The sequence below is a fragment of the Actinomycetospora sp. CA-053990 genome (assembly GCF_050948445.1).
GTDB lineage: Bacteria > Actinomycetota > Actinomycetes > Mycobacteriales > Pseudonocardiaceae > Actinomycetospora > Actinomycetospora callitridis.
In genome coordinates, this window is sequence record NZ_CP192043.1 from 3,523,791 (window position 1) to 3,637,194 (window position 113,404).

Consider the following 113,404-nt stretch of genomic DNA (forward strand, 5'->3'; position numbering starts at 1 on the left):
GTCGGGAACTGCCAGAAGTCCGGCATCAGCCACGGGTGCGGGTACGACGAGAGCCCGCTCCCGTCCGCCTCCTGCCGGAAGGAGTCCATCTGCTCCTCGGTGAGGCGGCCCTCGAGGAACGCGCGGGCGTAGATGCCGGGCGAGGAGTGCCCCTGCATCATCACGAGGTCGCCGCCGTGGCCGGCCGAGGGCGCGTGCCAGAAGTGCTGGAAGCCGGTGTCGTAGAGCGTCGCCGCCGACTGGAAGCTCGCGATGTGCCCGCCGAGCTCGGAGGACTCCTTGTTCGCGCGCAGCACCGTCGCGACGGCGTTCCAGCGGATGGCCGAGCGGATCCGGTGCTCGACCGCGCGGTCACCCGGGTGCGGGGGCTCGTCCTCCACCGCGATCGTGTTGACGTAGGGCGTCGTCGCCGAATAGGGCACGGGCGCGCCGGCTGCGCGGGCCTGCGCGATCAGCTCGTCGAGCAGGTCGTGCGCACGCTGGGGTCCCTCCACCGCGAGGACCGACTCGAGCGCCTCCCGCCATTCGTCGGTCCCGGTCGGGTCCTGGTCGTCGTCAACCATGCGCGCAGTCCTGTCAGTGCTCGTGGGGTGTGCGGGGAGTGCTCACGTGGCGCCGCGTCGTCCGTCCCCGGGACCCCATCTGGTCGCGAACCCGGCGTCAACCGCCGTTTCGAGCACCGGAAGGTCTGGTCCCCGACGCCCGACGGGAGTGGACTGCACAGGTGATCGAGACAGACGCCGATGTGCCGGCCGGGATCGACGCCGTGCGCGCCGTCGGGACGTTGAGCCGCGCGGACTACGACGCCGTCGTCGTACCGATGCTCGAGGCCGCCGAACGAGAGGGCCGCCGGCTGCGCATCCTCTGCGTGGTCGACGAGGAGTTCCGCGGTCTGACCCCCGACGGGGCGTGGGCCGACGTGAAGCTCGGGCTCACGGCCATGCACCACCTCGAGGGCTGCGCGGTGGTCAGCGACCTCGGCTGGGTGCGGACCATGAGCCAGCTCGCAGGCTTCTTCCTGCCCGGCCACGTCCGGGTGTTCGGCAGAGCCGAGCGCGACGAGGCCGTGCGGTGGCTGGAGGGTCTGCCGGCGTCCGGGTGGTGATGTCACGGCAGGCGGCCCCGTCTCGTCATGGGAGACATGAGCACACCGAAGAAGCGGGTCCTGGTCATCGGCGCCGGCTACGCGGGCGCGACGGTCGCCGTGCGGCTGGCCGGCCGCTCGCGCGGGCGCACCGAGGTCACGGTGGTCAACCCTCGCCCGCAGTTCGTCAACCGGCTCCGTCTGCACCACGTCGCCACCGGCCGCGCGGTGCCCGCCCCCGACCTGCGCCGGATGCTGGGTGCGGGGGCCACCCTCGTCGAGGGCCACGTGACGACGCTCGACCCGGACGCCGGGCGCGCCACCGTCACCGGGCCCGACGGCGTGCGGATCCTCGCGTTCGACCGGGTCGTCGTGGCCACGGGCAGCACGACCGCGGCCGCGCCCGTGCCGGGCGGTCAGCTGGTCCACGCCGTCGCGGATCTGGCGTCCGCCCACCGGCTGCGCACCGCGTTCGCCGCGCTGCCCGCGGGCACGCCCGTCAGCGTCGTCGGCGGCGGGTTCACCGGCCTCGAGACGGTGGCCGAGCTGGCCGAGAGCCGTCCGGACGTGCCGGTCCGGCTGGTGACCGCGGGCGAGGTCGGCGGGTGGTTCACCCCGCAGGCGGCGGAGCACGTGCGACGCACGCTCGAGGAGCTCGGTGTGGAGGCGCTCGGTGGGACCCGGGTGCGGGCCGTGGCACCGGACCGCCTGGTGCTCGACGACGGCGCCGAGGTGCCGTCCGGGCTCACGGTCTGGTGCGGCGGGTTCGCCGCGCCCCGCTGGCCCGCGACGCCGGGATCGCCGTGGACGACCGCGGCGCGGTCCTCACCGACGCCGCGCTGCGCTCGCTGTCGCACCCGGCGGTCCTCGCCGTGGGCGACGCCGGGCACACGCCCGCACCGGACGGCGAGCGGTTCAGCATGTCCTGCCAGTTCGCGTTCCCGTCGGCCGCGCACGCCGCGGACGCGCTGGTCGGGGACACCGTGATCGGGTTCGACGGTCCGGTCGACGACCGGCCGCTCGACCTCGGCTTCACCGCCCGCTGCGTCAGCCTCGGACGGCGCCACGCCGTGCTGCAGCCGACCACCGCGACCGACGTGGCCCGGGGACGGGCCGTGACCGGCCGGGCGGCCGTGCTCGCCAAGCAGGTCCAGGTCCGGGGCACCGTGGCCGCGATCGGCCTCGAGCGCCGCCTGCCCGGGGCGATCCGCTGGCCGCACGCCGAGCGGCCGGTCCAGGAGGCCCCGTCGGCCGCAGGGTCGGCGCCGTGACCCGCACCGAGGAGTTCACCGAGCTGCGCCCGCTGCTGTTCGCGATCGCCTACCGGATCCTGGGCAGCGTCAGCGAGGCCGAGGACGCCGTCCAGGAGACGTGGCTGCGCTACGAGTCGGCGGCTACCGAGCCCGCGTCGGTGAAGTCGTACCTGTCGGCCGTGGTCACGCGGCTCTCGATCGACGTCCTGCGCTCGGCCCGGGTCCGGCGGGAGTCCTACGTCGGGCCGTGGTTCCCCGAGCCGCTGCTGACCGATCCCTACGAGGACCCGGAACGCTCCGCGGAGCTCGCGGACTCGGTGTCGATGGCGGCGCTGCTGCTGCTCGAGCGCCTGAGCCCGCGGGAGCGGGCGGTGTTCGTGCTCCGGGAGGTGTTCGCGTTCGACTTCCCGGAGATCGCCGCGGCGGTCGGGCGCTCGGAGGCGGCGTGCCGCCAGCTCGCGGTGCGGGCCCGCCGGCACATGGAGGAGGGCCGGCCGCGGTTCGCGGCCGACCGACGGGAGCGCGAGGAGCTCGCCGCCCGGTTCTTCGACGCCTTCGCCGACGGCGACCTCGACGGGCTCCGCGAGCTGCTCGCCGCCGACGTGCAGGCCGTCACCGACAGCGGCGGCAAGGGTCCGGCGCTCGCCCGTCCGGTGGTCGGGTCCGAGAACGTGGCCCGGCTGGTCGGCGGGTTCGCGGCCCTCATGCCCGGAGTGGTCGACATGGCCCCGCGCACGGTCAACGACCAGCCCGGGGCGATCCTGCGGGACCAGGACGGCAAGATCGTCGCGATCATCGCGCTCGACGTCCTCGAGGGGCGGATCCAGGCGATCCGCACGGTGATCAACCCCGACAAGCTCGAGCACCTGGGCCCGGTCGCCGACGCCTGGGGCGTGCGGGCGGACGCGATCGCCCGGCGGCATCGGCGAGACTCCGGGGCGTGAGCTTCTTCGTGCGCCCCGCCGGCAGCGGCGACCGGTACGACTTCGACGGCACGACCTTCACGGTGAAGGCGGAGGGCGGCGACACGGAGGGACGCGTCGCGGTGATGGAGCAGGAGGCGCCCGCCGGGCTCACGGTGCCGGCACACACCCACGAGGGCGAGGACGAGATGTTCTACGTCCTCGAGGGCGAACTGGCGGGGTTCTGCGGGGACGAGCGGTGGACCGCGTCGGCGGGCGCGTTCCTCTTCCTGCCCCGCGACGTGGAGCACGGCTTCGAGGTGGTGGGCGACACCCCGGCGCGGGCGCTGACCATCGTCGGCCCGGCGCGGTTCGACGCGCTGGTCATGTCGCAGGGGCGCCGGCTGGACGGGTGATCACTCGGTCGCTGCGCGCGCAGCAGCGTCCACGGGTGCCGGCGAGGGCGTCGGCGGACTCGGCGCCGACGATCGGCATCGCCGTCCGGGTTCAAGCTGCTCTGGGCTCAATCTGCTCTGGGTTCAACCTGCTCTGGGTTCAACCTGCTCTGGGCGACGGTGACCGTGCTGATGATCGTGCGGCCGGGGTCGACGACGCGGGTGTGACGCGGGGTCGGTGGCTCAGAGCGGGGCGTCGCGCAGGGCGAGCACGACGCGCATGACCCGCTCGACCGCGGTCTCGAACAGGGCACCGCGCAGCTCGCCGCGGTCGGCGAGGTTCTGTCCTGCGAGCTCGACCATCGTCTCCGGCCCCACCCGCGCGACCAGCAGCGCGGCGACCTCGTCCAGCTCGAGGCCGGGGTTGTCCAGGCGCGTGAGCGCGAACTCGACGATCAGTTCCTCGTCCCGCACGGCGAACCCCTCCCCCTCGCTCCCACGGTAGTCGGCCGCTCGCGCGTCCGTCATCCCCGACGGGGCGGGGGTCGAGCAGCTAGAACGGCGGCGGGTCGTCGGTGTCGTTCCGTGCCGGCGGGGTCCTCGTCCCGCCCGACGGCGCGGGCCCGGCGGTCCTCCTGAGGAAGGTCTGGCGCCAGCTGACGTCGTCGGTGTCGGGGCCTGCGTGGGGTCCGTCGGCGGGCAGTGGTCGTGGGCGGGCGGCGGGCCGTGGTCGCGGCAGCGGCTCGAGGACCTTCTTGTGGCGCGTGACGTGGTGGACGCCCGCACGGGTGCGGATGGTGAAGTGCCCGGGCGAGGGTTGGCGGATCCGCCAATGGGCGTGGTGTTTGGCGCGGTGGTGGTGCAGGTCGACGACCCCGAGGTTGGCGTGCACGCTGGGCCCGCCCTGGGCGTGGTCGATGGTGTGGTCGAGCTCGGCGCGGTGGGCGGGGCGACGGCAGGCGGGCACGATGCAGTGCCTGTCGCGGACCCGGACCCAGCGGTCGGTCTCCGCCCGGGGTCGGCGGCGGAGGTGGTCGTCGGGCCCTGCCGTCGGCGGCCCGTCGCGGCCGGCTCCCAGGCGCTGTCGGAGCTCGGTGAGCAGGGGCGCCCAGTCGCCGGCCCGCGTGCGGTGGTCGTCGGGAGTGAGGGCGGCCAGCAGCGTCGTCGGGACCTGGAGCTCGACGATCGCGGTGCAGGGCTCGCCCCGTGGCCGGGGCCCGGTATCTCGATGAGGGTGCCGGGGGCGGCGGCGCGCGAGCAGGACGCGCTGGAGGCGCCCGTCGTCGTCGGTGAGCACGATGCGCCATTCACCGCCGTGGTGGCGGTGCAGCAGGGTGCGGGCGTGGGGGGCGAGCACCGTGCCGTAGCCGGGCACGGCGGCGGGGTGTTCGTCGAGCCCGAGGGCGGTGGTGAGTCGCAGCCGCAGTTCGGTGGTGCCGGAGCGGACGCGTCCGGAGCGGGGATCGCGGCCCTCGATCATCGGCGGCAGATCGGGAAGATCGGGGAGGTCCAGGAGGCCCTGTCCGAGGCCGGGAGCGTCGGGCACCTCGGTCGGGTCGCCGTCGGTCGGGTCCTCGTCGGTCGGGCCGCCATCGCCGACTCTCTCGTCCGGCCCGCCGTCGTCCGGGCCGTCGCCATCGAGGCCACGATCGTCAGGGCCTCCGTCAGCGGTCCCGCCGCCGTCCGGGCCGTCGCCGTCCGGCCCGTCGCCGTCCGGCCCGTCGTCACCCGGCCCGCCGTCACCCGGCCCGCCGTCGCCCGGCCCGTCGTCGCCGGCAGGGGTGGCCTGCCGGTGGTACTCGGCGGCGAGCAGGAGGGCGACGTCGCGGTCGGTGAGCCCGGCGGTCGTCCCGTCCAGCAGGCGTGCGGCGACCTCGGCGCGCAGCACCCCGATCGGCGTCAGCACCCCGAGCCCGCGGACTGCCGCGGCCAGCGCGTCGACACGGTCGCGCATCGCCAACCCCGTGGGCGCGGCCAGGTCGCACACCGAGAACGTCGCGGTCCCCGTCGGGTTCGGCGAGAGGATGACGCGCGCGTTCTTCTCGGCCCGCCGGGCCCGCCGCGCCGCCCACTCGGGATCGAGGGCCGCCGCGGTCTGCTCGATCCGCCGGATCAGCTCCCCCACCGGCAGCTCCGGCGCCTCGGGAAGCACCACCTGGCACACGTGCCGAGCGTGGTCGTCGGCGAGATCGCGGGTCCACTCACAGAACCGGGTGGCCTTGGGCTCGTCGAGCCACCCCTCCCACAGCGCGTCCCCGACCGCCGGCAACCGGTCGGCCAGGTCCTCGGCCAGATCGAGCTTGCGGCTCGCCATCGTGCGCGACCAGCCCAGCACCGCGGCGACCTCGTCACCGGAGAACTCGTCCACCGCCGCGAGCCGTTCGCACCCCTGGGCCTGGGCCCGCCCCAGGTGGTGCATCGCGTCCAGCACCCGGGCCGCGCCGCGGTTCTGAGCACGGGCACATCCGCGCAGGTAGGCAGCGAGGTCCTCACCGGTCAGCGCCGCCGGTGAGAGGCGCTCCAGAGCAGCGACCAGCCCCACCCCGGGCGGCAGGGCATCCAGCTCGGCCGCCAGGCCGGAGCGGAATTCCTGGTCGATGCTCACACCCGGAACGCTAGCCGCGACCCCTGACAGTCCCGGGCCGCCGACGACCCCGACGACCGCCTCGACAGGTCACAGAACGGTCACGATCCCCAGCTCAGGAGCGCATGACCGTCTCCCCCGCGGCGGTCCGCACCTCCAGCCCGCGGACGCGGTCGGGCGGCAGGTCGGTGGCCGCGGTGACGACGGCGTCCTGGCCCGGCGGGGGGCTCCAGCGCGCGACCTCCTGCTCCGTGCCGTCCGCGCCCCGCACCACGAGGACGTAAATGGTGCGCGGCGCGTCCGGCGGCGGCGTCGGCCGCGGCTCGCCGCGGTACAGGCAGCTCAGCGAGATCTGGGTGCCCCAGGGCCGCGCGGTGAGCCCGGCGAGGCCCGATGTCTCCGAGTCCGCGACCGGGGGCAGGGCGAGCTCGCGGACGGAGCCCGGCGGGGACTCCGCGGTCGACACACCGGACCACGCCGCGATGCCGAAGCCCCCGACCAGCGCGAGCACCACGGCCACGGCCGCGACCAGAAGGGATGCCCGACGACGGCGCCGCACCCGGCGGAGGGTGCCCTCGAGGAGGTCCGGCGGGGGCGCTGCGAGCTCGGGGCCCTTCTCGGGAGCACCGGGGTGCGTCGCGCGGGAGAGCAGGCCGGGCAGCCCGGCGACCTCGCTCAGCGAGCGCGCGCACGCGGCGCAGCCGGGGAGGTGGGCCTCGAACGCCGCACGCTCGCCGGGCTCGAGGGCGCCGAGCACGTAGACCGCGACGTCGAATCGGTGCGGGCAGCTCACGAGCCCACCCCCATCTCCTCCAGCACCAGGCGCAGCGCCCGCAACGCATAGTGGGCGCGCGACTTCACCGTGCCCGGCGGGATGCCGAGCACGCCGGCGGCCTCGGCCACCGTCCGACCCCGGAAGTAGCACTCGCCCAGCACCGCGCGGTGCTCCGGCGAGAGCCGCGCAAGGGCAGCGCCCACGACCCACGCCTGTGCGGCGGCGTCCGCGTGGTCGGCCACGCTGCGCCCGACACCGGCGAGATCGGCCTGCACCTCGGCCTCCGTCACGTCGTCGTAGAGCACCTCGGGGCGGACCGCCCGGGCGCGCCACTCGTCGATGAGCACGTTGCGCAAGGTCCGCAGGAGCCAGGGACGGGGGTCGCCCCTGGCCTCCTCGAACGCGTCGGGGTGCCGCCACGCCCGGAGCAACGTCTCCTGCACCGCGTCCTGCGCACGCCCCGGGTCGGCCGTCCGCTGCAGCGCGACCGACCAGAGCAGGGCGCCGTGACGGTCGTGCAGCAGCCGGATCAGGTCCGCCTCGGACGACACCCGTCCACCTTCCCCGGTCAGGACCGAGGCGTCAGCGACCACGCCGCGAGCCACACCGTGCCCACGGTGACGACGAGGGCGCACGGCACGTGGACCGCGAGCGGACCGTGCGAGCCGACGTAGGCCTGGACGAACGACAGCAGGAACACGAGCACGGCGAGCACCGCAGGCCACCAGGGACCGCGGGCCGCCCGGCCGAGCAGGATCGCGGCGATCGCCAGGAGACCGAGGACGACGTGCAGCGCGATCGCTCCCGCGGCGTGCAGCTCCACGGGACCGCCCCGTGGGAGCAGCTCCCCGGCGGTGACGAACTGCCACGCGAGGACGACCACCGCGAGCACGGCGGTGACCTGCACGGCCCGCAACGGTCCGGTGGCAGCCCGGCGGGCTCGCCCGGGGCGGGTCGCGGCGGTGGTGGATGAGGTCACGGGATCGTCCTCTCGATCGGCGACGGTCATCCCGTGACACGGACGGCACACCCGAACGGTTCACCCGTCCCCGCGGACCTCCGTTCGACGCGGTGACCCGGACGCCGTGGCCCGGACGCGGTGACCCCGAGGCCGTGACTCAGCGGACGGAACCGAGGGTCGGTCCGACCGTCCAGTCGCGGAAGGCGACCTCGGCGGGCCGGGTGATCGTGGGCTCGCGGGCCAGCCCGGTCTTCAGGTAGCTGGTCTGGCCGGGATAGAGCGTGCCGCCGGGCGGGTGGTAGCAGCCCACCTCCTGCTCGCCGTCCTGCCAGGCGCTGACGCTGCCCTCGTCCGGGTTCGCGGAGAACTTGACCCTGACGACGACGTCGGACCAGCGACCCACCGGCGCCGGGCCCAGGCTGCGCGTGAACGTGGACGGGCCCGAGGGGTGCCCGTGGCCGCCGTGCAGGACGAGCTGCCCGTTCCACACCCGCAGGTCGACCGGCGCCGAGCCGGGGCTGTCGTTCTTCCACTGCGTGATCACCTGACGGCTCGACCCGTCGGCCGGGAAGGCCTCGTCGAGCCGCACGGAGAACGCGAAGTAGAGCTCGTCGCCCTCCTCGAGCGCGGGGACAGCGGGTTCGAGCTCGGTGCGCTGGTAGGGCCCGGACACCGCGAAGCGCAGCGCGTCGCCGTCCATCCGCGGTGGCGCCGTCCCGACGGTGTTCCACGGGGTGGCGCGGAAGGCCTCGGGGCCGTCGGCGAGCCACAGCGGGGCGGCCGGCGCGGTCGTCTTCGGGGTGGTCGCGGCCGGGGTCGGGGTCACCACGGGATCGACAGCCGCGTCGCCCTCCGGCGCCGCCGCCACGTCACGGTCGGGCTCCTCGACGCGGTCGGGCGGCGTGGGCGTGCCCGGGCCGCCGTCCGAGCCGGGTCGCTGCGACGGCAGACCTTCCGCGGAGGTGAGCTCGACGGTGGAGGCCAGCGCTCCCCCGGCGACGACGCTGGCGAGCGCCACGGCCGTGAGGTTGCGGGCGTTGCGCGGAGGCCGACGGTGGGACGTCCCGCCGGTCATCCGACGGAGCCGGGCCTCGACCTCACCGTGACGGTCGAGCAGGCGGTGTTGCGGCATGAGGTGTTCCTCCTGGTCACCTCAGGGTGCCAACGCCTCACGCCCCGACAAACGCTTGTACGCAACCCGATGTCGCGGCGGCCCATCGAGATACGCCGTCTGCGGGGCACCGAGCTACGCGCAGCGACCCAACACCGCCGGGGTGACGACCATCAGCCGGGACCGACGACCTCCTCGTGCACAGTGAGCGGATGGCGTCCCGCTCCGATCCGTCCGATGTCTGGTCCGGCACGCTCGTCCTGCCCGGACGGACCGTCGTCCGCGGACGCGGCGTGCGGGATCCGCTCCCCAGCGGCCTCGAGCCCGACTTCGGCCTCTACCTCGGCGTCCCCTACACGCCGCGCTGGGAGCACGAGCGCCTCGAGTGGCCCGACTTCGGCGTCCCACGCGATCCGCTCCTCGCGGTCCGGGCCATCGAGCGGCTCTACCGCCGGGCCCACGACGGCGAGCACGTCGAGACCGCCTGCAAGGCCGGCAAGGGACGCACCGGCACCGTCGTCGCCTGCCTGGCGATCCTCGACGGCCTCACGCCCAGCCACGCCGTGAGCTGGACGCGCGAGCACTACCACTACCGCGCGGTGCAGACGCCGTGGCAGCGGCGCTGGGTCCTGCGCTTCGCCGAGATCTCCCGGCGACGCGCCTAGGGCACATCTACTCCCGGGCGAAACCCCGGGCCTGTCGCGCCCAGAAGTCGCGGGCCGTGTCGACGTGGGCGCGGTAGCGCAGGTACCCGTCCGCGTAGCAGCCCTGGGCGTCGGGCGAGGGCTCGACGGTACGCGACGGTGCCGCCCACGCGGCGGGGTCGAGGTCGTCACCGAGGGCCCGCGCGGCCGTCACGGCCGCGCCTCGCGTCCCGAGACCGGGGTCGTCGGGCACCTCGAGGGGGCGGTCGAGCACGTCGGCGAAGATCTGCGCCCATGGTCCCGACTGCGACCCGCCGCCGCAGGCCACGAGCCGCCCCTGACCGTCGGACGACGACGATGCGCGCTCGAAGCAGTGCTTGGCGGTGTAGGCGATGCCCTCGCACACGGCGCGGACGACGTCGCCGCGCCCCGTCCCCAGCGTGACGCCCTCGATCTGCCCCCGGGCCCGGGTGTCGACGAACGGCGCCCGCTCCCCCGAGGCCGCCAGGAACGGCAGCGCCGAGACGCCCCCCGCGCCCGGGCTCGTGCCCGCGAGCAGGTCCTCGAGGGCGTCGATGCCGACGCCGAGGAAGTCGAGCAGCCAGTCGAGCCCCGCGGTGCCGACCATCGCCGGCATGGCCCGCAGCCAGAGGCCGTCCTCCGGGGTGCAGAGCCACATCCCGGCGGGGTCGGGCACCTCGTCCGGGTCGACGCGGTCGGTGAACACCTCGCAGGCCAGCGTGGTGCCGATGATCAGCAGGCCGTCGCCCGGCGTGGAGAGCCCGGCCCCGACCGCGCAGGCCGGCAGGTCGAACGGGCCCCCGGTCACCGGGGTGCCCTCGGGGAGGCCGAGGAGCTCCGCGCCACGGCGGTCGAGGGCGAAGACGGTGCCCGACGGTGCGGGGTCGGCGAGCAGGCCGCGCCGCCCGCTGAGCCCGCAGGCCGCGAGCGCGCCCTCGTCGTAGGTCCGGGAGACGACGTCGAGGAAGGGCAGCGACGCGTCCGAGGCGTCGACGGTGATCTCCCCGGTGAGGCGCTGGACCAGGGCGTCGACGCAGTAGCCGGCGACCACGGCCCGCTCCAGCGACTCCGGCTCGTCGCGTCCGAGCGCGGTGAGCAGGGGCGCGTGGCAGCCGGGGAACAGCCCGACACCGGTGCGGCGGTAGACCTCGGCGACGGTGCCGTCGTCCTGCCAGCCGCGGACCACGTCGGCCGCACGATCGTCCAGCCAGGAGATCGGCGGACGCGTCGCGGCGCCGTCGGCGTCGCGCAGCCACAGCCCGTCGCCCTGCCCGGTGAGGGCCAGGGCCCGCACGGGCTGCCCGGCGTCGGCCACCACGCGGCGCACGACGTCGACGACCGAGGAGACGACGTCCTCGAGATCCTGCTCGACCCGGCCGTCGGCGAACTGCTCGAGCCGCGACGCCCGCTCCGCCGAGGCCAGCTTGCGGCCCGCGTCGTCGTACGCGTCGGCCTTCGTCATCGACGTCCCGACGTCCACTCCGACGATCACGACGCCACCCCCTCGGCGCGCGCGCGGGCGACCTCGTTCGCCGGGTGCCGCAGTGGCTCCCCGCGCAGGAAGCGGGCGACCTCGCCGGCGGCGATGGAGGCCGCGCGGTGCGCGGTCTGCTTCGTCGCCCCGGCGAGGTGCGGGGTGGCGACGACGTTCGGGGCGTGGTGCAGCGGCCAGTCGTCGGGGGGCGGTTCGACGTCGTAGACGTCGAGCGCGAGCCCGCCGAGGCGGCCGGAGTGCAGGGCCTCGGGGAGCGGCCCGTAGTCCAGCAGGCCGCCGCGGGCGGTGTTGACCAGGACCGCGCCCTGCGGCAGCAGGTCGAGCTCGCGGGCACCGATCATGCCGCGGGTCTCGTCGGAGAGCCGGGCGTGCAGGCTGACGACCGACGAGGAGCGCAGCAGCTCGTCGAGCGCGACGAGCCGGACGCCATCGGTGCCGGCCGTCGCCTCGTCGGTGTAGGGGTCGGCGACGAGGACGGTCGCGCCGAACGCACGGAGCACCCGGGCGACGATCCGGCCGATGGCGCCGTACCCGACGAGCCCCACGGTGGTGCCGTCGAGCTCGAGGCCCGCCTCGTCGTAGGCGTAGAGGTCGCCGCGCCAGGTCCCGTCGCGCAGCTCGCGGTCGGCCATCGGGATGCGGCGCAGCGCCGCGAGCGCCATGCCCACCGCGTACTCGGCCGCGGCCGCGGCGTTCCGGCCGGGCGCCTGCGCGACGGCCACGCCGGCCCGGTCCGCCGCGGCGAGGTCGACGTTGACCGGGCCGCCACGGGACACCGCGACCATCTCGAGGTCCGGGACCGCGTCGAACACCCGGGCCGTGAACGGCGCCATCTGCGTCAGGCAGACCCGTGCGCCGTCGAGGGCGGCGACGAGGTCGTCCTCGGTGCCCGACGCCTCCTCCACCCGCGCGCCCTCGGGCCCGACCGGCCCGAAGGGCTCGTGCGGCCAGCCCGAGGTGAGGTGGGCGATGTCGAGGTCACCCACGTCGGGTTCGCCCCGCAGGGCCTCGTCGAACAGGGTGGGGAGGACGAACTCGTCCCCGGCAGCGAGTACGCGCGTCATCGGGCGGCTCCGGTGGGTACGCCGTCGAGCAGGGCGAGGATCTCGCGGTGGGCCGCGGGGACGCCGTCGGCGACCCGGGTGGCGAGCTCCATGGCGTCCGGCTTCGGCGGGTAGGTGGGGTTCGGGATCGCGACGACGGTCATGCCGGCGGCGTGGGCGGCACGGATGCCGTTGCTGGAGTCCTCGACGCCGACGCAGGCGGCGGGGTCGACGCCCAACCGTCCGGCGGCCTCGAGGTAGACGTCGGGGCTCGGCTTGCCGCGCGGGACCTCGGCGCTCGAGACGGTGGCCGTGAACGTCGTGTCGAGCCGGTGGCGCGCGAGGACGGCGTCGAGCAGGCGGCGGGCGGCCGAGGTGGCCAGCGCGACCGGCACCCGCTCGGCGACCTCGCGGACCATCACCACCGCGCCGTCGTAGGGTTCCATCCGCCCCTGCTCGAGCGCCTCGACCATGTCGTCGACGACGGCCCGCTCGGCCTCGGCGGCGTCACCGGTGCCGGCGCGACGCGCGAGGTGCTCCGCCCACTCCGGGGCGCTCATGCCCTGGACGTGGCCGGTGTCCTCGGCGGTCCAGGTGACCCCGGACCGGGCCGCGTAGCGGGTCCACATCTCCTCCCAGAGGTGCTCGCTCTCGACGAGCACCCCGTCGAGGTCGAAGACCACGGCGGCCGGAGCGATCCGGTCCGCGGGGCCGGGTACAGGACCGGTCATCGTCTCTCCCCACATCGGCACTGGGAAATTAACATCGCAGATGTGATCGAAGAAAGGGACTTCCGTCGGCGGTTCGGACGACCACCCGCACCGCACCCGGGATCGACTGCGGGATGCTGGGCCCCGTGAGCGGCCGACCGCCCGCGCCCCGCGCGGTGCACGCGAGGACCAGCCGCCAGCAGCGGATCGTCGATCACGTGCTGGCGGCGGGCTCGGCGAGCGCGGCGGAGCTGGTCGACCTCACCGGGGTCAGCCTCATGACCGTGCACCGCGACGTCGACGACCTCGCCCGCCGCGGGCTCGTCCGGAAGTACCGCGGTGGCGTGTCGGCCCAGCCGACCTCGGTGTTCGAGGCGCACTCGGAGTACCGGCGGACGGTGCACCGGGCCGAGAAGGCGAGGGTCGCCGACGCCGCCCTCGCCATGGTGGAGCCCGGCTCCTCGATCATGGTCGATGACTCGACGACGGCGTTGGCCCTCGTGGAACGCCTGGAGGACGTCGGCCCGCTGACCGTCGTGACGAACTACCTGCCCGCCCTCGAGATCCTCAAGACGATCCCCGAGGTGCGCCTGATCGCCCTCGGGGGCGACTACTCACGCACCCACGACTCGTTCGGCGGGATCGCCGCCATGGAGTCGGTCACCCGGATGTCGGTGGACGCGGCGTTCGTGTCCACGTCGTCGATGACCGGGTCGATGACCTACCACCAGGAGCAGGACATCGTGCTGGTCAAGCGCGCGATGCTCGACGCCGCGGCGCGCTCGGTCCTGCTCATGGACTCGAGCAAGATTCCGCGTCGTGCCCTGCACCAGCTCCGGCCGCTCGACGCGTTCGACGCCCTCGTCGTGGACGACGGCGTGAGTGAGGAGCTGGTCGTGGAGATGCGGGAGCACGTGGAGGTGACGGTCGCAGCAGGCTGAACGACCCATCATGCTTGTGAAGTTCACACCGAACTTGGTACATCTGGGTCGTTGCTGACGAGCGTGGAGGTCCCCGATGGTCCGCTCCGACCGCACGTGGATCGGGATCGACCTCGGCACCCAGAGCGTCCGGGCCGTGGCGGTGGACGACGCCGGCGCACTGCGGGCCGGCGCCTCGCGCCCGCTCGAGAGCCGGCGCACCGCCGGGCCCGACGGGTCCGCCCGCCACGAGCAGGACCCGGGCGCCTGGTGCCGGGCCGTCGACGACGTGCTGGCCGAGGTGGTCGCGGCGATCGACCCCGGCGCGGTCGGCGGGCTCGCCGTGGACGGCACCTCGGGGACCGTCGTGCTCGTCGACGACGACGGCACCCCGCTGTCGGCCGGCGTGATGTACGACGACGCCCGCGGGAGCGACCACGTCGAGCGGGTCCGCGAGGCGGGCGCCGCGGTCTGGGACCGCCTGGGCTACCGCGTCGGCGCCACGTGGGCCCTGCCCACCCTGCTCGCGCTGCGCGACGAGCAGCCCCACGGCCGGGTGGGCCGGGTGCGCCACCAGACCGACGTCATCACCGCCCACCTCGTCGGTCACGACGTCCCCACCGACACGAGCACCGCGCTCAAGACCGGCTACGACGTGCTCGACGGGCGCTGGCCGGCCGCGGTGCTGGCCGACCTCGGGCTCGACGTCGACGCGCTGCCCGACGTGGTCCTGCCCGGCCAGGCCCTCGGCGGCGTCGGCACGGACGTGGCGGCGGCCACCGGGCTGCGTCCCGGCACGCCCGTCCTCGCCGGCATGACCGACGGCTGCGCCGCCCAGCTCGGGGCCGGCGCCGTCCGTCCGGGCGACTGGAACGCGGTGCTGGGCACCACGCTCGTCCTCAAGGGCGTCACCGACCACCTCCTGCACGACCCCACCGGCACCGTCTACTGCCACCGCGGACCCCAGGGCGGGTGGTGGCTGCCCGGCGGGGCGTCGAGCACCGGTGCCGCGGTCCTGGCCGAGCTGGTCGACCCGTCCCGCTTCGAGGAGCACACCGAGGCCCTGCTCGCCGACCCGCCGGCCGACCTGCCCGTCGTCTACCCCCTCTCGGGCACCGGGGAGCGCTTCCCGTTCGCCGCCCCGGAGGCCCGGGGCTTCTGGCTCGACGGGCACCGTCCCCGCCCCCTCGACGAGCTGGTCGGCGCCGTCGGGGAGCGCACCGCGTTCGCCGCGCTCGCCGAGGGCGTCGCCTTCGTCGAGCGCCTCTGCGTCGACCACGTCGCGACCCTCGGTGCCAGCACCGGCGGCCGCCGCACGATCACCGGGGGCGCGACCCGCAACCGGTGGTGGAACCAGCGGCGCGCCGACGTGCTGGCCGCGGCGCTCGAGCGCCCCGACCAGGCCGAACCGGCGGTCGGGATGGCGCTGCTCGCCCGCGCGGCGGTCGACGCCGAGGGCGGCGAGCCCGACCTCGTGGCCGCCGCGGCCGCGATGGTGCACATTGCCGAGGTCGTCGAACCCCGGGGTGACCCCGCCCTCGACGAGCGCTACACCGCCTTCCGCGCCGCGCTCCGGGAGCGTGGCTGGATCACGGAGGACACCGCATGACCGAGCTGGTCCTCGTCCGCCACGGCGAGACGGTCTGGCACGTCGACAACCGGTACGCGGGCCGCTCGGACGTCGAGCTCACCGACCGCGGCCACGACCAGGGGGCGCAGCTCGCCCGCTGGGCGGCCGACGCCGGCCTCGACGCCGTCCTCACCTCCCCGCTGCGGCGCGCCCACGAGACGGCCGTCCCGGCCGCGCGGGCCGCCGGGCTGACCTGCCGCGTCGACCGGCGCCTCGTCGAGGTCGACTTCGGCAAGGGCGACGGGCTGACCCGCGACGAGATGCGCGAGGCGTTCCCCGAGGCCCTCGAGGCGTTCGTCGCGTGCCCGGCGACCCACCCCTCCCCCAGGGCGAGGCCGGCGAGGCCGCCGTCGCGCGCGCCCTGCCGGTCCTGCGCGAGGCCGCCGAGGAGCACCGCGGCGGCCGGGTCCTCGTCGTCGCCCACCAGTCGCTGCTGCGCCTGCTGCTCTGCGAGCTGCTGGAGATCCCGCTCGACCGCTACCGCACGGTCTTCCCGCGGCTGGAGAGCGCCGCCCGCACCGTCGTGCGCCTCGACGACGAGGGGCCGCCGGCGCTGCTGGCGCTCAACGTCCGGTGCGATTGACGAAGTCGCTGACGGTCCGCGAGCAGTCACGTCTGGTGATCCGGGCACGCACGTTCGTATGATGCGCGTCACACGGAAAACGGACACCCTCCTCGCGGAAGGCCGGTTCCCCCGATGCAGCCTGCTCCGAGCACACGGCCCGCCCCGACCGCGAAGGAGACCCGCCGCGTCGCGGGGGCGACCCTGATCGGCACGTCCATCGAGTGGTTCGACTTCTTCGTCTACGGCGCGGCGGCGGCGCTGGTGTTCGGGAAGCTCTTCTTCCCGACGGCGAACCCCCTCACCGGCACCCTGCTCGCGCTCTCGACCTTCGGCGTCGGGTTCATCGCCCGCCCGTTCGGTGGCGTGATCTTCGCGCACTTCGGGGACCGGATCGGCCGCAAGTCGATGCTCGTCCTGTCGGTGGTGATGATGGGCGGCGGCACGTTCCTCGTCGGGCTGCTGCCGACCTACGAGTCGATCGGCCTCGCCGCGCCGATCATCCTGGTGCTGCTGCGGGTCGTGCAGGGCATCGGCCTCGGTGGCGAGTGGGGCGCGGCGGCGGTGATGGCGGTCGAGTACGCGCCCCCGGACCGCCGCGGCTTCTTCGGGAGCTTCCCGCAGACCGGCGTGCCGGCCGGCATGCTCCTCGCGAACCTCTCGCTGCTGATCGTCTCGGCCGTCCTGTCCGACGAGGCCTTCCTCTCCTGGGGCTGGCGCATCCCGTTCCTGGCGTCGATCGTGCTCGTCGTCGTGGGCGTCGTGATCCGGCTCAAGGTGGCCGAGTCGCCGGTCTTCGAGCAGACCCGGTCGGCCGGGAAGATCGAGCGGCAGCCGGTCATCGCCGTGCTGCGCCGCCAGCCGCTGAACGTCCTGCGCGCCGCCGGCCTGCGCTTCGCCGAGAACAGCACGTTCTACATCCACACGACGTTCGTCCTGACCTACGGCACGATCGTGCTCGGGCTGGCCCGCAGCGACCTCCTGCTCGCGGTCATCATCTCGTCCGCGCTGGGACTGGTCAGCATCCCGTTCTACGGCTGGGCGTGCGACAAGTACGGGCGACGGCCCGTGGTGCTCTGGGGCTCGGTGGTGCTGCTCGCCATGAGCTGGCCGTACTTCTGGGCGCTGGACACCCGCTCGCTGTTCCTCATCGTGGTGGCGACGGTGATCGCGGTGAACATCGGCAACTCGGCCGTCTACGCGCCGCAGCCGGCCTACTTCTCCGAGCTGTTCGAGCCCGAGGTGCGCTACAGCGGAGCGTCGATCGGGGCGCAGGGCGCGAGCGTGTTCGCCGGCGGGCTGGCCCCGGTGATCGCCACCGCGCTGCTCGACGCGACCGGGGGCTGGGGCTGGATCGCGGTCTACATGTCGGCGATGGTGCTGATCACGATCGTCACGGCCCTCTTCTCGCCCGACCCGTACCTCGCAGCGCTCAAGCGGGGTGAACCGGTCCGGGTGTGACCCGGCCGACCGTCATCGCCAGGATCGTCGGATGACGGTCGGCTCGGCACTGCGCGGTGCGTTGATCGACGACCGGGACGGGCCGTTGCCGGCGATGCTCCTGGCCCTGACCGTGCTGGCCGGTGTCGTCGACGCCGTCAGCATCCTCGCCCTCGACCGCGTCTTCGTGTCGTCGATGACCGGCAACCTCGTCTTCATCGGGATCGGGCTCGCCGGCGTGGAAGGGTTCTCGGTCTTCTCGCCGCTCGTGTCGCTGGGGTCGTTCGTCCTGGGGGTGCTGGCCGGGGCGTGGATCTGCCGGCGCTCGGGTGGGCACCGCGGATGGGCGCTGCGCAACGTGACGGTCTACAAGGCCGTGCTCGCCCTCCCGGTCACGGTCCTGGTGCTGATCGTCGGCGACGTGCTCCCGGCCGGTGTCCGCACCCTGGTGATCGTGCTGCTCGCCGCCTCGATGGGCGGTCAGCTCGCCCTGATCCGCTACCTCAAGGTCCCCGACCTGCTCACCGTCGTGCTCACCCTGACGATGACCGGGGTGCTCACCGAGCGCGCCGCCGGCCGCGGCGACCCCAAGGTGATCCGCCGGGGGCTCGCGCTGGCGGCCTTCACCGTCGGCGTCCTCGCCGGGGCGCTCCTCGTCCGGCTCGTCTCCGTGGGCGCCGCGCTGACCTTCGGGCTCGCGATCATCCTGGGCGTCGGGCTGACGATCCACCTGCTGTCCCGCCGCGAGGGGGCGTGGGCGACGCCGAGGTAGCCACGGCGGGACCGCCTCCCGCGGCCTACCCTCGGTGCCCGTGATCCCCGCCGCCGTCCGTCCCGCGACGGCCTGAGCCCTGGTGCTCCGCCGCGCCCGCATCCGACCCGCCACGTCCTTCACGACGGCATCGGTCTCGCTGGTCGCGATCTGCGCCGCGGCGGGGGTCCCCGCGCCGCTCTATGTCGTCTACCAGCAGACCTACGGGCTCTCGACGATCGCGCTCACCGGCGCGTTCGCGGTCTACATCCTCCCGCTGCTCGTCGCGCTGCTGTGCTGCGGCAGCCTCTCCGACCACCTGGGACGGCGGCGCGTCGCCGTCCCGGCGCTCCTCGTGGGCGCGGCGGCGTGCCTGGTCCTCTCGACCGTGGACTCGGCGGCGCCCCTGATCATCGGGCGCGCGGCCCAGGGCCTGTCGATCGGCCTCGCCCTCAGCGCGCTCGGGGCGTTCGTCGTCGACCTCGCTCCCCCGTCCCGGCCCGGGCTGGCCGGGGCGATCACCAGCGGCGCGCCCCCGGGGCATCGCGATCGGCTCGCTCGCCTCGGGGGCCGCGGTGCAGCTCGCGCCGGAGACCGCGCCCACCGTGTCCTTCCTGGTCACGGCCGGCCTGCTGACGGCGGGCGCCCTGGCGGTGGCGGTGCTGCCCGAGACGATCGCGCGCCGTCCCGGGGCCCTGCAGTCCCTGCGACCGGTCGTCCGCGTCCCGTCGAGCGCCCGCCCGCTGTTCCCCGCGGTGTGCCTGCTCATCTCGGCGACCTACGTCCTCGGCGGCTTCACCCAGGCCCTGGCGCCGTCGCTGTCGGTCTCGGTGCTGGGCCGGCACGACCTGTTCAGCGGCGCGCTGGCCGTGGCCGTCTACCACCTCGCCGGCCCCGTGGCGGGGCTCGCGGCGAACCGCCTTCCCCCGTCGCGCGCGCTCACCGGTGGTGCGGCCGGGCTGGTGGTGGGGATCGGGGGCTACATCGCGGCCATCGCCGTCGGGAGCTTCGCGGTCTACCTCGTGGGCGCGGTCGTCGCGGGAGCGGGCTTCGGTGTCGCGTTCGCCGGCGCGATGCGGGTCCTGCTCGACCGCAGCCCGGAGGGCGCGCACGCCGGCACCCTCGCCGCGGTCTACCTGTTCTGCTACCTCGCGGCCGCGGTCTCGAGCCTGCTGGCCGGGGTGGCCGTCGAGATCTGGGGACTCGCCCCGGTGGCGACGGTCCTCTGCGGCCTGGTCATCGCGATGGTCGCGGGTGGGGCGCTGGGGTCGGCGCTCCGACTGCGGACGGCGTGACCTCGCGCGGCTCGTCTCTCGTGGGATCGACAGCACGGTCGTCCTCGGAGGCCCACCAGGGGGTGGAGGGGACCGCCGCCCCTGCGATGTCGACACGCCGCCCGGGGGCCGGCAGGGCGAGCGTCACGCCGTGGGCCGCGGCGGCGCGCAGGGCCCGCTCCGCGGGCTCCGCCCAGGGGTGGAACCCCAGCACGAAGGTCGCCCAGTGGACGGGCAGCATCACCGTTCCGCCGAGGTCGACGTGCGCCGCGACGGCCTGCTCCGGGGTCGTGTGGATGTCGGGCCACAGGTCGGCGTAGGCGCCGACCGGGAGCAGCGTCAGGTCGAACGGGCCGTGCGCGTCACCGGTGCGGGCGTGGGCCTCGCTCGGGCCGGTGTCGCCGCCGACGTAGACGTCGTGCTCCGGCCCGGCCACCTTCCACGCCGCCCACTGCGTGGTGTTGCGGCGGAAGGACCGCCCCGAGAAGTGGCGGCACTCGAGGCAGGTCAGGGTCAGGCCGGCGACATGGACGACGTCCTCCCAGTCGCCCTCCACCACCCGCTCGGCCGGGACGCCCCAGGACCGCAGGTGCGCCCCGACGCCGAGCGGCGCGACGAACACCGCGTCGGTGCGGTCGGCGAGCTCGGTGACCGTCGGACGGTCCAGGTGGTCGTAGTGGTCGTGGCTGAGGAGCACGATGTCGAGCGCGCCGAGCTCTTCCAGCGACGCGGGGACCCCGTGCAGCCGGCGCGGCCCGAAGCGGGGCACCGGCGACGTGTACTCGGACCAGACGGGATCGACGAGCACCCGGCGTCCGTCCAGCTCGAGCAGCACGGTCGCGTGGCCGAGCCAGGTGACCGCGAGCGCGGAGCGCTCACGGCGGGCGTCGTGCGTGACGAGCGGGATCGGGCCCGGCGGCCTGCCGCGGGGCGACCGGTTGAGCAGCATCATCGCGAGCTGCCGCAGGGTGAGGTCCGGCCGGGGCAGGCCGGGCTCGCGGTTGGCGAACGCCCCGTCGCGGGCGTGCGGTGACCGCGCGGCCGCGCGACGCAGCTCGGCGCGCGGAGCACCCATGTTGCGGCGGACGTGCCGGCCGAGGGCGGCGAGGGCGAGCAGGGACGCGGCGACGGCCGCGCGCAGCACGCCACGGAGCGAGCGGGGCACGGCTCGACGATACGGACGCGATCACCGGGCACCGCCCGTCCCGCACCCGCGCGCCACGGGAGAGACGGCGGACGTCACACCGACCCACGTCTTCCGTGTCTCCTGTCAGGAGATTATGTTTCGCACTGCGACCCTTTCGGTCCGAGAGAGAGGAACCGCCTGTGTGCGGGATCGTCGGACTCCACCTGCGTGACGCGGAGCTGTACCCGCAACTCGGCCGCCTGCTGGAGTCGATGCTGTGCGGGGTCGTCGAGCGCGGCCCCGACTCGGCCGGGGTCGCCGTCTACGGCGACACCCGCCGCTGCCCCGAGGGCCAGGCCGCCGTCTCGGTGCTCCTGCCGCCGGGGGCCGACACGAGCGGGCTCGCCGTCGACGGGGCCGTCGTCACCCCGGCCGGCGACACCACGGTCGTCGCCGCCCCGATCGACGTCGACACCCTGGTCGAGCGCGTGCGGACGGCGTTCCCGACCGCGGTGGTCATCGGCTCGGGCCGCGACCTCGCCGTCTACAAGGGCACCGGGCACCCCCGCGAGCTCGCCGCGACCTACGGCCTCGCGGACGCCCACGGCTGGCAGGGCCTCGCCCACACGCGCATGGCCACCGAGTCCGCGGTGACCCCGGCCGGCTGCCACCCGTTCTCGGTAGGACCGGACCAGTGCCTCGTGCACAACGGCTCGTTCTCCAACCACGCGACGATCCGCCGCGAGCTCGAGCGCGAGGGCGTGCGGTTCGACTCGGCGAACGACTCCGAGGTCGGCGCCCGCTTCGTCGCCTCCCGCCTGGCCCAGGGCGAGGACCTCGAGAAGGCGCTGCTCGCGCTGCGCGAGACGTTCGACGGCTTCTACACGCTGCTCGTCACCAGCGCCGACGGCTTCGCCGTGGTCCGCGACCCCATCGCGTGCAAGCCCGCCGTCGTCGCCGAGACCGACGCGTGGGTCGCCATGGCGTCGGAGTTCCGCGCCCTCGCCGGCCTGCCCGGTATCGAGTCCGCCCGCCTCTACGAGCCCGAGCCCGGAAAGGTCTACGCATGGCAGCGTTCATGAAGAATGGGCCGGCTGACGACACGATCACGTTCGACCTGGCCTCGGACCGGGTGCGGGAGCTCAACGCCGAGCTCCACGGGGTGGGCGGGGGGCCGTCGGGCAAGGTCTACGAGGTCCTCAACCCCGCCGGCGCGCACGCCGTCGCCGCCGGCATCGACCGCGGGATCAGCGTCGACGTCCGCGGGCACACCGGCTACTACGCCGCCGGCATGAACGACGGCGGCACGGTCACCATCCACGGCAACGCCGGCACCGGCGTCGCCGAGAACATGATGTCCGGGACGGTCCGCGTCACCGGGGACGCCTCCCAGTCGGCGGGGGCCACGGCGCACGGCGGTCTGCTGGTGATCGGGGGCTCGGCCTCCATGCGCTGCGGCATCTCGATGAAGGGCGTCGACATCGTCGTCGGCGGCTCCGTGGGCTCGATGAGCGCGTTCATGGCGCAGGCCGGGCGGATGGTCGTCTGCGGCGACGCGGGCGACGGGCTGGGTGACTCGATCTACGAGGCGCGGCTCTACGTCCGCGGCGCCGTCGGGGCCCTCGGCGCGGACTGCGTCGAGAAGCCGATGCGCGACGAGCACCGCGCCGAGCTGGCCGAGCTCCTCGCCGAGGCGGACCTCGACCACGACCCGGGCGAGTTCCGCCGCTACGGCTCGGCGCGACGCCTCTACCACTTCACCTCTGAGCACTCCGGGAGCTACTGATGGACGCCGCAGGACGGGGACTGCGCGAGTCGGCGACCTTCGACCGCGCCACGATCGCCGGCATCCAGCACGCCGCCCGCACGGGCGTCTACGACATCCGGGGCTGGGGCGCCAAGCGCGCACTCCCCCACTTCGACGACCTGCTCGTCCTCGGCGCCTCGATGTCGCGCTACCCGCTCGAGGGCTACCGCGAGCGCTGCGACACCGACGTCGTGCTCGGCGACCGCCACGCGAGATACCCGCTGCACCTCGAGACGCCGGTGACCATCGCCGGGATGAGCTTCGGCGCGCTCTCCGGCCAGGCGAAGGAGGCGCTCGGCCGGGGCGCGAGTGAGGTCGGGACGTCGACCACCACCGGCGACGGCGGCATGACCTCCGAGGAGCGCGATCAGTCGAAGACGCTCGTCTACCAGTACCTCCCCAGCCGCTACGGCATGAACCCCACCGACCTGCGCAAGGCCGACGCCATCGAGGTCGTGCTCGGTCAGGGCGCCAAGCCCGGCGGCGGCGGGATGCTGCTCGGCCAGAAGATCTCCGACCGCGTCGCCGACATGCGGACGCTGCCGCCCGGCATCGACCAGCGCTCGGCGTGCCGGCACCCCGACTGGACCGGCCCGGACGACCTCGCCATCAAGATCGGCGAGCTGCGGGAGATCACCGACTGGGAGAAGCCGATCTACGTCAAGGTCGGCGCGACGCGGACCTACTACGACGTGAAGCTCGCCGTGGCCGCCGGCGCCGACGTGGTGGTGGTGGACGGGATGCAGGGCGGCACGGCCGCCACGCAGGAGGTGTTCATCGAGCACGTCGGCATCCCGATCCTCGCCGCGATCCCGCAGGCCGCGCAGGCGCTGCAGGAGCTGGGCGTGCACCGGAAGGTGCAGCTCATCGTCTCCGGCGGCATCCGCACCGGGGCCGACGTCGCGAAGGCGATGGCCCTGGGCGCCGACGCCGTCGCGATCGGCACCGCCGCCCTCATCGCGCTCGGGGACAACGACCCGCAGTACGCCGCGGAGTACGAGGCGCTCGGGTCGGCAGCCGGCTACTACGACGACTTCCAGGACGGGCGCGACCCCGCCGGCATCACCACCCAGGACCCCGAGCTCTCGGCGCGGCTCGACCCGGTCCGCGCCGGGAAGCTCCTCGCGAACTACCTGCGCGTGCTGACCATGGAGGCGCAGACGATCGCGCGCGCCTGCGGCAAGTCCCACGTGCAGCACCTCGAGCCCGAGGACCTCGTCGCCCTGACGATCGAGGCCGCCGCCATGGCCCGCGTGCCGCTCGCGGGCACCGACTGGATTCCGGGGCGTGAGCGATGAGCACCAGCACCGACACCGCCGAGGTCGTCGTCGTCGGCGGCGGCCTCGAGGGCTGCGCCACCGCCTGGGCCCTGGCCGAGCGCGGCGTCACCGACGTGGTCATCGTCGAGCGCTCCACCGTGGGCGACGGCGGGACCGGCAAGTCGTCCGGCGTCGTGCGCTGCCACTACGGCGTCGCGTCCCTGGCCGCCATGGCGACCCAGGCGCTGGACGTCTTCGAGAACGCCGAGGAGGTCCTCGGCACCGACGTCGGCTTCCACCAGACCGGCTATGTGGTCGGCGTGGGCCCGCAGAACGTCGAGGCCCTGCACGCGTCGATGGCGAACCAGCGCGCCGTCGGCGTCCGCACCGAGGACATCGACCGCGCCGAGGTCCAGCGCCTGTGGCCGGTGGCCGACCTCGAGCCCTTCGCCGCCTTCGCGTGGGAGGAGCGCGGTGGGTACGGCGACGCGTACCAGACCGCGCAGGCCTTCGCCGGGGCCGCGCGGCGTGCCGGTGTCCGGCTCCGGCAGGGCACGACCGTCACCGGGATCCTCTCGGCCGGCGACGAGGTGACGGGCGTGGCGCTCGCCGACGGCACGCGGATCCACTCCCGCCGCGTCGTCCTCGCGGCCGGGCCGTGGTCGGTGCCGCTGCTCGCCGCGCACGGCGTCGACCTGCCGATCACCGTTCACCGCGAGCAGATCGTGCTCATCGACCCCGGCCAGGACCTCGGGCCGGTGCCGGTGTTCTCCGACCTGGTCTCGCTGCAGTACGTCCGGAGCGAGGCGAGCGGCGGGGAGATCCTCTTCGGCAACTCCGACCTCGCCGAGCTGGAGCCTGCCGACCCCGACCGGTACTCCAACCAGGCCAGCTCCGACTTCCTCGACCTCGCCGTGGAGAAGGTCGGGACGCGGTTCCCGGGGCTGGAGAGCGCGTCGATCGCCTCGACGTACGCCGGCTGCTACGACGTGACCCCGGACTTCAACCCCGCGATCTCCGAGACGCCCGTCGACGGCCTGTTCGTCGCGGCCGGGTTCTCGGGGCACGGCTTCAAGATCGCGCCTTCCGTGGGGCGGCTGGTGGCCGACCTCGTCGTCGACGGCAAGAGCAGGGACGTCGACATCCCGGAGTCGGACTTCCGGCTCTCCCGCTTCGCCGAGGGCGATCTGCTGCGCAGCCCCCATCCCTACGTCGGCGCCGGTCAGATGCGGTGACGGCATACTGAGCCCATGAGCCGCCGCGACGTCCCCGGCCCGAGGGAGAAGGGGACGACGCAGGACCCGGCGGGCACGGACGCCGCCGGTCAGGGTGTCGATCACGGCCCGGCAGCCCGCGAGGTCGATCGCCCGGCGTCGCAGGAGGGCCGGCTCGAGCGGGCGATCGGCGCGGAGGTCCGCGCCCGGCGCCGCGCTTCCGGGGCGACGCTGGCCGAGATGGCGGTGCGCACCGGCATCTCGAAGCCGATGCTCTCGAAGATCGAGCACGCGCAGATCTCCTGCAGCCTCACGACCCTCGCCCGGCTCGCCGACGCCCTCGACATCCCCGTCACCGCCTTCTTCCGGGGCGCCGACGTCGACCGCGAGGCCGTGCACACCCCGGCCGGCGCGGGCGCGCGGATCGTCGCCCGGGGCACCCGCGTCGGTCACGACTACACGCTGCTCGGCGGCCTGCGCGGGCAGCACAAGCGCATGGAGGCGCACCTCGTCACGCTCACCGAGCGCAGCGAGGTGTTCCCCCTCTTCCAGCACCCCGGCACCGAGCTGCTCTACATGCTCGAGGGCCACATGATCTACAGCCACGGCGGCGCGAGCTACGACATGCGCCGCGGCGACGCGCTCCAGCTCGACGGCGAGGGCGTCCACGGACCGACCGAGCTGGTCGAGCTGCCGATCCGCTTCCTGTCCGTCGTCGCCCACCCGGACACGGGCCCGCACGGCGACTGACGCGGCGTCCTCACCCGTGCCGGCCCGCCGTCATCACCGTCGTCGTCACCTCGGCCGGTCTGCCTCGCGGGCACGGCGGTCGAGGTCGGCCCGGACGCCGGGACCGTGGCTGTCGAGCTCCGGGGCGTGCGTCGCCGGAGCAGAGCCGCTGCGCGAGAACCGCACCGGAGATCGCGCCTGCCGCACGGTCCCCAGCCGCGGGTGCTCGCGGCGGGGGAAGAAGTCGACGGCGTCCAGGTGGGGGTCGTCGAAGAGGTCCGCGACCTCGTTGACCGGTGCGATCGGCACCTGCGCGCGCCGGCAGACGTCGAGCGCCTCGTCCGTGGTCAGGGTGGCGAGGCGCCCGTCCAGCCATTCGTAGAGCTCGTCGATGTGCCGGCTGCGCCCGGAGATGGAGGCGAAGCGCGGGTCGGCGGCGCGCTCCGGGGCGTCGAGCGCCTCGAACAGCGCCCGCCAGTGCGCGTCGGTGTAGGGCAGCACGCCCACCAGCCCGTCGCGCGTGCGGTAGGGGCGGCGGAAGGGTGAGGCGGTGCGGGGGTAGCCCGCCTCGCCGCGGGGCGGGTCGAACACGTACCCGCCCTGCTGCTCGACCAGCAGGAACTGGACCATGGTCTCGAACATCGGGACCTCGACCGCCTGCCCGCGTCCCGACCGGGCACGTTCGACGAGCGCCGCGCAGATCGCGCTCGTCGCGAGGAGACCCGTCACCTTGTCGGACACGGGGCTGCGGACGAACTGCGGGTCCCCACGGCCGGTCTGGGTGGCCGCCAGCCCCGACACCGCCTGGATCACGTCGTCGTAGGCGGTCTGCGGCCCGTACGGACCGTCGGAGCCGTAACCGTGCATGGAGCAGACGATCACGCCGGGGTTGACCCGGCTGAGGGTCGCGTGGTCGATGCCGAGTCGCTCGTCGGACCCCGGTGGCCGGTTGTGGGCCACGACGTCGGCCTCCTCGACGAGGAGCAGGAGCCGGCGGTAGTCCTGCGGGTCCCGCAGGTCGAGGACCACGCTCTCCTTGCCGACGTTGGCGTTGAGGAAGACCGGCCCCAGCCCGTCGCCGTCCCGGTCGCCGACCCCGCGCACGATGTCGCCCGACGGCGGCTCGACCTTGATGACGCGCGCCCCGAACTGGGCCAGCACCATCGTGCTGAACGGCCCCATGAAGGTGGACGTCAGGTCGACGACGGTGACGCCCGCCAGCGGGCCTCCGGCACCGTCCGGAGGGGGCGTCGCGGCGGTCATCACGGCCCCTTCCAGGGCCCTGACCGGGCCGCGTCACCCCCGACGGACGACCATGACCGTACTCACGCGCTCCCGGGATCTCGACGGGCGATCGGCGTCCCCGTGAGCCCCGCCACTCGGGCTGGAGCGTGCCGCAGCGGCACGGTCGACGGTGAGGTGGACACCGACCGCACCCGACGGGGACGACACCATGTTCACCACCTACCGACGGCGCCGCCGGCTCTCCCGGGTCAGGCCCGGCGACGGCAGCCCGCTCCCGGACTTCCGCCTCTGGCAGATCCTGAGCCGTTCACTGTTCTCGCTCGAACTGCCGGACGCCTCCGGGCACCGCCACCTCTTCGAGGTGGACGTCCGGCACGCGGCCGACAGCACCACCGCGAGGAGCCCCGCCTCCCTCTACCGCGACGGCGTGCAGGTCGCCCGTGCGAACCTCCCCGCGACCTTCGCGGTGCCCGGCGGCGTCATCGAGGTCGCCACCAGCCAGTACGGGCTCAGGCGCATGCACCACGTCACCGAGGACGGCGCCGAACACGTGCTGCGCCCGCACCCGCGGACCCAGGAGGGCCTGCGCGCCCGGTTCGGCGAGCGGTTCCCGCGCACCAGCACCGTCCTCGGTGCCGTGGCCGTGGTCGTCTTCCTGGCCGCGGGCGCCGTCGCGCTCCTGCAGGGCATCGACACGGTGACCCACAGCCCGGTGATCGCCCAGCACCTCGGCACGTTCACCTCGCCGATCCGTCTCTCCACCGGCGGGACGATCGCCGTGGGGCTCGCCGGGGCCCTCGCGGCCACCGAACGGGCCCTGACGTTCCGGAGCCGGTGGCTGATCCGCCGCTGACGCCGGGCACCGATCAGTCGAAGATGACGGCGGCTCCGCGTCGCCGCAGGTCGGCGAGGCCGTCCTTCATCGCCTGCAACTGCTCGGCGGTGTGCCCCGTCCAGCCCTCGAGCTCGCCGACGACGCGCACGGGCTCGCGGGTCCGGTAGGAGCGGGTGGGGTTGCCCGGCAGCTTCTTGTCGGTGACGTTCGGGTCGTCCTCGATCTCCCCGGTGGGCTCGACGAGGTAGATGCGCCCCGGCCCGTCGCCGGGCGCCATCTCGGCGCCCCAGGCCGCGGCGTCGAGCGTGGCGGTCACGTAGACGTGGTTCATGATCCGCCCCGCCTCGTAGTTCGACTCGCGCCCGGGCACCAGCAGGTCGCCGACCGCGAGGTCCGCCTTGGTCCCGTGCAGGAGGACGCCCTGCTCGTGGACCTCGAACGGGGTCGGCCCGCTGCCCGTGTCCTGCTCGCCCGCCATGACCGCTCCCCGTCCGCCGCCCGCTCCGCCTGCGGGCGGGGATTCTCCGGCGCCGGTGAGGGCTTGCCGCAAGCCCCGTCGCGCGCTATAGGTTGATCACGGCGGGACCGATCCTCACGGGCGGAAGCCGGTGTCGATGGTGAGGCGCCCGCCGACAGCCCGCGAGACACACGCGCAGAGCCGGGTCGAGTCCTGCTGCTCCGCCTCGTCGAGGAAGACGTCGCGGTGGTCGACGACGGGGGCATCCCCGAGCACGCCGACCGTGCACAGCCCGCACTCGCCGCGCAGGCAGTCCCACACCATGTCCACCCCGGCGTCGTGCAGCGCCGCGAGCAGCGTGCGGTCGCGCGGGACGTGGATGGTCAGCCCGTGGTCGCGGACCTCGACGTCGAACGCCTCGGTCGGGTGCCGCCCCGCGGTACCGAACGTCTCGGTGCGCAGCCGTCGCGCCGGGCGGCCCTGCGCGGCCCAGCACGCCCGCACCGCGTCGGTCAGCCGCGGCGGGCCGCAGACGTACACCTCGCCGTCGGGGTGCAGGCCCGAGATCTCGGCGGCGAGGTCGAGCCGCTCGCCGTCCTCGCCCGCGGCCGTCACGACGGCGTCGCCGAGGAGCCCGCGCAGGTGATCGACGAACGGCATCGCCGCACGTCGGCGGCCGGCGTAGGCCAGGCGCACGGGGGCCGCGCGCCGGGCCAGGACCTCGGCCATGCCCACGAGCGGGGTGATGCCGATGCCGCCGGCGACGAGCAGGTAGCCGGGTCGTCGCGGGTCGAGCTCGAAGTGGCTGGTGGGGTGGCGCAGCTCGAGGCGGTCGCCCGCCGCGAGCCCGTGCACCCGGCGCGAGCCGCCGCGGCTGTCCGGCAGCAGCTTCACCGCGATCCGGTAGGCACCGTCCTCGGGCGCCGCGCCGACCACGGAGTACGACCGCACCACGGGCAGCCCGTCGATCTCCAGCGCGAGGTCGAGGTGGCTGCCCGGCGGGTAGGCGCGGGCGCCGTCGTCGGGGACGAGCTCCACCTGGCGCACCTCGTCGGCCACGGCCCGCACCGCGCGGACCCGGGCACCGACGAAGGTGCTGCTCACGACCCGCTCCGGGCGCGCTCGGCCTCCGCCCGCGCCCGCGCGACCTCGCGCTCCGCGCCGTCGCCGGGGTCGGCGCGGTGGTGCTCGGCGATGTCGCGCTCGGCCTGCGCGCCCGCCTCGGCGTAGGAGTCGTCCTCGGCGGCGAGCATCAGGTCGATCATCCGGCGGGCCCACATCGCGCCGCCGTCGATGTTGAGGTTGTAGAACTCCTTGTCCGGGTGGGCGTCGATGGCCCGCTGCTGGGCGGCGAGCACCTCCTCGTCCTCGGCGAACACCCCGGAGACGCCGTCGCGCAGCAGCGTGGTGATCCGCTGGTCGCCGAGCGCGTAGTTACGGGCGAACGCCCAGAAGTAGTGGGTCGAGGTGGGCGACTCCGGGGTCATCGTGTTGAGCACGAACCCGTTGACGCCCTGCGAGCGGTCGCCCTCGGGCGCGCCGGTGCCGGTGGGGGCGACGCCGACGTCGATGGCGATCGTCCCGGGCGGGGTGAAGTGGATGATCTGCCAGCGGTCGACGTTGCCCGTCGGCGCCCCGCGCCACTCGAGCTGGCGCGCCCAGAACGGCGGCGCCTCCACGTCGATCATCCAGCGGGTGACGGTGACGGTGCCCTTGCCGTGGGTCACCTCGAACGGCGACTCGGCCACCGACCGGTGCCCGATGCTGCCGCCGTGCACGAACGTCTCGTGGGTGAGGTCCATGAGGTTGTCGACGATCAGCTTGTAGTTGCAGTCGACGTGGATCAGCCGGCCGTCGCCGGCCCACGCGGGGTCGTCGTTCCAGTGCAGGTCCGGGATCGTCGCCGGGTCGGCGTCGGCGGGGTCGCCGGTCCAGACCCAGACGAAGCGGTGCCGCTCCGCGACGGGATAGGAGCGCACCCGCGCCGACGGGTTCACCGTCTTCTGCGACGGCATGAACGTGCAGCGGCCGTCGGCGTCGTAGCGCAGCCCGTGGTAGCCGCACATCACCTCGTCGCCGAGGAGCTTCCCCTCCGAGAGCGGCAGCAGGCGGTGCCAGCACGCGTTCTCCAGCGCGCGGGCCTCGCCCGACGGCGTCCGGAACAGCACGAGCGACGCCCCCGCCACGGTGCGCGGGAGCAGGTGCGCGCCCACCTCGACGTCGTAGGCGGCGGCGTACCAGGCGGCGCGGGGCCACTCGCGACGGGCGAAGGTCTCGGGCGCGGCGCGCAGCGGGCTGGGGGTGGCGGTCACGACGGCTCCTCGGTGGTGGCGGTCGACCGAGCGTGCGGAGGCCACGCGGCCACCCGCCACGACCCCTCCCGGCATCCGGGAGATCGATGTCTCGGCCGGGCCGCGCGGTGGTGTCATGACGGCGTGGTGGAGCTCGACGTGGACCCGTTCGCCCTCGACGTGCTCGCCGACCCGCTGCCGGTCGACGCCGCGATCCGCGAGGCGGCGCCGTTCGTGTGGCTGCCGGCGCACGGCGTGTGGGCCACCGGTCGGCACGCGGAGGTGGCGGCGGCGTTCCGCGACCCGGCGACGTGGTCGTCCGCCGCGGGTACCGGGCTCACCGACATCCGGCGCGGCGAGACGTGGCGCCCGCCGAGCGTCCTGCTCGACGCCGACCCGCCCGCCCACACCCGCGCCCGCCGCGTGATGAACCGCGTGCTGCAGCCGCGGGCCCTCGCCGGGCTGGCCGAGCGCTTCGCGGCCGCGGCCGAGGAGGTCGTCGACGACGCCCTGCACGCGGGCGAGGTCGACGCCGCGGTCGCCGTCGCCGAGCGGTTCCCGATGACGGTACTGCCCGACGCCGTCGGCATGGCGCCCGAGGGCCGCGAGTACCTGCTGCCCTACGCCGACCTCAACTTCCAGTCGATGGGTCCGCCGGGGGTGCTGCGCGACGAGGCCGAACGTCGTGGCGAGGGCGCCCGGGAGTACGTGGCGTGGCAGATGCGCCGCGAGGCCCTGGCCCCGGAGGGGATCGGGGCGGCCATCCACGCCTACGTCGACTCCGGCGACGTCACCGCCGACGAGGCCGCGCTGCTGGTGCGCTCCTTCCTCTCCGCGGGCATCGACACGACGATCCTGGCGTTCGCGTCGGTGATCCACGAGCTGGCGCGACGACCGGAGCAGTGGGCGGCCCTGCACGACGACCCGGGCCTCGCGCGGGCGGCGTTCGAGGAGGGGCTGCGGTTCCACACGCCCAGCCCGGTGATCGGTCGCACCGCCACCCGCCAGGTCGAGGTCGGAGGTGAGGCCGGCGCCGTCGTCGCCCCCGACACCAAGATCCTGCTCATGCTCGGCGCCGCCAACCGGGACCCCCGGCGCTGGGACGACCCCGACACGTTCGACCTCCACCGCCGGGCCGCCGGCCACACCGCGTTCGGCGCCGGCGTGCACAACTGCGTCGGCCAGGTGATCGCGCGGCTGGAGGCCGAGGCGCTGCTCGGGACCCTCGCCCGGCGGGTCGCACGGCTCGAGCCGGCCGGGGAGTCCACGCCGCGGCTGTCGAACTGGCTCCGCGGCTTCGCGTCGGTGCCGGTCCGGTTCGTGCCCGCCTGAGGCCCCTGCCGACCGATTCCGCCCTTCCGGCATCCGGAAACGTGTGTTGGGTCGATCACAGAGCGTCCCCCAGACTCCGACGCGCCCTCGAGCACACCCGGAGTTGACATGGACGTCACCGACCCGGCGCCGCCCGCCACCGCGCCTCCCACGAACCTGGCGGCCGCCCGGAGCGCGAGCACCGGCCCGGTGGTGGCCCGCGCGCTCGGGCTGCTCGCCGCGTTCTCCGACGACCGCCCGACGATGACGCTCAGCGAGCTCGCCCGCCGCGCCGAGATACCCCTGTCCACCGCGCACCGGCTCGTCGCGGAGCTCGAGGCCTGGGGCGCGGTCGAGCGCAACGGCGCCGGGCGCTACCAGATCGGGCTGCGGCTCTGGGAGGTCGGCGCGCTCGCGCCGCGCGGTCCCGGGCTGCGCGAGCGTGCCCTCCCCTACCTCGAGGACCTCTGCCAGGTGACCCGCGAGAACGTGCAGCTGGCGGTCCGCGAGGAGGACGAGGTCGTCTACGTCGAGCGGCTCGCCGGCACCCGCGCGGTCGGCGTGCTCACCCGGGTCGGCGGCCGGTTCGCGCTCACCGCCACCGGCGTGGGGCTGGTGCTGCTCGCCCACGCCCCGGCCGACGTCGTCGAGCGGGTGCTCGCCGGGCCGTTCCCGCGCCACACGCCGTGGACGCTCTCCGACCCGGCGCGCATCCGTGAGGCCCTCGCCGCGGTCCGCGAGCGCGGCTACGCCGTCAGCGACCGGCAGGTCACCGCGGACGCCGTGTCCGTCGCCGCCCCGATCCGGGACGCCTCCGGCGCGGTCGTCGCCGCCCTGTCGGTGGTCGCGCACCGGGGCACGCCGCCGGTCTCGGTGCTCGCGCCGCTGGTGCGCACCAGCGCGAGCGGCGTCTCGCACGCCCTCGCCGCCCGCCCGGGCCGCCGGCCCGCGCGCATGCCCGCCTGATCCCCGCGCCCGATCCCCCGCCCGTTTCCCCGCCCGATCCCCCGCCTGCCCGCTCCCGATGCCCGAGGAGGGCTCCCGTGACCACCACCCCGCCCGACGCCGCACCACCCTCGGGGCGCGAGGTCCGCAAGGTCGCGCTCGCGAGCCTCGTGGGCACGTCCATCGAGTGGTACGACTTCTACATCTACGGCCTCGCCGCCGTCACGGTGTTCGCGCCGCAGTTCTTCCCGAACGTCTCGACGCTCACCGGCACGCTCGCGGCGTTCGCGACGTTCGCCGTCGGGTTCCTCGCCCGCCCCATCGGCGGCGTGGTCTTCGGCCACCTCGGCGACCGGATCGGCCGCAAGGCCACGCTCGTCACGACGCTGGTGACGATGGGTGTGGCCACCACGCTCATCGGCGTCCTGCCCACCTACGCGACGATCGGCGCGCTCGCCCCGATCCTGCTCGTGGTGCTGCGCCTCGTGCAGGGCTTCGCCGTGGGCGGCGAGTGGGGCGGGGCGGTGCTCATCTCGGTGGAGCACGCGCCCGAGTCCAAGCGCGGCTTCTACGGCAGCTTCCCCCAGCTCGGGGTGCCGCTCGGCCTGATCGCCTCCAACGCGATGTTCCTCGTGCTCGCCGCCTCGATGTCCACCGAGGCCTTCGGCTCCTGGGGCTGGCGCATCCCGTTCCTGCTCAGCGCGCTGCTCGTCGGCGTCGGGCTCTACGTGCGGCTGCGCATCGAGGAGAGCTCGGAGTTCGTCGCGGTCAAGAAGTCCGGGTCGATGGCCCTGCCGCTGGCGTCGGTGCTGCGCAACCACTTCCCGCAGGTGCTCTGCGGGATCGCGATGTTCACCGGGATCACCGGCATCGGCTACATGGCCGCGACGTACTCGATCCAGTACGGCACCAGCTCGCTCGGACTGCCGCGCGCCGCCCTGATCGGCGTCGTCCTGGTCGTCGCCGTGATCGAGGTGCCGATCATCCTGTGGTTCTCCGCCGCGTCCGACCGGTGGGGGCACGGCCGCACGATCCTCTTCGGGGCGCTGGCCACCGCCGTCGTCGCCGCCGCGTTCCTGCCGCTGCTCGCGAGCGGGTCGTTGATCCTCATCGCCGTCGCGGTGGCCGGCGCCCGGTGGGCGTCCGCCCCGATGTGGGGACCGTCCGGGGCCCTGGCCGCGGAGTGCTACCCCGTCGCGATCCGGTACAGCGGCGCCTCCGTCGGCTACCAGCTCGGGTCGATCGTCGGCGGTGCGCTCGCCCCGATCATCGTCACGCTGCTGCTGGCCTCGCCCCTGGGCATCGTGGGGGCCTCGGGCTACCTCGTGATCATCACCCTGCTGACCGGGGTCGGCGCGGTCGCCGCGTCCCGGCTGATCGCCCGCGCTCCCGCCGCCGAGAGGGCCGGCGTCTGAGCGACAGGCCTACCGTCCCCCCGTGGCGATCGGCCTGCGCACGCTCCCCGAGGTGCTGCTCACCTACCCGTCCCTCGGGGACCCGGTCGGGACGCCCTACGGCCGGTTCGCGATCGACGCCGTGCCCGACGGCCCCGTCGCGGGGCGGCCGCCGTTGGTGCTCCTCTCGCACGGCACCGGGTCCACGCCCGACGTCTACCGGGGGCTCGCGGCGGACCTCGCGCACGCGGGCTTCGCCGTCGCCGCGCTCTCCCACGCGGGCAATCGCCTCGGGGACGACGGGCTCGCCGGGACGGCCGAGGTGCTCACGGTGCGGACGCGGCAGTCGGTCGAGGCCGTCGATCTCGCCCTCGAGGCGCTGGGGGCATCCGCGGAGCCGCCCCGGATCGGGCTCGTCGGACACTCGCTCGGGGCGGCGACCGCGCTGGCCCTCGCCGGGGCACGGCCCCACGCCCTGCCGTGGGAGACCGCCGACGGGGTCGCGCGGCCGATCGCGGTGAGCCGTGACGAGCGCGTCGCCGCACTCGTCCTCCTCATGCCCGCGACGCCCTGGTTCGACGCGCCCGGAGCCCTGGCGCAGGTCGACGTCCCGACGGTGGTGCTCACCGCAGAGCACGACGAGCACACCCCGGCCTGGCACGGCGCGCTCGTCACCGCGGGCGTCCCCCACGCGACGCACCACGTCGTCGAGGGGGCCGGGCACTTCGCCGCGCTCACGCCGTTCGGGCCGCGAGCCGTCGCCGCCGGCCTGCCTCCTGCTCTCGATCCCCCAGGGTTCGACCGGGCCGGCGCGCAGCGCACGTGGCACCCTCGGATCGCCGCGTGGCTGGCCGAGCACCTCTGAGAAGCCCGCTCAGGACGAGGCCGCGCCCTCCAGGCCGAGCATCCGCGTCGCGTTCTCCTTGAGGATCAGCGGCCGCACCTCGTCCTTGATCTCGAGCTTCGCGAAGTCGGCCTGCCACCGGTCGGGGGTGAGGACGGGGAAGTCGGAGCCGAACAGCACCTTGCGCTTGAGCAGCGAGTTGGCCGCCTTCACCAGCTGCGGCGGGAAGTACTTCGGCGACCAGCCGGAGAGGTCGATGTAGACGTTGGGCTTGTGCGTGGCGATCGAGATGGCCTCGTCCTGCCACGGCACCGACGGGTGCGCGAGCACGATCGTCAGATACGGGAAGTCGGCGGCGACGTCGTCGATCAGCATCGGGTCGGAGTAGCGCAGCTTGATGCCCCGCCCCCCGGGCAGGCCCGCACCGATCCCGGTCTGCCCGGTGTGGAAGAGCGCGGGGACGCCGAGCTCCTGGATCGCGTCGTAGAGCGGGTAGAAGCGCACGTCGTTCGGCTCGAACGCCTGCAGGCTGGGGTGGAACTTGAAGCCGCGCACCCCGTGCTCCTCGACGAGACGCCGGGCCCGCGCCACCGCGGCCTTGCCCGCGTGCGGGTCCACCGACCCGAACGGGATGAGCACGTCGGGGTGCTCGGCCGCCTGGTCGGCGATCTCCTCGCTGGACAGCGGCGGGTGCCCGGTGCCGGCGGGCGCGTCGACGGTGAACACGACCGCGGCGGTGCGCCGGGCGCGGTAGTGCTCGGCGATGTCGGCCACGGTCGGCGTGCGGTCCTGGTCGGCCCGGAAGTACTTGGCCGACGCGTCGAGCAGCTCCTGGTCGACGGAGAAGCAGCCGTGGCTGTCCTGCTCGACGTGGACGTGCACGTCGATGGCGTCCAGCTGGTCGAGATCCATCAGGGTGTCCTCACGGGAGATCCGGCGGCGGGCGGGACGCGGGGCTCGGCGAGCGCGGCGAGGCACCGCTCGAGGGCCCGCGCGAAGGACGTGGCCTCGTCGTCGCCGAGGGCGGCGATCATCCGCCCCTCGACGTCGTCGACGGCCCGGTGACACGCGCACAGGGCCTCCTCGCCCCGCTCGGTGAGCCAGGCCCGCAGGATCCGCCGGTTCTCCCCGTCGACGCGACGTTCGATGAGCCCGTCACGCTCCATCGCCGTCACGAGCAGGTGCATCGCCTGGGGGGTCACGTAGTGGCGGCGCGCGAGCTGCGCCGACGACAGCCCGCCACGGCGCTCGAGGAGCGACAGCGCCGTGTACTGCTGCAGCGACATCCCGAGCGGCCCCAGGACCTCCTCCATCCGCGACCGCTCGGCCATCTCCAGGCGCTTGACCAGGTACGTCAGGCGCTGACCGCCGGCGACGGCGGTCCGGGTCGCAGGCTCGGTCACGCACGGCAGCATATCAACAGACTTGATATCAGGCGTGGCCTTGACCACTCCGGAGGCGCTCTCTAACGTCAAGTTCCTTGATACTCCGCCGGTCCTGCGGCCGTCTCCCGCCACGAGCAGACAGGGCACCCGCCATGACTCAGACCCACCGATCGGGGCCACAGCTCCGCCGAGCCGTGCTGTCGAGCTACCTCGGTAGCGTCATCGAGTACTACGACTTCCTGCTCTACGCGACGGCCTCGGCGCTCGTGTTCAACAAGGTCTTCTTCTCGAACCTCGACCCGCTGGTGGGCACGGTCGCGAGCTTCGGCACCCTCGCCACCGGCTACTTCGCCCGTCCGCTGGGCGGCATCATCTTCGGTCACTTCGGCGACCGGATCGGCCGCAAGAAGATGCTCGTGCTGAGCATGAGCATCATGGGCGTGGGCAGCACCCTGATCGGCCTCCTGCCCACCTACGCGCAGATCGGGGTGTGGGCCCCGATCCTGCTGGTGCTCCTGCGCGTCCTGCAGGGCATCGCGATCGGTGGCGAGTGGGGCGGCGCGGTCCTCATGTCCGCCGAGCACGCCACCTCCCGGCGTGGCCTCTGGGCCAGCTTCACCAACGCGGGCGCGCCCAGCGGCCTGGTGCTCTCCAGCCTCGTGCTGGCGGCCTCGGCCTCCTTCACCGGCGAGGCGGCGTTCCTCGCCTGGGGCTGGCGCATCCCGTTCCTGTTCAGCGTCGTGCTGCTCGCCGTCGGCCTGTTCGTCCGCGCCCGCGTCGCCGAGACCCCCGTGTTCGAGGACGCCGCGCGGGAGAAGCCCGCGTCGCCGCCGCTGATGGAGGTCCTGCGGCACCACCCGCGCAACCTCCTGCTCTCCATCGGCGTCGGCTTCGCCGCGTTCGCCGTGCAGGGCACGCTCACGACGTTCGTCATCTCCTACGCCGTGCAGGCCGGCTTCCCCCGCCCCACCGTGCTCAACGCGCTCACCCTCAGCTCGGTCGTCGCGATCTTCGGGATCATCGGCTTCTCGGCCCTGTCCGACCGGGTGGGCCGACGGCCGGTGGTGCTCGCCGGTGCCGCCGCGACGGGCCTGTTCGCCTTCCTGCTCTTCCCCATGATCGACAGCGGGGCGGTGCTGCTGCTGACGCTCGCGGTGGTCATCGGCCAGGGCGTCCTCCACCCCGCGATGTACGGGCCCCTCGCCGCGCTCTACGCCGAGCTCTTCTCCACCCGCTCCCGCTACACCGGCGCATCGCTCGGCTACCAGATCGCCGGGATCGGCGCGGGGATCGCGCCCGTCGTCTTCGCCTCGGTGCTCGCCGGCGGCGGCGGATCCGTCACCGTCGCGATCATCCTCGCGGCGTGCTGCCTGCTCACGATCGTCTGCACGGTGGCGTTGCGGGAGACGTCGTCCGACGACCTCGCCGACGACCCGGGGGTCACCGCCTCCGACGCCGTGACCCGCTGAGGCGCGGTCGACCCGTCGAGGGGTTCGCGCGGACCGTGTCCTCAGGACACGGTCCGGCGGTACGGGGGCGCCGCTCCGTCGGAGCTCGCCGGTCGATCCGGAACCGCCGATCACGCGGGGGCGTTCGCGATCCGGAACTGCGCCGTTCGCACTACGGTGACCGGTCCCACACCGCCACGCGAGACGGAGACCGCCGGTGACCCTGGTCCTGCACGACGACCTCTTCGATGCCCAGTTCGTCCGCGCCCTCGCCTACACCCGCTCGGGCGGGGCGGAGATCGGCGAGTGCGTGGAGACCGCCCGGCGGATCACGAAGACCGACGGCGAGCTCTGGTACCGCGAGTGGCTCGCCACCGCCGAGCGCGCCGAGCAGGCGGCGGTGGCGAGCACGGCGGCCGGTGACTCCGTGAGCGCACGGGACGCCTACCTGCGCGCCTCGAACTACTACCGCACGGCCGGGCTGTTCCTCATGGGCACGCCGGTGGACGACCGGCTGCGCAGCAGCGCGCACAAGCAGACCGAGACCTTCCGGGCGGGCGCGGCGCTGCTGGCCTCACCGCCCGAGATCCTCGGAATCCCCTACGAGGGCACCACGCTGCCCGGCTACTTCTTCCGCGCCGGGGACGCGGGTGACGACACGCCCCGCCCGACCGTCATCCTCACCAACGGCTACGACGGGACCGTCGAGGAGCTCTACTTCGCCAACGCGGTCGCCGCACTCGAGCGCGGGTACCACGTCCTCGCCTTCGACGGCCCCGGGCAGGGCTCGGTGATCCTCGACCAGGGCATCCCGTTCCGCCCGGACTGGGAGAACGTCGTCTCCCCCGTCGTCGACGTCGCGGTGGCCCGCCCCGAGGTGGACGCCGAGCGGCTCGTGCTCATCGGCTGGAGCTTCGGGGGCTACACCGCGCCGCGGGCCGCCAGCGGCGAACACCGCCTCGCGGCCTGCGTCGCCGACTCCGGGCCCTACGACCTCTACGACACCGTCATCGCCCGCATGCCCGGGGTGCTCGCCCACCAGCTCCCGGACGGCAACCGACTGATGCTGTCGGTGCTGGAGAAGGCCCTCGAGTCGACCATGAGGAAGCCGTCGGCGGGGTGGGCGCTGCGGCGCAACCTCTGGGTGCACGGCGTCGACGACCCGATGGCCTACGTCGAGCTCGCGCGGGAGTACTCGATGAAGGGCCGCGAGCACCTCGTGCGCTGCCCGACGTTCGTCTGCCGCACCGCGGGCGACGACATCAGCGCGGACGCGCGGAAGCTCACCGAGCACCTCACCTGCCCCACCGAGTTCGTCGAGTTCGGCCACGACGACGACGTCACCGGACACTGCGAGATGACCGGCCGCGCGGTGTTCCACCAGCGCCTCTACCGCTGGCTCGACGGCGTCCTCGCCGGTCGCTAGACGCCCGTGCGCACGGAGTCGTGCCACGGGATCACGAGCTTCTTCACCGTCGTGACCGCGACGTAGAGCAGGGACCCGAGCACGGCGAGCAGCACGATCACCGCGAACAGCCGCGGCGCGTCGAGGGCGTTGAGGCTCGAGACGACGAGGTAGCCGAGGCCCTCGCTGCCGCCGAGGTACTCCCCCACGATCGCGCCGATCACCGAGAACACGATGGCGACCTCGGCCCCGGCGAACACGTAGGGCAGCGTCGTCGGGAGCTCCATGTTGCGGAACGTCGCCCAGCGCCCGGCGCCGAGCCCGCGCATGACGTCCCGGTGACCGCTGTCGACCGAGCGCACGCCCAGCATCACGTTGAGCATGATCGGGAAGAACGCGAGCAGGGCAGCCATGACGATCTTCGAGGTCGGACCGAAGCCGAACCAGATGACGAAGATCGGCACGAAGGCGACCTTCGGCACGACCTGCAGGGACACCAGGGCCGGCTGGACCGCCCGCTGCAGCCAGGCGACACGGCCGAGCACCGCCCCGACGGCCACCCCTGCCAGCAGGGCGATGCCGAACCCGGCGATCACCTCCAGCAGCGTGACGCCGATGTGGCCCCAGATGTCGTCGCCCGCGAGCAGCCGGCCGAGCGCTCCCGCGACGGCGGCCGGGGAGGGGAGGATGAACTCCGAGACCCCGACGACGGAGACGGTGAACTGCCAGATCCCGAGGAGGGCGAGCAGCATGATCGGGCCCGAGACCCAGGGCAGCCGCCGCATCCAGGGCGACTCCGTCTCGCCGGTCGGCTCGCCCGCGGTCACCGCGCCGTCGGTCCTGCTCTCGATGGTCGTCACGGCTCAGTCCTCCTGGTCCAGCTCGCGGCGCAGCGCGACGACGAGCTCGCCGAACCCGGCGGTCGCCTCGACCTCGGCCTCCCGGGGGCGGGGCAGGTCCACCGGGGTGATCGAACGGATGCGGCCGGGCCGCGGTGTCAGCAGCACGACGCGGTCCGCGAGGAACACGGCCTCCGAGATCGAGTGCGTCACGAACACCACCGTCGCCCCGGAGACGGCGTGGATCTGCTGCAGCTCGAGGTTCATCCGGTCCCGGGTCATCGCGTCGAGCGCACCGAACGGCTCGTCCATGAGCAGGACCGACGGATCGCAGGCCAGGGCCCGGGCGATCGCCGCGCGCTGGCGCATCCCGCCCGAGAGCTCGCGCGGGTAGGAGTCCTCGAAGCCGGTGAGCCCGACCGTCGCGCACAGCTCGATCGCGCGGGCCCGGCGCTCGCCGCGGGACACCCCGCGCAGCTTGAGCGGCAGGGCGACGTTGTCGACGACGGTGAACCAGGGGAACAGGTTCGCGTCCTGGAAGACCAGGCCGAACTCGGCGAACACGGCGTCGTCGCGCCGCCCGCCCACCCACGCGGAGCGCCCCCCGGCCTCGACCGTGCCGGTGGTGGGGGCGAGCAGGCCCGAGAGCACCCGCAGCAGGGTCGTCTTCCCGCACCCCGAACGTCCGACCAGGGAGACGAACTCCCCGGCGCCGATGTCGAGGTCGATCCCCGAGAGCGCGTGCACCTCCCCCCGGCGGGTCGGGTAGATCTTGTCGACGCCCGCGACGCGCAGGCCGACGGCCCGTCCCGGGACGAGGGGCGCCGCCGGAGCGGGCTCCGGCCGCCGGACCACGGTCTCCTGGGTCATGGTTGCTCCTGTCCTCGCGGTGCTCATCGGTCCGGCCTCAGGAGGTCCCGGTCGGCGGGATCCCGGTGTCCAGCCACTGCGCCGGGTCCAGGCCCGGGGGCAACTGGCCGATGCCCGTGATCTCGTCGTACGTCTGGCGCCAGCGCTGCGGGGAGATCCCCACCGGGGTCTCGCCCGCGGTGTAGGAGTCGACGTAGCCCGCGAGCGCCAGCCGCGCCGTCTCCGGGTCGCCCAGCGCCGGCACCCGGTACTTCGACGAGATCGCGGCCATGGTGTTCCGGAAACCGTTCGCCTCGTCGGCCGCGATGAACCGGACGGCGTCGTCGATGGCGGCCATGTAGCGCCGCAGCTTGTCCCGCTCCGCCGGGTCCTGCGCGGTCGCCCGGGAGGTGGCGTAGACCTGCGCGCCCGCCGTGATCGCGTCGTTGGGATCGAAGACCACGGCCTCGGGCCGGGTGCGCTGCAGCTGCACCGAGGTGTCCAGCGAGACGATGTAGGCGTCGATGCGCCCGGAGGTCAGCAGGTCGAACACGCCGGGGGCGAGCCCGACGACCTGGCGGCGGACCTCGGCGGGCGGCACCCCCGCCGAACCGGCGACGAGGTCGAGGGTGATGGAGCTGGTGCCGCCCTCCGACGGGGTGCCGACGAGCTTGCCGCGGAACTGCCCCGCCTGGGTGATCGGGTCGTCGGCCGCGGAGACCATGCGGATGGTGCCGCGGTGGATGACCTCGCCGAAGGCGACCAGCGGGGCGTTCCTGTTGCCGGCCGCGATCATCGTCTCGATGTCGCCGATGCGGGTCACCTCGGCCGATCCGGCGAGCACGGTCTGGATGGCGGGCGCCGAGCCCTGGGTGGTCTCGAAGGTCACGTCGAGTCCCCGCGCCGCGAAGAACCCCTGCGTGTCCGCGATCAGCTCGGCGGAGTAGGACAACGACTCCAGCGGCAGGATGTTCAGGAACGTCATGCGCTGGCGGCCGTCGTCGGTGGTGTCGCCGCCGCCGCAGGCGGTGACCACCGCGCACGCGGCGAGCAGCACGGCGAGCAGGCGCAGCACCCGTCCTCGTCGAGCTCGGATGGGGGTCATCGGGGAGCCTCCTCGCGACGGTGCGGATCGGTCGTGGGCGGTCGGGTCGTGGACGGACGGGTCGGAGCGCCCCGTCCGAGCAGGAAGGTCCTCGCGTTCCCGCCGAGGACGGCGGCCCGGTCGGCGGTGTCGAGCGCGGCCAGCAGGCGTTCCGTGCCGTCCCCGTGGACGTGGGGGTGATCGCCCGCGTAGAGGACGAGCGAGGCCGGGTCGAGGATCTCGAGGGCTTCGGCGAGCTCCTCCGGGTCGGTCGGCAGGTGGGCCGGGGTCGAGGTGAGCCGGACCTGCTCGCGCAGGTACTCCGAGGGCGGGCGGGTCACCCAGGGGACCTCGCGCCAGATGCCCTTCCACTCCTTGTCCAGGCGCCAGAGCAGCGGTGGCAGCCAGGAGAAACCGCACTCGGCGACGACGACCCGCAGCGTGGGCAGCCGGCCCAGCAGCCCCTCGACGACGAGGCTGGTCAGCTGCCCCTGCGCGATCTGCCCCTGGGCCAGGTAGTCCTGCAGGTACGTGTGGGTGAACCCGGTGGTGGTCGCCGCGGAGCCGGCCCGGCCCCAGGCGTGCAGCCCGGCGACGAGGCCGTGCTCGGCGATCGCCTCGAACACCGGCAGGAACCGGCGGTGCCCGTAGCGGTGGTCGTGCCCGCGCACGGGCAGCGTGACCTGCACGAACCGGGGGTCGCCGGCCCGGCGGTGGATCTCCTCGACGGCGGCCTCCGGGTCGCCGGACGGGACGGCGATGCTGCCGCGCAGCCGGGGGTCGTGGTCGAGGAACGTCGCGGTGACCCAGTCGTTGAGGGCCCGGCACAGCGCCGCGTCGTAGTAGGGGTTGCGGCTGACGTCGAACGCGGAGGTCGCGCTCAGGACCGCCACGTCGACGGACGCTCCGCCGGGGGCGGGCGCGTCGAGCACCCGGGCGCGCAGGGTCGCCACGTCGACCGGCGCCGCGGCCGCCACGGCGCCCGGCGGGTAGGCGCCGGCCTGCGTCGGGTCGAGGCGCAGCGCCGCACCCTCGACGTAGTCGCGCCAGTAGGCGGGCAGGTAGGGCGCGAGGTCGGCCAGGGACGACGGGGCGACGTGGGTGTCGGCGTCGACCGCTCCCCCGGCGCTCACAGGGCGTCCCCGGGGAGGTCGACGCCGTAGAGCGCGGCCGCGTTGCGGGCCATGATCGGGCGCCGGACGTCGGCGGGCAGCACCCGCAGGGCGGTCACCGGGTCGTCGAAGTCCCAGTGCGGGTAGTCCGAGGCGAACAGGATCCGGTCGGTCAGGCCGGCGTGGCGCAGCGTCGTCGCGAGGTGCGCGAGGTTCTCCGGCTCGTCGATCGGCTGGGTGGTGAACCAGCAGCGCTCGCGGACGACCTCCGACGGCGGGCGGTGCAGCCCCGGCACGTCGTCGCGGAACACGGACCACCCCGCGTCGAGCCCCCACAGCAGCGACGGCAGCCAGGTGATCCCGCCCTCGACGAGCACCAGCCGCAGGTCCGGGAGCTCGTCGAACACCCCGCCGGCGACGAGCGAGGTGAGCGCCATGGCCATCGCGTTGCCGTACCAGCCGTGCTGCTCGAGATAGAACGACGGCCAGCCGTCGCCGCGGTGTCCCTCGGTCCCGCCGAGGTGCATCCCGATCGGCAGCCCGGCCGCGGCGGCCGCGGCGTAGATCGGCCGGTACTTGGCGTCGGCGACGGGCAGGTGCGTGCCGCTGGGGAAGAGCACCTGGACGAAGCGGGGGTCGCCCGCGCGCCGCTCGATCTCGGCGACGGCGTGCTCGGGCGACTCGTGGGCGATGCAGATGCTGGCGCGCAGCCGGGGTTCGGGGTCGAGGAAGTCGGCGACCTGGACGTCGTTGAGCGCGCGGCACAGGGCGGCGGCGTAGGCGGGCTCCTCGGCGCCCCAGGTGTGGCCCTGCAGCGGGATCAGCACGCCGGCGACCAGGTCGTAGGCGTCGAGCAGCTGCTCGCGCAGCAGCCCCAGGTCGCTGCCGGGCGGGCCCGACGACGGGTGGGCGTCGGCGCGCATGCCGCCGTTGCGCACCCGCGGGTAGATCGCGGGGCGGGGCCCCGCGCACCCCGAAGCGCTCGTAGCGCCGCCGCCAGGGCGCGGGCAGCTCGACGGCCAGCCGCGCCGGGACCACCGCGGGGTGGATGTCCGCGTCGACGACGGGGCTGCCGGGGCGGCGGCCCGCGGGTCGGGGCGTTCCATGGGTCGTCCGGGCGAGGCCATCGGACGCGGAGACGGTGGTCATGCGGTCTCCTCCGGGTCGGTGGGGCGACGGGCGGCGGTGTCGACGACGACCACGCGGTCCTCGACGGTCACGGCGTAGGTGTCGGCGACGTAGGGCCCGGGGACGCGCCCGGTGGCCGGGTCGACGGCGACGACCTCGGTGGCGTAGCTGCGGACGGGCGCCTCACCCGGACCGAAGTAGGACCGGCCGGTGGTGACGTCGTACTCCCAGCCGTGCCAGGGGCAGGCGACGAACACCCGGTCGGGGTCGAGCGCGACCTCGCCGGGCGCGCCGGCCACGGCGAGCGGCGCGGCGCGTCCTCGGCAGAGGGGCCCGCCCTGGTGCGGGCAGTGGTCGGCGAGCGCGTGGTACTCGTCGCCCACCCGGAAGATCCCGATCGAGCGCCGGCCCACCTGCACCACCCGGTGCTCGCCGGGCGCGAGCTCGTCGGCGCCCATCACCGCGACCTTCACTGCTCCTCCTCGGTGCGCGCCAGGAGCTCGACGACGCCCGCGGTCGCGTCGAGCCGGATCCGGTCGCCGGTGCGCAGCACGGCGACCGGGTCGTCGTCCAGGTCGGCGAGGGCCGGCACGCGGGTGACGACGGCGCCGAGGGCGGCCTTCGTCGTGGTGACCGCGAAGACCATCCCGATCGGCGCGGTCCCGAGCAGCCGCGTGGTCTGGAAGAAGCCCGACCAGCCGGAGGACCCCTTGGCGCCGGGGAAGACGAGGATCCGGCCGGTGAAGCAGACCCCGGCGAGGGGGTGACGCGCCTCGGTGATCGTCCCGGTGGCCGGGTCGATGCCGCCCCAGCCCGAGATCGTCTCCGGCGACACGAGCACCTCGCCGGTGACCACGCCGGGCACGACGGTCCGGCCGCGCAGGACGACCCGGGCCGGGGCCGGTCGCAGGCCGGTCACGAGAGCTCCCCGCGCCAGCGGCCGGTGACCGCGGCGTCGACGCACTCGGCCGTGGTGCCGAACCACGCCTGGATGCCGAGGATGGCGGGCAGGTAGTGCGCCTGCTTCGCCGAGTCGGTGGCGAACACCCGGGTGCCGACGGGCGCGGCGCGCGACATGGCCGGGCAGGAGTCGGTGAGCACCCGCCCGCCGGCGGCCTCGATGACGGCGGTGTGGCCGGAGCGCTCGGCGACCACCGCGAGCGCCCGCGGCGCCATGATCCAGAGCTGGGTGCCGTCGGCCAGGCGACGCCCGTCGAGCGCCCGGGCGACGTCGTGGATCTGGTCGAGCGACGCGTGCGGGCAGCCGAGCAGCACGAAGTCGACGTCGGTGTCGCTGCCCTGGTCGTTGAGCCGTTCGTAGGCGGCCCGCTTCTCCGCATCGCCGAACACCACCGGCTCGGGCACCCGCCGGCCGCCGAACGCCGCGGTCACCGTCGGAGCCTCGGGGGTCACGCCGACGACGTGGTACATCTCGACCCCGCCCGACGAGGCCGCGGCGGCGCCGAAGTGCTTGAGGTCGGTGAGATCGGGCAGCGCGTGGTCGCCGGTGATCACCGGGCGGGCCTCCTGCACGACGTCGCCGACGGCGTAGCCGAGCAGGCCCCAGTCCCGGAACGAGGAGACCGGCGTGTCCACCCGCACCAGGTGCGTGCCGAGTCGGTGGGCGTCGTGGTGGTTGCCCCAGCACGGGATGCGCCCGGTGAGGCTCGCGGCGCCGGTGGAGGCGCCGCCCTCGCAGTTGGTGCGGGCCCCGAGCACGCTGTTGGCGTAGACGACGGCCGAGGACTCCATCCACGCGCAGTGCTCGCCGCGCACCGGGAGGTTGCCCACCTGGTAGGGCGTGCAGGTCGCGAGCACCGACACCCCGCGGGCGCCGACGAAGGCCTCCCCGTCGGTCTGGAGCTCCACGAACTCCGGCGGATAGGGCACCGTGCCCACCGAGTCGGGCCCGAAGCCCTGCTGCAGCTGACAGGTCGGCACGGCCATCGGCGGGATCGGCAGCGTCTCGTCCGCGTCGAGGTTGATGATCGAGAACGCGCGGTCCCAGCCACCCTCGGCGACCAACCGGGCCTTGACCGGCGAGGGCTGGGTGGTGGTGCCGGCGACGTTGCGGACGGTGCAGAGACGCTCGGCGTCGAGGGCCTGCCCGTAGCGCACCAGCAGGTCCATCGCGGCCGCCACCGCCGGGCCCTCGGCGCCGTCACGCATGCGCTGCTCGTCGTCGGTGAGGATCATCGGAGGCTCGGCTCAGTCATCGACGTTCTCCCGGATGCGGTCGCGGAGCTCGGCGGCCCGGCCGGCGTGCACCGCGTGCACGCTGCCCTCGGAGCCCGCCATGTCGAGGGCGTGGGCGGCGGCGTGGCCCATCGCGGCGCAGGGCCCCATCACGCGCACGCTCGACAGCGCGGCCGCGTCGCCGTCCACGCAGCGCCCTGCGACCAGCAGGTTCGCGACCTCGGGCGGCGCCATCGCGCGCAGCGGCACGTAGTGCAGGTGATCGGCCCCGAAGGTCTCCCAGACGTAGCCGTCCGGGGTGTCGTGCAGCTCGATGGGCCAGGCGGTACGGGCGACGGCGTCCGGGAACCGGGTCCCGGCCCGGACCTCGTCGACGGTGAGCTGGTGGACCGCCTGCACCCAACGGGTCTGGCGACGGCCGGGCAGCCCGTAGGAGCGCACGGCGGCCTTGCCGAAGACCTCGGGGAACTCGGCGCGCAGGAACTCGACGACCCGGTCGGCCTGGGCCTTGCCCTCCAGCTGGGCCTCGGCGGCGGCGAACGGGTCGAGGGGCGCCTCGATGTGGGTCATGTTCAGCACGGCGGTGCCCCGGCCGGGGAAGAAGAACGCGAGCCCGTCGTGGCGGCGCAGGCCGTACTCGGCGGCCTTCGCGCCGACCCGGGCGGAGAGGCGCGCGGGGTCGGGCGGCTCCGACTCGTCGAGGTGCTCGACGACGAGTTGCTGGCTCCCGTAGATCTCCCGGTCGGGCAGGCGGCAGGGCAGCCCGGCCGCCCAGCACAGGGCGGCGTCGCCGCTCGCGTCGACGAAGCCGTGGGCGCGCACGTCGACGGGCCCGAACCGGGTGGCGAAGCGGGCGCCGACGACGCGGTCGCCCTCGCGATCGACCCCGGCGAGCGACGCCCCGGTGAGCACCTTGATCCCGTGGCCCCGGACGGTGTCCTCCACCCACCGGCCCAGGCGGACCTCGTCGTAGCCGACGGTCGTCGTGTGGCCGACGCGGTAGAAGAGGTCCCCGCTCGCGCCGAGGTCGGCGAAGATGTCCTCGAGGAGCCCGTAGGTCAGCCGCCGGTGCTGCGGCGCGTTGCCGAAGACCCCGCAGAACAGGCCGATCAGCGAGTTCACCATCTGACCGCCGAGCACCGGCAGCGAGTCGACGAGCACGACGTCACGGCCGAGCTTCGCCGACTCCACCGCCGCGGACAGCCCGGCGATACCGGCCCCGACGACACAGACGTCGGCGCGCACCCGGTGGTCGGCCGGATCGGCGGGATGGGCCGGCCCCTCCCGCACCACCGTGCGGACCGGGAGGTCGGTGAGCGGGTGCGGCATGTCAGGCACGCTAGGCAGTGCTCTGGACCACACGGAAATAGACAACCGGCCTGGAGGGGCATCAACCGCGTCGATACCTGCAGGTGAACGGCTCACAGCTCCGCCGACAGCTCCACGAGCAAGGACCGCAGCCAGCGGTGCGCGGGGTCGTTGTCGAGGTCGGCGTGCCACCAGAACCGCTCGCAGATCGTGCCGGCGCCGTCCTCGTCGTCGGTGCCGGGGCACTCGCGGACGACCAGCCCGAGGCCGGCGGCAACGTCGCGGGCGAGCCGTTCCTGCACCAGCGCGACCCGGTCGGTGCCGGCCACGAGGTGGGGCACGGCGAGGTAGCTCTCCACCCGCACGCGGGTGTCGGGCTCGACGCCGAGCCGGGTGAACTGGCGGGTGATGGGCGCCGCGGCGGAGAACCCACGCTCCGGGGCGAAGGGCACGACCCACGGCAGCACGGCCAGCCGGGCCGGGGTCAGCTCCTGGTGCACGGCGGGGTTCGCGGCGTCCATCAGGAGCACCCAGCGGTCGGTGAAGAGGTCGACCGAGCGCAGATCGGGGCGGTCGAAGCGCGCCGCAGGCGGCGCGATCATGCCGTCGATGAGCCTGATCGTCTCGCCGATGTCGGCGGAGAAGGACTCGCGCACCAGCCGCAGACGCAGTTCCACCCCGGGCGCGCGCCGGGCGAGCGCCGCCGACAGGGCGGTCCCGAGGACGGCGACGGTGTAGTCGGCGATGAGCAGGCTGAAGCCGCGGCGCGAGGCCCGGGGGTCGAAGTGGTGCCCGGTGCCGAACAGGCGCTCCGCCGCGGTGCAGACCCCCTCGACCTGGTCGGCGAGCTGGACCGCCAGCGGAGTGAGGACGTAGCCGCCCGCGTGCCGCGTGAGCAGCTCGTCGTCGAAGTGGCGACGGAGCCGGGACAGCGCGGCGCTGGCCGCCGGCTGGGAGACCCCGATGCGGGCGGCGGCCCGCGTGACGTTCCGTTCGCGCAGCAGCTCCCGCAACGACACCAGCAGGTTGAGGTCGAGGTTGGCCAGGTGGGCCGACGGTGCCCGCACGGCGTGGAGCCTGACCGGGGACGGAGGCCGGCGTCCAGGGTTCGCGGCGCGCTGACGGCCGATCAGCGCCGTCCGGACGGTGCCGGAGACAGCTCGCCGATCGTCTCGTCCAGCAGGTCGAGCACCGCGCGCCACGCCCGGGCGGTGTGGGCGGGGTGGTGCGCCACCCCGGGCACCGTCGACATCGTGTGGGTCGTGCCCTCGGCCGGAGAGCCGTCGGGGTGGGTCGGCGCCGCCCAGAACGCGTGCTGGGCGCCGCCGTAGACGTGGACCCGCCAGTCGATCCCGGCGTCCTCCAGGGCCGTCGTGAACGCCAGGACCTGGTCCGGCGTGCACAGCGGGTCCTCCGAGCCGGTGGCGAGCAGGAACGTGGCGCCGACCGTGGCCCAGTCCTCCGCGCGGGCGGGTGGCAGGCCGGGATGGACGACGGCGACACCGCGGAAGGGCACCCCGGCGCGGGCGAGCTCGAGGACGACGGAACCGCCCGCGCCGTACCCCAGGGCGGCGAGCCGACCCGGGTCGGCACCGGGTTCGGCGAGCAGCACGTCGAGCGCGGCGTGCCCGACGGCCCGCATCCGGTCGGGGTCGCCGATCAGCGGCAGGACCCGCGCCAGCATCGCCTCCGGAGCCCCGCCGAACCACCGGCCGCCGTGGTAATCCATGGCCAGGGCCAGGTAGCCGCGTTCGGCGAGGTGGTCGGCGCGGCGGCGCTGGAAGTCGTCGAGCCCGATCCCGTCGTGGCCGATCAGCACCGCGGGCCACGGTCCCGCTCCGTCCGGGCGGGCCATGTGCCCGACCATCAGCAGACCGTCGGCGTCGTAGGTGACCTCGCGCGTCGTGACCATGGACCGACGCTAGCCAGCGCACCGCGGGCACAGGTGGGGGTTCGCTCTCGGCCGAAGGCGTGCGCCCCGACGGGGAGATCGAGTCGGACGACTCTGGTCCGCCCCGCGCGCCGGGGACGACGCTCCCCGGTCGGCGAGGTCTCGCCTCTCGGACGGACGACGACGACGAGCGAGTGGGTGGTGGTGGGCCGCCGTCCCCGTGGCCGCGGGTCAGCGTGGGAAGCCGTGCTCCCCCAGCCAGGTCAGGGCGTCCCGGGCCACCTCCATCCACCCGTGGTCGATCGTGAGCGAGTGGGCTCGGTCTGGGAACTCGTGCAGGTCGGTGATCGCGCCCGAGTCCCGGTACTTCTTGTACTCGGCCTTCGTGATCGCCTCGGGCACGGTCTTGTCCTGACCCCCCATCACGAGGAGCAACGGCCCACGGTCGGGGTTGCGCGTGGCGACCGTGGCGGGCGAGCCCGGCGAGAAGTTGGCCGACGCCGCCTCGAAGAGCGGCTTGCCCGGCGACGGGATCGCCCAGGCCTCCCAGAGCTCCTGCGACTCCCCCTCCGAGACCGCCCCGGCGAAGGCGTAGCGGAACTGCTCGGCGGTCAGGCTCACCGCGTGGTGCTTGTTCGACGGGGAACGGAAGACCGGGAAGGTGGCGTGCAACGACGACAGCGGCAGGGGCAGCACCCCCTTGAACTGCGCCGCGTCGATCGCGACCGCGGCGGCCGCCAGGTCCATCCCGAGGAGCTTCTGGGCGAACATCCCGCCGAAGGAGTGTCCGACGAGCACCGGCTTCTCCGGGAGCTCGGCGATCAGCTTGGCGTGGTGCTCCACGATGTCGTCGATCCCGACGTCCGCGACCGCCTCCGGGTTCGCGCGGGCCGCCTCGACGGTGTCCGGTTCGCCGGGCCAGCTCGCGGCGTAGGGGTCGTAGCCCCGGGACGCGAACATCTCCATCCAGGGAGCCCAGGAGCTCCGGTGGAGCCACAATCCGTGGAGGAAGAGCACAGGAGTCATGAGGGTGTCCTTTCGGTGGGGGGTGGTGAGGGGGGTCCTCCGGGAGCAGGTCGACGTCACGAGCCTCGCCCCGCGCACGTCCCGGCCGATTCGGTCACCTGACTGCGTTGTCGACCGCCGGGCCCGTCGGGGACGGGGGTGGGAGCGCCCGCAGTCGATCGACGGAAGCCGCCGGGCCCCTCCCCGCCGTCCACTGGCCCTCGAACCAGACGCCGGCACGAGGAGGAGCGATGGATCGGGAACGGGAACCCCACGGCGGGAGCGGGTCCCGGTGACCCCCGCGGAGCGGGCGCTGCTGGAGCGCGCCGTCGAGGAGCTGCGCCGCGTCGTCACGACACCGCCCGCCGGGACGCTGCACTACGGCTTGTTCGCCCTCTCCCGGCTGCTCGAGGAGATCGCCCACGCCGAGGGATCCGAGGGCGTCGTCGCCGACCCCGTGGCCGAGGCCGCCGTCGAGATCGCCCGCCACGTCGTCGACCACGGCGTGCACCTCACCCGCGAGCCTCCGCCGGGCTCGCCACCCGCCGGACCCGGGTCGCCAGCTGCACCCGCGACGTGATGCCGAGCTTCGGGAACATCCGGTAGAGGTAGCAGCCGATCGTGCGGGGCGAGAGGAGCAGGCGCCGGCCGATCTCGCGGTTGGACAGCCCGTCGGCGACCCTCCAGCCGGGTCGCGGCGGGCAGCGGGCGCAGGCGGCGGTCGGCGTCGGCGAGCAGGGCCGGCGTGAGCGGGAGGAACCGCCGCAGGAGCTCGGCGCCCGGGTCCGTGAGCCGGACCAGCGCGTGCGCGAGGTCGCGGGCCACCGCCGGGTCGCCGCCCGCCTCCCGCCGGATGCGTCGGCGGGCGTCGTCGGTGAGCTCGGGCTCCCCGTCGTCCGTGCCTCCGTCGGTTCGGGAGCCGGCGAGCCGGCAGGGGCAGCGGCGGTGGTCGGACGTGGAGTGCTGCACGGGTCTCCTCCGAGCGTGGTGCCGAACGGCCGGGAGGGAACGCTGCTCCGGGGTGTCGGGAGCGGGTGTCGTCACCGAGCAGCGTTCTGTTCCCTGCCTGCACCCGGACCGGGCCCTTCGGGCACCGGGCCGCACACCGGACGGAGCGCCGCGGCGGCCTCGGCCAGAGGTGACGGCTAGGGGTGGCGGCTAGGGGTGGCGCCGTCCCCGGTCGACCGCGAGCCGGAGCAGGTCCATCCGGGAGTGGATCCCGAGCTTCGGGAACATGCGGTAGAGGTGGCTCCCGACCGTCCGGTGCGAGAGGAACAGTCGCTCGCCGATCTCGCGGTTGGACAGACCCTCGGCCACCATCACCGCGATCTGGGTCTCCTGGGGCGAGAGGTCGTCCCACGCGTCGCGGACGGGCGAGCGACTCTGCTCCCCCGCGGCGCGCAGCTCCTCGCGGGCCCGTCGTCCCCACGGCGTGACCCCGAGCGCGTCGAAGCCGTCGCGCGCGGCGCGCAGGGGGGCCCGCGACTCCTCCACCCGGCCCCGGGCGCGCAGCCGGGCGCCCAGGCTGAGCAGCAGGCGGTGGCGTTCCAGCGGCCACGTCGGCGAGGACGCCAGCGCGCGGAGCCGGTCCTCGGCCTCGTCGTCCGTAGCGAGGACGACCTCGGCGTGGGCGAGGTTCATCCGGCCGGCCGGAGAGGACGTCGCGCGGATCCCGGGACGGAGCTCGGCCAGGATCTTGCCCGCGGCGTCCGCCTCCCCGCAGGCGACCGCGGCGTCGGCGAGGCTCGCCAACGACCACAGCCCGTGCATCGGGTGGAAGCCCGGGTCGTGCAGGCGGGCGAGGTGGGCGAAGGCCCGCTCGTGGTCACCCTGCCCGGCCGCCGCGGTCGCGCGGGCCACGAGGATCGTCGCGCTCGCCGCGGCGAAGCGGTGCGGGGCCGCGACGGCCTCGGCCTCGCTGATGAGCGCGTCGGCGGCGTCGACGTCGCCCCGCAGACCCGCGACCAGGCCGTGCGCGGCGTACCCGCAGGCGTGCCAGAACGGCTGGTGGGTCTCGGCGCACAGCCGCGCGCCCTCGTCGGCGGCCGACACCGCGACCTCGAGACGGCCCCGGCGCAGGGCCGACCACGCCCGCAGCACCAGGCTCGTCCCGAGCGTGTGCAGCCTGCCCTCCCGGCGCAGTCCGTCGGCCGCCTCGGCGAGGAGCTCCTCGGAGACGCCGAAGGCCCCCACGCAGGCGGCCGCGTGCCCCAGGCGGTACGCGGTGGCCGCGTCGTACGTCGCGTCCCGGGCCCGACCGATGAGCGCCAGCACCTCCTGCGCGTGCTCCACGGGCTCACCGTGCGCGAGCAGCGCGGCCCGCGTGGCGGGGTCGGCGACTCCGAGGCGGTCGGCCGCCATCACGACGGCCGCACCGACGGGCCGGTCGGGGCAGAAGTTCCAGCAGCGGAGCGCCGCGGCCCGGAGGAACGTCCGGGCCAGGGCGTCGTCCCCGATCGCCTGCGCCCGCCCGGCGAGCTCCAGGAGCACGGAGACGCGGTGCTCGCCGCCCCGATCGGTGGCGGCCAGCTCGCCGAGCCACGCGTGGCGGAGCTGGTCGTCCTCGTCGACGACCAGGTCCCGGAACTGCGCCCGGAGCCGGTTCCCGTCGGCCGTCGCGCCCAGGTCGTGGGCCAGGACGCCCGCCCGGAACAGGCGGTCCCGCCGCGCCCGGCCCTCCACCGAGAGCTGCGCCGCGCGGTCCAGGTCCGCGACGGCGGTGAGGACGGCGCCGCGCGCGAGGGCGCGGTCGGCGGACTCCTCGAGCTCGGCGGCGAGCACGGCATCGGGGTGCAGCGCCGCGGCCGCCCGGTGGTGCACGGCCCGCTCCGGCTGGTCGTGCACCACCCGCGCGAGGACGGCGTGCCCGGCCCGGCGGGCCTCCGGCGCGAGGCGCTGACGGACCGCCGAGCGGACCAGCGGGTGCCGGAAACGCACGACGGGGCCGTCGACGGTGATCAGCCCGGCGACGACGGCGGGCGCCAGCACCGTGTCCTCGACGGGACCGACGAGCAGCTCGGTGGCCGCGAGGGTCTCGGGGAGATCCGCCGAGTCGTTGAGGGCGACGATCTCGAGGGCGGCGGTCGTCGCGGCGCCGAGGTCGCCGACGCGGGCGACGAAGGAGCTCTCGAGGCGCCTCGTCAGCGGCCACCGGTCGAGGTCGTGACCGAGGGACGAGGTGATCGAGCGCGGCAGTTCGTGCAGCGCGAGCGGGTTGCCCCGCGCGAGGTCGAGGATCCGTGCGCGGCTCCGTGGGTCCAGGGTGCCGGCGGTGCCCGCGAGCACCGCGGTGGCGGCCCGGTGGTCGAGGGGGCCGAGGTCGACGACCGCGAGCGACCGGTCGAGCATCGGTCCCGGTCCGTCGTCGCGGTGGGTCGCGAGCAGTACGACGGGATCCGAGGCCGTGCGGCGGGCGAGGAAGGCCAGCGCCTGTTGGCTGGCGGGGTCCATCCACTGGACGTCGTCGGCGAGGACGAGCACCGGTTGCGCCGCGGCCGCCGCGGCGAGCAGCTCGAGCGCGGACATAGCCACCGCGTACAGGTCGGGGTGCGAGCCCGGGATGCGGCCGAAGGCGGCGTCGAGGGCCCGGCCGGCGGGCAGGCCGGACCTCCCGTCGAGGAGGGGCCGCAGAAGCTGGTGCAGGCCGGCGTAGGGCAGGCCGAGCTCGGCCACGGTCCCGGTCGCGCGCAGCACCCGGCGACCGCTCGCCGCCCGTTCCGCCCACGCGAGCAGCGCCGACTTCCCGATCCCGGGCGGCCCGCAGACGACCAGGGCTCCCCCGCCGTCGCCGCCGAGGAGGCGGGCGATGCGGTCCTGCTCGGGCTCCCGTCCGAGCAGCTCGGTCTGCCCCGGCCCGTCGGTCACCGGCCACGTCCCGTCCGGCGGGGTCCAGGTCCGCCACCCGCACGGTAGGTCGCGATCGTGACCGGGGGCGTGACCCCGGGAGCGTGACCGAGAGCGCCGACGTCGGGTCACGCCCCCGGTCACGGCTGCTCCCTACGGTCCGCCCGTCGAGGAGGGACCGTGTCGCAGGGATCCACCGTGTCGCCGCCCCCGGTCGGTCGCACCGCCGAGGCGGGCGAGCTCGCCGCGGTCCTCGACGGGGCGAACCACCGCGGCGGCGGACTCCTGCTGTCGGGCGAGGCCGGCATCGGCAAGTCGACCATGCTGGACTGGGCGGCGGACCGGTGGCGGGCCCGCGGTCACCGTCTCCTGCTCCGGGGCCAGGGGTCCGAGGCCGAGTCGGTCGTCCCGTACGCCGGGCTGCGACGTCTGCTCGCCCCCCTCGCCGAGCACGTGACGGCCCTGGCGCCCCAGCCGGCGGCGGTCCTGCGCGAGGTCTTCCGGTTCGGGCTGGCCGAGGTACCCGACGGACCGGACGTGCCCGACGTGTTCGCCGTCGCCCTGGCCGCGCTCGACGTCCTGACCGTCCCCGCGCTGGACCATCCGCTGCTCCTCGTCGTCGACGACGCCCACCTCCTGGACCACCCGACCGTCCAGGTCCTGGGCTTCGTCACCCGTCGCCTCGAGAGCGATCCCGTCGTCGTCCTCCTCGCCGCCCGGGCCCCGGGCGAGCCGGAGGGCCTCGCCGGCGTGCCGGTGCTCGACCTGTCCCCCCTCGCGGACCGGGACGCCGAGCGGCTGCTCGACGACCGGTGTCCCGGCCTCGACCCCGCGGTCCGCGACGTCGTGCTCGACCAGGCCGCCGGGAACCCGTTGGCGCTGGTCTCGCTGCCGGCCGTCGTCGCGGGCGTCGACCTGCACGCCGCGGGCGCCGACCTCGGTGCGGTGCCCTGCGCGGCCGGATCGAGCAGGCCCTCGTCCGCCGGCTCGACGGCCTCGCCCCGGCCACCCTCGACGCCCTGCTCGTGGCGGCGAGCGACAGCCGGGCGGGGCTCGGCGAGGTCCTCGCCGCCAGCGGCCTCCTCGTGGGACGGGAGCTCGACGAGGCCGTCCTGGCCCCGGCCGTGGCGGCCGGGCTGCTGGCGGGGATCACGGAGACGGTCCGCTTCGCCCACCCCTGCTCGCGTCGGCGCTGCGCGACCGGGCAGGACCCGAGCGCCTCCGGGCCGTGCACCTGGCGCTCGCCGCGGTGGTCGCGGCTCCCGACCGGGGCCTCGCGCACCGCGGGGCGGTGACGACCGACGTGGACGACGCGCTCGCCGACCAGCTCGCGGCGGCCGCCGCCCGGGCCCGACGCCTCGGCGCCGCCGGCTCGGCCGTCGTGCCGCTGGTGCGCAGCGCCCGCCTGAGCTCACGCCGGCCCCAGCGGATCGCGCGCCTGCTCGAGGCCGCCGACGTCGCGGCGACGGCGGGTCACCGCGAGACCTCGGTGCGGCTGCTCGACGAGGCGGCGCAGCTCGGGCCCGAGCGGCTCCACCAGATCGAGGCCGAACGTCTCCGTGCCCGGCTGCACGACGGCGGACCCGGCGGGCCCGAGCCCGAGCACCTGATCGCGCTGGCCGACGAGGCGCGCACCCTCGGCGCCGGTGAGCTCGCGATCGCGCTGCTCGCCGTCGCCGCCCAGCGCTGCTGGTGGGTCTACCCGGGGCCCTCGTCCCGGCGGGCTCTGCGGGCCGCCGTCCGCCGGCTGCCCGCGGACCCCCTCGACCCGCGGGTGCTCTCGATGCTGGTCCAGGTGGCACCGATCGAGGAGAGCGGCGAGGTCCGGCGCCGGCTGCGTCGCCGCGCCCCGCTGCCGACCGACGGCGCCGACGACGCCTTCCGCCTCGGGATGGCCGCGCACGTGGTCACCGAGTTCGCGGACGCGGAGCGGGTGCTGGCCCGCGCCGCGGCCGGGATGCGGGAGCAGGGCCGCCTCGGCGCGCTCGCGGCGGTGCAGACGGTGCGCGCCTTCAACGCGTTCGAGCGCGGTGCCTGGGGCGCGGCGGCCGAGGCGGCCGAGGAGGGGTTGGCGCTCGCCCGCGAATCGGGCGACGACGAGTGGCTCGGCCCGGCCCTGACCGTCGCCGCCCTCCTGGCCGCGGTCCACGGCGACCCGGGCGCGCCGCGGAGCTCGACGCCGAGGCCGAGCGCGTCCTGGGCACGCGCGGCAGCACCAACATCGGTGCGGTGCTGCGGCAGTCGCGGGGCCGCCGGTGCGCCTACCTCGGCGACCCCGGCTCCGCGGTGACCCAGCTCCTGCCGCTGTTCGACCGCCGCGCGCCCGACTTCAACCCTCGCAACTGCCTGCCGACGATCGTGCCGCTGGCGGGGGCGGTGGCCCGCTCCGGGCGGGTGGGCGACGTGTCGGCGGTGCTGGGCCTCGTCCGATGGCTCGTCGCGCAGAGTGCGTCGGCCGACGCCGAGCTCCCGCCGGGCCTGCACTCGGCCGCCGGGTACGCCGAGGCCGTCCTGGGCCCCGAGCACGGGGCCGGGGGCCGCTTCGTCGACGCCCTCGAGCGCGCGGAGTGCCGACCGTTCGACCGCGCCAGGGTGGAGCTCGCCCACGCCGCCTGGCTGCGCCGGCACCGGCAGCCGGACCCGGCGCGACGCGTCCTGCGGCGTGCGCACGCCACCTTCACGGCCCTGGGCACCGCGCCGCTCGTCGCGTCGACCGAGCGCGAGCTGGCGCTGGTGGGCGCGGGGGACGAACGGCAGGGCGACGACCCGTGGCGCTCGCTGACACCGCAGGAGGCCCAGATCGCCCGGCTGGTGGCCGAGGGGCTCTCCAACCGGGAGATCGGACAGCGGCTCTTCCTGTCGCACCGGACCGTCGGCAGCCACCTGTACCGCGTCTACCCGAAGCTGGGCATCACCTCGAGGGTCGAGCTGGCGCGGCTGGTACTCCGGTCGGACCGGCCTGCCCCGTGACGCCGCGGATCGTCTCCACCAGGCGGTGCATCTCGGCCGACGGGCCCATGTCCAGCTCGCGCATGACCGCCACATAGCTGCGGTAGTGCTCCACCAACCGGTCGTGGTCGCCGCCGGCCCCGTCGACGACGAGACGGATCCGCCACGCCTGCTCGCGATAGGGATCGTCGGCGAGCACGCGCGCGACCTGGCGTTCCGCCTCCTCGAGGTCACCATCGTCGGCGGCGAGCGTCGCCAGCTCCAGGCGTCCGGCCGCGACGCGGTCGGCCACCTCGCGACGGCGCGTGTCGGCCCACGCCCCGGGCGTGCCGTCGAGGAAGACCCCCCGGTCCGCCCTACGGAGGGCATCCGCCAGGAGCGCGCGGCGCTCCTCGCGGCCCCGGGCACCGGTGTGGCGCAGAGCGGCGAGCACCTGCCCGCACGTCCCGGCGACCGCGTCCGGGGGCACGAGCCGGAGGCGCTCGCCGTCGCGGTCGAGGTCGACGCCCTCGGGGAGCGCGGCCCGCAGACGGTGCAGGCACTGCCGCAGGTAGCTCGCCGCGCCCGGGTACCCGCGACCGGAGAACAGCGCGTCCAGCAGCTCCTCGCGGCGGACGGCCCGACCGGGACGGTCGAGGAGATGGGCGAGGAGCTCGAGCTCCTTGCGGCGGCGCAGCGCCACGGGGCGACCGTCGACGAGCAGCTCCGGCACCCCGAACTCCTCGAGGACGACCCGCGCGCCCTCGGCGGGGCCGGTCTCGTCGGCACCCGCTCCGGCCCGGGTCGCCAGGGCCTGCCACCGCAGGGACTCCGGTGTCCCGGCCGCGGCGCCACGGACCGCCACCGCGGGCACCTCGGCCAGCGCGGCGAGCAGGAGCGCGGTGCTGCCGTGGGCCTCCGCGACCTGCAGAGCGAGGGCGGCGCTGGCGTCGGCATCGGCCCGGGCCCGCACGCCGGTGCCGCGGGCCTGCGCCTCGGCGAGGAAGCAGGCGGCGGCGGGCAGCTCCAGCAGCCGGTCTCCGCGGCGCATGTTGCGCACGCACCGCCCCAGCGTCGCCTCCGCCGCCTCCGTCCGTCCCTCCCGCAGGAGGATCACGCCGTGGCACAGCGCCGCGAGGTCGCGGGTGAACGCGTGGTCGTCGGCGCCCTCGGCCTTCGCGCGGGCCAGGGTCCGGCGCGCCGGGTCGAGGTCCCCCGTGGTGCGCAGGTGCGCCCGTGTCTCGTAGATCAGCACCAGGACGCGGTAGATCGCCGACCCCGACGTCCTGGCCCGCTCGTGTCCCCGGGCCAGGGCCGCCCGGGCCTCCTCGACGCGCCCGGCGTCGAGCAGCAGCTCGACGCCGTCCAGCGCGTCGAGCCAGAGGGGCTGGGGCGTGCCCCGTCGGAGCTCCCACTCCGCGAGGGCCTCGTCCCCCGGCCCGCCGCGCGCAGCGCGGCGATCCGCCACGGGGCGCCCTGCACCTCGCGCCACGAACCGCTCCGGTCCCGCGGGTCCCGCACCAGGTCGAGGCGACCCCGCGAGTACGCGACGCGCAGGAGGAGGCCCTCGAGAGGACCTCCCCGGGGTGCGCCGAGCTCAGGGAACGGCGGCGGGTCGTCCAGGCTCAGCGCGAGCACGGTCTGGGCGACCCGCCGGTGCCAGTCCCCCTCGGGCAGCGTCGCGGCCACGCGGCGGGACTCGGTGAGCCGCCCCAGGTGCCACAGGCACCAGACGAGCAGCACCACCGGCTCCCGCGACCCCGTCCGGACCAGGTCCTCGACCCACGACGCCCCGTGGACGTCCCACAGTGCCGCCCCCCGCCGGTACTCCTCCAGACCGAACGCGACACGCAGGGCGGCCGTCGAGACCGCCGGCGTCGCGGGCCGGTGGACGGCGTCGAGCGCGTCCAGCCAGCGGGCCGCCTGCGCCAGGTCCATGCGCTCGACCACGAGCGGGAGGGCGTCGGCGGCGTGGGGCCAGGCCTCGTCGACGGCGCCGGCGTCGAGGAGGGCCTCCACGACGTCCTCCGAGCGACCGCGGGAGATCAGCAGCGCGACGTGCCGGCGGCGGACCTCGCCCTGCCACAGGACGTCCTGCCCGGCCACCAGCCCGAGGACGAACTCGCGGAACTGGGGGTGCAGGCCCGCCCGCCGCCCGTCCGCGGCCCACGTGAGGGGCAGGTGGCGCGTGCGCAGCCGCTCCATCGTGCGTGCGGGTTCCGCCGCGCCGAGGGCCGCCGCGTCCCCCGTGGTCACGTCCTCGAGCACGGCGGTGCGGAGCAGGAGGTCCTGCTGGTCCGCGGGGAGGTCGTCCCACACGTGGTCGTAGAGGTAGGACGTCAGGGCCCGCCCGTCCTCGCCGGGCCGGACGCCGGTGGAGAACAGCACCCCGGTCACCCATCCCCCGGCGGCTCCCATCGCGGCGTCGACGTCGACGCCGCCCAGCCCTCGTCGCGCCAGGGCCGTACGCGCCTCCTCCGGCCGGAACCGCAGCTCCTCGGCGTCCAGCACCCCGGTGCGCCCGAGCTCATGGGTGGCCATCGACGTCAGGGCGACGGGGTGCCGGGAGATCAGGACGAGGTTCGTCCCCGCCGGGAGGTAGCGCGCGACGGCCGAGAGCACGGCCATCGCCGCCGCGCTGGTCCCGACCCGCTCCACGTTGTCGCAGACCAGCACGAGGTCGGTCCCGGCGAGGTCCTCCACGAGCAGCGCCGCCGAATCGGTGGTCGGCGCCCCGTCCCGCAGCGCCGCGCTCGCCCGGCCGGCCACCGCGGGGTGGTGCCGGCCGATCGCCGCCTCGAGGTAGACCACCAGGCGTCCCGCGGACCCGTCGGAGTCGTCCAGGCGCACCCACGCCGCGGGCCGTCCGAGCGCCCGTAGCGCCTGCGCCACGGCGACCGTCTTGCCCGCGCCGGCCACGGCCGAGACGACCAGTGCCGGGTGGCGGCCGAGAAGGTGGGCGATGTCGGCGTCGAGACGTGGCCGGGGAACCAGCCGCTCGTCGAGGTCGGGTGCGGCGAGCTTGGCCTGCACGAGGCGCGACGACACCCTTCCACCCCCCGCCCCGGCCGGATCACGCATCCCGGCGCCGAGCATCACCGCCCGCACGGGCCCTTGTCGAACCGGGCGGGCGTCGGGGACGTCGGGGACGCAGTCGGCTGACTGAAGCCGGGCGCGCTCTTCCGGCCGGATCGTCGTCCCGTCACCCTTCCTGCGATCGGAGCACCCGTGTCCCACCACCTCGACTCGCCGGCGTCGCGTCGCGACCCGCGCCTGAACCTGCCCGATCTCTACGTCTTCGACGGGGACGTGGGCGCGACGATGGTCATGACGGTCAACACCTCGCTGGCCGGGCCCGACCGTCCCCGCGGCTTCCACCCGGAGGCGCGCTACGAGTTCCGGGTCCACCTCGACGGCCAGGACCGCGAGGGCCTCACCTACCGGTTCGCCTTCGGCCCGGCCGACGACGACGGCGTCCAGGACGTGGTGCTCGAACAGCTGACCGGCCCGGACGCGGGTGACGACGGCGCCGAGGGCCGCCTGCTCGGGCGGGGCCGCACCGAGGAGGTCGTGGAGCTCGCCGGCGGCGCACGGATGTGGGCCGGCTCCGCCGCCGACCCGTTCTACCTCGACCTGCACGAGCTGGCCCACATCGTCGAGGGCCTCCAGGAGGAGAAGCCCATCGACCTGGCGGGGTGGAACGAGGACGAGGCGACGAACAGCTTCGCCGGGTCCCGGGTGGAGGCGATCGTCCTCGAGATCCCCGCCCCCGGCGCGGAGGAGCTCGTACCCGGTCGGCGCATCGGGGTGTGGGCCGTCGCCGAGCTGGCCACCGACGCGGGGGGCTGGCGCCGGGTCAACCGCGCCGCGATCCCGATGATGTGGCCGCTGCTGCGGGCGCGCGGTGGTGCCGACGAGAGCGAGGAGTACGCCCGGGACACCCTGGCGCACCCGTCGCAGGACCACGCCAACGACAGCGACCGGCTGATCTCGATGGTCGCCGCGGCGGCACGGTTCGCCGGCACCGCCGACGCCGACGCCCACGCGCGGGCGGTGGCCGACCGGCTGCTGCCCGACGTGCTGCCCTACACCGTGGGGACGCCGGCCGCGTTCGGTCTCGTGTCGCTGAACGGGCGCACCCTGGCCGACGACGCCCCGGCCGTGATGTACCGGCTGCTCACCGACTCCGCCATCCCCTCCGGTCTGCGGCCGAGCTCGGCGGCCGAGACCCGTCAGGACGCGTTCCCCTACGTGGTGCCCGCCGCGGAGCGCTGACGCCGGCGTTCCCGGGAGGGAGGCCCCGTGGCCATGTCGTTGGCGTCGGCGGCGGTCGTCGCCGTCGTGGCGCTGCTCGCGCCGCTGACGGTGCGATGGCTCCGGCTGCCGGTGCCGGAGATCGTCGTCCAGATCGTCGCCGGCGCCGTCGTCGGACCCCAGGTGCTCGGGTGGGCCACCGTCGACGCCCCGGTCCGGGTGCTCGCCACGGTCGGGCTCGGCTTCCTCCTGCTCCTCGCGGGACTCGAGGTCGACCTGCGCCGTCTCCGTGGCCGGGTCCTGCGCCTCACCCTCGCGGCGTTCGCCCTCTCGTTCGCCCTCGCCTGCGCCGTCGGCACCGGGCTGGCGGCCACCGGCCTGGTGCGGTCCCCGCTGCTGATCGCCGTGATCCTCTCCGCGACCAGCCTGGGGATCGTCCTGCCCGTGCTCGAGGACGCCGGTGTCCTCCGGACGTCCTTCGGGCAGGTCCTCGTCGCCGGGGCCTCGATCGCCGAGGTCGTACCGATCGTGCTGCTGTCCCTGCTGTTCGCCCGGGACGCCGCGGGGCTCGGCTCGCGGCTCGTGCTGCTGGGGGTGTTCCTCGGTCTCGTGCTCGGGATCGTCGTGCTCCTGCTCGGGGTGGAGCGGTCCCGTCGCCTCGCCGACCTGCTGATCGCGCTGCAGGACACCACCGCCGAGATCCGCGTCCGGGGAGCGGTCTGCCTGCTCATGCTGCTCGCGGCCGCGGCCGCCGCGTTCGGGCTCGAGGGGATCCTCGGCGCCTTCCTCGCGGGCGTGACGCTGAACCTGCTCGACCGCGACGAGGCCGGTACGCACAGCCTGTTCCGGACGAAGCTGCAGGCCGTCGGCTTCGGGGCGTTCGTGCCCTTCTTCTTCGTCTCCACGGGCATGGGCATCGACGTGCGCGGCCTGGTGGGCGACCCCGCGACGCTCGCGAAGGTGCCGATCTTCCTGGCGGCGCTGCTCGTCGTCCGCGCCCTGCCGGCCGGCCTCTACGCCGGCCTGGCCGGAGGAGGCCGCCGCCTGGTCGCCGCGGGGCTCGTGCAGGCGACCTCGTTGAGCATCCCCGTGGTCGCGGGCGCCATCGGCGTCGATCTCGGCGTCATCCTGCCGAGCACCTACGCCGCGCTGGTCGCGGCCGGCCTCGTCTCGGTGATCGTGTTCCCGCCGGTGGCGTCGTCGCTCCTGAGCGGCGGCCACGAGGACACCACCCTCACCGGCTGGTGACCGCCTCCCCACCACGCAGGCGACGCGCCCGCGGGGTCCCGGCGAGTGATCGTCACCAGGGGCGATCAGGGGCACGAGCAACCCGACGTGCCCCGGGTCGTGGGTGAGAGAGATCAACGTCGCGGGTACATGACCTCTACCGGCCTGTGGGCTGGAGCCGGACCGGACGGTGTACGCGAGTACGCCGCAGGTCCGGTTCACCAGCGCAGCCGGAGAGGCCGGTCCCGCTCCCGCGTCCGCCGCGAGGCGCCGTGGGGGCGGGGCCGCGCCGCCCCACCAGCGGGGACGGACCGTTGTACGGTGTGACGCAGGTCGACCGCACGGCCGCCACCCGGACACGGGGCGCCTGTTCCACAGCGCTTCCCGCAGTCCCGTACTTCATGTGCCTTCCCGACCTCCGCCTGCCGTGGGCAGGGCAGATCGCAGCGCATGTCGCTTCGGCTCTGCCCCGACCAGCGCGTCGACCAGTCGCGCCTCGTGCCCACCGGCCCTCGACCAGCGGGAAGCACCTATGACCTCCGGCCACCACGATCACCTCGTCGCCTCGCTGCGCACCGCGGCCCAGGACCTGGCCCAGCGCCGCAGCGTGCGCGACCTCGAACAGACCCTCGAGCAGATCGTCGCCTCGGCCGTGGCCACCGTCCCCGCCGTCGATGCGGGCAGCATCTCGATCACCGAGCACGGCCGCATCGAGACCCGCCACCCCACCAGCGAGGGCATCCGCAAGCTCGACGAGAGGCAGAGCGAGCTCAACGAGGGCCCGTGCATCACCGCGATCGAGGACCCACCCGAGACCGGCACCGTCGTCGCCCAGGACCTCGCCCGGGCCGACGCCGACCGCTGGCCACGGTTCGCCCCCTACGCCGCCGAAGCCGGCTACCGGGCACTGATGTCGACCCAGCTCTCGGTCGACGGCGGCGTCCGAGCCGCCCTGAACCTCTACTCGGCCGAACCCGAAGCCTTCGACGACGACGCGCAGACGCTGGCAGGACTGTTCGGCATCCAGGCCTCCATGCTGCTCTACGGCGCGAACACCGCCACCCACCTGCAGCGCGCGGTCGACAGCCGCGACCTCATCGGCCAGGCGAAGGGGCTGCTGCGCGAGCGCTTCAAGGTCGACGACGAGGGCGCCTTCCAGATGCTGGTCAAATCCTCCCAGGAGACCAACATGAAGCTCACCGCCGTCGCCCAGTGGCTCCTCGACAACGCCGACACCTCCGGCTCCCGCCGCGACGCGGGTGGATCACGCCGATAGGACGACAGCCGGCACCCGGGCTCAGAGGAGTCCGGCGCCGGCGAGCCACGCCCGGGCGTCGGGCGCCCCGAGATGGACCAGGTGCAGGGCGATCCCGCTGGCCCGCGCCCGGTCCCGGACCTGTGACAGGACCTCGACACCGGCGCGGTCGCAGGCAGGGACGGCGGACAGGTCGACGACGACCACGCTGGGCTCGCGGTCGAGCTCGCGCCGGAGATGCTCGCCGAGCTCCGTGGCGTCCGGCGCGCCCACCGATCCGGAGACGGTGATGATCACTCCGTGCGCGGCGTCGACGGGGCGGACGGCGATGACCGCCCCGTCGCGGCGCGACGGCGTCTCCGGTGCGGGCCGACGAGCACGGCTCCGGGCCGGTGCCGGTTCCGCAGCCGGGGACGGGGGTACGGGACGATCGGCGATGGCCATGCGGTGTCTCCTGCAGCAGGTCTGACGTCGTGACCGGCTGCTTCTGAACCGTCCGGGTCGGGCTCTACCCCCGGAGCCCCCCTCGATCACACGACGTCCCGAGGTGGCGCCGAACGCCCCGCGAACTGCTCCGGACGGAGCAGGACGGCACCGGCCGAGTGGCGCGTGCGCCTCAGGTCTCGGCGAGCAACGGCAGGACATGCCCTCGGAAGAACTCGGCGTCGGCCGGGTTCGAGAGCGTCCCCGCGACCTCGTCCCGTGGCACCCACCGAGCCTCCGGATTGGCCGGATCGCGAGGCTGCAGGCCGGCCTCGGGGCTGCGGAACAGGAACAGCGTGATCGTCTTGCGCTCGGGCAGCCCGTGGCCGAAGCCCCACCGGGTGTACGACCCCAGCTCGCGCACGAGCTCGAGGTCGGTGAGCCCGCACTCTTCCTCGATCTCGCGTCGTGCCGCGTCGAGGACGCCCTCGCCGGCCTCGACGTGGCCCTTGGGCAGCGACCACGTCCGGGCCCGTTGACGGACGACGACCACCCGACCCTCCGGATCGACGATGACTCCGCCCGCGGCGTGGCTCCGAAGCACGGTGGGAGTGTGCCCGGTCGACCCTCCGGCTCATGGCTCAGTGCAGCGCGGCCTTGAGCGCGACGATGAGCGAACCCACGAGGATCGACGCGACGGTCCAGGCCAACCGGACGGCCGGTCGACGGTGCGTACCGCGCCCGGCGAGGGCGCTGCAGAAGGCGAGCGCCGCGACCCCGACCCAGAGCGTGATGTCGATGCGGGTGGAGAGGTCGATGCGCAGCAACGCCAAGATGAGCAGGACGACCCCTGCCACGAGCCCGGGCACCGCAGCCATGGAGCTGTGCTGCACCGCCGCGCGGATCTCGTGTCTCGACGGCACGGCGACGCCGGTGTAGGCGCGTCCCACCACCTCGGCGTACGCCTCGGCCAGGAAGATCACGATGCCGGTGCCCGCGACGGTCAGCGCCGTCACCCACGGTCCGGGCTCGTGGTCGCCGAGGTAGGCGAGCACCGACATGGCGATCACGGTGCCGTAGATCGCGGCCCGGACCCGGCCGGCAGCGGCGTGCTCGCCCGACCCCGTCGGTGTCGTGGCGGTGCGTTCGACCATGCCGGGAGGGTAGGGCGGCCGGCGCCGGATCCGGCTCCCCCGCCGGGGATGAGCGGGGGCGAACGCACCGCTCATCCCACGCGGGTGAACCGGACCGCGGCCCCGGTTCCTAGCGTCGGCACCATGCTGACCAAGGACGGATCACGCGGCGCCGACGTCTCGGACCGGCGCGATTTCGCCGACGCCGACCGCGGCCTGATCGGGACCCTCGAGCCGATGGTCATCACGGCCGCGGACGGCCGCGTCGTGTGGGACATGGACCAGTGGGCGTTCCTCGACGCCGACTGTCCGGACACCGCCGACCCCAGCCTGTGGCGGCAGGCGCAGCTCACCGCGAAGCACGGGCTCTACGACGTCAGCGAGGGCATCTATCAGGTCCGCGGCTTCGACATGTCCAACATGACCGTCGTCGAGGGCGACGACGGCGTCATCGTGATCGACCCGCTCATCTCGGCCGAGACGGCGGCGGCCGCGCTGGCGCTCTACCGCCGGCACCGCGGCGACCGCCCGGTGTCCGCGGTGATCTACACCCACGCGCACCTCGACCACTTCGGCGGCGTGCTCGGGGTGGTCGACGCCGACACCGACGTCCCGATCCTCGCCCCCGAACACTTCCTCGAGCACGCGGTGTCGGAGAACGTCTACGCCGGCGTCGCCATGCTGCGCCGCAGCTACTACTACGCCGCGATCCACCTCGCGAAGAGCCCGACCGGCACCCTGGGCATCGGCCTCGGGGCGGGCGGGTCGACCGGGACGCCCGGTCTGATCGCCCCCACCCTCGAGATCACGCACACCGGCCAGGAGGAGACGATCGACGGGGTGCGGATGGTCTTCCAGATGACCCCCGGCACCGAGTGCCCGGCCGAGATGAACCTCGCGTTCCCCGACAGGCGGGCGCTGTGCATGGCGGAGAACGCCACCCACAACCTCCACAACCTGCTGACGCTGCGGGGCGCACAGGTGCGCGACCCCCGCATCTGGTCGCGCTACCTGGCCGAGGCGATCGACCTCTTCGCCCGCGACAGCGACGTCGTGTTCGCCTCGCACCACTGGCCGACCTGGGGCACCGAGGACCTCATCGGCTACCTGACCGAGCAGCGGGACCTCTACGCCTACCTGCACGACCAGACCCTGCGGCTGATCAACAAGGGCTACGTCGCCGCGGAGATCGCCGAGATGCTCGCGATGCCGCCGGCCCTGGAGAAGGCCTGGCACACCCACGGCTACTACGGCTCGGTCAACCACAACGTCAAGGCGATCTACCAGCGCTATCTCGGGTGGTACGACGCGAACCCCGCCCACCTCTGGCAGCACCCGCCCGAGGCGGCGGGCAAGCGTTACGTGGCCGCGCTGGGCGGCCAGGAGGCCGCCGTCGCCGCCGCCCGGCGGTTCGGCGCCGACGGCGACCTGCGCTTCGCCGCCGAGCTCGCCGGCCACGCCGTCTTCGCCGATCCGGACGACCGGGCGGCGCGGGAGGTGCTGGCCGAGGTGCTGGAGCAGCTCGGCTACGGCGCCGAGAACGCGACGTGGCGCAACGCCTACCTCTCGGGCGCCCACGAGCTCCGCGCGACGTCGATCGGGCACACCGAGATCGACTCGTCGGGGATGGCGCCGGCCCTGACCGTCACCCAGCTGTTCGACTCGGTGGCCATCCGCATCGTCGGGGAGAAGGCGTGGGAGGAGAGGTTCGCGATCGCCTGGACCCTGAGCGACACCGGCGAGCACTTCCACATGGAGCTGAGCAACGGCGTGCTCGTCCACCACCCCACGGCCGCGAAGCGGGACGCGGACCTGGCCGTGACGCTGACGCGCCCGCAGCTGCTCGCCCTGCTCTCCTCCGGCGCCACCGACGGCGTCGAGCTGGCCGGGGACGCGGGCGTCCTCGCACGCCTGGACGCGTTGACCGACGCGCCGGACCCCGACTTCGCCATCGTCACGCCCTAGTGCGGGCCCGCTCAGTCCTGATGGGGGTCCGAGAGGGGCGGCGAGAAGGGCGTCTCGATGCCGGTGGCGAGGTCGAAGGTGCTGCGCGGCTGGGTGGCGATGTCGGTGCCGTAGACGTGGAGCGACACCGCCTCCTGGTCGTCGAGCGCTTCCACGACGTGGATGGTGCCGTCGGGGATGATCGTGACCGTCCCGACGGGGTTGACCTGTGAGGTGACCTCCTCGAGCTCGACACGGTCGGGCGTGCCGTCACCGTCGACGCGCCGGAACCACGTGTCGCGCTCCCGGCCCCGGTAGGTGCCCACCACGGCCCAGGCGCCGTGGTTGTGGACGGGGGTCTGCGCCCCGGGCGCGAACACCACCGCGAGCACGGACAGTCGTCCGTCGGGGGCGCGGTAGAGCGGAAAGGCCTTGCCGACGGGGTCCCCGTCGCGCTGCTGGCAGGCCTGGTCGAGCCAGTCGCCGTCCTGGGTCAGCGCGTCCGCGAGCAGATCACGGATCGGCTCGGGGCCGAACTCCGCGCCGGCCCCCACCGCTCTGAGACGGTCGATCAGCTCGGTGACGCCCGGACCGAAGCCCGGCTCGACGAGGCTCTCCATGTCGACCTCCCACTATGAAGTGGGTCACAGGCTAGCGCCCTCTGCGCAGCTCAGGGCATGCCGATCAGCTCCAGGGGAAGGGCGAATGGCTGGTCGGGTGCAGCTCGCCGCGCTCGTAGCGGGCGAGGCGGAAGGGCTCGAGCAGCTCCTGGGGCTCGCCCAGCAGCTCACGGGCCACGAGGGCGCCGACCCCGATCATCTTGTACCCGTGGTTGGAGTCGGCGATGACGTAGGCGTTCTCCCGGAACGTGTCGAACACCGGGAAGCTGTCGGGGGTGAAGGCCCCGATCCCGCCCGAGGGCTCCTTGCGGTAGATGTCGCGACGCCCCTCGAAGCGCTTGTGGCAGGCGGCCAGCGCGGAGGTCCACATCCGCACGAAGTCGTCGCCGACGACGAACTCCGGGCTCGCCGTCCCGTACGGGTCGACGGCGACGGTGTCGGCCGGGCGCCCGATCGGCTCCGGTGAGGCGCCGCCCTGCACGCCGCCGAAGTGGAAGTCGGGCTTGTAGTAGATGCCCCAGATCCGGTCGGTGATCAGTGTGCCGTCGACGTCGTCGTAGAGGGGTGCGTCGGAGTCGACGTGGATCACGGGCGGGAACTCCCCGCGGTTGTCCATGAACTCCTGCGGGTCGACGTCGAGGATCCCCTCCTGCAGCGCCCAGTAGGTCCACATCGGCGCGTCCGGGATGACGCGTCCGTCGGGCGTGCGGACGGTGACGGTGCTCGGCAGGTCGAGCATCGCCCAGAGGTCGCGGACCCACGGCCCGGCCGCAGCGACCACGTGCTCGCACTCGATCGCCCCGGCCTCGGTCTCGACCGCGGCGACCCGGCCGCCGTCGAGCCGCATGCCGGTGACGGTCACGCCGGTCGCGATGGTCACCCCGGCGGCGCGCACCTTGTCCGCCAGACCCCGCAGGGACGCCACGTTGTTGGCGTATCCCCCGCGCTTCTCGTGGAGGATCACCGAGACGCCGGGCGCCTGCCAGTCCGAGAACATGTCGTGCATGTACTCGTGACAGGCGTCGACGCCCTCGACGAGCACGGACTCGTAGCCGATCGCCTGCTGCTCGGCGTGGATCTGCACCACGTCGTCGCGCATGGCGTCGGGAGCGGCCTGGATGTAACCGACGCCGTGGTACGAGAACGCCTCCGGGTCGGACTCCCACACGTCCACCGAGTGCGCCATGAGCCGGCGCATCGCGGGCTGGAAGTAGTTGTTGCGGATCACCCCGCACGCCACACCCGAGGCGCCCGCGCCGATGTCGGTCTTGTCGACGACCAGGACGTCGCCACCGTCCCCGAGGCCGCGCTCCTGGAGCTCCGTGGCGAGGTGCCACGCGGTCGACAGCCCGTGGATCCCGGCGCCGACGATCACGTACCGGGCTTTCGAGGGGATGGTCATGTCTCTCACCTGTTCTGAGGGTTGTCAGGCAAAGGAAGCGACGGGCGCGCCGAAGACGCCCTCGTCGGGGACGACGCCGAGCCCCGGACCGGTCGGCACCGTGATGCGGCCCTTCTCGACCCGCACCGGGTTCGTCGCGTCGTAGTGCCCGTCCATGAACGGCTCGGCCAGCCAGACGCCCTCGAGCAGGCGCGGGTGGACCGTGGCCGCGATGTGGGCGCAGGCGGCGGCGATGATGTCCCCGCCCCAGGAGTCGTCGCAGGTGTGGGGCAGGGACCGTGCCTCGCAGAGATCCCGGACGGTGGCCAGCGCGCCGAGCCCGCCGAGGCGCGTGACCTTCAGTCCGAACCCGTCGCACACCCCGAGCGAGATCGCCCGGAGCACGTGGGCCACGGACTCGGTGTTCTCGTCGAGGTAGACCGCGTGGTGCAGCTGCCCGCGGATCGCCGCGATCTCCTCCATGGTGTTGCACGGCTGCTCGAGCACGAGGGGGATGTCGGCGCACTCGCGGCTGAGCCGGAGGGCGTCACGGGAGGTCAGCGCCCGGTTGGCGTCGACGGCCAGACGGGTGCAGCCCGTCGCGTCCCACACCTTCCGGACCGTCTCGATGTCGACGTCGACCGGCCGTCCGCCGATCTTGACCTGGAGGCGGGGATAACCCTCGTCGATCTTCTCCACGGCGGTGCGGGCGACGTCGTCCGGCTCGCCGACGGTCAGCGAGTAGTAGGCGTCCACCCGGTCGCTCGTCGCGCCGCCCAGGAGGTCGCACACCCGCATGCCGTGGGCCTTGCCGACGAGGTCGTACACGGCGATGTCGATCGCCGCCTTGGCGTAGGCGTGGCCGTTCAGGAGCCCGTGCAGCGCCCGCTGGATCGCTAGCGGACCCGTCACGGGGAGCCCGACCAGCCCGGGCGCCATCTGCTGCAGTGCCGCGCGTGCGCCCAGGGCGTGGGACGGCGCGTAGGTGGGGCCCACCGGGCACGTCTCCCCCCAGCCGGAGACGCCCGTGTCCGACACGATCTCCACGATCGTCGAGTCCAGCGCCGTGTACGCGCCCTCGGACATGCGGTAGACCGCGCCGCTCAACGGGAGGTCCTTCTGGTACACGTGCACCTCGGCGATGCGCATGGCTCAGAGATCCAGCTCCAGGCGCGGGCAGCCGCGCTCGGCCCGCGAGACGCAGATGAACACCGTGTCCTGGGCGTCCTTCTCCTCGTCGGTCAGCAGCGAGTCGCGGTGCTCGGCGCGTCCGGCCAGCAGCGGCGTCTCGCAGGTGCCGCAGGTGCCCTCCCCGCACGAGAAGTCCACGGGCAGTCCACGGTCCTGCGCGACCTCGAGGATGCTCCGGTCCGGGGGGACGACCAGGGTGACGCCGCTGGCCATGAACGCCACCTCGAAGGCCTCGTCGGCGCCGTCGGGCTCGATCGTGCGCGGCGTGAACCGCTCGATGTGGAGGCTGCCGGCGGGCCACGCCGTCATCGCCGTGTCCAGCGCGTCGAGCATCGGCTCGGGTCCGCAGGCGTAGACGAGCGTGCTGGGACGGGGAGCCATCAGCTGGCCCCGGAGGTCCAGGAGGCCGACCTCGTCCTGCGGCGCGAGCACGACCCGGTCGCCGTGGCCGGCGAGCTCGTCGCGGAAGGCCATCGAGGTGCGCGTGCGCCCGCCGTAGAGCAGCGTCCACTCCGCGCCCGCGGCCTCCGCCGCGGCGATCATCGGCAGGATCGGGGTGATCCCGATGCCGCCGGCGACGAACACGTAGCGCGGCGCCGGCTCGAGCACGAAGTGGTTGCGCGGCTCGCCGACCTCGACGATGTCGCCGTCGTGCAGCTTGTCGAACACGTGCTCGGAGCCCCCGCGGCTCTGCGGCTCGCGCAGCACGCCCAGGCGCCACCGCCGGCGGTCGCCCGGGTCGGAGCACAGGGAGTACTGGCGGACGAGGTCGTCGGCGAGGGTCACGTCGACGTGCGCGCCGGGCGCCCAGGCCGGGAGCTCGCCGCCGTCGGCCCGCCCGAGGACGAGGGAGACGACGCCGTCGGCCTCGTCGCGGCGCTCATGGATCATGAGGTCCATCGCGGGTCTCCGTCCTCAGCGCATCTGGCCGGCGCCGACGTAGGGGTGGGGGCTCCGGAGCAGGTCGCCCTCGGCGAAGCGGGAGAGCCGGAAGTCCCGGGCGGGGATGTCGGCGTCGGAGCTCGTGCCGTCGACGACGAGGTCGGCGACGAGCCGCCCGACGGCCGGCGAGATCTTGTAGCCGTGCCCCGAGAAGCCGGCCGCGACGACGAGCCCGTCCAGCGGGGCCGCCGAGATGACCGGGTTGAAGTCGGGCGTGACGTCGTAGCAGCCGGCGTAGCTCGCGGCGATCGCCGGATTCGCCAGACCCGGCAGGCGGTCGCCGACCTTCTCGACGGTCAGGTCGACGAACGACGACGTCGCCTGGTTCGAGTACCGGTCGGGGTCGGCAGGCTCGAGGATCGACAGGTCGGAGTTGCCGAAGAGCAGCGTTCCGGCGCCCCCCTGCCCCTGTCCCTCCGCGCGGATGTACTGCAGCGAGACCAGGTCGGAGAACACCGGGACGGGGCCGAGGTCCTGGCCGGGGTCGACGAGCACGATCTGCTCGCGGTGCGGGGTGATCGGCAGCTCGATGCCGTGCGCGGCGAGCAGGCCGACCGACCACGGGCCGGCGGCGAGCACCACGTGCCCGGTCGCGATGGCGGTGCCGTCGACGAGCTCGACGCCGGTGACGCGGTCGCCGGACGTGCGGATCGCGGTGGCGGTGGTGCCCTGCCGCAGGCGCGCCCCGGCGCGGCGCGCGGCGCCCGCGAAGGCCTGCGCGGTCTGGTAGGCGTCGCCGTACCCGCCGCGCTCCTCCCACGCGAAGGCGGCGAAGGGCTCGAGGTCGGCGACGGGCCAGAGCTTGCGCACGTCGGTGTGGTCGATGTCCTCGGTGCGGACGCCGACGGCGCGCTGGTCGGCGACCGAGGCGTGCAGGGCGTCGACGTTCTCGGGCCCGACCCCGACCACGTAGCCGGTCTGGTGGAAGCCGACGTCCGCCCCGAGGACGTCCTCGGCGTTCTCGAACGTCTCGAGGCTGCGGGTGGCCATCGCCGCGAGCGACGAGACCCCGTAGTGGCAGCGGACGACACCCGACGACTTGCCCGTGCCGCCGGAGCCCACGGTGTCGCGCTCGACGATGGTGATGTCGGTGATGCCGCGCCGGGTCAGCGCCCAGGCGGCGGCGCAGCCCTCGAGGCCGCCGCCGATGATGACGACGTCGGCCGCGTCCGCAGTCACGATGGTTCTCCCTGGTGTGTGTCGAGCTCAGCGGCACCGGCCGCGAGCGCGGGCTCGTCGTCCTCGACCGCGCCGTGGACCACGGTGGCGGTCACGGGTCGGGGAACATGCGGGTCATGGAGTCGCCGGGCTCGAGGGAGTCGCCGCCCGGGACGCGCTCGATGCCGACGATCTTGTCGATGACCATGTTCTGGAACCGGTGCAGCGGCTCCTCGAAGCGGAAGCACATCCGCCCGCCGCGGTAGGCCGGGTTCTCGAGGCCCTCCTGGACGCGCTCGACGATCTCGAGGTCCTGGCGGTTGACGAGGTCCCAGAACTTCGCGAGCTGCTCGATCCCCTCCTCGGCGGCGTCGTCCTCGAGGGACTCGGGGTGGGCCAGCAGGACGGCGGTCTCGACGGTGCGGTTCGCCGCGACGGGGCGGTTGAACAGCACGAACGCGTGGTTGGGCAGCACGACCAGCGCCGTGCCGGGGAACAGCCACACGAACCGCCCGCTGTCGGCATCCTGCGTGCCCAGCGTGCTCAGGGCCTTGAGCCCGTCCCATCCGCCGGCGTCGGAGTTGCGCGACACCGGCGTGGTGCACATGCCCGTGTACAGGCCGGGGCCCTGCCACCGGTAGTGGTCGGAGAACTTGGAGACCTGGTTGAGCTCGGGATGCACCCAGGGCAGGTGGTAGTACTCCATGAAGTTCTCGCCGATGAGCTTGTAGTTCGCGGCGACGTCGTAGGTGCTGGTCCGCTGGGTGACCCACTCGTCGAGCCGGTACTCGGCGAAGCGCTCGGGCAGGTCGCCGAGCTGGGTGGCCAGCGGCGCGGGGTCGGGCGAGAGGTTGACGAAGACGAACAGGCCCCAGGACTCGACGGCGACGTCGAGCAGGCCGTAGTCGGCGCGGTCGAAGCCCTTCGCCACCGACGTGTCGAAGATCGGCTCCTGGCCGGCGGGGACGTCGGAGTCCTCGAACAGCGGCGTCCCGAGGCACGTCCCGTCGGTGTCGTAGGTCCAGTTGTGGTACGGGCAGCGGATGCGCCCGCGCTTGCCGACCTCGCGGGCGTCGGCGTCGAGGAGCTTCGTCGCGCGGTGGCGACAGAGGTTGTGGAACGCGCGCAGCGCGCCGTGCCGGTTGCGGGTGACGAAGATCGACCGGCCGGCGACCTCGACGACGATGCAGGCGCCGGGCTTCGCGACGTCGCTGGTGATGCCGACCGCGACCCAGCTGGTGGTGAACAGCCGCTGCTGCTCGAGAGCGAAGAACTCCGGCGACGTGTAGGCGTCGGGCAGCAGCGTCGACGCGAGCTCGACGGGCAGACGGGTCGGCGCGTAGGTGCCCTCGTGGGTGAACAGCGCCGGATCGACGGGACGCGCCGGCAGCGCGGCGTACGGATCGACGGCTGCGCTCGTGGTGTCGCTCGTCATGGCTGTCGGGCTCCTCTCGGGCGTGCTCGGGCCGTGGTGGAGCACCGGTGAGGCCGTCGTGGCCTGTGGTGCTCCTGGAGTGTCAGCGTCCGGATTCGTCCGCGTCCATCGAAACGTCGAACCTATGATCTTGTACGATGCGTACATGATCGACCGGCGTCTGCGCGTGCTCCAGGCCATCGCGCGACACGGCACGGTCACCGCCGCCGCGGAGGTCTGCCGGCTCACGCCGTCGGCGGTCTCGCACCAGATGCAGGCCCTCGCGCGGGAGCTCGACATCGCCCTCCTCGAGCCGGTCGGACGCAACGTGCGGCTCACCCCCGCCGCCCACACGCTGCTCGAGCACGGCGAGACGCTCACCGCCGCGTGGGAGCAGGCGCGCGCCGATCTCGCCGCCCACCGCGCCGGCGCCGTCGGCGGGACGCTGCGCTTCGCGGCGTTCTCCTCGGCCGCCGCGGTCGTCGTCCCCCGCGCTCTCGAGCACCTGCGCACCGAGCACCCCGCCCTGCGCGTGTTCCTGCGCGAGAGCGAGCCCGGACGCTCGTTCGACCTGCTGGCCGCCGACGAGGCCGACCTCGCCGTCATCGTCGCGACGCCGAGCATCCCGCCGGCCTCCGACGCCGCCTTCGAGCAGCACTCGCTGTTCGACGAGCCCCTCGACATCCTCGTCGGCCCCGACCACCCTCTGGTCGGCCGCCGCGGCGTCGTCGCCCTCCGCGATCTCGCCGGCGACCCGTGGATCTGCGGCAACGTCGGCCGCGCCTACCACCAGCTCGTCACGCTCGCCTGCACGGCGGCCGGCTTCGCGCCGGACATCGCCCACTACGCCGACGAGTGGGACACCGGCGCCGCGCTCGTCGCCCGCGGCTTCGGCGTCGCCCTGGTCCCGCGTCTCGCCGACCTCCCCGCGCACCACGACACCCGGCGCATCCCGATCACCACCGACCCGGTGCCGACCCGACGCGTCATCGCGGCCGTCCGGGCGGGGTCACAGGACCAGCCGACCATCGCCGCCGGGCTCGACGCCCTGCGGCACGTCACGGAGACGGGGCTGCCGGCGCTGGGACGGTCGTGACCGGTGTCGGCGAGCACAAGGCCCGCACGCCGACGGAGATTCATCGACCGGTGAGCTGCGGCAGCTCGCGAGCCTAGTCGGAGTGCAGACGGAGGTCGACGGTGCAGAAGCTCCCGTCAGACTGACTCCGCACGCGGTCCACATCCCAATAGCCATTGATCGCCGCCCTGGCCCGGCCGGGGAACCACGCGAACCGACCACTATCGACGGGGCCCCTCAGGAAGACGTACATGGGCACCAGCCGGCCCTCGCTGCCCGGACACCTGGTGGTCGGAATCCGGAAGTCGTGCATCGGCCCGGTCCGGTCGAGCACGGGATCGCCCGTCACGTCAGGGTCGTTGACGCGGAACGCGCCCAGCTTGCCGTCGAAGCTGGTTTCGAGCTCGACACGTCGGCCGAGGATGCGCTCCGAGAAGTGATTGTCCTGTCGGTCGACGAGGGTGGAGACGAACTCGTCGAGCTCCTGCTGGCTGTTGACTTCCTGCTCGAAAGTGCTCGCCATCAACGTCTGGAAATTGTCACTGGGAACGACGAGTACCGCGGCCACGACGCCCACGATGGCGACCCACAGACTCAGGAGAGCGATGACGACCGCGATGCGGTTCTTTCCGCTGTCCTCGGCGGGCGTCGTCCCCTTGCCGGTCACGTGCGACATCCTAGAGCGGGTAGATCATGACGCGCGAGAAGACCAGAGGTCCCGACGGCGGCGCATCCCCCTCGTAGCTTCTCTCAAACGCCCCGGCGTCGTCACGTCGATCGGTCAAATATCGCTCGTTCCACGCGGGCGCTCACTCCACCGACGCGGCTGCCTCCGCATCGGGGCCGGGGTCGGTGGGGGACGCGGGTGGCGTTCTCTCGTCCCCCACCGACCCCGGGTCCGGCGGCCCGGATGGCGGGCGCTCGAAGGTCAGCATCGACGGCTCGGACGGTGCGTCCGGTGTCGGATCGAGCGAGGACGAGGCCTGCGGCGTCGGGGTGTCCTGCGTGGGGCCGTCCTGGACGCCGTCGTCGAGGGAATCGCCGCGGTCCGTCGGAGCAGCGAGACCGGCCGTCTCCGAGGCACCGGCGGCTGCACCCCCGTCGGACGGGGCCGACCGGACGACGGCACCCGACGCCGCGGCGGTCGGCGACGCGGTCGGCGCCGTCCGCTCGGGTGCGATACCCGAGGCCGAGGGGACCCCGGCCGCCGAGGTGGCCGCCCCGATCGACGGCTCGCGCAGTCTCGACGTCGTCGCCGTCAACGCGACGGTGGCGGTGTCCTCGAACGTCCTCGAGGTCACCGCGTCGCGGTCCGGCCTCGGACCACCGGCCGGCACGTCCTTCTCGAGGGCCAGTCGCAGGACCGTGGCCTCCACCGGGTCGCCGAGGGCGCCGCGACCGGCGTCGAGGGCTCGCAGCATCTCCTGTGCGGCCCGGAGCTGCTGCCAGGCGGTGGCCATCGCGACCTCCGAGGCCGACCCGGAGCGGATCACGGCCATCGCGGATCGGAGGGCATCGCGATGCCCGGCCAGCTCCTCCTGTCGCCCGAGCAGGGCGAGGACCGCCCGTGGCGGTGGCCCGTCGCGGCGGGCGACGGAGGAGGTGTCCCACTCCTGCCGGACCTCGCCGATCCGCTCGAGCTCGGTGTCGATCGCCGTGATGACGGGCGTGGCCTCGCGCGTCCATGCCGAGCTCCTGGCGGACGCGGAGACGGCCTCGTCGGCCGGGCCCGGGGAGGTGTCCGGCGGACCGGCCGGCCTCGTGGTGATCACGGCTCCCCCCGCGACAGCGCAGACCGCGAGGGCGCCGACGGCCACCACGCGGCGCGACGGCGACCCGAGAAGGCCCCGGTCCCGGCGACCGGACCTGGCGCGGGCGGCCCGGTCGACGCTCTCCGGCAGGTACCCCCGCCACCCCGGCATCTCGTGTCGACCCTGGTGAACAGGCATGCCCGTCGGACCTCCCCCGGATGGCGCAGCGGGGCCACCCTCCCCCCTTCCGGCGCGCAGGGATAGTCCCGCGCCCCGGATTTGCCGACACTTCTCGCTACATCACAGATCCATTACGGCAGTTGTCGGAACGATCGCTCGGCAATCGGGCGGAGCGCGGGCCGGATTTGCTCCGAGGGCTGAACGAATTGTCGGCGACACACCTGTTCCGCGTCCGGTCCGTGGGCCCCGACCAGCGGGGGACGTTCAGTTACGGGCCGTGGACCGTCCGGATTCGGTCGATCACAGATCCGACTTTCTCGAGCATCGCGTCGTCATCGCGGTGCTCGACACCGGCGTCGACCGCACACACCCCGACCTCGACGTCACACGAGGAACGCGGCCCGATCCCGGGCGACCCCGACGGCCTTCCGGAGGGCATCCTCAACGAGTCCCGCTTCGGAGAGCCGACGTCGCTTCACGGCGGGGCGGCCGCACCGGGAGACCGCGCCCGGCGATCGGGCGGATCGCGGGGAGGAGTCAGCCGTGGAGGCGTTCGTGGTGGAGAAGTACGGCCCGGGCGCTCTGCGTGCCGCCGAGGTGCCCGAGCCGACCGTCGGGGACCGCGACGTGCTCGTCGAGGTCGCCGCCGCGGGCATCAACCCCCTCGACACGATGATCCGCAACGGCGAGTTCAAGCTCCTGCTCCCCTACCGGCGCCCGTTCACCCTGGGCCACGACGTCGCCGGTGTCGTGGCCTCCGTCGGCGCCGAGGTGACCGGTTTCGTCGTCGGCGACGAGGTCTACGCCCGCCCGCGCGACTTGCGCATCGGCACGTTCGCCGAACGGATCGCGATCGACGAGCACGACGTCGCCCACAAGCCGACGTCGCTCACGATGGAACAGGCGGCGGCCGTGCCGCTGGTCGCGCTCGCCTCCTGGCAGGCCCTCGTCGAGCTCGCTGCGGTCCGTCCCGGGCATCGGGTGCTCGTCCACGGCGGCGCCGGCGGGCTCGGCGCCACCGCCGTCCAGCTCGCCCACCACCTCGGCGCGCACGTCGCCGCCACCGCGAGCGCCGCCGACACCGACAAGGTCCGCGCCCTGGGCGCCGACGAGGTCGTCGACTACCGCAGCACCGACTTCGCCGACGTGCTCAGCGGCCTCGACGTCGTCCTCGACTCGCGCGGCGGCACCACACTGGACAAGTCGCTGACCGTCCTCGCCCCCGGTGGGCTGGCCATCAGCGTCGTCGGCCCGCCCGACCCGGCCTTCGCCCGGCAGCTCGGTAAACCGATGCTCGTCCCGGTCATGGGCGCGCTGAGCGCCAAGGTCCGCCGGCGGGCCCGGAAGCTCGGTGTGCGCTACGCGTTCCTGTTCATGCACGCCGACGGCCCCCGCCTCGCCGAACTCGCCACCCTCTACGACGCCGGCGCGCTGCGTCCCACCCTCGACCGCACCTTCCCCTTCGACCAGACCCCCGCAGCGCTCTCCTACCTCGAGCAGGGACACGCGAGAGGCAAGATCGTCGTGACCCGGTCACCCGCCGAGGCGTGACCCGACCCGCCGAGGTCTCGTCGCTCACAGCGGCGAGGCATGACAGGCACAAGGACACCCGAAGAGACGGCCTTCTCGGCGAACCGACGCGAAGCTTCCGCGGCGTTCGACACGAGCCTCGCGGCGACCTAGCGTCATCGACGCGAGCCGGTCGGACCATCATCGAGAGGGTCGCACCACGACCCGCACCACATCCGACTCGCTCAGCCTCTCGACGGAGATCCATCGAGCGCTGAGCTGCGTCGGGACGACAGGATTCGAACCTGCGACCCCTTGACCCCCAGTCAAGTGCGCTACCAAGCTGCGCCACGTCCCGAACCGCCACGCCCGTGGGCACGACGTCGGCGACGATACCGCACGGCGCTCCCCCGGCCCGGCCCCGCCCCTGCGCCGGTGCGGCCCCCGAACGCCTCCTCCCCGCGTGATCGGCGTCCCCATGACGGCGGTCACACGTGGGCACAGCCGGACATGGTGTTACCGCTACCTTGGGTATCACTAACCACAGGTAACAGTGACCCGCGGTACGGCCTGGAGGAGATCATGACGACCGCAGAGAAGGACCTCTCGCACCGGGCGGACGTCGCGACACGGCTGCTCGACTCGTCCGACCAGCTCTCCTACGACCCCGTGCGCGAGGTGGACTGGGACAGCCCGGTCGATCCGCTGCACCACGGCGCGAGCCCGGAGTGGAGCACGCTCTACGGCACGCCCTACTGGGACGAGATGACCGAGGAGCAGCGCGCGGCCCTGACCCGCCAGGAGGCGGCGTCGGTCGCGAGCACCGGCATCTGGTTCGAGATGATCCTGCAGCAGATGGTGATCCGGGACTTCTACGCGAAGGACCCGACGGACCCCGCGTTCCAGTGGGCGCTCACCGAGGTCGCCGACGAGTGCCGGCACTCGATCATGTTCGCGCGCGGCGCGAAGAAGCTCGGGGCGCCGGCCTACCGCCCGCCGCGCCACGTCATCGAGGGCGGGCGCGTGTTCAAGACCCTCGCCCGGGGCGAGGCCGCCTACGCCGCGATCCTCGTGGCCGAGGAGGTCCTCGACGTCATGCAGCGCGACTGGATGCGCGACGAGCGCGTCGCCCCGTTCGCGCGCACGATCAACAACATCCACGTCGTGGAAGAGGCGCGGCACATGCGCTTCGCCCGCGAGGAGACCCGCGAGCGGCTGCAGGGTGCGGGCGCCGCCCGTCGCCAGTTCAACGCCCTCGTCGTCGCCTTCGCCGGCTTCTTCATCGTCACGAGCATGTGGAACGGCAAGGTCTACGAGAACGCGGGCCTCGACCCGAAGCGGGCGAAGCGTGAGGCGAAGCGCAACCAGAACCACCGTGCCCTGCTGCGCTCGAGCTGCGCGGGGCTGATGGAGTTCCTCGACTCCGCGGGCCTGCTCACCGCGCCGGCCAAGGCGATCTACCGCGCCGCGCACGTCCTCTAGAACACGAGGGACCCGGCATGCCCTACGCCATCACGCAGTTGTGCTGCACCGACGCCTCGTGCGTGACGGCGTGCCCGGTCAACTGCATCCACCCGACGCCCGACGAGCCCGACTTCGGCACCACCGACATGCTCTACGTCGACCCGCGGACGTGCATCGACTGCGGGGCGTGCGCCGAGGTCTGCCCGGTCGACGCGGTCCACCCCGTCGAGTCCCTCACCGGTGCGCTCGCGGACTACCCGGCGATCAACGCCGAGTACTTCGCCGGCACCGAGCCGGCCGGACCGCCCGAGGGCTCGCCGCTCTTCCACGACTGGGGCCCCGTGCGGTTCGACCGCGTGCTGCCGGCCGACTTCCCGGAGCTCGACGTCGCGGTGGTCGGCAGCGGGCCCGCCGGGATGTACACGGTGCAGGACCTGCTCCTGCACACCACGGCCCGCGTCACGCTCTACGACCGGCTCCCGGTCGCGGGGGGCCTCGTGCGGTTCGGGGTGGCGCCCGACCACCCGGACACCAAGCGCATCGGCGAGTCCTTCGCCCGCTACCACGACCACCACCGACTGCGCCTGCGCCTCGGCACGGACGTCGGCAGCGACGTCGGGGTCGACGAGCTGGCCCGCCGCCACGACGCCGTCGTCTACGCGGTCGGGGCGCCGACCTCGAAGACCCTCGGCGTCCCGGGCGAGGAGCTCGCCGGGAACCTGCCCTCGACGACGGTGGTCGGCTGGTACAACGGCCACCCCGAGATCGGCGCCGACGCCGTGCCGGTGGACGCGGCGGGCGCCGAGCGGGTCGCGGTGGTCGGCACCGGCAACGTCGCGCTCGACGTCGCCCGGGTGCTCACCGCCGACCCGGCGCGGCTCGCGGGCAGCACGATCGCCCCGGCCGCCCTCGAGCGGCTGCGGTCGAGCCGGGTCCGCGAGGTCGTGCTGCTCGGGCGGCGCGGCCCGGAGCACGCCGCCTACACCCGTGGCGAGCTGCTCGCGCTGCGCCACCGCGACGACCTCGAGGTCGTCGTCGACGACCACGACCCGCGGGTGGGCGAGGCGATCGACGCCGCGGCCCCCGGCGACCACGCGGCGCTGCTGCAGGGCCTGCGGCGCGTCCGCTCCGAGGACGCTCCGCCGACCGGGGGCGTCGGCAGGTCGTGCTGCGCTTCCACGCGCCGACGCAGGCGCTGCTCGGCGACGAGCGCGTCTCCGGGGTCCGGGTCGGCGGGCCGGACGGGCCGACCGAGCTGCGCGCGGGGCTCGTCGTGCGCGCGGTCGGCCACCGAGGACGACCGCTCGCGGGCCTGCCGTTCGACGAGGAGACCGGCACCGTCCCGCACCACGCGGGGCGGGTGGACGGCCGTCCGGGCACCTACGTGGTGGGCTGGATCAAGCGCGGACCCGGCGGCGGCATCGGCGTGAACCGCCGGGACGCCGCCGAGACGGTCGCGTCGCTGATCGAGGACGGGAAGAGCGGGCTGATCGGCACCCGTCCCCGCCGCGGCCTGCTGCGGCGGCGGGCGACCCGCCCGGTCTGAGCGCAGCGCTGCGCGCACGGGCCGTCGCACGACATAGTGGCCGGGTGGCTGCAACGACGCTGACGGCGGCGACCCTGGCCGATCTGCCCGCGGATGTCCCGGGTCCGACCTACGACCGCAGCGCGGTGTCGGTCGGCATCGTGCACTTCGGTGTGGGCGGGTTCCACCGTGCGCACCAGGCGATGTACGTCGACCAGCTCATGCGCCGGGGCCAGGCCCTGGACTGGGGCATCTGCGGGGTCGGCGTCCTCGAGTCCGACAAGCGGATGGCCGAGGTCACCGAGGCGCAGGACGACCTCTACACCCTCGTGCTCAAGCACGCCGACGGCCGGCGCGAGGCGCAGGTGATCGGCTCGATCGTCGACTACCTCTACGCCCCCGACGATCCCGACGCCGTGCTCGACCGCATGACCGACCCGGCGACGCGGATCGTCAGCCTCACCGTCACCGAGGGCGGCTACCACAAGAGCGCGAGCACCGGGGAGTTCGACGACCGCGACCCGGCGATCCAGGCCGACATCGCGGCCGACGCCGGCACGCCCCCGCGCACCACGTTCGGCTACATCGTCGAGGCGCTTCGCCGCCGCCGCGACGACGGCACGGGGCCCTTCACCGTGATGTCCTGCGACAACATCCAGGGCAACGGGCACGTGGCGCACGCGATGATCACCGCCTACGCGCGGCGGAAGGATCCCGAGCTCGCCGACTGGATCGAGGGGAACGTCCCGTTCCCCAACTCCATGGTCGACCGGATCACCCCGCGCACCACCGACGAGGACCGCGAGGAACTGGAGGCGAGCACCGGCATCGTCGACGCGTGGCCGGTGGTCTGCGAGCCCTTCTCGCAGTGGGTGCTCGAGGACCGGTTCGCGGCCGGCCGCCCGCCGTTCGAGGACGTCGGGGTCCAGGTCGTCGAGGACGTCGAGCCCTACGAGCTCATGAAGCTGCGCCTGCTCAACGCGAGCCACCAGGCCATCGCCTACCTCGGCTACCTCGCCGGGTACCGCTACGCCCACGAGGTGGCGGGCGACGAGCTCTTCGCCGGCTTCACCCGGGCCTACATGGACCGCGAGGCCACACCGACGCTCGCGCCGGTGCCCGGCGTCGACCTCGACGACTACAAGGCCACGCTCATCGAGCGCTTCGCGAACCCGGAGATCCGCGACACGCTCGCCCGGCTGGCCGCGGAGAGCTCCGACCGCATCCCGACCTGGCTGGTGCCGGTCATCCGGATCAACCTGGAGAACGACGGCGAGGTCGAGCGCTCGGCGCTGATCGTCGCCGCCTGGGCCCGCTACGCCGAGGGCGTCGACGAGCAGGGCGAGCCGATCGAGGTCGTCGACACCGGCCGCGCCGAGGACCGCATCGCCGCCGCGCGCCGCTACCCCGACGAGCCGCTGGCGTTCCTCGCCGACCGCGACCTCTTCGGCGACCTGGTCGACGACGAGCGGTTCACGAGCGCCTACCGGGCCCACCTCGACGCCCTGCACGAGCGGGGCGCCCGGGCCACCGTCACCGAGCTGGAGGGCCGGCTCCCCCGTTGAGCTGACCCTGGCTTCACACGTTCGGGCCTGTTGGGGCAGACTTTCGGACTCCCCCACTCCGTCCCCGGAGGACCGTGGTGCCCCGACCCGCGCGTCCCGCCCCGGTGCGGTCCTGGCCGTTCACCGGACGCGACGTGGAGCTCCGGGCGGTGGCGTCGCTCCTCGAGCGTGACGGCGTCGTCGTGGTCGCCGGTGCTGCCGGGGTCGGCAAGAGCCGGTTGGCCCGCGAGCTCGTCGCCCGCACGGCGACCGAGGAGACGGTGGCGGTCGCGACGGCGTCCGCGTCGTCCCGCGAGGTGCCCCTGGGGGCGTTCGCGCCCTGGCTGAACGCCGACGACGAGGCCGGCGCCGTCTCCGCCCTCGCCCGGGTGGGTGCGGCGCTGCGCGCCGAGGGTCCGCGCATGCTGCTGCTCGTCGACGACGCGCACATGCTCGATGACGTCTCCGCCACGCTGGTCCACCAGCTCGCCGTGGAGCACGCGGTCCGGTTGGTCCTCACCGTCCGGACCGGCGAGCCGTGCCCGGAGGCGATCACCGCCGTCTGGAAGGACGGTGTCGGTGAGCGCCTCGAGATGGAGCCGCTCGCCCCCGACGAGGCCGCGGACCTGCTGAGCGCCGCCCTCGGCGGCCCGCTCGACGCCCAGACGCAGCGACGGCTGCACGACACGACGCGCGGCAACGTGCTGTGGCTCCGGCACCTCGTCGACGGCGAGCGTGCCGCGCAGCGTCTCGTCGCCGTCGACGGTCATTGGGAATGGCACGGTCCCGTGGCCCTGTCCCCCGCACTCGAGCACCTCCTGCTCGAGCGCATCGGCACCCTCGACGAGGGCGAGCGCCGCGTGCTCGACCTCGTCGCCCTCGGGGAGCCCGTCGGGCTGGGCCTGCTCACCGAGCTCGCCACGGCGGGCGACGTCGAGCGTGTCGCGGAACGCGAGCTCATCCGGGTGGTCACGGCGGGCGCCCGATCGGAGGTGCACCTCGCCCACCCCCTCTACGGCGAGGTGACGCGGGCCCGGCTGAGCGTCCCGCGGGCGCGCCGGCTGCGCGGGGAGATCTCCCGCGCGCTGCGCACCACGGGGGCCCGGCGTGCCGGCGACGACCTCCGGCGCGCCGTCCTCGATCTCGACAGCGACACCCCGCCCGACGCGACCCTGTTGATGCTCGCCGCCGAGCAGGCGATGAACCTGACCGACTTCGCGCTCGCCGAGCGCCTCCTGCGCGCCGCGGCGGACGGGGGCGGGGGGTTCGACGCGCACCTCGGCCTCGGCTTCCTGCTCGCCTGGATGCTGCGCGCCGAGGAGGCCGAGACCGCCCTCGCCACGGCCACCGCGTCCGCGACCACCGAGCCCGAACGGGCCCGCGCGATGCTCGCCCGCGCCCACGTCCTGATGTTCATCCTCGACCGGGGCGACGACGCGCGCGCCCTGCTGGACCGCGAGGGCGTCGACGCGGCAGGCGCGCCGCTGCCCGAGTCCCTCGCGTTCCGCGCCGCGCTGCTGGTCGGCTCCGGGGACGTCGGCCCGGGCATCGCGACGGCGACCTCGGCGCTCGAACGGCCAGGCGCGTCCCCGCAGACGTCGACCTGGGCGTGCTGGGCCGCGGCCTACGGCGAGGCCTTCGCCGGCGGGCACGGCGGCCGGGTGCGCGAGCTCGTGGCCCGGGGCATGGACGCCGCTCGACGGGCGCCGGAGCTCGGGGCGATGCTGGGCAACCTCGGCTTCGCCGAGATCCTCGACGCCGGGTACTCGGGCGTCCTCGACGGGCCGTCGGCGCGCCTCGCCTGGGTGGACGACCTGCCCGGGCAGCACGGGGCGACCTGGTCGGCGCTCTACCACGGGCGGCTCGCGCTGGAGGCCGGTCGCGCGGCCACGGCCCGGCGCCTGCTCGAAAGTATCCTCCCGACCTTCCCCGGTCACGGGGGCGGCTGGACGGCCTGGTTCCACGCCATGATCGCCCAGGCGCGCGCCCAGCTCGGGGACGCCGACGGTGCCGCGGAGTCCCTCCGCCACGGCGAGCAGACCCGCCACCCCGAGCTCCGGGCCGACGAGGGCGACGCCGCCCTGGCCCACGTCTGGATCGCGGCGGCCCGCGGGTCGGCGCACGAGGCCGTGGCCGCGGCCCGGCGCCTGTCGGTCACCGCGGCGTCCCGAGGCCAGCGGGCGGTCGAGATGGTGGCCCGGCACGCCGCCGTGCGGGCCGGCGACCGCGACCAGGAGGCGCCGTTGCGGTTGCTCGCCGAGGGCCTCGGCACCCCGCGCGCCCGGGCGGCCGCGGTCCACGCCGCCGGTCTCGCCGCCCAGGACCCGCACGCCCTGCTCGCCGCGGCGGACGACCTCGAGGCGTGCGGGCTCCTCCTGGCCGCGGCCGACGCGGCGGCGCACGCCGCGGGGGCGGCCCGCGACCAGGGGCAGGTCGCGCTCGGCGGCGACGCCGCGGACCGGGCGGGGGCCCTGGCCGAGCGCTGCGAGGGCGCCAGCACCCCGGCGCTCGCGCTGGCGCGGGCTCCGCTCCCGGTCAGCAGCCGGGAGCGGGAAGTGGCCGTGCTGGCCGCCGAGGGTCTGTCCAACCGTCAGATCGCGGCGCGCCTCCACGTCTCGGTGCGCACGGTCGAGAGCCACATCTACCGCGCGTGCACCCGCCTCGGCCTCGCCGACCGCGCCGCCCTCGCCGCCGCCGTGGTGCCGTCGCGACGTTCGTGACGACCGGCGGCGACCTCAGCCGGCCCGGGCGGCCACCGGCCGCTGCGGGTCGCGGCCCGCGAGCGTGAGCACGCGGTCGAGCTCGCCGGCACCCCGCGGCTCGACGACCGGGCCGTAGAGCCCCGCACGCCCCTCCTGCGGGACGTGCTCGAAGCCGGCGACGAACTCCGCGACGATCGCGAGGTCCTCGTCGCGCACCGTGAAGTCGGCGCCGATCGACTGCGCAAGGTCCCAGCCGTGGAGGACGAGCTCCTCGGTGGCGACGACACCGAGCTGGGCGCGGGGCATCGTCAGCCCGCCGGCCGACCCCTCGCCCTCCCACGCCGACGGCTCGCGCCAGGCGGCGGCCAGCTCGGCGAGGCGGGCGTCGAGCACGTCGCGCCAGTCGGCCGGGAGCTCCGCGGGCGGCCCGCCCGCCTGCCCCGCCTCGTGCCGCGCGACGCCGAGGAAGTGGGCGCTGAAGGCGAGCATGTGGCCGAGCAGGTCACGCACCGTCCACGTCCCGCACGGGGTGGGCCGCTCGAGGTGGTCGTCGGGCACGAGGGCGACCAGACGGGCCATCTCCTGTGCGGCAGGGCCGAGATCGTGCACGTCGATCACTCCTCAGGACAGGTTGGTCCTGGAAATGTATCAGCGTCCGCGGCCGCCGCGCTTCCCCTTCTCGCGGACGCGCACGTTGATCTGCACCGGGGTGCCGGTCAGCGGGAACGTCTCGCGCAGCTTGCGCTCGAGGTAGCGCCGGTAGCCGGCCTCGAGGAAGCCCGAGGTGAACAGCACGAACGTCGGCGGCCGGTTCTGCGCCTGTGTCGCGTAGAGGATCTTCGGCTGCTTACCGCCGCGCACGGGCGGGGGCGTCGCGGCGACGATGTCGGAGAGCCACTGGTTGAGCTGGCCGGTGGGCACGCGGCGGTCCCAGTTCTCCAGCGCGGTGCGCATGGCGGGCGCGAGCTTGCGCACCGACCGCCCCGTCTTCGCGGAGATGTTGATCCGCTCGACCCAGGGGAAGCGCACGAGCGCCCGCTCGAGCTCGCGGACCATGGCGTCGCGGCGGTCGTCGTCGACGAGGTCCCACTTGTTCATGGCCAGCACGAGGGCCCGGCCGGCGTCGGCGACCTGGGAGGCCACGCGCAGGTCCTGCTCGCTGATCGGCTCCGAGGCGTCGAGCAGCAGCACCGTGACCTCGGCGGCCTCGATCGCGGCCTTCGTGCGCAGCGAGGCGTAGTACTCGGTGCCCGAGGCCTGCCCGACCTTGCGACGCAGGCCTGCGGTGTCGACGAGCTTCCACATCTCGCCGTCGATCTCGACGAGCGAGTCGACCGGGTCGGTCGTGGTGCCCGCGGTCGAGTCGACCACCGAGCGGGACTCGCCGGTGAGCTGGTTGAGCAGGCTCGACTTGCCGACGTTGGGCTTGCCGACCAGCGCCACGCGCCGCGGCCCGCCCTCGAGCAGGAGGCCGTCGTCGCGGGAGCTCTCGGGCATCGCCTCGAGCACGAGGTCGAGCAGGTCGCCCGACCCGCGGCCGTGCAGACCGGAGACGGGGTGCGGCTCGCCGAGCCCGAGGCGCCACAGCGCCGAGAGCTCGCCCTCGGCCCGCATGTCGTCGACCTTGGTGGCGGCCAGGATCACCGGGCGGTCCGAGCGGCGCAGGGTGCGCGCCACGGCCTCGTCGACCGCCGTCGCGCCGACCTGGCCGTCGACGACGAGCAGGATGACGTCGGCCGTGGCCATCGCCGTCTCCGCCTGCGCCGAGATGGCGGCCTGCATGCCCTTCGCGCCCGGCTCCCAGCCGCCGGTGTCGAGCAGGGTGAACCGCCGCCCGTTCCACAGGGCGTCGTAGGCCACCCGGTCGCGCGTCACGCCGGAGACGTCCTGGACGACGGCCTCGCGGCGTCCCAGGATGCGGTTGACCAGCGTCGATTTGCCCACGTTGGGGCGCCCGACCACGGCGAGCACCGGCTGGACCGGTGCTCCGTCGTCGTCGGGCAGGTCGCCCGTGCCTTCGCCGAGAAGCGAAGCGGGCAGGTCCTGCGTCACGTCATCCTCCTAGGTGGCCGACTCCTGCGTCGGCGAGGCCGGTGACCAGTCCGCGGTCCTCGGCCAGTTCCTGCAGGCGTGCGAGCACGCCGTCGATGTCCAGTGTCGAGGTGTCGACCTCGACCGCGTCCTCCGCGGGGCGCAGCGGGGACGCCGTGCGGGAGGAGTCGAGCCGGTCGCGGCGGGCGAGGTCGGCCTGCGTGTCCTGTGCACCCGCCCGTCCGGCGGCGGTGTTCTCCGCGTCGCGCCGACCCGCGCGGACCAGCTCGGAGGCGGTGAGGAAGACCTTCAGGCCCGCGTCGGGCGTCACGACGGTGCCGATGTCGCGGCCTTCGACGACGATCCCGCCGCCGTCCTCGACGACCTCGGCGACGATCCGCCGCTGCTCGTCCACCAGGTGCTCGCGGACGGCCGTGAGCGCGGAGACCGCGGACACCGCCGCGGTCACCTGGGTGCCCCGGATCTCGGCGTCCACGTCCTCGCCGTCGAGGCGCACGCGGGGCTCGGCGGGGTCGGTCGAGAGCTCCACCCGGGCCCCGAGCGCCACGGCGACCACGTCGTCGTTGCCCTCGGCGGCCGTCTTCGCGACGTCGAGCGGCACGTCGGAGCGCAGCACCGCGAGCGTCGCCGCCCGGTACATCGCGCCGGTGTCGAGGTAGCGCGCGTCCAGGCGCATCGCCAGCCCGCGTGCGGTGGTCGACTTGCCCGTGCCGGAGGGGCCGTCGACGGCCACCACCCCGCGCAGCATCCCGTGCATGCCGTCCCGCCTCCCGAACGTCGCCCGCACCCCGTTCGGAAGTCCATTGTGCCCTGCGGTGCAGGCCCCTGTCCGGTGCGGGTGGGGGCGATCTCCTCCAGACCGGCGACTACAGGCCCACCGCTCTGTAGAGCGCGCCCACCTCGTCGCGCCCCAGCTTGCGCAGGGTGCCCGGGCGCTGCTCGCCGAGGCGGACGTCGCCCACCGCGGTGCGCACGAGGCGCTGCACGGGCTTGTCGACGGCCTCGAGCATGCGGCGCACGATGTGCTTGCGGCCCTCGTGCAGCACGACCTCGACCATGACGCGGGCGCCGTCGCGGTCGATCACCTTGAAGCTGTCGACGGCCGCCGGGCCGTCGTCGAGCTCGACGCCGGCGCGCAGCTGGCGGCCCAGGTCCTTCGGGATCGGGGCGCGGACCTCGGCGAGGTAGGTCTTGGGCACCTCGTAGGACGGGTGCATCAGGCGGTTGGCCAGCTCGCCGTCGTTGGTCAGCAGCAGCAGGCCCTCGGTGGCCGCGTCGAGGCGCCCGACGTGGAACAGCCGCTGCCCCTCGGACTTCTCCAGGATGACGTCGCCGACACAGCGGCGACCCTGGTCGTCCCACATCGTCGAGAGCATCCCCTCGGGCTTGTTCAGCGCGAAGTGGACGGTCTCGTGGTCGGTGACGATGCGGTCGCCGTCGACGTGGATCACGGAGCGGTCGGGGTCGACGCGCAGCCCCATCTCCTTGACGACCTTGCCGTCGACCTCGACGCGGCCCTGCCGCATCAGGATCTCCGCCTGTCGCCGCGAGGCGACACCCGCCTCGGCCAGCACCTTCTGCAGGCGGATCCCCTCACCGCCCTCACCCGACTCGCCCACACCACTCCCCTGCTCGATCAGTCCTCCAGCGTACGCAGGCCTGCTCGTCACATCTGCGGCGCGGCCTGCGACTACCACTCGAGACCCGCCGACATCCCAGGCGCAGACCCGAGGAGGAGCCGTGCTCGGACGCAAGACCTTCACCCGTGACGAGATCGACCAGGCGCGCAAGGCCGTCGCCACCCAGCTGGCCGCGCTGCGCGTGCACGACGACCCGGAGCTCGGCAACGTCGTGCTCCTCGCGCTCGACCGGCGCTTCGTGCACCGCGTGCGGCCGGTCTCCGGCAAGGACACCAACCCGGTCACCGAGCTCGAGCTGGTGGCCGAGTCGCTCGTCGAGCACGAGGGCGTGTTCACGACGAACAAGGCCATCAAGTACGTCGTCGACCGCTCGGTGCTGGGGCTGCGCGACGGCGACCGCATCGCGCCCGACGCCGACGCCGTCGAGCGCCTGGCCGACGCGTTCCTCGCCGAGCTCGAGGTGCGGTTCCTCGACGCCGGCTGAGGGAGACCCCTAGCGCACGCCGTCCCAGACCGCCTGCTCCGGCCCGTCCGGGGCGTCGGTGGTCGTGTCCTCGGTGTCGAAGACGCGTGTCGTGCCGGGGTACTGCGGCCAGCCGGGGTCGCCGTCGCGGGCGAAGGCCACCCATGCCGTCCGCATCCGCGCCGCGAGGGCCCGGGTCTCGTCGGTGTCGGGCACCGCGAGCGCGCCGGAGTCGACCCGTCCGACGACGTCGAAGACGAACGGGAGCTCCATCGCGTGGCTCGCGCCGAGGCGCCCGTCGTGGCCCGGCGAGCGCCAGTCGAAGCGGTACCGCCAGGTCGAGCCGGTGTGCGCGTCGGCGAGCCGGCGGGTCGGGACGCCGAACATCCAGTCGGTCCCCACGGCGTCGGCCACCTCGGCGGGCGTGGTGCCCCGTCCCGCCGACCGGTAGGCCGCGACGACGTCGGCCGGGTCGGGGTGCAGGCGGGCGACCGCGGCGAGCAGACCGTCCTCGTCGGGCGCGGGGATCCCGAGCACGTCGAAGACCATGCGGTAGAGCGCCATCTCGTCGGCGTTGCTGCCCACGAGCAGGTCGACCTCCCCCGCGGCCCCGGCCGCGATCGCGTCGACGGGCTGGCGGTCCAGCAGCTCGCCGTCGAGCACCGGACCGAGCGGCGCGAGACCCATCAGGGGGTCGCGCAGGCCGTCGACGGCGAGGTCCGGCGGGTGCGCGGCGAGGCGCCCGACCGCCGCGACGAGGCCCTCGTCCGGGACGTCGACGAGGTCCGCGGGCGCGACGCCGAGGTCGGCGGCGAGCGCGGCGGTGGTGACCGCGGCCTGCTCGCGGGCGAGGACGTGCGATCCCCCGCCGCTCTGGACGATCGCGCGCCGCACGAGGCCCGGCGGCGCGGCCGCGAGGAGGGCGGCGAGGCTCAGGGCGCCCGCGGACTCGCCGAACACCGTGATCCGGTCGGCGTCGCCCCCGAAGGCCGCGGCGTTGGCGTGCACCCACGCCAGCGCGGCGATCTGGTCGTGGAGCCCGCGGTTCGCGAGCACGCCGGGGAGGTCGGCGAAGCCGGGGACCCCGAGCCGGTAGTTCACGGAGACGACGACCGCGCCCTCGCGCGCCAGGGCGGTCCCGTCGTAGATCGTCGCCCGCGAGGCGCCGCCGACGAAGGCCCCGCCGTGCAGGAAGACCAGGACCGGCAGCCGGTCGGCGGTGTCCGGGGTGCGCACGTCGACGGTGAGGTAGTCCGAGCCCGGGATCCAGCCCGGCCCGGTGACCGGGCTCAGCGCGGGCATCCCGGGGCGGTCGGTGGGCAGCTGCGGGGCCGTCGGACCCGGCGCGGTCGCGTCCCGCTCCCCCTCCCACACGGCGGGCTCGGGGCGGGCGAAGCGGCGGGGACCCACGGGCGTCGCGGCGTAGGGCACGCCGAGGAAGCTCGCCACCCCGTCGTCGATGCTGCCGCGGATCGCGCCGCCGGTGGTCTTGCGGAGTTCCTGCACGGACCCCACGTTCCCGCCACGGCGATAACTACTCGTCGATGTCGTCCACGTCCGGCAGGAGCGGGGCGATCGGCGGCAGGTCGTCGACCGAGTCCAGGCCCAGGCGCTCGAGGAACAGCTCGGTGGTGCGGTACAGCGTCCCGCCGCCCGCACCGTCGGTCCCGGCCTCGGTGATCAGACCGCGGGCGGCCAGCGTGCGCATGACCCCGTCGACGTTCACCCCGCGCACCGCCGCGACCCGGGAACGCGTCACCGGCTGCCGGTAGGCGACGACGGCCAGCGTCTCCAGCGCCGCGCGCGTCAGGCGGGTGCGCTGCCCGTCGAGGACGAAGCGCTCGACGTACGGGGCGAAGCGGTCGCGGCTGTAGAGACGCCAGCCCTCCCCGGTCGACCGCAGCTCCATGCCGCGGCTGCGCTCGGTGTACTCGGCGGCCAGCCCCTCGAGGGCGTCCTTGACCCGCGGGATCGGCTGGCCGAGGACGTCGGCGAGCTGGTCGGTCGGGGCCGGGGTGTCGACGACGAGCAGCACGGCCTCCAGCGCCGCGAGGAGCTCCTCGTCCGACGCCAGGGCCTCCTCGATCTCCTCGAGGGGATCCGTCACCCGTCCTCCTCGACCAGGCCCGCCGGGTCTGCCGACCTCCGCTCCGCTTCGTCGGTGGCGCTCCCCGCGTCACCGCCCGGCGCCCAGCGCACCCGCAGCTCGGCGAACGCCTCGGGCTGGTCGAGCGCGACGTCCCGGGAGCGGTACATCTCCAGCACGGCGAGGAAGCGTCCCACGACCTCGATGCCGTGCTCGCAGTCCTCGACGAGCTCGGCGAACGTCGCCGTCCCCCGCCGGCGCAGGCGCCCGGACAGGATCTCGACCTGCTCGGGCACCGAGACCGTCGATGCGTGCAGGTGGTCGAGCCCCACGGTCGGCGGCGGGACCGGGCGGAAGACCGCAGCGGCCAGCTCCGCGAACCCGTCGGCGTCGACACCCAGCTGGACCGGTGGGAGCAGCTCGGCGTAGCGGGGCTCGAGCGTCACCGCCCGGGGGTAGCGCATGCGCGCCGCACCCTCGAGCTCGCGGAACAGCGCCGCCACCTGCTGGTAGGCGCGGTACTGCAGCAGGCGCGCGAACAGCACGTCGCGGGCCTCGAGCAGCGCGAGGTCCTCCTCGTCCTCCACCTCGGCCTGCGGGAGCAGGCGCGCGGCCTTGAGGTCGAGCAGGGTCGCCGCGACGACGAGGAAGCCGGTGGTCTCCTCGAGGTCGGCGTCGTCGCCCAGGGCGGCGGTGTAGGCGATGAAGTCGTCGGTGACGCGGCTCAGGGCCACTTCGGTCACGTCGAGCTCGTGGCGTCCGATCAGCTGGAGCAGCAGGTCGAACGGGCCGGTGAAGTTGTGCAGGCTGACCTGGAAGCGGCTCCGCTCGGGAGCCTGGGTCGCCTGGGTCGCCTGGGGTGCTTCGGGGGCCAGCGTCACCGGGCGATGACCTCACGGGCGAGGGCGCGGTAGGCCTCGGCGCCGGCGGACTTGGTGGCCCACCGGGTGATCGGTTCCCCGGCCACCGTCGTCTCGGGGAAGCGCACCGTCCGGTTGATGACGGCGTCGAACACGAGCTCGCCGAAGGCCTCCACGACGCGCGTCATCACCTCGCGGGTGTGCAGCGTGCGGGGATCGTACATGGTGGCCAGGATGCCGGTGATCTCGAGCTTGGGGTTCAGCCGGTCCTGCACCTTCTCGATCGTGTCCATCAGCAGGGCCACGCCGCGGAGGCTGAAGAACTCGCACTCCAGCGGGATCAGCACGCCGTCGGCGCAGGCCAGGGCGTTGACGGTGAGCAGCCCGAGCGAGGGCTGGCAGTCGACGAGGACGTAGTCGTAGCGGTCGAGCACGGGGGCCAGGCAGCGCCCGAGGGTCTGCTCCCGGCCCACCTCGGTGACCAGCTGGACCTCCGCGGCGGAGAGGTCGATGTTCGAGGGCAGAAGGTCCATCCCGTCGACCGAGGTCGGCATGATGACCTCGTCGATGGTGGTCTTCCGCTCGACGATGAGGTTGTAGATGGTCTGGTCGAGCTGGTGCGGCTGGACGCCGAGGCCGACCGAGAGCGCGCCCTGCGGATCGAAGTCGACGAGCAGCACCCGTCGCCCGTACTCCGCGAGCGCCGCGCCGAGGTTGATCGTCGACGTCGTCTTGCCGACGCCGCCCTTCTGGTTGCACATCGCGAGGACCGTCGCCGGGCCGTGGCCGTCGAGCGGGCCAGGGACGGGCACCTCACGTCGCGGACGACCGGGCGGGACCTCGTCCACGGTCTCCTTCACGGGCCCGGCGGGCACGGTTTCTGGGGTTTCAGCGGGTCCTGGAGCGTCGGGATCGGGTGACCAGAGGACCGCCTGTGGGTTCCCCATCGCGGTGCCCCTCCCTCGCGTGCCCGGTCGAGTACTCGTGCGATCAGCCTAGGAGTCGCCCCGTGCGTGTCCGTGCGCGACTCGCCGGGGTATGAGCGGCTTCACCGGACTGTCACCCGGCGCGACGAGGGCAGCCCGATCCGTGGCCATCTCCCGGTCACCGGAAGCCGCTGGTGACGCCTCGTGTGACGCCTCACATACTGTCCGCCACCAACCACCCCGACGAGGACGTGCGTGATGACCACCGAGCCCCGGGCCGCCACCAGCGGCGCCACCGCCCGCGACGCCGCCACCGGGTGGGTCCGCCCACTCTGCTGGACCGCGGTCGCCCTGGAGGGCTTCGACCTCGTCGTGCTCGGCGTGGTCATGCCCGTGCTGCTCCGGGACCCCACCTGGGACCTCGACCCGGCCGGCGCGTCGGTGGTCGTCACCGTCGGACTGCTCGGCGTCATGGTCGGCGCGCTGGCCGTCGGCCCGATCGCCGACGTCATCGGCCGCCGGGCGACGATGATCGGCACCGTGGCCGGGTTCTCCGTGCTCACCCTGGCCTGCGCGTTCGCGCCGAACCCGGAGGTCCTCGGCGGCCTGCGCTTCCTCGCGGGCCTCGGGCTCGGCGGCGTGCTGCCCGTGGCCCTCGCCCTCGTCGCCGAGTACGCCCCGCCCGGGCGCGGCAGCAGCTCCACGACGATCCTCATGACCGGCTACCACGTCGGCGCGGTCCTGACGGCCCTGCTCGGCATCCTGCTGATCCCGTCGTTCGGCTGGCCGGCGATGTTCGTGGCCGGCACGGTGCCCGCACTGATCCTCCTGCCCCTGCTCTGGGCGAAGCTCCCGGAGTCCGCGGCGTTCCTGGCCCGCCGCCAGGCCGGTGGGAGCCGCGACAGCAGCTGGCGCGCCGAGCGCCGGAACCCGCTGGCCACCCTCTTCCGCGACGGGTTCGCGCGCCCGACGATCGCCTTCTGGATCTCCTCGTTCATGGGCCTGCTGCTGGTCTACGGCCTCAACACCTGGCTGCCGGAGATCATGCGGTCCGCGGGCTACGAGCTGGGCGCGGCCCTCGCGCTGCTGCTCGTGCTCAACATCGGCGCCATCCTCGGGCTGCTGCTCGCGGGCACCGTGGCCAACCGGATCGGCGTGCGCCCGGCGACCATCGGCTGGTTCACCGCCGCGACCCTGTTCCTGGCCCTGCTCTCGATCCGCCTGCCGGGGATCGGGGTGTACGTCAGCGTGCTGCTCGCGGGCATCTTCGTCTTCTCGGCCCAGGTGCTGGTCTACGCCTACGTCTCGCAGCTCTACCCGGCCGAGGTCCGCGGGACCGCGCTCGGCACCGCCAGCGGCGTCGGGCGCCTCGGGGCCATCGCCGGCCCGATCATCGGCGGCGCCCTGCTCCAGGCGGGCATCGCCTACCCGTGGGGCTTCTATGCCTTCGCCGTCGTCGCCGCCCTCGGCGCCCTCGGCGTGGTCCTGGTGGGTCGGGCGCCTGCTTCTACGTGAGCGAAGTTCCCGGCTATAGCCGGGAACTTCGCTCACGGGTCGGCGAGGTAGCGCACGACGGCCGTCGCGATCTGGTCGGCGACGGCGTCGGGCGGGTGCAGGGGCAGCACGAGGTGGCTGATCGTCAGCCGCGCCGCGATCTCCGCGGCCGACGACGCCGTGGCTGGGTCGAGCTCCGGGCGACGCCGGAGGAGGAAGCGGGCGGCACGGTCGCGCGCGGCCACCACCAGCGGCTCGGCCTCGGTGGTCAGCAGCGGGAGCAGGTCCCCGGCGCCCTGGCCGGTGAGCAGGACGCGCAGGAGCGGGTCGCGGGCCACCGTGTCGAGCGTCGACCGCACCGCCCCGGTCCACGCGCGGTGGAGGTCGTCCTCGCCGTCGAGAGCGGCCTCGAGATCGGCCAGGAACGCCTCGGTCCGCTGCAGGACGAGCGCCGCGGCCAGCCCCTGCTTGCTCGCGAACTCGTTGTAGAGGGTCTGGCGGCTGACCCCGATGCCGTCGGCCACGTCCTGCAGCCGCAGCCCGCGCCATCCCCCGGCCACGAGCAGCTCGGCCGCCCGCTCGAGGGCCTCGTCGCGGACGAGGCCGCGGGCGCGGTCGGTGAACGAGCTGGGCACGGCGTCGGACGATAGCGGATGCTTGACGCGAACGTGGAATGCGTCTTCGTCGTGGACACGGACGTCATTCGTGTCTACCGTTCGTGGCTGTCGGGAGTCCCTGGAGGTAGCCGTGTCCGCGGTCCGCACCGTGACGGGCGAGCGCCTGTCGTCCGCCGTCCTCGCGCCGATGCCGCCGGGCGTCGACCGCCGTCTGCTCGAGCGGATGCGCCCGCGGGAGGTCCGGCCGCTGGCCGAGCCGCCGGCGGGCTCCGGTCTCGCGCCGGTCCCGGGCACGCCCGGCCCGCCGGTGCTCGGGCACACGCTGTCCTACATCCGCTACGGCCACGCCTTCACCCGCGCGCGGCACGCGGCGCTCGGGCCGGTGTCCTGGTGCGGGTTCGTCGGCGAGGACGTCGTGATCGCGGCCGGGCCCGACGCCACCCACGCGGTGCTCACCAACCCGGACAAGGCCTACTCGCAGGACGGGTGGCGCTTCCTCGTCGACGACTTCTTCCACCGCGGGCTGATGCTGCTCGACGGCGACGACCACCGCACCCACCGGCGGGTCATGCAGGAGGCGTTCACGGCGCCCCGGGTCCGCGGCTACGTCGACCGGACGGTCCCCGTCCTGCGCGAGACGATCCCGGCCTGGCCGACCGGCCGCCAGGTGCGCATCTACCCGATGCTCAAGCGCCTGACCCTCGACGTCGCCACCCGCGTCTTCATGGACGGGCGCTCCGGACCGGAGGCCGAGGCGGTCAACCAGGCGTTCATGGACTGCGTGCAGGCGGCCAGCGCGATCGTGCGCCGCGACCTGCCCGGCACCCGCTACCGCGCCGGACTGCGGGGCCGCGCCCTGCTCGAGCGCTACTTCACCGAGGCCCTGCCGGCCAAGCGCGCGGGTGACGGCGACGACCTGTTCTCCGCACTCTGCCGTGCCCGGACCCCGGAGGGCGAGGCGTTCAGCGACGCCGACGTCGTCAACCACATGATCTTCCTGATGATGGCCGCGCACGACACCTCGACGATCACCAGCGCGGCCGCCGCCTACTACCTCGCGGCGAACCCGGAGTGGCAGGAGCGGGCCAGGGCGGAGTCGCTCGCGCTCGGCGACGGCCCGCCGGACGCGGCCGCGCTGCAGTCGCTGGGCACGCTGGACCTGGTCATGAAGGAGTCGCTGCGCCTCGCCGCGCCCGTGCCGATCGTCATGCGCCGGACCGTGCGGGACACCGCGCTGCTGGGCCACCACATCCCGGAGGGCCAGCTGGTGATGGTCGCGGGCGCGGTCAACCACCACGACCCGGCGATCTGGACCGACCCCGACACCTTCGACCCCGAGCGCTTCGCCGAGCACCGCCGCGAGGACCGCGCGCACCGTGACGCCTGGATCCCGTTCGGCGGCGGCGTGCACAAGTGCCTGGGCATGCTGTTCGGCTCGCTCGAGGTGACGGCGATCCTGCACGAGCTGCTGCGCCACCACCGCATCACCGTCGCGCCGGGCTACCGGCCGCGCTGGGACAACACGTCCCTGCCCGTCCCCGCCGACGGCCTCCCCCTGCGCCTCGAACCGTTGCGCTGAACGGCCTATGTGAGTGATTTTCCCGGCTATAGCCGGGAAAATCACTCACATACGGGCGCGCGGGTGCGCCATCGCGAAGACCTCGCGCAGGGTGTCGACGGTGACCTGGGTGTAGATCTGCGTCGTGGTCACCGAGGCGTGGCCGAGCAGCTCCTGCACGACGCGCAGGTCGGCGCCGCCGTCGAGCAGGTGTGTGGCGAACGAGTGGCGCAGGGTGTGCGGGGAGATCGCGACGTCGAGGCCCGCGCGGTCGGCGGCCTCGCGCAGCGTGGCCCAGGCGCTCTGGCGCGACAGCCGCGCCCCGCGCGCGTTGAGGAACACCGCCGGCGTCCCCCGCCCCCGCGCCGCCAGCGCCGGGCGAGCCCGCACTCGATAGGCCTCGAGCGCGGCGATCGCCGGGCGGCCGATCGGCACGATCCGTTCCTTGCCGCCCTTGCCGGCCAGGCGCACCGAGCGCGCGGTGACGTCGACGTCGTCGAGATCCAGACCCACCGCCTCGGTGATCCGGGCGCCGGTGGAGTACAGCAGCTCGTGCAGGGCGCGGTCCCGGACCCCGCCGACGTCGTCGCCGTCGCCGCCCCGGACCGACAGCAGCCGGTCGACGGTCGCCACGTCGAGCGCCTTGGGCAGCCGGCGCGGCGGGGACGGCGGGTGCACCTCGCGCGCCACGTCCACCGCGATGAGGCCCTCGGCCAGCGCGAACCGGTGCAGCCCGCGCACCGCGACCACCGCGCGGGTCGCCGACGCCGTCGACAGCGCCGAGCCGCCGTCGCGCCCGGTGCGCAGCGCGACGAGGAAGTCGCCGACGTGGCGCTCGGTGACGTCGGCGAGGTCGGTGACCCCGGCCGCGTCGAGGTGCTCCAGGTAACGCCGGAGGTCGCGCCGGTAGGAGGTCAGCGTGTTCTCCGCCGTGCCCCGCTCGACCAGCAGGTGGTCGAGGTAGGTGTCGACGGCCGTCGCGGGCCTCGTCACGCCGGGTCCTCCACCCCCGGGAGCACCTCGGACAGCGGCCGCACCGGCAGGTCGTGCGCAGCGCCGACGGCGGGCGTGACGAGCTCGCCGTCGACGACGCTCACGCCCTTGGCGAGCGCCGGGTCCGCCTTGGCCGCCCCCGCGAGGCCGTGGTCGGCGAGCGCGACGACGTAGGGCAGCGTCACGCCGGTGAGCGCCCGGGTCGAGGTCGTCGGCACCGCACCGGGCACGTTGGCGACGCAGTAGAAGATCGAGTCGTGCACGCGGTAGGTCGGCTCGGCGTGCGTGGTCGGGCGGGTGTCCTCGAAGCATCCGCCCTGGTCGACGGCCAGGTCGACGAGCACCGAACCGCTGCGCATCTCGCCGACGAGCCGGTTCGGCACGAGGACGGGCGCCTTCGCGCCGGGCACCAGCACCGCGCCGATGACGAGGTCCGCCTCCCGGCAGGCCCGCTCGATCTCCGGGGTGCTCGACAGCACCGTGCGCACCGCCCCGTTGAAGATCTCGTCGACGCGGCGCAGCGCCTTCACGCTGACGTCCAGGACCTCCACCGACGCCCGCAGGCCCACCGCGATCGTCACCGCGGCCAGCCCGGACGTCCCGGCGCCGATCACCGCGACCCGCCCCGGCCGCACCCCCGGCACGCCGCCGAGCAGCACGCCACGGCCGCCCTGCGCGTTCTCGAGGTGGTGCGCGCCGACCTGCGGCGCCATGCGCCCGGCGATCTCGCTCATCGGCGCGAGCAGCGGCAGCACCCCGTCGGCGGTCTGCACCGTCTCGTAGGCGACGGCCGTCGCGCCGGCGTCGAGCAGCGCCGTCGTGCACTCCCGCGACGCCGCGAGGTGCAGGTAGGTGAAGAGGACCTGGTCGCGGCGCAGCCGGTGGTACTCCGAGGGGACGGGCTCCTTGACCTTGAGCAGCAGGTCGGCCGACGCCCACACCTCGTCGGCGGTGTCGATGACGCGGGCACCCGCGTCGCGGAACGCCTCGTCGGTGATCGCCGACCCGACGCCCGCCCCCGTCTCGACCAACACCTCGTGACCGCGCCGGACGAGCTCGGTGACGCCGATGGCCGTGAGGGCCACCCGGTCCTCGTGGTCCTTGACCTCGCGTGGAACACCGACCTTCATGGCGGGACCATAGCGGTGCTGCCGGCCCCTGCACGGCGTGCCGCGCGCGGCGGGCGGAGACTGATCACCGTGCGCCTCGGGACCACGCTGCCGCAGTTCGGGAACGTCCTCGACGAGGCCGACCGCATCGGCGAGTTCGCCGAGATGGCCGAGGACGCCGGCGTCGACAGCCTCTGGGTCGGCGACCGGCTGCTGGCCGCGGACGAGCTGATGATCAACGGGGACTTCGCGCGCGTAGAAGCAGCGAACCGCGCGTTCGCTGCGACACCTAGCGCGCGGCGCGCCTCGCCGCGTACTCGGTCGGGCGGTCGATCCACGGCGCGTCGACCGCGCGCGGCGTGAACCGGCCGGCGACGACCTCCGCGGCCGCGAACACGCCGGCCACGCACGGACCGTTGACCAGCGCACCCGACATCGCGCCGGCCACGAGGTCGTCGAGGGGCACCCGGCGGATCACCAGGTCGGCCTCCTCGTCATCGCCCCCGGGCGGCCGCTCCACCGAGCGCAGGCCGCGGGCGAGGTACACGCGCACCGACTCGTCGGCGAAGCCCGGGCAGCCCGAGATGTCGACGAGCGTGGACCACTCGTCGGCCTCGACCCCGACCTCCTCGACGAGCTCGCGCTTCGCCGCCTCGACGGGGTCCTCGCCCTGGCCGTCGAGCAGGCCCGCCGGCATCTCCCACAGCCGCCGCCCGAGCGCGGGGCGGTACTGGTAGATCATGACGAGCCGGTCGTCCTCGTCGAGGGCGGCGACCGCGACGGCGCCGAAGTGCTCGACCTTCTCGCGGCCGGCGATACGCCCGCCGGGCATCCGCACGTCGTCGCGGCGCAACGCGAAGATCGGCCCCTCGTAGAGCGTCTCGCTCCCCTCGACCGTGAAGTCGTGGGGCGGGCGACCGCCGTGGGGGTCGGCGAGCGAATCGGGCGTGACGGGGGGTCGCGTCACGAGGACGCCGCCGCCGGGATGTCGACGCCGTCGACACGAGCGTCGTCGTCCCGCCCGGCCTCGGCGTCCGGGTCCAGGTCGCCGTTCGTCCCCGTCTCGAGGTCCAGGCGCTCCGAGGCGACGTGGCGCAGGGACGCGGCGACGAAGGCGCGGAACAGGGGGTGCGCGCGGGTGGGACGGCTCTTGAGCTCCGGGTGCGCCTGGGTGCCGACGAAGAACGGGTGCTTCTCGCGCGGCAGCTCGACGAACTCGACCAGCGACCCGTCCGGCGACGTCCCCGAGAACACGAGGCCGGCCTCGACGAGGCGGTCGCGGTAGGCGTTGTTGACCTCGTAGCGGTGGCGGTGGCGCTCGGTGACCTTCCCGGTGCCGTAGGCCGCACGCACCACCGTCTCGGGGGCGAGCACCGCGGGCCAGGACCCCAGCCGCATGGTGCCGCCCATGTCGCGCTCGCCGGCGACGACGTCGGTCTGGTCGGCCATCGTGGAGATCACCGGATGCGGGGTGCTCTCGTCGAACTCCGCGGAGTTCGCGTCGTCCAGCCCGGCCATGGTCCGCGCGGCGTGGATGACCATGCACTGCAGGCCCAGGCACAGCCCGAGCGTCGGGATGCCGTTGCGGTGGGCGTGCGCCAGGGCGCCGAGCTTGCCCTCGATGCCCCGGATGCCGAAGCCTCCCGGGACGAGGACCCCGGACACGCCCGTCAGCGCGGCCGCCGCACCCGACGGCGTCTCGCACGAGTCGGACGGCACCCAGCGGACGGTGACGCGGGCGCGGTGCGCGAACCCGCCGGCGCGGACCGCCTCGGTGACCGAGAGGTAGGCGTCGGGCAGGTCCACGTACTTGCCGACGATCGCGATCTCGACGGTCTCGGTGGGGTGGTGGACGCGGTCGAGCAGGTCGCCCCAGACCGTCCAGTCGACGTCGCGGAACGGCAGCCCGAGGCGGCGCACGACGTAGGCGTCGAGGCCCTCGCCGTGCAGCACCTTGGGGATGTCGTAGATCGACGGCGCGTCCGGGCAGGCGACGACCCCGTCCTCCTCGACATCGCACATGAGGCTGATCTTGCGGGTCATCTCCTCGGGGATCGCGCGGTCGGCGCGCAGCACCAGCCCGTCGGGCTGGATACCGATGTTGCGCAGGGCCGCGACCGAGTGCTGCGTCGGCTTGGTCTTGAGCTCGCCCGACGGCGCCAGGAACGGGACCAGCGAGACATGCAGGAAGAAGCAGTTGTCCCGGCCGACCTCGTGGCGCAGCTGGCGGGCGGCCTCGAGGAACGGCAGCGACTCGATGTCGCCGACGGTGCCGCCGACCTCGGTGATGACGACGTCGGGGGCCGGGTCGGCGGTGCGCATCGCGAGCACGCGCGACTTGATCTCGTCGGTGATGTGCGGGATGACCTGCACGGTGTCGCCGAGGTACTCCCCGCGCCGCTCCTTGGCGATGACGCTCGAGTACACCTGCCCCGTCGTCACGTTGGCGCGCGCCGAGAGGTCGCGGTCGAGGAAGCGCTCGTAGTGCCCGATGTCCAGGTCGGTCTCGGCGCCGTCCTCGGTGACGAAGACCTCGCCGTGCTGGAACGGGTTCATCGTGCCGGGATCGACGTTGAGGTACGGGTCGAGCTTCTGCATCGTCACCCGCAGCCCGCGGGCGGTGAGCAGCTGACCCAGGCTCGAGGCCGTCAGCCCCTTGCCGAGCGAGGAGGCGACCCCGCCGGTGACGAAGACGTGCTTGGTGGTGCGCGCCGGCTGCACGGTCACACCACCGGGCCGTGCGCGAGGGCCGTTCGAGCGATCCTCGGTCCAGGCAGTCCACGATCCACGGGGCTCAATGCTAACCCCGTGTCGCTGCCCCGCCCGGGTGACCCCGCTCTACGGGGCCGGTGCCGTCTGCGGGGTGAAGGTTCCCGCGACCGGACCGTAGAGCCCGGTCCGCCCGTCGGCCTGCTCGCGCAGCGCGAGGACCGTCGCCACCTGCGACGACGGGCCCTCGAGCCCGTCGACGGTCGAGAGCCCGCTGCGCAGGGCGGAGTCGTTGCGGACGGCGGTGACGGCGCCCGAGCCGGTGCGCCCGGCGAGCACCGCGCCCGCCCCGACGCGGTCCAGCTCACCGGTCATGCGGGCCAGGGTGCTGTCGCGGGCGGGATCGGTGCCGCCGCCGGTGACGACGAGCGCGAGCTCGCCCGGCGCCGGGTCGAGCGCGTCGGGCGCCTGCACGTACCCCGCCTCGCTCAGCGCCTGGAGCGCCGTCCGGGCCTCGGGTCCCGTGGTCTGCTCGTCCATGCCCCCGGGCCGGGCCACGAGCAGCGACCCGAGCAGCGAACCGGTCAACGCGCCGGTGTCGGTGGTGGTCGGCAGCTGCGCCCCGGCCGGCAGGAGCCGCGGGACGAGCGCGCGCAGCGCATCGGCCCGATCGGGGGCCAGGGCGGCGTCGGTCAGCGCGAGCCGGCCGGTGACGCGTCCGCCGGCGCGGGTGACGAGCTCGGAGACGGTGGCGACGTCGGCCGGATCGGCGCCGGGTGCGGCGACGACTGCGACGCCCCGGCCCGGGAGCACGCCCGCGACGGTCGACGGGGCGCCGGCCGCGACGAGGCGCTCGGTGGCCTGCAGGCGGGTGTCGACGGCGGCGCGTTCGCCGCGCAGGGCGACGACCTGGCCGGCGAGCTCGTCGCGGTCGGTGGTGAGGGCGCCGAGCACGCGGCCCGAGAGCGCCGACGCACCGAGGACGACGCCCAGGGCGAGCGCGAGCAGTATCGCCGCGATCGAGACGACGTGGTAGCGCAGCGACATCATCCCCCGACCCCCTGGAACGCGGCCAGGACGGCGAGCCACCCCTCGCGCACGAGCATCACGATGGGCTCGGCGAGCCCGCTGGCCAGCAGCGCCGCGGCGCCGACCGCCGCCACGGCGAGCAGCAGCAACAGCACCGCGCCGGTGGTGACACGGTGGCGGTGCAGCGACGCCACGGCCGCCCCGTCCACGAGCGTCGGCCCGAGCCGCAGCCGCGTCAGGACGGTCGAGGGGTTGCTGCCCGACCGGCCGCGGTCGAGGAAGCCGGTGAGCGTGCCGTCGAACCCGCACGCCACCACGAGCGACGCCCCGTGACGGTGTGCCAGCAGCAGCGCCATGTCCTCCGGGTTCGCCGACGACGGGAAGCCGACCGGGTCGATGCCGGCGTCCTGCAGCCGCGCGAGCCCCGCGATGTGCCCGTCGAGGTCGGCGGGGATGACGACGTCGACGGCCTTGCGGGCCAGCTCGGGGTCGATCTCCAGCGCGGTGCCGACCACCACGACCGGCGTGTGGCCGGCCTCGCGCAGGGCCTCCGCGCCGCTGCCGACCCCGACCAGGACCGGCCGTTCCTCACGGATGAAGTGCTTGAGGCGCCGCAGCTCGGCGGCGCGGTCCGCGCCCGGCGCGACCACCAGCACCGTGCGGCCGTAGACCGCGGTCTCGAGGCCGGGGACCCCGACGCCGTCGAGCAGCATCGCCCGCTCGCGGCCCATGAACTCGGTGGTGTTCGCCGAGAACGCCTCGAGCTGCGAGGCCAGGCCCGAGCGGGCCTCCCCGAGCTGGTCGGCCACCGTCTCGGCGGTCTGGGAGAAGCCGCGGGCGACCTCCTGGTCGCCGAGGTAGACCCCGCCGTCGTGCAGCCGCACCGCGGCGCCGTCGCGGACCCGGCGCAGCACGCCCTCGCCGACGTCGTCGACGAGCGCCACCCCGGCGTCGGTGAGGATCTCGGGGCCGAGGTTCGGGTAGCGACCCGAGATCGACGGCGAGACGTTGACGACCCCGGCCACCCCGGCGTCGACGAGCGCGTGCGCCGTCGCGCGGTCGAGGTCGACCTGGTCGATCACCGCGACGTCCCCGCGACCCACCCGGCGGAGCAGCTCCGGGGCGAGCGCGCCGCCCGAGCGTCCGCCGAGGCGCGCCGTGCCGACGACACCGACTGGTGCGTCCTCGGTGCGTCCCCGTGGCCACTTCATGCCCGCCACCCCGCGCCACTGCCACGACCCATGCCTCCGATCGTCGCCGGACGGGCCGGATGTACGGCGCCGACGCGCCGGACCGGGGCGCCGGGGTCACCCGGCCCGGCGACTCCGGCGGCCTCCGCTACGCCGCGTGGCGGCACCGCGCTCGATCGGGGTGGGCGCCGCGCCGTCCCCGGTGCTCGACGCGCGGTCGGCCGCCGCGGCGGCCAGCAGCTCCTCGGCGTGGGCGCGCCCGGTCTCGGTCTCCTCGGTGCCCGCGAGCATGCGGGCGAGCTCGACCACGCGGTCGCCGTCGGAGATCGTGCGCACCGCGCTGCGCGTCACGCCGTGCTCGTCGGTGCCCGTGACGGCCTGCAGCCCGCCCTTGTCGACCACGAGGTGCCGGTCGGCGTACGCGGCCACCTGGGCGAGGTGGGTGACGACGACGACCTGGTGCGTGGCGGCCAGCCGGGCGAGCCGGCGCCCGACCTCCACCGCCGCGCGCCCGCCGACCCCGGCGTCGACCTCGTCGAACACCAGCGTCGGCGTGGTGTCGGCGCCGGCCAGCACGACCTCGACCGCGAGCATCACCCGCGAGCTCCCCGCCCGAGGCGCCCTTGTGTACCGGCAGGGGCAGGGCGCCGGCGTGCGGGGTGAGCAGCAGCTCCACCTCGTCGACACCGTCGGGACCGGCCACCACGCGCCGCCCGTCGACCTCGAGCGCCTGCGGATCGGCGCCCGCGGCCTCCTTCACCCCCACCGCGAGCGCCACCGACGCCGCGCCCATCGCCAGGCCGTCGAGCTCGGCGGACACGGCGGCGCCGAAGCGGTCGGCGGCCTCGCGGCGGGCGGCCGACACCGTGGCGGCGTGCCCGGCGAGCTCGCCGGCCAGCTGCTCGGCCTCCGCGGCCAGGGCGGCGAGCGCCTCGTCGGAGGTGTCGAGGCCGGCGAGGCGCTCGCGCGCGGACGTCGCCCACTCCAGGACGCCGTCGACGTCGGCCGCGTACTTGCGCGTGAGGCTCTTGAGGGCGGCCTGGCGTTCGAGCACCTGCTCGAGACGCTGGGGGTCGGCCTCGAGGCGGGCGAGGTAGTCGGTGAGCTCCGCGGCGGCGTCACCGAGCAGCGCGGCGGCCTCGGCCAGACGCGGATCGAGCCCGGCGAGCGCCGGGTCGTCGCTGCCCTGGACGCGCCGCCGGGCCTCGCCCAGCAGCCCGACCGCGTCGGGCTCCTCCCCCACCCCGTCCGGCGGGCCCGCGAGCGCGGCGAGCGCCGCCGTGGCCGAGGCACGGAGGTCGTCCGCGTCGGCGAGCCTGCGGGCCTCGGCGACGAGATCGGCGTCCTCGCCGGGCTGCGGGTCGACCGACTCGATCTCGGTGAGGCCGTGGCGCAGCATGTCCGACTCGCGGGTGAGCTCGCGGGCCTGCTCGCGGCGGCGGGTGAGCTCGGTGGTCGCCGTTCGCCACGCCGTGCGCGTGCGCCGGTAGGCCGCCAGCGGCTCGGCGACGGCGGCGCCGGCGAAGCGGTCGAGCACGGCGCGCTGCTCGGAGGCACGCAGGAGGCGCAGCGCCTCGTGCTGGCCATGGACGGCGAGCGCGGCGTCGGTGACGTCGGAGAGCACGGCCATCGGGACCGAGCGACCGCCCAGGTGCGCCCGGGAGCGGCCGTCGGCCGAGACGGTGCGCGCGGCGATCAGGCTGCCGTCGTCGTCGAGCGCGGCGCCCGCGTCGGTGGCGAGCCGGACCGCGGAGCGGGGCTCGCCGTCGGGGGTCTCCTCGCCGGCCGCGTCAGCACCGTCGGCCTCGTCGGCCACCTCGTCCGGGGTGGGCAGCAGAAAGCGCCCCTCCACCATGGCCCGCCCCGCGCCGCGACGGACGCGCGACGAGTCCGCGCGGCCACCGCCCAGGAGGTGCAACCCGGTGACCACCATCGTCTTCCCGGCCCCGGTCTCCCCGGTGACCACGGTGAGGCCGGGGTGCAGATCGAGGGTCGCGTCCTCGATGACCCCGAGGGCCTGGATCCTCAGCTCGGCGAGCACGGGCCTCACGATAACCAGGGCCCCCGACGCCGCGGGGCCGAACACGCCGATCCGATCGAACACATGGTCGAACGGTCGGTGTCCGGCGGTCGACGGAGCCGCTCACCGGGCCGACGCTTCAGTGCGTCCGGCCGCGCCAGCCCTGCACCGGGAGCCCGAACTTGCGGACCAGCCGGTCGGTGAACGGCTGGACGCGCAGCCGGGCGAGCAGGACGGGGTTGCGTCCGCGCGCGACCTCGACCCGGGAGCCCGGCGGCAGCTCGATGGTGCGACGCCCGTCGCAGACGAGCACGCCCGCGTCGCCGCGGCCCGACACCTCCAGCGCCACCCGCGAGTCCGGCGAGATCACCAGCGGCCGGGCGAACAGCGCGTGCGCGTTGCTCGGCACCAGCAGCATCGCCTGGACCTCCGGCCACACCACCGGACCGCCCGCGGAGAACGCGTAGGCCGTGGAGCCGGTGGGCGTCGCGCAGAGCACGCCGTCGCACGCGAACTCCGACACCGGGCGCCCGTCGACCTCGAGCACGATGTCGAGCAGCCGCGCCCAGTTCATCTTCTCGACGATCGCCTCGTTGAGCGCCCAGGTCCGGCCCAGCTCGGTGCCGTTCTGGTGGGCCACGACGTCGACGGTCATGCGCTCCTCGACGCGGTAGGTGCGCCCGACGACCGCGTCGAGGACCTCGTCGAGGTCGTCGATGTCGGCCTCGGCGAGGAAGCCGACCCGCCCGAGGTTCACCCCGAGCATCGGCACCCGGGCGTGCCGGGCGAGCTCGGCCGCGCGCAGCAGCGTCCCGTCGCCGCCGAGCACCAGGACGATCTCCATGCCGAAGGCGGCGTCGGAGTCGGCCTCGACCTTGCGCGGGCGCTGGGACTCGGGCAGCTCGTCGAACAGGCCCTCGTCGGTGGAGTACTCGTCGGGCAGCACCCGCAGCGCGAAACCGGCCTCGGCCAGCCGGCGGGCGGCCTGGATCGCCACCTTGCGCGTCGCCTCGCGGCCGGTGTGCACCACCAGCAGCGCGTCGCGCGCCCCGTCCGGGGACGGGGGGTCCTGCGCGTGCGCCCCGCTCATCGGCGCGGACGCGGCCCCGTCGACCCCCGTCACCGGCGCTCCTCCCCGTCGTCCGTTCATGCCGGCCCCTGCTCGACGGCACGTCGCACGAGCACCTCGTCGTCAGTCTGGGCGCTCGCCGGCTCGTCCGCTGTGTGATCGGCAGCTCGTCGCAGCCAGCAGAAGTACTCCACGTTGCCCGACGGCCCGGGCAGCGGGCTGGCCACGACGTCGCGCAGCGCGAGACCCCGCGTGCGGGCCGCGGCCACCACGCCCAGCACCGCCGACGCGCGCAGCGCCGGGTCGCGGACGACGCCACCGGACCCCAGCCGCTCGCGGCCGACCTCGAACTGCGGCTTCACCATCGGCACCAGATCCCCGCCCGGGACGGTGCACGCGACCAGGGCGTCGAGGACGAGGCCCAGCGAGATGAACGACAGGTCGGCGACGACGAGGTCCACCGGCCCCCCGATGTCCCCGGGGGTCAGCGACCGGACGTTGACGCGGTCGTGCACCGCGACCCGCGGGTCGGTCTGCAGCGCCCACACCAGCTGCCCGTAGCCGACGTCGACGGCGACCACCTCGCGCGCGCCGCGGCGCAGCAGCACGTCGGTGAACCCGCCGGTCGACGCGCCGGCGTCGAGGCAGCGGCGGCCGTCGACGGCGAGGCCACGCGGCGCGAACGCCTCCAGGGCGCCGAGCAGCTTCTGCGCACCCCGCGACGCCCAGCCCGGGTCGTCGACGTCGTCGCGGACGACCACGGCCGCCGCGGTCTCGACAGCCGTCGCCGGCTTCGTCGCGACCGAGCCGCCGACCGTCACCCGCCCGTCGGCGATGAGCCCGGCGGCGTGCTCGCGCGAGCGCGCGAGGCCGCGACGGACCAGCTCCGCGTCGAGCCGCAGCCGGCGCGCGGTCGACCGGGCCACCGCGGTCAGGTCCGGTCCACGTCGGCCAGCACGGCGACCATCGCGTCGTGCACGGCCTCGAAGCGGACGGCGTGCTCGGCCGCGTCGAACGCCTCGTCGGGTCCGTCGGCGGACGGCAGGGCGCGCACGGCCCCGCGCAGGACGGCCAGGGGCTCGGCGTCGGCCGTGATGGCGTCGCCGGGCTCAGTCATGGCGTGTCCTCCGACGTCGGGACGGTGGTCCTGTCGCCGTCCACGCTAACGCGTCACCCGGTCGCGAGCCCCAGGGTGCTGATCATCTTCTCGGCGCGGTCGTCGGCGGCACGGACCTCGGCGCCGCCGGCCGGCGCGTCCCAGGCCACCCGGCACAGGGCCCGCAGGGCGCCGGCGGTGTCGTCGTCGGCGCCCGCCGCCAGCACGACGACGCCGTCCTCGCGGCTCGCCGTCCAGCCGCCGGTGTCGCCGTCGAGCACGCGGATGGCGTCGAGGTCCCCGCCGAGGACCTGCAGGTCGGGGCCGAGGTAGGTCGGGCGCTGCTCGGGCGGCGCGCCGAGCACGTCCGCGGCCGTGGACACGCCGGTGAGGACGAGCAGGCTGTCGGCGTCGACGGCGTGGCCGCCCGCGATGTCGGTGTCCAGGCGGTCCCCGATCACCAGGGGTCGCTGCGCCCCGGCGCGCTCGATGGCCTGGCGCAGCAGGGGCGCCGCCGGCTTGCCCGCCACCTCGGGCTCGCGACGGCACGCGGTCCGCAGCACGGCCACCATCGACCCGTTGCCCGGCAGGAAGCCCCGCTCGTTGGGCAGGGTGGGGTCGACGTTGCAGGCGACCCAGTGCGCGCCTCGGTTCAGGGCGAGCGCCGCCTCGGCGAGGATGCGCCAGCCGGTGTCGGGCGAGTGGCCCTGCACCACCGCGACCGGCGTGTCCTCCTCCGAACGCACGGGCGTCAGCCCGACCAGACGGATCTCCTCGGCCAGCGCCTCGGCGCCGACGACCAGCACCGGCGCCCCGGGCTCGCAGTGCTCGGCGACGACCGCCGCGCCCGCCTGGGCGCTGGTCACGACATCGCCGGGCTCCAGCGTCAGGCCCAGCTCGCGCAGGTGTTCGGCCACCTCGTCCGGGCCGCGCGAGGCGTTGTTCGTGACGTAGGAGACGGTCGCGGCGTGGCGCGCGGCCTCGAGGCTCTCGACGGCCCCGTCGATCGCGTCCGGGCCGCGGTAGACCGTGCCGTCGAGGTCGACGAGCAGCGCGTCGTAGCCGCTCACGCCGTCGGCCCCGCCGTGTCGTCGTGAGCGTCGGTCTCGTCGACGTCGGTCTCGTCGGCGTCGTCCTGAGCCTCGGCGATCCCGGGCTCGGCCTCTGCCGCGACGACCCCTTCGCCTGCGCCGAGCATGATCGCTCGCTCCTCGGCGTCCGTCTCGCCGTCGAGGTCCGTGCCGGCGGCCTCGAGGAACGCTCGGATGGCGTCATCGGTGCGGCCGGCGGCCTGGAGCGCCTCGGCGTAGGCGTAGAAGAGCCGCGGCACCCACGGCTCGTCGCGCGACGCGTCGAGCTCGGGGACCTGCAGGCCGACGACGGCGGCGTCGGCCTCGCCGAGGTCGCGCCGCGCCCCGGAGACCACGATCAGCAGCTCGACGGCCTCCTCGGGCTCCAGGTCACGGGCCTCGGGGCTGCGCGAGAGCTCGATCGCGCGCTCCGGGCGGCCCAGGGCGCGCTCGGCGTCGGCCATCACCGGCAGGTGGCCGTCGCCGCCCATCCGCCGGCTCGCGCGCAGCTCGGAGAGCGCCTCGGCCCACTCGCCGGCGTGGTACGCAGCGAGGCCCGACGCCTCGCGGACCATCGCGACCCGGCTCGCCCGGTGCCGCGCGAACCGCGCGTGGGCGAGCGCCGCCTCGGGCTCGTCGTCCACGAGCTCGCCGACCGCGACGAGGTGCCGCGCGACCATGTCGGCCAGGTCCTTCGGGAGCCCCCGCAGGGCACGCCGTGCCTCCTGGTCGAGGAGCTCGGGCGTGATGTCGTCCGGCAACGGCGGCGCGACCGGCCGCGGGGCGGCGTCCTGGTGTCGCTCGATCGGTGCCTGGACGTGCGCGGTCCGGCGCGCGTCGGCGCCGCCGCGGCGCTCGGGGTCGGCCGCGCGCGGGTCGCGACGGCGCTCGTCGCGGCCGTCGCCGCGGGCCCTCGCCGGGCGCCCGCCCAGGCGGTCGTCACGGGGACGGTCACTGCGGGGACGGTCCTGGCGAGGCCGGTCGCCCGAGGGACGGTCGTCCCGCCGCCGGTCGCCGCCACCACCGGCCGGCCGGTCGCCACGGGAACGGTCGTCGCGCGGGCGGTCGCCGGCCGGGCGGTCACCGCGGGGACGCTCCGTCCGGCCTCGGTCGTCGCCGCGGGGACGGTCGTCACGCGGGCGGTCACTGCGAGGCCGATCACTGCGCGGACGATCGTCACGCGGGCGGTCCGACGCGGGCCGGTCGCTGCGAGGGCCGCCGCGGGGGCGGTCGTCACCCCGGTCGTCGGGCCGTCCGCGGGAGTCGGGGCGGCCACCACCGCGGGAGGCGCCGCCACCGTCGCGCGCGGGACGTCCACGGTCCGGGCCGCCACCGGTCGGGCGACCGCCGGAGCCACCCGGACCACGACGGGGCCCGCCGCGGGCACCGGGTGCCGCGTCGCCGGAGCGTCCGTTGTCGCGACCCCGCGGACCGGGACCCCGGCCCTCGGAGCGCTCGCTGTCACGTCCCTCCGAACGACGGTCGGCGCCGCCGCGAGGGCGGTCGCCGGGGCCGTCGCCGCGGCCACCGCGGTCGTCGCGGGCAGGCCGGTCGCCGTTGCGGGGCCGGCCGGTGCCGCCGCCCTTCGGGGCTCCGCGGTCGCGGCCGGTGGGCGCACGACGGGGGCCACTCTGCCGGTCGTCCCGCGACGAGCCGGTGGCACGCCCCTGGCGGGGGCCGTCGTCGGCTCCGCGCGAGCCGGCCCCGTCCGACGCATCCGACGACATGGCGGGCCTCCTCAGGGCATGAAAAAGGGCAGGGCTCCGGCCGGAGTCCTGCCCGTCATCAGTCTCGCTGTTCAGGGTTCCCTCCTCACGAGGAGGAGAGGTGTGGGGGTGGTCGGGTGTTCCGGCGGTGTCCTACTCTCCCACGACCTGTCGGTCGCAGTACCATCGGCGCTGGAGGGCTTAGCTTCCGGGTTCGGGATGGGTCCGGGCGTTTCCCCTCCGCTGTGACCACCGGAACACCCCACCACCCCCACAAGACCGGTTGCCCGGTTGTGGGGTGGGGTGTGTGGTCGCTGGGATATGCACAGTGGACGCGAACAGAATTTCTTCTGTTTCGTTACGCAGTTTGTTTGCCGTGTTCACACACAAGCTCGTCGTGATTGCTTGACGTGTGTGTGGGCAAGTCCTCGGCCTATTAGTACCAGTCCACTGAACGCCTTGCGGCGATTACATGTCTGGCCTATCAACCCACTGGTCTGGTGGGGGCCTTAACCCTCGAAGGGGTGGGAGACCTCATCTTGGAACAGGCTTCCCGCTTAGATGCCTTCAGCGGTTATCCTTTCCGAACGTAGCCAACCAGCCGTGCCCCTGGCGGGACAACTGGCACACCAGAGGTTCGTCCGTCCCGGTCCTCTCGTACTAGGGACAGCCTTCCTCAAGTCTCCTGCGCGCGCGGCGGATAGGGACCGAACTGTCTCACGACGTTCTAAACCCAGCTCGCGTACCGCTTTAATGGGCGAACAGCCCAACCCTTGGGACCTACTCCAGCCCCAGGATGCGACGAGCCGACATCGAGGTGCCAAACCATGCCGTCGATATGGACTCTTGGGCAAGATCAGCCTGTTATCCCCGGGGTACCTTTTATCCGTTGAGCGACACCCCAACCACGTGGTGGTGCCGGATCACTAGTCCCGACTTTCGTCCCTGCTCGACCCGTCGGTCTCACAGTCAAGCTCCCTTGTGCACTTGCACTCGACACCTGGTTGCCGACCAGGCTGAGGGAACCTTTGGGCGCCTCCGTTACCCTTTGGGAGGCAACCGCCCCAGTTAAACTACCCACCAGGCACTGTCCCTGGACCAGATCATGGTCCGAGGTTAGATGCCCAATTCGACCAGAGTGGTATTTCAACGTTGACTCCACGATCACTGGCGTGACCGCTTCCCAGTCTCCCACCTATCCTACACAAGCCGAACCGAGCACCAATACCAAGCTGTAGTGAAGGTCCCGGGGTCTTTCCGTCCTGCCGCGCGTAACGAGCATCTTTACTCGTAGTGCAATTTCGCCGAGTCTGTGGTCGAGACAGCGGGGAAGTCGTTACGCCATTCGTGCAGGTCGGAACTTACCCGACAAGGAATTTCGCTACCTTAGGATGGTTATAGTTACCACCGCCGTTTACTGGCGCTTAAGTTCTCAGCTTCACCCCGAAGGGTTAACCGGTCCCCTTAACGTTCCAGCACCGGGCAGGCGTCAGTCCGTATACATCGTCTTGCGACTTCGCACGGACCTGTGTTTTTAGTAAACAGTCGCTTCCCCCTGGTCTCTGCGGCCCCACCCCGCTAACCCGCAAGGG

The 113,404-nt window shown here is 74.4% G+C and carries 104 protein-coding genes, 1 tRNA gene, 2 rRNA genes and 5 pseudogenes (2 of these 112 only partly in view); 44 read left to right on the forward strand and 68 right to left on the reverse strand.

Going from position 1 to position 113,404, the window contains the following annotated elements:
- Window positions 1–563 carry the beginning of a pyruvate dehydrogenase (acetyl-transferring), homodimeric type gene (aceE, locus tag ACQPYN_RS18150; protein ID WP_433025632.1) on the reverse strand. 2,131 nt of this gene lie to the left of the window's left edge, so the window shows 563 of its 2,694 coding nt (coding positions 1–563); its start codon is at window positions 561–563; its stop codon lies off the left edge, out of view.
- A gap of 161 nt (window positions 564–724) precedes the next feature.
- On the opposite strand from aceE, the gene ACQPYN_RS18155 reads away from it, so the two are divergent.
- The 5 genes from ACQPYN_RS18155 to ACQPYN_RS18175 are packed head-to-tail and all read left to right on the forward strand — an operon-like array spanning window position 725 to window position 3,655.
- Entirely contained in the window at window positions 725–1,105 is a 381-nt protein-coding gene (locus ACQPYN_RS18155; protein ID WP_433025635.1) for an STAS/SEC14 domain-containing protein, read from the forward strand.
- A gap of 36 nt (window positions 1,106–1,141) precedes the next feature.
- The gene (locus ACQPYN_RS18160; protein WP_433025638.1) at window positions 1,142–2,071 is read left to right on the forward strand and encodes an NAD(P)/FAD-dependent oxidoreductase; all 930 of its coding nucleotides are present in this window, start codon (window positions 1,142–1,144) and stop codon (window positions 2,069–2,071) included.
- A complete protein-coding gene (locus ACQPYN_RS18165) occupies window positions 2,068–2,355 on the forward strand; it encodes a hypothetical protein (RefSeq protein WP_433025641.1) in 288 nt (95 codons plus the stop codon). Before ACQPYN_RS18160 ends, ACQPYN_RS18165 begins: the two co-directional genes overlap by 4 nt.
- Entirely contained in the window at window positions 2,352–3,281 is a 930-nt protein-coding gene (locus tag ACQPYN_RS18170) for an RNA polymerase sigma-70 factor (RefSeq protein ID WP_433025644.1), read from the forward strand. The genes ACQPYN_RS18165 and ACQPYN_RS18170 overlap by 4 nt, the downstream gene beginning before the upstream one ends.
- Window positions 3,278–3,655, forward strand: a complete 378-nt coding sequence (locus ACQPYN_RS18175) for a cupin domain-containing protein (protein WP_433025647.1) — start codon at window positions 3,278–3,280, stop codon at window positions 3,653–3,655. Before ACQPYN_RS18170 ends, ACQPYN_RS18175 begins: the two co-directional genes overlap by 4 nt.
- A gap of 222 nt (window positions 3,656–3,877) precedes the next feature.
- Here the strand turns inward: ACQPYN_RS18175 and ACQPYN_RS18180 are convergent, their stop codons facing one another.
- The 6 genes from ACQPYN_RS18180 to ACQPYN_RS18205 all read right to left on the reverse strand — a co-directional run bounded on the left by ACQPYN_RS18180 (window position 3,878) and on the right by ACQPYN_RS18205 (window position 9,086).
- Window positions 3,878–4,108, reverse strand: coding sequence for a hypothetical protein (locus ACQPYN_RS18180; protein ID WP_274190544.1), 231 nt, complete (start codon window positions 4,106–4,108; stop codon window positions 3,878–3,880).
- A 79-nt stretch (window positions 4,109–4,187) separates the two neighbouring features.
- A complete protein-coding gene (locus ACQPYN_RS18185; protein WP_433025650.1) occupies window positions 4,188–6,239 on the reverse strand; it encodes a DUF222 domain-containing protein in 2,052 nt (683 codons plus the stop codon).
- 94 nt (window positions 6,240–6,333) lie between these two features.
- The gene (locus ACQPYN_RS18190) at window positions 6,334–7,011 is read right to left on the reverse strand and encodes an anti-sigma factor family protein (RefSeq protein ID WP_433025653.1); all 678 of its coding nucleotides are present in this window, start codon (window positions 7,009–7,011) and stop codon (window positions 6,334–6,336) included.
- Window positions 7,008–7,544, reverse strand: a complete 537-nt coding sequence (locus ACQPYN_RS18195) for a sigma-70 family RNA polymerase sigma factor (RefSeq protein WP_433025656.1) — start codon at window positions 7,542–7,544, stop codon at window positions 7,008–7,010. The genes ACQPYN_RS18190 and ACQPYN_RS18195 overlap by 4 nt, the downstream gene beginning before the upstream one ends.
- Window positions 7,545–7,561: 17 nt before the next feature.
- A complete protein-coding gene (locus tag ACQPYN_RS18200) occupies window positions 7,562–7,972 on the reverse strand; it encodes a hypothetical protein (protein ID WP_433025659.1) in 411 nt (136 codons plus the stop codon).
- A 139-nt stretch (window positions 7,973–8,111) separates the two neighbouring features.
- Entirely contained in the window at window positions 8,112–9,086 is a 975-nt protein-coding gene (locus ACQPYN_RS18205) for a heparin lyase I family protein (protein WP_433025662.1), read from the reverse strand.
- A 191-nt stretch (window positions 9,087–9,277) separates the two neighbouring features.
- On the opposite strand from ACQPYN_RS18205, the gene ACQPYN_RS18210 reads away from it, so the two are divergent.
- Window positions 9,278–9,730 carry a protein-tyrosine phosphatase family protein gene (locus ACQPYN_RS18210; RefSeq protein ID WP_433025665.1) on the forward strand — a complete coding sequence of 151 codons (453 nt, stop codon included), beginning with the start codon at window positions 9,278–9,280 and terminating at the stop codon, window positions 9,728–9,730.
- A gap of 7 nt (window positions 9,731–9,737) precedes the next feature.
- Here the strand turns inward: ACQPYN_RS18210 and ACQPYN_RS18215 are convergent, their stop codons facing one another.
- The 3 genes from ACQPYN_RS18215 to ACQPYN_RS18225 are packed head-to-tail and all read right to left on the reverse strand — an operon-like array spanning window position 9,738 to window position 12,966.
- Window positions 9,738–11,222, reverse strand: a complete 1,485-nt coding sequence (locus tag ACQPYN_RS18215; protein WP_433025668.1) for an FGGY family carbohydrate kinase — start codon at window positions 11,220–11,222, stop codon at window positions 9,738–9,740.
- Entirely contained in the window at window positions 11,219–12,289 is a 1,071-nt protein-coding gene (locus ACQPYN_RS18220) for a 2-hydroxyacid dehydrogenase (RefSeq protein WP_433025671.1), read from the reverse strand. The genes ACQPYN_RS18215 and ACQPYN_RS18220 overlap by 4 nt, the downstream gene beginning before the upstream one ends.
- A complete protein-coding gene (locus ACQPYN_RS18225; RefSeq protein ID WP_433038942.1) occupies window positions 12,286–12,966 on the reverse strand; it encodes an HAD family hydrolase in 681 nt (226 codons plus the stop codon). Before ACQPYN_RS18225 ends, ACQPYN_RS18220 begins: the two co-directional genes overlap by 4 nt.
- A gap of 158 nt (window positions 12,967–13,124) precedes the next feature.
- Here ACQPYN_RS18225 and ACQPYN_RS18230 point away from each other — a divergent pair, with 158 nt between their 5' ends.
- The 7 genes and pseudogenes from ACQPYN_RS18230 to ACQPYN_RS18260 all read left to right on the forward strand — a co-directional run bounded on the left by ACQPYN_RS18230 (window position 13,125) and on the right by ACQPYN_RS18260 (window position 19,576).
- On the forward strand, window positions 13,125–13,919 hold the full coding sequence (locus ACQPYN_RS18230; protein WP_433025674.1) for a DeoR/GlpR family DNA-binding transcription regulator: 795 nt from the start codon (window positions 13,125–13,127) through the stop codon (window positions 13,917–13,919).
- A gap of 76 nt (window positions 13,920–13,995) precedes the next feature.
- Window positions 13,996–15,507, forward strand: a complete 1,512-nt coding sequence (locus ACQPYN_RS18235) for an FGGY-family carbohydrate kinase (RefSeq protein ID WP_433025677.1) — start codon at window positions 13,996–13,998, stop codon at window positions 15,505–15,507.
- Window positions 15,504–16,111 (forward strand): annotated as a pseudogene (locus ACQPYN_RS18240) (histidine phosphatase family protein). The gene ACQPYN_RS18235 and the pseudogene ACQPYN_RS18240 overlap by 4 nt, the downstream one beginning before the upstream one ends.
- A gap of 114 nt (window positions 16,112–16,225) precedes the next feature.
- Window positions 16,226–17,551 carry an MFS transporter gene (locus ACQPYN_RS18245; protein ID WP_433025680.1) on the forward strand — a complete coding sequence of 442 codons (1,326 nt, stop codon included), beginning with the start codon at window positions 16,226–16,228 and terminating at the stop codon, window positions 17,549–17,551.
- 31 nt (window positions 17,552–17,582) lie between these two features.
- Window positions 17,583–18,302, forward strand: coding sequence for a YoaK family protein (locus ACQPYN_RS18250; RefSeq protein WP_433025683.1), 720 nt, complete (start codon window positions 17,583–17,585; stop codon window positions 18,300–18,302).
- A gap of 82 nt (window positions 18,303–18,384) precedes the next feature.
- Window positions 18,385–18,795, forward strand: a pseudogene (locus ACQPYN_RS18255) (MFS transporter); the annotation flags it as partial.
- 61 nt (window positions 18,796–18,856) lie between these two features.
- On the forward strand, window positions 18,857–19,576 hold the full coding sequence (locus ACQPYN_RS18260; protein ID WP_433025686.1) for a hypothetical protein: 720 nt from the start codon (window positions 18,857–18,859) through the stop codon (window positions 19,574–19,576).
- Here the strand turns inward: ACQPYN_RS18260 and ACQPYN_RS18265 are convergent.
- Window positions 19,518–20,720, reverse strand: a complete 1,203-nt coding sequence (locus ACQPYN_RS18265; protein WP_433025689.1) for an MBL fold metallo-hydrolase — start codon at window positions 20,718–20,720, stop codon at window positions 19,518–19,520. The genes ACQPYN_RS18260 and ACQPYN_RS18265 overlap by 59 nt on opposite strands.
- A 161-nt stretch (window positions 20,721–20,881) precedes the next feature.
- Here ACQPYN_RS18265 and ACQPYN_RS18270 point away from each other — a divergent pair, with 161 nt between their 5' ends.
- From ACQPYN_RS18270 to ACQPYN_RS18290, 5 genes are read left to right on the forward strand one after another with little or no spacing between them, the layout of a single operon-like run.
- Window positions 20,882–21,763, forward strand: coding sequence for a glutamine amidotransferase (locus ACQPYN_RS18270; RefSeq protein WP_433025692.1), 882 nt, complete (start codon window positions 20,882–20,884; stop codon window positions 21,761–21,763).
- A complete protein-coding gene (locus ACQPYN_RS18275) occupies window positions 21,748–22,467 on the forward strand; it encodes a glutamate synthase (protein WP_433025695.1) in 720 nt (239 codons plus the stop codon). Before ACQPYN_RS18270 ends, ACQPYN_RS18275 begins: the two co-directional genes overlap by 16 nt.
- Window positions 22,467–23,786: an FMN-binding glutamate synthase family protein gene (locus ACQPYN_RS18280; RefSeq protein WP_433025698.1), complete on the forward strand. Its 1,320-nt coding sequence runs from the start codon at window positions 22,467–22,469 to the stop codon at window positions 23,784–23,786. The genes ACQPYN_RS18275 and ACQPYN_RS18280 overlap by 1 nt, the downstream gene beginning before the upstream one ends.
- Window positions 23,783–24,982, forward strand: a complete 1,200-nt coding sequence (locus ACQPYN_RS18285) for an NAD(P)/FAD-dependent oxidoreductase (protein WP_433025701.1) — start codon at window positions 23,783–23,785, stop codon at window positions 24,980–24,982. Before ACQPYN_RS18280 ends, ACQPYN_RS18285 begins: the two co-directional genes overlap by 4 nt.
- 15 nt (window positions 24,983–24,997) lie before the next feature.
- Window positions 24,998–25,711 (forward strand): helix-turn-helix domain-containing protein, encoded by a 714-nt coding sequence (locus tag ACQPYN_RS18290; RefSeq protein WP_433025704.1) that lies wholly within the window; start codon window positions 24,998–25,000, stop codon window positions 25,709–25,711.
- Between the two features lie 45 nt (window positions 25,712–25,756).
- Here the strand turns inward: ACQPYN_RS18290 and ACQPYN_RS18295 are convergent, their stop codons facing one another.
- Window positions 25,757–26,953, reverse strand: coding sequence for a CaiB/BaiF CoA transferase family protein (locus ACQPYN_RS18295; RefSeq protein ID WP_433025707.1), 1,197 nt, complete (start codon window positions 26,951–26,953; stop codon window positions 25,757–25,759).
- 190 nt (window positions 26,954–27,143) lie between these two features.
- On the opposite strand from ACQPYN_RS18295, the gene ACQPYN_RS18300 reads away from it, so the two are divergent.
- A complete protein-coding gene (locus tag ACQPYN_RS18300) occupies window positions 27,144–27,788 on the forward strand; it encodes a hypothetical protein (RefSeq protein WP_433025710.1) in 645 nt (214 codons plus the stop codon).
- A gap of 13 nt (window positions 27,789–27,801) precedes the next feature.
- Here ACQPYN_RS18300 and arr read toward each other — a convergent pair whose 3' ends face one another.
- The 3 genes from arr to ACQPYN_RS18315 all read right to left on the reverse strand — a co-directional run bounded on the left by arr (window position 27,802) and on the right by ACQPYN_RS18315 (window position 30,539).
- Window positions 27,802–28,248 (reverse strand): NAD(+)--rifampin ADP-ribosyltransferase, encoded by a 447-nt coding sequence (gene arr, locus ACQPYN_RS18305; RefSeq protein ID WP_433025713.1) that lies wholly within the window; start codon window positions 28,246–28,248, stop codon window positions 27,802–27,804.
- 114 nt (window positions 28,249–28,362) lie between these two features.
- Window positions 28,363–29,331 carry a PDR/VanB family oxidoreductase gene (locus tag ACQPYN_RS18310; RefSeq protein ID WP_433025716.1) on the reverse strand — a complete coding sequence of 323 codons (969 nt, stop codon included), beginning with the start codon at window positions 29,329–29,331 and terminating at the stop codon, window positions 28,363–28,365.
- Window positions 29,328–30,539 carry a Rieske 2Fe-2S domain-containing protein gene (locus ACQPYN_RS18315; RefSeq protein WP_433025719.1) on the reverse strand — a complete coding sequence of 404 codons (1,212 nt, stop codon included), beginning with the start codon at window positions 30,537–30,539 and terminating at the stop codon, window positions 29,328–29,330. The genes ACQPYN_RS18310 and ACQPYN_RS18315 overlap by 4 nt, the downstream gene beginning before the upstream one ends.
- A 123-nt stretch (window positions 30,540–30,662) precedes the next feature.
- Here ACQPYN_RS18315 and ACQPYN_RS18320 point away from each other — a divergent pair, with 123 nt between their 5' ends.
- The 4 genes from ACQPYN_RS18320 to ACQPYN_RS18335 all read left to right on the forward strand — a co-directional run bounded on the left by ACQPYN_RS18320 (window position 30,663) and on the right by ACQPYN_RS18335 (window position 35,033).
- On the forward strand, window positions 30,663–31,850 hold the full coding sequence (locus tag ACQPYN_RS18320; protein WP_433025722.1) for a cytochrome P450: 1,188 nt from the start codon (window positions 30,663–30,665) through the stop codon (window positions 31,848–31,850).
- A gap of 108 nt (window positions 31,851–31,958) precedes the next feature.
- Window positions 31,959–32,795 (forward strand): IclR family transcriptional regulator, encoded by an 837-nt coding sequence (locus ACQPYN_RS18325; protein ID WP_433025725.1) that lies wholly within the window; start codon window positions 31,959–31,961, stop codon window positions 32,793–32,795.
- A gap of 77 nt (window positions 32,796–32,872) precedes the next feature.
- Window positions 32,873–34,189: an MFS transporter gene (locus tag ACQPYN_RS18330; RefSeq protein ID WP_433025728.1), complete on the forward strand. Its 1,317-nt coding sequence runs from the start codon at window positions 32,873–32,875 to the stop codon at window positions 34,187–34,189.
- Window positions 34,190–34,211: 22 nt separating this feature from the next.
- A complete protein-coding gene (locus ACQPYN_RS18335) occupies window positions 34,212–35,033 on the forward strand; it encodes an alpha/beta hydrolase family protein (RefSeq protein ID WP_433025731.1) in 822 nt (273 codons plus the stop codon).
- A gap of 9 nt (window positions 35,034–35,042) precedes the next feature.
- Here the strand turns inward: ACQPYN_RS18335 and couO are convergent, their stop codons facing one another.
- Complete coding sequence (couO, locus tag ACQPYN_RS18340; RefSeq protein ID WP_433025734.1) at window positions 35,043–35,924, reverse strand: 4-hydroxyphenyl-beta-ketoacyl-CoA hydrolase; 882 nt, start codon at window positions 35,922–35,924, stop codon at window positions 35,043–35,045.
- A complete protein-coding gene (locus ACQPYN_RS18345) occupies window positions 35,924–36,415 on the reverse strand; it encodes a MarR family winged helix-turn-helix transcriptional regulator (protein WP_433025737.1) in 492 nt (163 codons plus the stop codon). Before ACQPYN_RS18345 ends, couO begins: the two co-directional genes overlap by 1 nt.
- 134 nt (window positions 36,416–36,549) lie before the next feature.
- Here ACQPYN_RS18345 and ACQPYN_RS18350 point away from each other — a divergent pair, with 134 nt between their 5' ends.
- Entirely contained in the window at window positions 36,550–37,866 is a 1,317-nt protein-coding gene (locus ACQPYN_RS18350) for an MFS transporter (protein WP_433025740.1), read from the forward strand.
- A gap of 196 nt (window positions 37,867–38,062) precedes the next feature.
- Window positions 38,063–39,271, forward strand: a complete 1,209-nt coding sequence (locus tag ACQPYN_RS18355) for an alpha/beta hydrolase family protein (RefSeq protein WP_433025743.1) — start codon at window positions 38,063–38,065, stop codon at window positions 39,269–39,271.
- Here ACQPYN_RS18355 and ACQPYN_RS18360 read toward each other — a convergent pair.
- The 12 genes from ACQPYN_RS18360 to ACQPYN_RS18415 all read right to left on the reverse strand — a co-directional run bounded on the left by ACQPYN_RS18360 (window position 39,268) and on the right by ACQPYN_RS18415 (window position 50,683).
- Complete coding sequence (locus ACQPYN_RS18360; RefSeq protein ID WP_433025746.1) at window positions 39,268–40,110, reverse strand: ABC transporter permease; 843 nt, start codon at window positions 40,108–40,110, stop codon at window positions 39,268–39,270. The genes ACQPYN_RS18355 and ACQPYN_RS18360 overlap by 4 nt on opposite strands.
- 3 nt (window positions 40,111–40,113) lie before the next feature.
- Window positions 40,114–40,959: an ABC transporter ATP-binding protein gene (locus ACQPYN_RS18365; protein WP_433025749.1), complete on the reverse strand. Its 846-nt coding sequence runs from the start codon at window positions 40,957–40,959 to the stop codon at window positions 40,114–40,116.
- A 37-nt stretch (window positions 40,960–40,996) separates the two neighbouring features.
- Window positions 40,997–42,043: an ABC transporter substrate-binding protein gene (locus ACQPYN_RS18370; RefSeq protein ID WP_433025752.1), complete on the reverse strand. Its 1,047-nt coding sequence runs from the start codon at window positions 42,041–42,043 to the stop codon at window positions 40,997–40,999.
- A complete protein-coding gene (locus ACQPYN_RS18375; RefSeq protein WP_433025755.1) occupies window positions 42,040–43,155 on the reverse strand; it encodes an amidohydrolase family protein in 1,116 nt (371 codons plus the stop codon). The genes ACQPYN_RS18370 and ACQPYN_RS18375 overlap by 4 nt, the downstream gene beginning before the upstream one ends.
- Window positions 43,152–44,240, reverse strand: a complete 1,089-nt coding sequence (locus ACQPYN_RS18380; RefSeq protein WP_433025758.1) for an amidohydrolase family protein — start codon at window positions 44,238–44,240, stop codon at window positions 43,152–43,154. The genes ACQPYN_RS18375 and ACQPYN_RS18380 overlap by 4 nt, the downstream gene beginning before the upstream one ends.
- Window positions 44,241–44,279: 39 nt before the next feature.
- Window positions 44,280–44,735 carry a Rieske (2Fe-2S) protein gene (locus ACQPYN_RS18385; protein ID WP_274197855.1) on the reverse strand — a complete coding sequence of 152 codons (456 nt, stop codon included), beginning with the start codon at window positions 44,733–44,735 and terminating at the stop codon, window positions 44,280–44,282.
- On the reverse strand, window positions 44,732–45,181 hold the full coding sequence (locus ACQPYN_RS18390) for an aconitase X swivel domain-containing protein (RefSeq protein WP_433025761.1): 450 nt from the start codon (window positions 45,179–45,181) through the stop codon (window positions 44,732–44,734). The genes ACQPYN_RS18385 and ACQPYN_RS18390 overlap by 4 nt, the downstream gene beginning before the upstream one ends.
- Entirely contained in the window at window positions 45,178–46,458 is a 1,281-nt protein-coding gene (locus ACQPYN_RS18395; RefSeq protein ID WP_433025764.1) for an aconitase X, read from the reverse strand. Before ACQPYN_RS18395 ends, ACQPYN_RS18390 begins: the two co-directional genes overlap by 4 nt.
- A 12-nt stretch (window positions 46,459–46,470) precedes the next feature.
- Window positions 46,471–47,787, reverse strand: a complete 1,317-nt coding sequence (locus ACQPYN_RS18400; RefSeq protein WP_433025767.1) for an FAD-dependent oxidoreductase — start codon at window positions 47,785–47,787, stop codon at window positions 46,471–46,473.
- A 92-nt stretch (window positions 47,788–47,879) separates the two neighbouring features.
- Window positions 47,880–48,833 (reverse strand): LysR family transcriptional regulator, encoded by a 954-nt coding sequence (locus tag ACQPYN_RS18405; protein WP_433025770.1) that lies wholly within the window; start codon window positions 48,831–48,833, stop codon window positions 47,880–47,882.
- 62 nt (window positions 48,834–48,895) lie between these two features.
- Entirely contained in the window at window positions 48,896–49,678 is a 783-nt protein-coding gene (locus ACQPYN_RS18410) for a dienelactone hydrolase family protein (RefSeq protein WP_433025773.1), read from the reverse strand.
- Between the two features lie 210 nt (window positions 49,679–49,888).
- Entirely contained in the window at window positions 49,889–50,683 is a 795-nt protein-coding gene (locus tag ACQPYN_RS18415) for an alpha/beta hydrolase (protein WP_433025776.1), read from the reverse strand.
- Window positions 50,684–50,954: 271 nt separating this feature from the next.
- Here ACQPYN_RS18415 and ACQPYN_RS18420 point away from each other — a divergent pair, with 271 nt between their 5' ends.
- Window positions 50,955–51,242 carry a hypothetical protein gene (locus tag ACQPYN_RS18420; protein WP_433025779.1) on the forward strand — a complete coding sequence of 96 codons (288 nt, stop codon included), beginning with the start codon at window positions 50,955–50,957 and terminating at the stop codon, window positions 51,240–51,242.
- Here the strand turns inward: ACQPYN_RS18420 and ACQPYN_RS18425 are convergent.
- The gene (locus ACQPYN_RS18425; protein WP_433038944.1) at window positions 51,175–51,330 is read right to left on the reverse strand and encodes a LuxR C-terminal-related transcriptional regulator; all 156 of its coding nucleotides are present in this window, start codon (window positions 51,328–51,330) and stop codon (window positions 51,175–51,177) included. The two genes, ACQPYN_RS18420 and ACQPYN_RS18425, sit on opposite strands and share 68 nt — an antisense overlap.
- A 490-nt stretch (window positions 51,331–51,820) precedes the next feature.
- Complete coding sequence (locus ACQPYN_RS18430; protein WP_433025782.1) at window positions 51,821–54,526, reverse strand: ATP-binding protein; 2,706 nt, start codon at window positions 54,524–54,526, stop codon at window positions 51,821–51,823.
- A 177-nt stretch (window positions 54,527–54,703) separates the two neighbouring features.
- Between ACQPYN_RS18430 and ACQPYN_RS18435 the strand changes: the two are divergent.
- The 4 genes and pseudogenes from ACQPYN_RS18435 to ACQPYN_RS18450 form a co-directional block, all read left to right on the forward strand.
- A pseudogene (locus ACQPYN_RS18435) lies at window positions 54,704–55,150 on the forward strand (ATP-binding protein); the annotation flags it as partial.
- Between the two features lie 380 nt (window positions 55,151–55,530).
- On the forward strand, window positions 55,531–55,800 hold the full coding sequence (locus ACQPYN_RS18440; RefSeq protein ID WP_433025785.1) for a hypothetical protein: 270 nt from the start codon (window positions 55,531–55,533) through the stop codon (window positions 55,798–55,800).
- Window positions 55,797–56,795 carry a hypothetical protein gene (locus ACQPYN_RS18445; protein ID WP_433025788.1) on the forward strand — a complete coding sequence of 333 codons (999 nt, stop codon included), beginning with the start codon at window positions 55,797–55,799 and terminating at the stop codon, window positions 56,793–56,795. The genes ACQPYN_RS18440 and ACQPYN_RS18445 overlap by 4 nt, the downstream gene beginning before the upstream one ends.
- Entirely contained in the window at window positions 56,735–57,475 is a 741-nt protein-coding gene (locus ACQPYN_RS18450; protein WP_433025791.1) for a helix-turn-helix transcriptional regulator, read from the forward strand. The genes ACQPYN_RS18445 and ACQPYN_RS18450 overlap by 61 nt, the downstream gene beginning before the upstream one ends.
- Here the strand turns inward: ACQPYN_RS18450 and ACQPYN_RS18455 are convergent.
- Both ACQPYN_RS18455 and ACQPYN_RS18460 read right to left on the reverse strand, forming a co-directional pair.
- A complete protein-coding gene (locus tag ACQPYN_RS18455) occupies window positions 57,417–58,484 on the reverse strand; it encodes an AfsR/SARP family transcriptional regulator (RefSeq protein ID WP_433038946.1) in 1,068 nt (355 codons plus the stop codon). The two genes, ACQPYN_RS18450 and ACQPYN_RS18455, sit on opposite strands and share 59 nt — an antisense overlap.
- 197 nt (window positions 58,485–58,681) lie before the next feature.
- On the reverse strand, window positions 58,682–60,481 hold the full coding sequence (locus ACQPYN_RS18460; protein ID WP_433025794.1) for a hypothetical protein: 1,800 nt from the start codon (window positions 60,479–60,481) through the stop codon (window positions 58,682–58,684).
- 180 nt (window positions 60,482–60,661) lie between these two features.
- On the opposite strand from ACQPYN_RS18460, the gene ACQPYN_RS18465 reads away from it, so the two are divergent.
- The 3 genes from ACQPYN_RS18465 to ACQPYN_RS18475 all read left to right on the forward strand — a co-directional run bounded on the left by ACQPYN_RS18465 (window position 60,662) and on the right by ACQPYN_RS18475 (window position 64,190).
- Entirely contained in the window at window positions 60,662–61,708 is a 1,047-nt protein-coding gene (locus ACQPYN_RS18465) for a DUF4331 family protein (RefSeq protein ID WP_433025797.1), read from the forward strand.
- A 33-nt stretch (window positions 61,709–61,741) separates the two neighbouring features.
- Entirely contained in the window at window positions 61,742–62,935 is a 1,194-nt protein-coding gene (locus ACQPYN_RS18470) for a cation:proton antiporter (RefSeq protein ID WP_433038948.1), read from the forward strand.
- Window positions 62,936–63,446: 511 nt separating this feature from the next.
- The gene (locus tag ACQPYN_RS18475; protein ID WP_433025800.1) at window positions 63,447–64,190 is read left to right on the forward strand and encodes a GAF and ANTAR domain-containing protein; all 744 of its coding nucleotides are present in this window, start codon (window positions 63,447–63,449) and stop codon (window positions 64,188–64,190) included.
- A gap of 21 nt (window positions 64,191–64,211) precedes the next feature.
- Here the strand turns inward: ACQPYN_RS18475 and ACQPYN_RS18480 are convergent, their stop codons facing one another.
- The 3 genes from ACQPYN_RS18480 to ACQPYN_RS18490 all read right to left on the reverse strand — a co-directional run bounded on the left by ACQPYN_RS18480 (window position 64,212) and on the right by ACQPYN_RS18490 (window position 65,746).
- The gene (locus ACQPYN_RS18480) at window positions 64,212–64,613 is read right to left on the reverse strand and encodes an STAS domain-containing protein (RefSeq protein ID WP_433025803.1); all 402 of its coding nucleotides are present in this window, start codon (window positions 64,611–64,613) and stop codon (window positions 64,212–64,214) included.
- Between the two features lie 172 nt (window positions 64,614–64,785).
- On the reverse strand, window positions 64,786–65,196 hold the full coding sequence (locus tag ACQPYN_RS18485; RefSeq protein WP_433025806.1) for an NUDIX domain-containing protein: 411 nt from the start codon (window positions 65,194–65,196) through the stop codon (window positions 64,786–64,788).
- A 37-nt stretch (window positions 65,197–65,233) separates the two neighbouring features.
- A complete protein-coding gene (locus ACQPYN_RS18490) occupies window positions 65,234–65,746 on the reverse strand; it encodes a hypothetical protein (RefSeq protein ID WP_433025809.1) in 513 nt (170 codons plus the stop codon).
- A 123-nt stretch (window positions 65,747–65,869) separates the two neighbouring features.
- Here ACQPYN_RS18490 and ACQPYN_RS18495 point away from each other — a divergent pair, with 123 nt between their 5' ends.
- Window positions 65,870–67,690, forward strand: a complete 1,821-nt coding sequence (locus ACQPYN_RS18495) for an alkyl/aryl-sulfatase (RefSeq protein ID WP_433025812.1) — start codon at window positions 65,870–65,872, stop codon at window positions 67,688–67,690.
- Window positions 67,691–67,701: 11 nt separating this feature from the next.
- Here ACQPYN_RS18495 and ACQPYN_RS18500 read toward each other — a convergent pair whose 3' ends face one another.
- The 6 genes from ACQPYN_RS18500 to ACQPYN_RS18525 form a co-directional block, all read right to left on the reverse strand.
- Complete coding sequence (locus tag ACQPYN_RS18500; protein ID WP_433025815.1) at window positions 67,702–68,289, reverse strand: hypothetical protein; 588 nt, start codon at window positions 68,287–68,289, stop codon at window positions 67,702–67,704.
- 64 nt (window positions 68,290–68,353) lie between these two features.
- Window positions 68,354–69,691: an NAD(P)/FAD-dependent oxidoreductase gene (locus ACQPYN_RS18505; RefSeq protein WP_433025818.1), complete on the reverse strand. Its 1,338-nt coding sequence runs from the start codon at window positions 69,689–69,691 to the stop codon at window positions 68,354–68,356.
- Between the two features lie 24 nt (window positions 69,692–69,715).
- On the reverse strand, window positions 69,716–70,819 hold the full coding sequence (locus tag ACQPYN_RS18510; protein ID WP_433025821.1) for a mandelate racemase/muconate lactonizing enzyme family protein: 1,104 nt from the start codon (window positions 70,817–70,819) through the stop codon (window positions 69,716–69,718).
- Window positions 70,820–70,822: 3 nt separating this feature from the next.
- Window positions 70,823–71,761, reverse strand: coding sequence for a PDR/VanB family oxidoreductase (locus ACQPYN_RS18515; protein WP_433025823.1), 939 nt, complete (start codon window positions 71,759–71,761; stop codon window positions 70,823–70,825).
- Between the two features lie 15 nt (window positions 71,762–71,776).
- Window positions 71,777–72,982 carry an NAD(P)/FAD-dependent oxidoreductase gene (locus tag ACQPYN_RS18520; RefSeq protein ID WP_433025826.1) on the reverse strand — a complete coding sequence of 402 codons (1,206 nt, stop codon included), beginning with the start codon at window positions 72,980–72,982 and terminating at the stop codon, window positions 71,777–71,779.
- Between the two features lie 91 nt (window positions 72,983–73,073).
- Window positions 73,074–74,396: an aromatic ring-hydroxylating oxygenase subunit alpha gene (locus ACQPYN_RS18525; protein ID WP_433025829.1), complete on the reverse strand. Its 1,323-nt coding sequence runs from the start codon at window positions 74,394–74,396 to the stop codon at window positions 73,074–73,076.
- Between the two features lie 145 nt (window positions 74,397–74,541).
- On the opposite strand from ACQPYN_RS18525, the gene ACQPYN_RS18530 reads away from it, so the two are divergent.
- Window positions 74,542–75,471 carry a LysR family transcriptional regulator gene (locus ACQPYN_RS18530; protein ID WP_433025832.1) on the forward strand — a complete coding sequence of 310 codons (930 nt, stop codon included), beginning with the start codon at window positions 74,542–74,544 and terminating at the stop codon, window positions 75,469–75,471.
- Between the two features lie 73 nt (window positions 75,472–75,544).
- Here the strand turns inward: ACQPYN_RS18530 and ACQPYN_RS18535 are convergent, their stop codons facing one another.
- Window positions 75,545–76,117, reverse strand: a complete 573-nt coding sequence (locus ACQPYN_RS18535; RefSeq protein WP_433025835.1) for a hypothetical protein — start codon at window positions 76,115–76,117, stop codon at window positions 75,545–75,547.
- Between the two features lie 142 nt (window positions 76,118–76,259).
- Window positions 76,260–77,222, reverse strand: coding sequence for a hypothetical protein (locus tag ACQPYN_RS18540; protein WP_433025837.1), 963 nt, complete (start codon window positions 77,220–77,222; stop codon window positions 76,260–76,262).
- Between the two features lie 702 nt (window positions 77,223–77,924).
- Here ACQPYN_RS18540 and ACQPYN_RS18545 point away from each other — a divergent pair.
- Window positions 77,925–78,932 (forward strand): NADP-dependent oxidoreductase, encoded by a 1,008-nt coding sequence (locus ACQPYN_RS18545; protein WP_433025840.1) that lies wholly within the window; start codon window positions 77,925–77,927, stop codon window positions 78,930–78,932.
- A 242-nt stretch (window positions 78,933–79,174) separates the two neighbouring features.
- Here ACQPYN_RS18545 and ACQPYN_RS18550 read toward each other — a convergent pair.
- A tRNA-Pro gene (locus tag ACQPYN_RS18550) sits at window positions 79,175–79,248 on the reverse strand.
- Between the two features lie 224 nt (window positions 79,249–79,472).
- Here ACQPYN_RS18550 and ACQPYN_RS18555 point away from each other — a divergent pair.
- The 4 genes and pseudogenes from ACQPYN_RS18555 (at window position 79,473) to ACQPYN_RS18570 (ending at window position 86,143) form a co-directional block, all read left to right on the forward strand.
- Window positions 79,473–80,372, forward strand: coding sequence for an AurF N-oxygenase family protein (locus tag ACQPYN_RS18555; protein ID WP_433025843.1), 900 nt, complete (start codon window positions 79,473–79,475; stop codon window positions 80,370–80,372).
- A 17-nt stretch (window positions 80,373–80,389) separates the two neighbouring features.
- Window positions 80,390–81,900 (forward strand): annotated as a pseudogene (locus ACQPYN_RS18560) (FAD-dependent oxidoreductase).
- Window positions 81,901–81,944: 44 nt separating this feature from the next.
- The gene (locus ACQPYN_RS18565) at window positions 81,945–83,444 is read left to right on the forward strand and encodes a mannitol dehydrogenase family protein (RefSeq protein ID WP_433025846.1); all 1,500 of its coding nucleotides are present in this window, start codon (window positions 81,945–81,947) and stop codon (window positions 83,442–83,444) included.
- Between the two features lie 77 nt (window positions 83,445–83,521).
- Entirely contained in the window at window positions 83,522–86,143 is a 2,622-nt protein-coding gene (locus ACQPYN_RS18570; RefSeq protein WP_433025849.1) for a LuxR C-terminal-related transcriptional regulator, read from the forward strand.
- Window positions 86,144–86,158: 15 nt separating this feature from the next.
- Here the strand turns inward: ACQPYN_RS18570 and ACQPYN_RS18575 are convergent, their stop codons facing one another.
- The 4 genes from ACQPYN_RS18575 to ACQPYN_RS18590 form a co-directional block, all read right to left on the reverse strand.
- Window positions 86,159–86,734, reverse strand: a complete 576-nt coding sequence (locus tag ACQPYN_RS18575) for a TIGR03086 family metal-binding protein (RefSeq protein WP_433025852.1) — start codon at window positions 86,732–86,734, stop codon at window positions 86,159–86,161.
- A 39-nt stretch (window positions 86,735–86,773) separates the two neighbouring features.
- Window positions 86,774–88,177 (reverse strand): ribosome biogenesis GTPase Der, encoded by a 1,404-nt coding sequence (gene der, locus ACQPYN_RS18580; RefSeq protein WP_433025855.1) that lies wholly within the window; start codon window positions 88,175–88,177, stop codon window positions 86,774–86,776.
- A gap of 1 nt (window position 88,178) precedes the next feature.
- The gene (cmk, locus tag ACQPYN_RS18585; RefSeq protein ID WP_433025858.1) at window positions 88,179–88,934 is read right to left on the reverse strand and encodes a (d)CMP kinase; all 756 of its coding nucleotides are present in this window, start codon (window positions 88,932–88,934) and stop codon (window positions 88,179–88,181) included.
- Between the two features lie 109 nt (window positions 88,935–89,043).
- On the reverse strand, window positions 89,044–89,796 hold the full coding sequence (locus tag ACQPYN_RS18590; protein ID WP_274192393.1) for a pseudouridine synthase: 753 nt from the start codon (window positions 89,794–89,796) through the stop codon (window positions 89,044–89,046).
- A gap of 121 nt (window positions 89,797–89,917) precedes the next feature.
- Here ACQPYN_RS18590 and ACQPYN_RS18595 point away from each other — a divergent pair, with 121 nt between their 5' ends.
- On the forward strand, window positions 89,918–90,301 hold the full coding sequence (locus ACQPYN_RS18595; protein ID WP_433025862.1) for a hypothetical protein: 384 nt from the start codon (window positions 89,918–89,920) through the stop codon (window positions 90,299–90,301).
- A gap of 9 nt (window positions 90,302–90,310) precedes the next feature.
- Here the strand turns inward: ACQPYN_RS18595 and ACQPYN_RS18600 are convergent, their stop codons facing one another.
- From ACQPYN_RS18600 to ACQPYN_RS18615, 4 genes are read right to left on the reverse strand one after another with little or no spacing between them, the layout of a single operon-like run.
- A complete protein-coding gene (locus ACQPYN_RS18600) occupies window positions 90,311–91,786 on the reverse strand; it encodes a carboxylesterase/lipase family protein (protein WP_433025865.1) in 1,476 nt (491 codons plus the stop codon).
- Window positions 91,787–91,814: 28 nt separating this feature from the next.
- Window positions 91,815–92,387, reverse strand: coding sequence for an SMC-Scp complex subunit ScpB (gene scpB, locus ACQPYN_RS18605; protein WP_433025868.1), 573 nt, complete (start codon window positions 92,385–92,387; stop codon window positions 91,815–91,817).
- Window positions 92,384–93,247: a segregation and condensation protein A gene (locus ACQPYN_RS18610; RefSeq protein ID WP_433025871.1), complete on the reverse strand. Its 864-nt coding sequence runs from the start codon at window positions 93,245–93,247 to the stop codon at window positions 92,384–92,386. Before ACQPYN_RS18610 ends, scpB begins: the two co-directional genes overlap by 4 nt.
- Complete coding sequence (locus ACQPYN_RS18615; protein WP_433025874.1) at window positions 93,244–94,173, reverse strand: ParA family protein; 930 nt, start codon at window positions 94,171–94,173, stop codon at window positions 93,244–93,246. Before ACQPYN_RS18615 ends, ACQPYN_RS18610 begins: the two co-directional genes overlap by 4 nt.
- A 237-nt stretch (window positions 94,174–94,410) precedes the next feature.
- Between ACQPYN_RS18615 and ACQPYN_RS18620 the strand changes: the two genes are divergently transcribed.
- Window positions 94,411–95,667 (forward strand): MFS transporter, encoded by a 1,257-nt coding sequence (locus tag ACQPYN_RS18620; RefSeq protein ID WP_433025877.1) that lies wholly within the window; start codon window positions 94,411–94,413, stop codon window positions 95,665–95,667.
- Window positions 95,668–95,699: 32 nt separating this feature from the next.
- On the opposite strand, the gene ACQPYN_RS18625 is transcribed toward ACQPYN_RS18620, so the two are convergent.
- On the reverse strand, window positions 95,700–96,281 hold the full coding sequence (locus ACQPYN_RS18625; RefSeq protein WP_433025880.1) for a TetR/AcrR family transcriptional regulator: 582 nt from the start codon (window positions 96,279–96,281) through the stop codon (window positions 95,700–95,702).
- Window positions 96,282–96,450: 169 nt separating this feature from the next.
- Between ACQPYN_RS18625 and ACQPYN_RS18630 the strand changes: the two genes are divergently transcribed.
- On the forward strand, window positions 96,451–97,842 hold the full coding sequence (locus ACQPYN_RS18630; RefSeq protein WP_433038950.1) for a cytochrome P450: 1,392 nt from the start codon (window positions 96,451–96,453) through the stop codon (window positions 97,840–97,842).
- A 45-nt stretch (window positions 97,843–97,887) separates the two neighbouring features.
- On the opposite strand, the gene ACQPYN_RS18635 is transcribed toward ACQPYN_RS18630, so the two are convergent.
- Together ACQPYN_RS18635 and ald are read right to left on the reverse strand one after the other, a co-directional pair.
- On the reverse strand, window positions 97,888–98,814 hold the full coding sequence (locus ACQPYN_RS18635; protein ID WP_433025883.1) for a site-specific tyrosine recombinase XerD: 927 nt from the start codon (window positions 98,812–98,814) through the stop codon (window positions 97,888–97,890).
- Window positions 98,811–99,944, reverse strand: a complete 1,134-nt coding sequence (gene ald, locus ACQPYN_RS18640) for an alanine dehydrogenase (protein WP_433025886.1) — start codon at window positions 99,942–99,944, stop codon at window positions 98,811–98,813. Before ald ends, ACQPYN_RS18635 begins: the two co-directional genes overlap by 4 nt.
- Window positions 99,945–100,013: 69 nt before the next feature.
- Between ald and ACQPYN_RS18645 the strand changes: the two genes are divergently transcribed.
- Window positions 100,014–100,286, forward strand: a complete 273-nt coding sequence (locus tag ACQPYN_RS18645; protein ID WP_433025889.1) for a hypothetical protein — start codon at window positions 100,014–100,016, stop codon at window positions 100,284–100,286.
- On the opposite strand, the gene ACQPYN_RS18650 is transcribed toward ACQPYN_RS18645, so the two are convergent.
- The 12 genes and pseudogenes from ACQPYN_RS18650 to ACQPYN_RS18705 form a co-directional block, all read right to left on the reverse strand.
- Window positions 100,213–100,890, reverse strand: coding sequence for an NUDIX domain-containing protein (locus ACQPYN_RS18650; RefSeq protein WP_433025892.1), 678 nt, complete (start codon window positions 100,888–100,890; stop codon window positions 100,213–100,215). The genes ACQPYN_RS18645 and ACQPYN_RS18650 overlap by 74 nt on opposite strands.
- The gene (locus ACQPYN_RS18655) at window positions 100,887–102,650 is read right to left on the reverse strand and encodes a CTP synthase (protein ID WP_433025895.1); all 1,764 of its coding nucleotides are present in this window, start codon (window positions 102,648–102,650) and stop codon (window positions 100,887–100,889) included. The genes ACQPYN_RS18650 and ACQPYN_RS18655 overlap by 4 nt, the downstream gene beginning before the upstream one ends.
- 111 nt (window positions 102,651–102,761) lie before the next feature.
- The gene (locus ACQPYN_RS18660) at window positions 102,762–103,682 is read right to left on the reverse strand and encodes a copper transporter (RefSeq protein ID WP_433025898.1); all 921 of its coding nucleotides are present in this window, start codon (window positions 103,680–103,682) and stop codon (window positions 102,762–102,764) included.
- Entirely contained in the window at window positions 103,679–104,872 is a 1,194-nt protein-coding gene (gene steA, locus ACQPYN_RS18665) for a putative cytokinetic ring protein SteA (protein WP_433025901.1), read from the reverse strand. The genes ACQPYN_RS18660 and steA overlap by 4 nt, the downstream gene beginning before the upstream one ends.
- Window positions 104,873–104,968: 96 nt before the next feature.
- Window positions 104,969–106,892: pseudogene (gene recN, locus ACQPYN_RS18670) on the reverse strand (DNA repair protein RecN).
- A 118-nt stretch (window positions 106,893–107,010) separates the two neighbouring features.
- Complete coding sequence (locus ACQPYN_RS18675; RefSeq protein WP_433038952.1) at window positions 107,011–107,961, reverse strand: NAD kinase; 951 nt, start codon at window positions 107,959–107,961, stop codon at window positions 107,011–107,013.
- A 56-nt stretch (window positions 107,962–108,017) separates the two neighbouring features.
- Window positions 108,018–108,866 (reverse strand): TlyA family RNA methyltransferase, encoded by an 849-nt coding sequence (locus tag ACQPYN_RS18680; RefSeq protein WP_433025904.1) that lies wholly within the window; start codon window positions 108,864–108,866, stop codon window positions 108,018–108,020.
- Window positions 108,867–108,871: 5 nt separating this feature from the next.
- Entirely contained in the window at window positions 108,872–109,057 is a 186-nt protein-coding gene (locus ACQPYN_RS18685) for a hypothetical protein (RefSeq protein WP_433025907.1), read from the reverse strand.
- A 53-nt stretch (window positions 109,058–109,110) separates the two neighbouring features.
- The gene (locus tag ACQPYN_RS18690; protein WP_433025910.1) at window positions 109,111–110,106 is read right to left on the reverse strand and encodes an HAD-IIA family hydrolase; all 996 of its coding nucleotides are present in this window, start codon (window positions 110,104–110,106) and stop codon (window positions 109,111–109,113) included.
- Window positions 110,103–110,867: a hypothetical protein gene (locus ACQPYN_RS18695; protein ID WP_433025913.1), complete on the reverse strand. Its 765-nt coding sequence runs from the start codon at window positions 110,865–110,867 to the stop codon at window positions 110,103–110,105. Before ACQPYN_RS18695 ends, ACQPYN_RS18690 begins: the two co-directional genes overlap by 4 nt.
- Window positions 110,868–111,952: 1,085 nt before the next feature.
- Window positions 111,953–112,069 (reverse strand): 5S ribosomal RNA (rrf, locus tag ACQPYN_RS18700).
- Between the two features lie 159 nt (window positions 112,070–112,228).
- Window positions 112,229–113,404 (reverse strand): 23S ribosomal RNA (locus ACQPYN_RS18705) (it continues 1,934 nt past the right edge of the window).

What these genes read in the sequence shown, in the direction of transcription:
- ACQPYN_RS18615 (WP_433025874.1), bottom strand. Translation starts at nt 94,173, where the DNA reads ATGGGGAACCCACAGGCGGTCCTCTGGTCACCCGATCCCGACGCTCCA.
- ACQPYN_RS18480 (WP_433025803.1), bottom strand. Translation starts at nt 64,613, where the DNA reads ATGGCCATCGCCGATCGTCCCGTACCCCCGTCCCCGGCTGCGGAACCG.
- ACQPYN_RS18410 (WP_433025773.1), bottom strand. Translation starts at nt 49,678, where the DNA reads ATGGTCACGACGCGCGAGGTCACCTACGACGCCGACGGTCTGCTGATG.
- ACQPYN_RS18350 (WP_433025740.1), top strand. Translation starts at nt 36,550, where the DNA reads ATGACTCAGACCCACCGATCGGGGCCACAGCTCCGCCGAGCCGTGCTG.
- ACQPYN_RS18210 (WP_433025665.1), top strand. Translation starts at nt 9,278, where the DNA reads ATGGCGTCCCGCTCCGATCCGTCCGATGTCTGGTCCGGCACGCTCGTC.
- ACQPYN_RS18500 (WP_433025815.1), bottom strand. Translation starts at nt 68,289, where the DNA reads ATGGAGAGCCTCGTCGAGCCGGGCTTCGGTCCGGGCGTCACCGAGCTG.
- ACQPYN_RS18685 (WP_433025907.1), bottom strand. Translation starts at nt 109,057, where the DNA reads ATGACTGAGCCCGGCGACGCCATCACGGCCGACGCCGAGCCCCTGGCC.
- ACQPYN_RS18495 (WP_433025812.1), top strand. Translation starts at nt 65,870, where the DNA reads ATGCTGACCAAGGACGGATCACGCGGCGCCGACGTCTCGGACCGGCGC.
- ACQPYN_RS18245 (WP_433025680.1), top strand. Translation starts at nt 16,226, where the DNA reads ATGCAGCCTGCTCCGAGCACACGGCCCGCCCCGACCGCGAAGGAGACC.
- ACQPYN_RS18620 (WP_433025877.1), top strand. Translation starts at nt 94,411, where the DNA reads ATGACCACCGAGCCCCGGGCCGCCACCAGCGGCGCCACCGCCCGCGAC.
- ACQPYN_RS18525 (WP_433025829.1), bottom strand. Translation starts at nt 74,396, where the DNA reads ATGACGAGCGACACCACGAGCGCAGCCGTCGATCCGTACGCCGCGCTG.
- ACQPYN_RS18365 (WP_433025749.1), bottom strand. Translation starts at nt 40,959, where the DNA reads ATGACCCAGGAGACCGTGGTCCGGCGGCCGGAGCCCGCTCCGGCGGCG.
- ACQPYN_RS18415 (WP_433025776.1), bottom strand. Translation starts at nt 50,683, where the DNA reads ATGACTCCTGTGCTCTTCCTCCACGGATTGTGGCTCCACCGGAGCTCC.
- ACQPYN_RS18250 (WP_433025683.1), top strand. Translation starts at nt 17,583, where the DNA reads ATGACGGTCGGCTCGGCACTGCGCGGTGCGTTGATCGACGACCGGGAC.
- arr (WP_433025713.1), bottom strand. Translation starts at nt 28,248, where the DNA reads ATGGCGGGCGAGCAGGACACGGGCAGCGGGCCGACCCCGTTCGAGGTC.
- ACQPYN_RS18370 (WP_433025752.1), bottom strand. Translation starts at nt 42,043, where the DNA reads ATGACCCCCATCCGAGCTCGACGAGGACGGGTGCTGCGCCTGCTCGCC.
- ACQPYN_RS18235 (WP_433025677.1), top strand. Translation starts at nt 13,996, where the DNA reads ATGGTCCGCTCCGACCGCACGTGGATCGGGATCGACCTCGGCACCCAG.
- ACQPYN_RS18530 (WP_433025832.1), top strand. Translation starts at nt 74,542, where the DNA reads ATGATCGACCGGCGTCTGCGCGTGCTCCAGGCCATCGCGCGACACGGC.
- ACQPYN_RS18630 (WP_433038950.1), top strand. Translation starts at nt 96,451, where the DNA reads ATGCCGCCGGGCGTCGACCGCCGTCTGCTCGAGCGGATGCGCCCGCGG.
- steA (WP_433025901.1), bottom strand. Translation starts at nt 104,872, where the DNA reads ATGAAGTGGCCACGGGGACGCACCGAGGACGCACCAGTCGGTGTCGTC.
- ACQPYN_RS18660 (WP_433025898.1), bottom strand. Translation starts at nt 103,682, where the DNA reads ATGATGTCGCTGCGCTACCACGTCGTCTCGATCGCGGCGATACTGCTC.
- ACQPYN_RS18470 (WP_433038948.1), top strand. Translation starts at nt 61,742, where the DNA reads ATGTCGTTGGCGTCGGCGGCGGTCGTCGCCGTCGTGGCGCTGCTCGCG.
- ACQPYN_RS18455 (WP_433038946.1), bottom strand. Translation starts at nt 58,484, where the DNA reads ATGCGCCGCGGAGACCGGCTGCTGGAGCTGCCCGCCGCCGCCTGCTTC.
- ACQPYN_RS18675 (WP_433038952.1), bottom strand. Translation starts at nt 107,961, where the DNA reads ATGAGCGGGGCGCACGCGCAGGACCCCCCGTCCCCGGACGGGGCGCGC.
- ACQPYN_RS18285 (WP_433025701.1), top strand. Translation starts at nt 23,783, where the DNA reads ATGAGCACCAGCACCGACACCGCCGAGGTCGTCGTCGTCGGCGGCGGC.
- ACQPYN_RS18490 (WP_433025809.1), bottom strand. Translation starts at nt 65,746, where the DNA reads ATGGTCGAACGCACCGCCACGACACCGACGGGGTCGGGCGAGCACGCC.
- ACQPYN_RS18325 (WP_433025725.1), top strand. Translation starts at nt 31,959, where the DNA reads ATGGACGTCACCGACCCGGCGCCGCCCGCCACCGCGCCTCCCACGAAC.
- ACQPYN_RS18380 (WP_433025758.1), bottom strand. Translation starts at nt 44,240, where the DNA reads ATGGAACGCCCCGACCCGCGGGCCGCCGCCCCGGCAGCCCCGTCGTCG.
- ald (WP_433025886.1), bottom strand. Translation starts at nt 99,944, where the DNA reads ATGAAGGTCGGTGTTCCACGCGAGGTCAAGGACCACGAGGACCGGGTG.
- ACQPYN_RS18220 (WP_433025671.1), bottom strand. Translation starts at nt 12,289, where the DNA reads ATGACGCGCGTACTCGCTGCCGGGGACGAGTTCGTCCTCCCCACCCTG.
- ACQPYN_RS18400 (WP_433025767.1), bottom strand. Translation starts at nt 47,787, where the DNA reads ATGCCGCACCCGCTCACCGACCTCCCGGTCCGCACGGTGGTGCGGGAG.
- couO (WP_433025734.1), bottom strand. Translation starts at nt 35,924, where the DNA reads ATGGATCTCGACCAGCTGGACGCCATCGACGTGCACGTCCACGTCGAG.
- ACQPYN_RS18295 (WP_433025707.1), bottom strand. Translation starts at nt 26,953, where the DNA reads ATGACCGCCGCGACGCCCCCTCCGGACGGTGCCGGAGGCCCGCTGGCG.
- ACQPYN_RS18515 (WP_433025823.1), bottom strand. Translation starts at nt 71,761, where the DNA reads ATGGACCTCATGATCCATGAGCGCCGCGACGAGGCCGACGGCGTCGTC.
- ACQPYN_RS18205 (WP_433025662.1), bottom strand. Translation starts at nt 9,086, where the DNA reads ATGCCGCAACACCGCCTGCTCGACCGTCACGGTGAGGTCGAGGCCCGG.
- ACQPYN_RS18505 (WP_433025818.1), bottom strand. Translation starts at nt 69,691, where the DNA reads ATGACCATCCCCTCGAAAGCCCGGTACGTGATCGTCGGCGCCGGGATC.
- ACQPYN_RS18280 (WP_433025698.1), top strand. Translation starts at nt 22,467, where the DNA reads ATGGACGCCGCAGGACGGGGACTGCGCGAGTCGGCGACCTTCGACCGC.
- ACQPYN_RS18290 (WP_433025704.1), top strand. Translation starts at nt 24,998, where the DNA reads ATGAGCCGCCGCGACGTCCCCGGCCCGAGGGAGAAGGGGACGACGCAG.
- ACQPYN_RS18275 (WP_433025695.1), top strand. Translation starts at nt 21,748, where the DNA reads ATGGCAGCGTTCATGAAGAATGGGCCGGCTGACGACACGATCACGTTC.
- cmk (WP_433025858.1), bottom strand. Translation starts at nt 88,934, where the DNA reads ATGCACGGGATGCTGCGCGGGGTGGTGGCCGTCGACGGCCCCTCCGGC.
- ACQPYN_RS18160 (WP_433025638.1), top strand. Translation starts at nt 1,142, where the DNA reads ATGAGCACACCGAAGAAGCGGGTCCTGGTCATCGGCGCCGGCTACGCG.
- ACQPYN_RS18395 (WP_433025764.1), bottom strand. Translation starts at nt 46,458, where the DNA reads ATGATCCTCACCGACGACGAGCAGCGCATGCGTGACGGCGCCGAGGGC.
- ACQPYN_RS18300 (WP_433025710.1), top strand. Translation starts at nt 27,144, where the DNA reads ATGTTCACCACCTACCGACGGCGCCGCCGGCTCTCCCGGGTCAGGCCC.
- ACQPYN_RS18510 (WP_433025821.1), bottom strand. Translation starts at nt 70,819, where the DNA reads ATGCGCATCGCCGAGGTGCACGTGTACCAGAAGGACCTCCCGTTGAGC.
- ACQPYN_RS18555 (WP_433025843.1), top strand. Translation starts at nt 79,473, where the DNA reads ATGACGACCGCAGAGAAGGACCTCTCGCACCGGGCGGACGTCGCGACA.
- ACQPYN_RS18475 (WP_433025800.1), top strand. Translation starts at nt 63,447, where the DNA reads ATGACCTCCGGCCACCACGATCACCTCGTCGCCTCGCTGCGCACCGCG.